This is a genomic window from Streptomyces cadmiisoli (genome assembly GCF_003261055.1).
In the GTDB taxonomy this organism is placed as follows: domain Bacteria; phylum Actinomycetota; class Actinomycetes; order Streptomycetales; family Streptomycetaceae; genus Streptomyces; species Streptomyces cadmiisoli.
Window position 1 is genome coordinate 3,962,274 of sequence record NZ_CP030073.1, and the last position, 114,187, is coordinate 4,076,460.

Here is a 114,187-nt window from a genome sequence, read left to right on the forward strand (position 1 = left end):
CTTCTTGCCGGCCTGCTTGTCGGTGAGGAGCCCGTGAGACGTGGAGATGATCGCCACGCCGAGGCCGCCGAGCACCTTCGGCAGGTTGGTGGACTTCGCGTAGACCCGGAGACCGGGCTTGGAGATCCGCTTGATGCCCGCGATGGAGCGCTCACGGTTGGGGCCGAACTTCAGCTCCAGGACGAGGCTCTTGCCGACCTCGGCGTCCTCGACCTTCCAGCCCGTGATGAAGCCCTCCTGCTGGAGGATCTCCGCGATGTGCGACTTGATCTTCGAGTGCGGCATCGCCACGGTGTCGTGGTACGCCGAGTTCGCGTTCCGCAGACGCGTGAGCATGTCTGCGATCGGATCAGTCATGGTCATGAATTGGCCTTCGGCCTCTCTCGCCGGGGTTTCCTGTTGCGCCATCCCTCTCCCCGATCCGAGACGGGACGGGTGCGGCGCGGTGGACCTACGGCGTAGTAAGTCGTACGGGCGCGGCAGGCGCCCAACCCCACAAGCCTACGGCATGTGAAGTGGACGCTCTGCCGACCCAGATGCTTACCGAGAGCCTTGGGAATCCCGAATTACGGAATTACCAGGAGCTCTTGGTCACGCCCGGCAGCTCGCCACGGTGAGCCATCTCACGAAGGCACACGCGGCACAGGCCGAACTTGCGGTACACGGAGTGCGGGCGGCCACAGCGCTGGCAGCGGGTGTAGCCACGCACACCGAACTTCGGCTTACGAGCAGCCTTGGCAATCAGAGCCTTCTTCGCCATCTCGCTCACGCCTCCTTGAACGGGAAGCCGAGGTGACGAAGGAGCGCACGGCCCTCAGCGTCGTTGGTCGCCGTGGTGACCACGGTGATGTCCATACCCCGGACGCGGTCGATCTTGTCCTGGTCGATCTCGTGGAACATGACCTGCTCCGTGAGACCGAAGGTGTAGTTGCCACGGCCGTCGAACTGCTTGGGGGACAGGCCGCGGAAGTCGCGGATGCGCGGCAGCGCGAGCGACAGGGTGCGGTCCAGGAACTCCCACATGCGGTCGCCACGGAGCGTGACGTGGGCACCGATCGGCTGACCCTCGCGCAGCTTGAACTGCGCGATGGACTTGCGGGCCTTGGTGACGGCCGGCTTCTGACCGGTGATCGTGGTGAGGTCGCGGATGGCTCCCTCGATCAGCTTGGAGTCGCGGGCGGCGTCGCCCACACCCATGTTGACCACGATCTTGACGAGGCCGGGGATCTGCATGACGTTCTCGTAGGAGAACTCCTCACGCAGCTTGCCCGCGATCTCCTCGCGGTACTTCGTCTTCAGACGCGGAGTCGTGGTGGTAGCCATCAGATGTCCTCACCCGTCCGCTTGGCAACGCGGATCTTGTTGCCTTCGTCGTCGAAGCGGTAACCGACGCGGGTCACGACCTTCTTGCCGTCCTTCTCGACGACGAGCTGGACGTTGGACACGTGGATCGGGGCCTCGGTGGTCACGATGCCGCCGGCCTGCGAACCCCGGGCCGTCGGACCGGCCTTGGTGTGCTTCTTGACCCGGTTGACACCCTCGACCAGGACACGCTCGTCGCGCGGGAAAGCGGCAATGACCTTGCCCTGCTTGCCCTTGTCCTTACCGGTGATGACCTGGACCAGGTCGCCCTTCTTGATCTTCATGCTTACAGCACCTCCGGCGCGAGCGAGATGATCTTCATGAACTTCTTCTCGCGCAGCTCACGGCCCACCGGGCCGAAGATACGGGTGCCGCGAGGGTCGCCGTCGTTCTTCAGAATGACGGCGGCGTTCTCGTCGAAGCGGATGTACGAGCCGTCCGGACGGCGGCGCTCCTTGACGGTGCGAACGATGACCGCCTTGACGACGTCACCCTTCTTCACGTTGCCACCGGGGATCGCGTCCTTGACGGTGGCGACGATGACGTCACCGATACCCGCGTAGCGGCGACCGGAGCCACCGAGCACACGGATGCAAAGGATTTCCTTCGCACCAGTGTTGTCGGCGACACGCAGTCGCGACTCCTGCTGGATCACGTCTATCTCCTGTTTGTCTGCCGGTTCCCCGGGAGCCGCCCAGCGAAGCGGCTCCCGGAGCCTGGCGGAACTGTCCTGCGAGGGATGCCCCGCAGGAGAATTACTTGGCCTTCTCGAGGATCTCGACGACGCGCCAGCGCTTCGTCGCGGACAGCGGCCGGGTCTCCATGAGGAGGACGCGGTCGCCGACGCCCGCAGCGTTCTGCTCGTCGTGCGCCTTGAGCTTGTTCGTACGGCGGATGACCTTGCCGTACAGCGCGTGCTTGACGCGGTCCTCGACAGCGACGACGACGGTCTTGTCCATCTTGTCGCTGACGACGAGACCCTCACGGGTCTTGCGGAACCCGCGCGCCTCTGCGTTCTCAGTCACGTTCTTCTCGCTCATCAGGCGTTCTCCACCGTTTCGATGCCCAGCTCACGCTCGCGCATCAGGGTGTAGATCCGCGCGATGTCCTTGCGGACCGCCTTGAGACGGCCGTGGTTCTCGAGCTGGCCCGTCGCCGCCTGGAAGCGGAGGTTGAACAGCTCTTCCTTGGCCTCGCGAAGCTTCGCAAGAAGCTCCTCGTTGCCCAGCTCGCGCAGCTCGGACGCCTTGGTACCGGCCGACATCACGCTTCACCTGCCTCGCGCTTGACGATCCGGCACTTCATCGGCAGCTTGTGGGCCGCACGGGTCAGCGCCTCACGGGCGATCTTCTCGTTGGGGTACGACAGCTCGAACATCACGCGTCCGGGCTTGACGTTGGCGATCCACCACTCCGGAGAACCCTTACCGGAACCCATGCGGGTCTCGGCGGGCTTCTTGGTGAGGGGACGGTCCGGGTAGATGTTGATCCAGACCTTGCCGCCACGCTTGATGTGACGGGTCATCGCGATACGAGCCGCCTCGATCTGGCGGTTCGTGACGTACGCCGGAGTCAGCGCCTGGATGCCGTACTCGCCGAACGCAACCTGCGTGCCGCCCTTGGCAGCGCCGGTGCGCTTCGGGTGGTGCTGCTTGCGGTGCTTGACCCTACGGGGGATCAGCATTTCGGTCAGGCCTCCGTTCCGGTGCTCTCAGCCGGAGCGGCGGACGCGGGAGCCTCGGCCTTGGGGGCCTCGGCGCCGGCAGCCTGCTGCGGCTTGCGACCGCGCCGCTCGCCACCACGGCCACCACGGGCCGGGCGGTCAGCGCCACCGCGGGCCGGGCGGTTACCCGCACGGGCGGCAGCGTTCTCGGCGCGGACCTCGGCGATGTTCTTGACGTCGCCCTTGTAGATCCAGACCTTCACGCCGATGCGGCCGAAGGTCGTCTTGGCCTCGAAGAAGCCGTAGTCCACGTTCGCGCGGAGCGTGTGCAGGGGCACACGGCCCTCGCGGTAGAACTCCGAGCGGGACATCTCGGCGCCGCCGAGGCGGCCACCGCACTGGATCTTGATGCCCTTGGCGCCGGCCTTCATGGCGGACTGCATGCTCTTGCGCATGGCCCGACGGAAGGAGACGCGGGAGGAGAGCTGCTCGGCAACGGCCTGGGCAACCAGCTGAGCGTCGGTCTCGGGGTTCTTGACCTCGAGGATGTTCAGCTGGACCTGCTTGCCCGTGAGCTTCTCGAGGTCACCGCGGATGCGGTCGGCCTCGGCGCCACGGCGGCCGATGACGATGCCCGGACGAGCGGTGTGGATGTCCACACGCACACGGTCACGGGTGCGCTCGATCTCGACCTTCGAGATACCGGCGCGCTCCATGCCGGACGTCATCATCCGACGGATGGCGACGTCTTCCTTGACGTAGTCCTTGTACAGCTTGTCGGCGTACCAGCGCGACTTGAAGTCGGTGGTGATGCCGAGCCGGAACCCATGCGGGTTTACCTTCTGGCCCATTACCGGGTTCCTTCCTTGCTGCTGACGACCACGGTGATGTGGCTGGTCCGCTTGCGGATCCGGTAGGCACGGCCCTGGGCGCGCGGACGGAACCGCTTCAGGGTCGGGCCCTCGTCGACGTACGCCTCGCTGATGAACAGCGAGGAGGCGTCCGGGTGGTCGTAGTTGTGCGCGGCGTTGGCGATGGCGCTGTCGAGCACCTTGCCGACCGGCACAGAGGCAGCCTGCGGAGCGAATCGCAGGACCGCCTGGGCCTCCGTGGCGTCCATGCCACGGATGAGGTCCACCACACGGCGGGCCTTCATGGGCGTGACGCGGATGTACCGCGCCTGGGCCCTGGCTTCCATGGTTGTCCCTTCAGTTTCTTACGTGTCTGAATGCGATCCGCTTTAGCGGCGCTTCGACTTCCGGTCGTCCTTCACGTGGCCCCGGAAGGTGCGCGTCGGCGAGAACTCGCCGAGCTTGTGGCCGACCATCGACTCGGTGACGAACACCGGGATGTGGGTCTTGCCGTTGTGCACCGCGAGCGTGTGGCCGAGCATGGCCGGCACGATCATCGAGCGACGGGACCAGGTCTTGATGACGTTCTTGGTGCCGGCTTCGTTCTGGGCGTCCACCTTCTTCATCAGGTGGTCGTCGACGAAGGGCCCCTTCTTCAAGCTACGAGGCATCTCAACCCGTCCTTAGCGCTTCTTGTTCGTCTTGCGGCGGCGGACGATGTACTTGTTGCTCGCCTTCTTGGGAGAACGAGTACGGCCTTCCTTCTTGCCCCACGGGGACACAGGGTGGCGACCACCGGAGGTCCGGCCCTCACCACCACCGTGCGGGTGGTCGACCGGGTTCATGACCACACCACGGACGGTCGGGCGAACGCCCAGCCACCGCTTACGGCCGGCCTTGCCCCAGTTGATGTTGCTCTGCTCGGCGTTGCCGACCTCACCGATGGTGGCGCGGCAGCGGACGTCGACCAGGCGGATCTCACCGGACGGCATGCGGAGGTGGGCCATCGAGCCCTCCTTCGCGAGCAGCTGCACCGAGGCACCGGCGGAGCGGGCGAACTTGGCGCCGCCACCGGGACGGAGCTCGATCGCGTGGATCGTGGTACCGACCGGGATGTTGCGGAGGGCCAGGTTGTTGCCCGGCTTGATGTCGGCCCCGGGACCGTTCTCGACGCGGTCACCCTGCTGCAGGTTGCGCGGGGCGAGGATGTAGCGCTTCTCGCCGTCGGCGTAGTGCAGCAGCGCGATACGCGCGGTGCGGTTGGGGTCGTACTCGATGTGCGCGACCTTCGCCGGCACGCCGTCCTTGTCGTGACGACGGAAGTCGATCACGCGGTAGGCGCGCTTGTGTCCGCCACCCTGGTGGCGAACGGTCACACGACCGGAATTGTTACGGCCGCCCTTGCTGTGCAGAGGACGGACCAGCGACTTCTCCGGCGTGGACCGCGTGACCTCGACGAAGTCGGCGACGCTGGCGCCACGACGGCCAGGAGTCGTCGGCTTGTACTTGCGGATACCCATTGTCTCTCAGTCCTCGGAAGATTCCGATTATCTGGACGATCCGGACCTCCGTCAGGAGGTCGGACCGCCGAAGATGTCGATACGGTCGCCCTCGGCGAGGGTCACGATCGCGCGCTTGGTGGCGGCACGCTGGCCGAAGCCCGTACGGGTCCGCTTGCGCTTGCCCTGGCGGTTGATCGTGTTGACGCCGGTGACCTTGACCTGGAAGACCGCCTGCACGGCCTCCTTGATCTGGGTCTTGTTCGAGCCCGGCGCGACGACGAACGTGTACTTGTTCTCGTCGAGCAGCGCGTAGCTCTTCTCGGACACAACCGGCTTCAGCAGCACGTCACGGGGGTCCGTGTACGACTTGCTGACCGGGGTGACGACGGTGTTCTTGCCCTCGGTGGCGTGGCGACGCGCCTTGGCGACGCGGGCGGCCTTGGCGGCCTTGGCCGCCTTCGAGGCAATGGCGGGGTGACGGATAGCCATCAGGCCTCGCTCCCTTCGGTGTCATTGGCCTTCGGGCCCGACACGAAGGACTCGAATGCGGCCTGGGTGAAGACCACGTCGTCCGAGACGAGAACGTCGTACGTGTTCAGCTGGCCCGGCTCCAGGATGTGGACCTGGGGCAGGTTACGGGCGGACAGCCACGCGGCCTCGTCGCTGCGGTCGATGACCAGGAGCAGGTTCTTGCGCTCCGAGATCTTGCCGAACAGCGTCTTGGCGGACTTCGTCGACGGGCTCTCGCCCTCGACGACGCCGGAGACGACGTGGATGCGGTTGTGGCGCGCCCGGTCGGTGAGGGCGTGACGCAGGGCGGCAGCCTTCATCTTCTTCGGGGTGCGCTGCGAGTAGTCACGCGGCTGCGGGCCGTGGACGACGCCACCGCCGGCGAACTGCGGCGCGCGGGTCGAGCCCTGACGGGCGCGGCCGGTGCCCTTCTGGCGGTACGGCTTCTTGCCGCCACCACGGACCTCGCCACGGGTCTTGGTCTTGTGCGTGCCCTGGCGGGCAGCGGCGAGCTGTGCGACGACGACCTGGTGGATCAGCGGGATGCTGACCTTCTCAACGCCGAAGATCTCCGCGGGGAGCTCGACGGAACCGGCCTTGTCGCCAGCCGGCGAAAGGATGTCAACAGTGCTCATCGGTTACCTCAGGCCCCCTTGGCCGCGGTGCGGACCAGGACGAGGCCGCCGTTCGGACCGGGAACCGCGCCCTTGATGAGCAGCAGACCCTTCTCCGCGTCAACGGCGTGGACGGTCAGGTTCTGGGTGGTGACCCGCTCGTTGCCCATGCGACCCGCCATGCGGAGGCCCTTGAACACACGGCCCGGGGTGGCGCAGCCACCGATGGAGCCGGGCGAGCGGTGCTTGCGCTGGGTACCGTGTCCGGCGCCGAGGCCACGGAAGTTGTGGCGCTTCATGACACCGGCGAAGCCCTTGCCCTTGCTCTTGCCGGTCACGTCGACCTTGACGCCGGCCTCGAACACCTCAGCGGTGATCTCCTGGCCGAGCGCGTACTCGGAGGCGTCCGCGGTGCGGATCTCGACGAGGTGACGACGGGGGGTGACGTCGGCCTTGGCGAAGTGGCCCTTGAGGGGCTTGTTCACCTTGCGCGGGTCGATGTCGCCGAACGCGATCTGGACGGACTCGTAGCCGTCGGCGTCGTTCGTACGGACCTGGGTGACGACGTTGGGCCCGGCCTTGACGACGGTGACCGGAACAACACGGTTGTTCTCGTCCCACACCTGCGTCATACCGAGCTTCTCGCCCAGGATGCCCTTGATCTGCTTAGCCATCTCTCAGATCACCGGCCTCAGAGCTTGATCTCGATGTCGACACCGGCCGGGAGGTCGAGTCGCATCAGGGAGTCAACGGTCTTGGGCGTCGGGTCGAGGATGTCGATCAGGCGCTTGTGCGTGCGCATCTCGAAGTGCTCGCGCGAGTCCTTGTACTTGTGCGGCGACTTGATGACGCAGTACACGTTCTTCTCAGTGGGCAGCGGCACCGGGCCCGCGACCGACGCACCAGTGCGAGTCACCGTCTCGACGATCTTCTTCGCCGAGGAGTCGATGACCTCGTGGTCGTAGGCCTTGAGCCGGATGCGGATCTTCTGTCCCGCCATGGCTACTTCGTAGTCCTGTCTCTTTTTACGCTCTGGAACCCGGTGTTCCCTTGGTCTGTCTCCGACCCACGCGGTCGGGCGTGTCGCGGTCCCGCTGACACAGATGCCCCTTGTTCGAGCATCCCTGCGGGATTACGCACAGCCCTTCCGGAACCGCGAGCCGGGGGCGAGAAGCCCACCGGGCGCCTGGCCGGTGCCGCGCTCACACTTCCCGGAAGATTCCCGTACGTCCGCCCCTGATCAGGGGCGACGAGTACTGTGGGACTCGCTTCCGGTCCTCCCGGCGGGAGGCGCGCAGCATCAACACTCGACCGAGCAACTCGGACAGTCTGCCATATGGGGCACCGGGGACGCCAATCGAGCCGGAGAGAATACCCGGCGGCCGACGCAGGTCAAACCCCTGCCGTTCCCTGCGGGTCACAGGGCCCCGGCGTGGGCCCGGTCGGTCGAGTTCCACGACTCCGCCGGCAGCCGACCCGCGGCATCGTGTCGCCGGGCTCCCCCGTTCGGTCGATCGGCTGAGCCGACATCGTCCCCCAGGGGGTCGTGCCCGGCTAAGCCACCCGCTGAAAACTCCGCAACCGCGCGAACGACGAGTCCAGCCCCCGTTTCAGGAGGCGCGCCGCGGGTCGTTCCACCATTCGGTGCACCAGCCGGCTCAGCACCAGGAACCCGGCGATCAGCACCACGAGCAGCAGCCGCGGGTCCATCGTGTCCCGGAGGCGGTTGATGAGCACCATTCCGGCGACGTAGTGCGTGAGGTAGAGCGGGTAGGTCAGGCAGCCCGCCGTCACCAGCCACCTCCAGCGGATGCGGTCGGTCAGGCCGAGCGCGACGCCCACCATCACCAGCATGAAGACGGTGAAGACGACGACGGCGCCGCGCCAACTGCTGACCTGCTCGTACGCCACCCGCTCCCCCAGCTCCAGCTGGCCCATGAGCCAGGCCATCGCGAGGATGCCCCACAGCAGCAGGTCCTGACCGAAGCGGTGCATGAGGTAGAGGGCAAGGCCGGCGATGAAGTACCAGGCGGCGCTGGGGTCGGCCGCCAGTACCAGCAGCGGGAACTTCGAGACCGGCGCGAGCATCGCCGCCGCGCCCCAGACGCAGCAGAAGACGACGACCCGGCGGTAGGTCAGGCCCATCGCGACGACGACCAGGAACAGGAGGTAGAAGCGCAGCTCCGACCAGAGCGTCCAGTAGACGGGATCGACGTTCGGGACGTCCGAACCCGCCTGCAGCATCGTCAGATTGAACAGGACCTCCCGCAGCGGCAGCCGCTCCATCACCCCCGGCACCAGCACCAGGACGGCGGTGGTGAAGAACACCCCGAACCAGTACGCCGGGTACAGCCGGATCACCCGGGACACGAAGAAGTCCCGGGGCGTGCGGCCCCAGCACGACATGCAGATCACGAAGCCGCTGATCACGAAGAAGATCTCGACGCCGACCCAGCCGAACGAGGCGACGCGGAACACCGTCGGCATGATGTCCGAAACCGGCCGGTCCCAGATCATGTTGCCCGGCTCGTCGGCCCGGCGCGTTCCCGCGAAGTGGTGCAGGACCACCATCAGGGCGGCGCCCAGGCGGATGCCGTCGAGTACGTACAGCCGCGGGCGGGACCGGGCGGCGCGGGCGGGAGCGGGCCTCGGTCTGCTCAGCCGCTGCGGTGGCCGATCGGCCGCCGCGACCGGCATCGGTATCGACAGTCCGCCGCGCACACCCTGCATCAAGAAAACCCAGCCGTCCTCGGAAACACTTCGGGGCCCGTGAGCCACCCGACGACGGTTCACGCTACGACCGCGCGCACCGCCCCACACAGGACAGAAAAGAACATTCCCCCCGCGCACACGGGGGAATTGCCGGAACTCTCGCCAATTCGCCCCACAAGGTTCGATTAGGTTTCACCGAGCACCTACGGACCCCTATGAATTGTTCGAGAGCGACCGCTGCTTGTGCGAACACGGCGAAGACCGCGAACACGGCGAGGGGCCGGGCGCGAGCACGGCAAAGGGGCCCGTACGACCGAAGTCGTACGGGCCCCTTCAGGAGCTCGCGGTGGAGCTACCGGGTCAACGGACCCCCAAGCAAGCGGACTTACTTGGTGATCTTGGTGACCTGGCCGGCGCCCACGGTCCGGCCACCCTCGCGGATGGCGAACTTCAGGCCCTCTTCCATGGCGACGGGCTGGATGAGCTCCACCGTCATCTCGGTGTTGTCACCCGGCATGACCATCTCGGTGCCCTCGGGGAGGGTCACGACGCCGGTCACGTCCGTCGTACGGAAGTAGAACTGCGGACGGTAGTTGTTGAAGAACGGGGTGTGACGACCACCCTCGTCCTTCGACAGGATGTAGGCCTGGGCCTCGAACTCGGTGTGCGGGGTGACAGAGCCCGGCTTGATGATGCACTGGCCGCGCTCGACGTCCTCGCGCTTGATGCCGCGGAGCAGCAGACCGACGTTCTCACCGGCCTGGCCCTCGTCGAGCAGCTTGCGGAACATCTCGATACCGGTGACCGTGGTGGTGGTCTTCTCGGTCTTGATGCCGATGATGTCGACGGTCTCGTTGACCTTCAGGACACCACGCTCGATACGGCCGGTGACGACCGTACCGCGACCGGTGATCGTGAAGACGTCCTCGATCGGCATCAGGAACGGCTTGTCGACGTCACGCTCGGGCTGCGGGATGGACTCGTCCACGGCCTTCATCAGGTCGAGAACGGACTGGCCCCACTCGGCGTCGCCCTCGAGCGCCTTGAGCGCCGAGACCTTGACGACCGGGACGTCGTCGCCCGGGAACTCGTACTCGGAGAGCAGCTCACGGACCTCGAGCTCGACGAGCTCCAGGATCTCCTCGTCGTCCACCATGTCGGCCTTGTTCAGGGCGACGACGATGTACGGAACGCCGACCTGGCGGGCCAGGAGCACGTGCTCCTTGGTCTGCGGCATCGGGCCGTCGGTGGCGGCGACCACGAGGATGGCGCCGTCCATCTGGGCGGCACCCGTGATCATGTTCTTGATGTAGTCCGCGTGACCGGGGCAGTCGACGTGGGCGTAGTGACGGGTCTCCGTCTGGTACTCGACGTGCGCGATGGAGATGGTGATACCGCGCTGGCGCTCCTCAGGAGCCTTGTCGATCTGGTCGAACGCCGAGGCCTCGTTCAGGTCCGGGAACGCGTCGTGCAGCACCTTGGTAATGGCGGCCGTGAGGGTCGTCTTACCGTGGTCGATGTGACCGATGGTGCCGATGTTGACGTGCGGCTTAGTCCGCTCGAACTTCGCCTTCGCCACTGGGGTCCTCCTGTGGAGTGGTTCTGTACGCCTTACTTCATCGGCGCCAGGTGATCTTTGCTGTTAAAGCCCGGTCCCCGGGACAAACACCTGCGATTGCGGGTGTTTGTCCCGTGAGGCTCCGGAGTCAAGCCTAAAGCGTGTGAACGCGGTGCGTTACTCGCCCTTGGCCTTCGCGATGATCTCCTCGGCGACGTTCCGCGGAACCTCGGCGTAGGAGTCGAACTGCATCGAGTAGCTTGCGCGACCCGACGTCTTGCTGCGGAGGTCTCCGACGTAGCCGAACATCTCCGACAGGGGCACGAGGCCCTTCACGACGCGGGCACCGGCCCGCTCCTCCATGGCCTGGATCTGACCACGGCGGGAGTTGATGTCGCCGATGACCTCGCCCATGTAGTCCTCGGGCGTGGTGACCTCGACGGCCATCATCGGCTCGAGCAGCACGGGGCTGGCCTTGCGCGCGGCCTCCTTGAAGGCCTGCGAGCCGGCGATCTTGAACGCGAGCTCGGAGGAGTCGACCTCGTGGTAGGCGCCGTCGAGCAGCGTCACACGCACACCGGTCATCTCGTAACCGGCGAGGATGCCGAACTGCATGGCCTCCTGCGCACCGGCGTCGACCGAGGGGATGTACTCCTTCGGCACACGGCCACCGGTGACCTTGTTGACGAACTCGTACGACGAGTCGCCGCCCTCGATCGGCTCGATCGCGATGATGACGCGAGCGAACTGGCCGGTACCACCCGTCTGCTTCTTGTGGGTGTACTCGACCTTCTCGACCGACTTGCGGATCGTCTCGCGGTAGGCGACCTGCGGCTTGCCGACGTTGGCCTCGACCTTGAACTCACGGCGCATACGGTCGACCAGCACCTCGAGGTGCAGCTCGCCCATACCACCGATGATGGTCTGGCCGGTCTCCTCGTCCGAGTGGACCTGGAAGGACGGGTCCTCCTCGGCCAGGCGCTGGATGGCGACACCCAGCTTCTCCTGGTCGCCCTTGGACTTGGGCTCGATGGCGACCTGGATCACCGGCGCCGGGAAGTCCATGGACTCCAGGATGACCGGCTGCTTCTCGTCGCTCAGCGTCTCACCGGTGGTGGTCTGCTTCAGGCCCATGACGGCGACGATGTCGCCGGCGCCCACCGACTCGATCTCCTCACGCTTGTTGGCGTGCATGCGGTAGATCTTGCCGATGCGCTCCTTGCGGCCCTTGACGGAGTTCAGCACGGCGGTGCCGGACTCCAGACGGCCGGAGTACACGCGGACGAAGGTGAGCTTGCCGAGGTGCGGGTCGCTCATGATCTTGAACGCCAGCGCCGCGAGCGGCTCGTCGTCGGACGGCTTGCGCCGGATGACCTGCTCCGCGTCCTTGACGTCGTGGCCCTCGATGGCCTCGACGTCGAGCGGGGAGGGCAGGTAGCGCACGACCGCGTCGAGCAGGGGCTGGACGCCCTTGTTCTTGAACGCGGTGCCGCAGAACACGGGGGTGACGGTGGTGCCGTCGCCCTTGCCGGAGGCGATGGTGATACGGCGGATCGCCGCGTACAGCTGCTCCACGGAGGGCTCCTCGCCCTCCAGGTACAGCTCCATCAGCTCTTCGTCGTTCTCCGCGACGGCCTCGAGCAGCTTGCCGCGCCACTCCTCGGCGGCCTCGGTGTGCGTGGCCGGGATGTCGACGGTGTCGTACATCTCGCCCTTGGTGGCCTCGGCCGACCAGACAAAGGCCTTCATCGTCACGAGGTCGACGACGCCCTTGAAGTCCGCCTCCGCACCGATGGGCAGCTGCATGACGAGCGGCTGCGCACCCAGGCGGTCGGTGATCATGTCGACGCAGCGGTGGAACTCGGCACCCGTGCGGTCGAGCTTGTTGACGAAGCAGATACGCGGAACGCCGTAGCGGTCCGCCTGACGCCACACCGTCTCGGACTGGGGCTCCACGCCGGCGACGCCGTCGAACACCGTCACGGCACCGTCGAGCACGCGCAGGGATCGCTCCACCTCGACGGTGAAGTCGACGTGGCCCGGCGTGTCGATGATGTTGATGGTGTGGTCGACGTCCTCCAGCGGCCAGTGACAGGTGGTGGCAGCAGAGGTGATCGTGATGCCACGCTCCTGCTCCTGCTCCATCCAGTCCATGGTGGCAGCGCCGTCGTGGACCTCACCGATCTTGTACGAAACGCCGGTGTAGAACAGGATCCGCTCGGTGGTGGTCGTCTTGCCCGCGTCGATGTGGGCCATGATCCCGATGTTGCGGACCTTGGCCAGGTCAAGCGAAGTGGTAGCCATAAGGCTTCAGTCTTCTCTCGGTCTCGATGTGGACTGCGACTACCAGCGGTAGTGCGCGAAGGCCTTGTTGGACTCGGCCATCTTGTGCGTGTCCTCACGCTTCTTCACAGCGGCACCGAGGCCGTTGGAGGCGTCGAGGAGTTCGTTGAGCAGACGCTCGGTCATGGTCTTCTCGCGACGGGCGCGGGAGTAACCGACCAGCCAGCGCAGCGCCAGGGTGTTGGCGCGGCCGGGCTTGACCTCGACCGGCACCTGGTAGGTGGCGCCACCGACACGGCGGGACTTGACCTCGAGGGTCGGCTTGATGTTCTCGAGAGCGCGCTTCAGCGTGATGACCGGGTCGTTGCCCGACTTCTCACGCAGGCCCTCCATGGCGCCGTAGACGATGCGCTCGGCGGTGGAGCGCTTGCCGTTCAGCAGCACCTTGTTGATGAGGGAGGTCACCAGAGGAGAACCGTAGACCGGGTCGATGATGACCGGGCGCTTCGGGGCGGGGCCCTTACGAGGCATTCTTACTTCTCCTTCTTGGCGCCGTAGCGGCTGCGGGCCTGCTTGCGGTTCTTGACACCCTGGGTGTCGAGCGAGCCGCGGATGATCTTGTAGCGAACACCCGGCAGGTCCTTCACACGGCCGCCGCGCACGAGCACGATGGAGTGCTCCTGCAGGTTGTGTCCCTCACCCGGAATGTAAGCGGTGACCTCGATCCCGCTGGTCAGACGCACACGCGCGACCTTACGCAGGGCCGAGTTCGGCTTCTTCGGGGTGGTCGTGAACACACGCGTGCAGACGCCCCGGCGCTGAGGGGAACCCTCGAGTGCGGGCGTCTTGTTCTTCTCGACCTTGTCCTGCCGGCCCTTGCGGACCAGCTGCTGGATCGTAGGCACTACTTCTCCGGTTTCTGTGTGCCGAATGGTGAAGCTAACCTGGAACACCGCCGACCCACGCGGTCGGGTGTGTCGAATCCCGCGGACCTCCGCCGCAAGGCAGAAAAGCGCAGATTACGGTGGCCGCTCTCGGACCCTGTGCGGTTTGAAGGCACGCACGAGAGCCAGGGCACACCCCAGGCACAAGGTCTGAGCGTACCTACCGCACGGACTTCGGTCAAAACAAATGGAGCGCGGCCCGACACGCCGGACTTCTCATCTCTGTCCTCGGCTTTTCACCGCTGACCAGTCCTCCCACCGTACTGCTGTGCGGCCCCCCGTAGCAGATCGGAACCGGCGCCGGAGTCCGTGTGCCGACTTGGCCGGATCGCGCCCTTTACGTCGGCGCCCCTCAGTACTTTGATCCGTCCGCCGAGCGTAACGGGGGTTCAGCCTGATGAAACCGGCGCCGTACGGACCGGACGACGGGGGCCTGGAGGACCGGGTGCCCTTCCTGGCGCGCCTGGAGAGCCAGGACCGCACGGCACTGCTCTCCCTGGGCCGCGAGCTGCGCTTCTCACCGAGAGCCACCCTCCTCCACCAGCGCGAGCCGTCCTCGCACGTGCTGTTCCTGGTGGAGGGCTGGACCAAGGTCACGGCAGCGGCGGCCAACGGCTACGAGGCCCTGCTGGCGCTGCGCGGCGCGGGCGATGTCGTCGGCGAGTCGGCGGCGCTGACCGGGCGCCCGCGGTCGGCGACGGTGACCGCGCTGGAGCCGGTGCGGGCGGTGGCCCTGGAGCACGAGCTGTTCAAGGACTTCCTGGGCCGCTCCCCCGCGGTGTCGTTCGCCCTGCTCGGCCTCACCGCCGACCGCACGCGCGCGGCGGACCGGCGGCGGCTGGAGTTCGCCTCGATGAACGTCCGCCAGCGGTTCGCGGTCCTGCTGCTGGACCTCGCCCGCACCCACGGCCGCCGCACGGGCGACGGCATCGAACTCGCGGTCCCCCTCAGCAAGCAGGAACTGGCGGGTTCGGTGGGGGCCTCCCGGGAGATGGTGCAGCGGCTGCTGCGCGAACTGCGCGAGAAGGACGCGGTCGCCACGGGCCGCCGCACCCTGATGATCCTCCGCCCCGACGTGCTGCGCCGCATAGCGGCCACCGACCCTCAGCCGTCCTAGCCGTCCTGGGCCCCCTTCGTCCCCCACCCTGCCCGGTTGTCGCCCGCGGGGCGGCCTCGCCGCGTCGGGGCGACGTTCTGTGTACGCGTACACAGTTCGACTGCGTCATCCGCCCTCACGCCCCACGCTCCGCACGCGCCACTCTGCTGCCCTGCACGGCCACCCCCACCGTTCGAAGGGCGACCATGACCGACCCCGTGAGCCGCACGATCCTGTTGCTGGACATCGAGAGGTTCAGCGACCGTGACGACGTGGAGCAGGCGTATCTGCGGCGCATGCTCTACGACATCACCGACCGCGCGCTGGAGACCGCGGGCATCGACGAGACCCGCCGCCTGCGGGCCGACCGGGGCGACTCCGTCATGGAGCTGATCGACGCCAACGCCTCGGTCACCGCGCTGCTGCGGGCCCTGCTCACCGAGGTCCCGGCGCAGCTGCGGGCGGTCAACCGCATGGCGTCCTGCTCCGCGCAGATCCGGCTGCGCGGCGTCGTCGCCACCGGTTACGTGGCGGTCGACCGGCACGAGGGCTGGGTCGGCTCCGACCTGAACCACGCCTGCCGCCTGCTGGACGCCCACCTGCTGCGGGCCGCCCTGCGCGAGCGCGCCGACGACTTCGCCCTGTGCGTCTCGGACGCCCTGTACGCCGGGGTCGTACGGCACGACCATCCCGGCATCCCGGCGGCCGACTTCCACCGCGTGACGGTGGACAGCAAGAACGGCCCGCTGACGGCGTGGCTGCACGGGCCGGCGCCCGCCACCGGAGGCACGGCGGGAGCCGGCGAGGACCACAGTGAACGGGGGACGGGGGAGGCGCCGGGCGGCTCGGGGGGCCGCCCGGCGCCCGCGGCGGCGACGCCGAAGACCCCCGGGGCGAGCAGCCCGGCGCCGGCCGGATCGGAGGGAGCCCCGGCGCCGGGCCCGGTCCTCCACATCGACGGCGGCACGGTCAGCTTCGGCGGCGGCTATGTCGCCGGTGACCAGCACGGCGTCTCCGGCGGCCGGGTCACCGGCGACGTCGTCATGGGCGGCAAGGGCGAGCGGGGCGCGCCGGGTGAGGGCTCGTGAGCGGCCAGGAGGCGCAGGCCGGGGCGCCGGGCGGTGGCCCTCCGGGCCCGGCCGGCGGGGGCGCAGGCCCGGACCAGGGCGAGGCCGCCGGGGACGAGACCCGCAAGGACGGCGCGGCCGAGGAGTCCGAGGAACGGGACCAGCCGCAGAACGCCTGGTCGGCGCGGCGCGACCTGGTCGACCACAGCCCGCGCACCATGAAGATCGGCGCCCGGACGAGTTTCGCGGGCGGCTACGTCGCCGGTGACCAGCACGGCGTCTCCGGCGGCCGGGTCACCGGCGACGTCGTCATGGGCAGCAAGAAGGAGATCCACCACTGGTCGGTCCCCGGCCTGTCCGCGTTCCCGTCCGCGTCCGCTTCCGGCGAGATCCCCCGGGGCACGCTGGACCGGCTGGCCGGCTCGTTCGTCGCCGACGACGACACCGTCGGCGCTCTCCTGGACCGGCTGCGCCGCGACCGCGTCCTGGTGCTGTCCGGCGCCCGCTTCACCGGCCGCCGCACGGCCGCTCTGATGCTGCTGGACCGGCTCGGCGCCACGCCCGTGCACGCGCTGGACCGCGACACCACCCCGGGCACGCTCGCCGACCGGTTCACCGCGTCCGACGACGAGGACGACGCCGGGCGCGCCCGTGGATACGTCCTGTGCGACCTGGTGACCCGCCGCGGCAGCGCACTGCGTGAGACGCACCTGCTGGCCGCCGGTGACCGGCTCGCCGAGCGGGACGCCTATCTGGTGATCACCGTCGGCTCCAGCGCCGTACTGGAGGACGTTCCGTTCGTCGAGTGGCGGCCGCCGGCCGCCGCCGACGTGCTCGCCGCGCACCTGCGCGCCCAGGCCGACGAACCGGACGTCGAACGTCTGCTCGGGCTGCCGGACGTCAAGGAGTTCCTGGGCCGCAGCCACCAGTTGCGCGAGGTCGCCGCCTTCGCGCACACCCTCGGCCGGTACGCCGCCGGCCGGGCCGCCGAGCGGGAGGTGGCCGACTTCTCCCTCGCGGCGCTGGAGAACCAGGTCCAGGAGTGGTTCGAGGCGGACGAGACCGCCGTCCACCTGCGCGACAAGGCGTTCCTCATCGCGCTCGCCGCCTTCGACGACGGCCCCTACGCACTCACCGCCGAACTCAGCGACCTGCTCTACCGCTTCCTGCAGCGCACCGAGAACCCCAGCCGCGTCCCCGAGGTCCCCGTCTTCGGCACCCACATCGGCAAGCGGCTGCAACTGGCCCGCGCCCGCCGCTACGAGGACGACGAGCACACCGAGTGGGGGCCGGTGACCCAGTCGAAGGCGGCGTTCACCGACGAGCGGGCCGCGCTGGTGCTGCTTCGGGAGGTGTGGACGGGCCACCCCTCCGCCCGGCCCGCGCTGATCGAGTGGCTGCGCCGGCTCGCCGACGACGGCCGCCCACTGGTCCGCACCCGGGCCGCCTCCACCGTCGCCGTCCTCGCCCGTACCGACCTGCCGTCGGCGATGGCGCTGGTCATCGAGCCGTGGGCCACCTCCCATCTGTTCCGGCACCGGCTCGTCGCGGTCAACGCGCTCACCCTGGCCCACCACATCGGCACGCCGAACGTCCCGAGCGTCCTCGACGCCTGGTCCGGCGCCGGGGACCGGCGGCTGCGCTGGGTGGCGGTACGGGCGTACGCGCTGATCGGCCCGGAGCGCCCGCGGCAGGCACTGGCCGCGCTGCGCGACGCCGCCCGCGAGCTGTACCGGCACTTCGGCGACCCGGACGACTTCGACCGGGAGACGGCGCGGGAACTCGCCGAGGCCGTGGAACTGCTGCTGCTGTCGGCCGCCTCCACCGAGGTCCTCACCGAACTGCGCGCCCACCTCGAAGACGACCGGGCCGTGCGCGACCTGGCCCTGGGCGGCTTCGTCAACGCCTGCCGCCGCACCGAGGGCGACGACCGCCACGGCGGACCGCTCGTCCTCGACTGGTACGCGCGGGCCGCGGCGGCCGACGACACCACCGCCCGGGGCATCGCGCACCTGTGGCGGGAGGCGCTCGGCGACCAGTACTGGACCCGGCACGCCCTGGAGGTGATGCGCGACTGGGTACTGGCCGCCGACCGCTCCACGACCGCGGAATGGGCGCTCGCCGCCCTGCTGCCCGGGCTCGTCACCTCCGCACCCGAGCACCAGCGGCTGAACCATCTGCTGCGCACCATGCCCGGCACGGACGGAGATCCTCCGCCGGACGTCGCCGCCCGGCTGCTGAGCACGCTTCCACCCCGTTGACCGAAAGACGCGTCATGCCTTCCTTCCACCGCCCGCCCGACTGGCAGCAACCCGCCGACCGGCACACCCGGCTGACCGACCCGGTGCTCACCGTGCGGCAGCTCTCGCGCTTCGAGCTGTCGCTGAAGCACGTCGTACGCATCGACCACGCGCTGGTCTTCTCCACCCCGAAGGGCGGGTACGAGTCCTACCTGCCGCCCAGACGCCCGTCCCGCGGCGAGATCGCCGCGCACCGGTACACGGCCGTGTACGAGGTGGACACGGGCGTCCACCCCTTCACCGACACGCTGGCGCTGCCCAGCGACAACGACGCCTTCGAGTTCACCGCCGAGGTGGACGTCTCCTGGCGGGTGCACGACCCCGCGCGGTTCGTGGCGAGCGGCGTCCGGGACGTGCCCGCCCTGCTGCTCGGCGAACTCCAGCAGACGGCCCGTCCGGTGGCACGCCGGTTCTCGATCGCCGACAGCGCGGCCGCCGAGCAGGAACTGCTGCGCACACTCGCCGGCCCGCTCGGCGCGTCCGCGGGGCTCCACGTCGACCGGACGCTGCGGCTGCGCCGCGACCAGGCGAACATCGACCACCAGCACCGGCTCCAGGAGATCGACCACTCCGCCGCGGAGCAGATCCGTGTGGCCCGGCAGGGCATGCGGGTCGACGTCGAGACGGACCACCGGGACCGGCAGCAGGACGCCCTCCAACTGGGCCGGGCCATGGACTACGGGCGGCAGCAGCAGGAGTTGACGCTGCAACAGCAGCGCTGGCAGCACGAGCAGGCGATGCTCCAGGGGCAGCAGATGCTGGAGCTTCAGAAGATCGAGGCGCAGAAGATCGAGTTCTACCAGTGGCATCTGTCGCAGGGGGGCGTGCAGTCCTGGGCACTGCACCTCGCCCAGCACCCCGAGGACTCACGGGTCGTCATGCAGAGCCTGCGCGAGGACCAGTTGCGCATGATCCAGGCTCAGATGGACCTGGTGAAGGAGCTCCTCGGCGGCGAAGGCGCCGAGAAGTTCGAGCTGGAGGGCCCGAAGCAACTGGCGCTGCGCACGGTCAGCGACATCCTCAACCAGCGCCTGCCGGGCGTCCCCCAGACCCCGCCGCTGCTGCCCGCGCCGGACCAGGGCCACGTGGACGGAGGCGGTGGTCCGGCGCCCTACGACGCTTCGGCGCGGCCGTACGACGCCTCGACGCCGGCCCCGGCGCCGCCTGCGCCGCCGATCACCGGCCCGTACCCGGCCGGTCCGTACCCACCCGGCCCGCACCCAGACGGCCCGTACCCGGCCGGTCCCTACCCGACGGCTACGCCCTACGCCCCACCGCCCGCCGGTGTCCCCCACCCCGCACCACCCGCCGGCCCGGCGTCACCACCGCCGCCCCACGCCACGGCCCCGAATGCGCCCGGCACCCCGTACGCGCCGCCGCCCATGCCGTACGCCCCGCCGCCGGTCCCGCCCGGCGCTCCCGTGATCCAGGCCGCACCGGTCACGCCCCCGCCACCGGCGGCGTACCCGCCCCCGCGGCCCGCCGCCCCCGCCTGGCAGCCGCCGCCCGGCTACGGAACCAGCCCGACCGCACCTGCCGACCAGGCCTCCGCGACACCGACCCCGCCCCCGGACCGGGCCCCCGCGACGCCGCCCACCACGCCCGGCCCCGCCGCGGGCACCGACCGAGCGGACCCCGCCCGGGCGGACGGCACCGAAGACGAGGTGTCCCGCCCGTGACGACGGCCGACCCGGTGGCGCCCGCCCCGGCGACGGACGCCACCGCCGCGGTACGCCGCGCGGAGCTGTGCGAGCGGCTGCTGACGGACCTGCGTACCGAGATCGCCCGCGCGGACAGCAAGGCCGCCGTCCTCGTCGCCGCGCTCGGGATGACCGCGGGCGTGTTCAGCGGCCTGCTCGCCGGGCGGAACTGGTCCCCGGCCGCGCTCTCGGCGCCCGGCACCGCACTGTGGTGGGCCGGCGTCGTCTCCCTCGCCCTGTCCCTGTTCGCGCTGCTCCTGGCCGTACTGCCGCGTTACCGCACCGGGACGTGGGCGCCGGGGCAGCCCCTGTCGTACTTCGGCGACATCCAGCGCGCCGTTCGCGCGGGCCGGCTCGACACCGCGCTCGCGGACACCGAGGCGGATCCCGCGGCCGGCCTGACCGCCGCGCTCACCGAGACGAGCCGGATCGCCTGGCGCAAGCACCAGTGGATCCGCGTCGGGCTGATCGCCTTCTGCGCCGGAACGCTCCTGCTGCCCGCCTCCCTGCTGATCGGCTGACTCACGGGCCGGCCACCGCTCACGCAAAGCGAAGGAATCACCATGACCCAGCCGCCGGGCTCCCCGAACCACCCCGAGCCGCCCTCCCAGATCCCGCCCGCATACCCGCAGAGCCACCCGCAGACGCCGCCGCACCACCCACAGCCCCACCCCGGGCTGCCGCAACAGGGCCACCAGCAGGGCCAGACCCCGCCGCCATACCCTCAACCCCACCCGCAGACCACGCCCGCATACCCCCACCCCCACCCGCAGGCGCCGGCCGCATACCCACAGGGCCACCCACAGGCGCCGCAGTACCCCCAGCCCCACCCCCAACCGGCCCCTCAGTACCCACAGGCCTCGCCGCAGTACCCGCAGCTACCCCCGCAGTACGCCCACCCGGCGGCGCCTCCCCCACCGCAGTACCCCCAGCAGCCCTCGCACCCGCACGGCCCTCCCACGCCGCCCGGCCCGGCGGTAACTCCCACGCCGGACGATCCGGCGCACCCGCACCACATCAGCACCGACCGCGGGCGCGTGCACATCTCCGCCCAGCAGCGCCGCACCGACGCCACCGCCGTCGGCAGCCTCCTTCTCCATCTGCCGAACTTCCTGTGCAGCCTGGTCGTCGTCGTCCTGCTCTCACTGATCTTCGGCGACCTCGCCTTCCTGGTCGTCCTGGCCTGGCTCGCCAGCGGCGCACTGGTCTTCCACCGCCCCACGGAAAGCACCCTTGCGCGCCGTCTGCTCCGTCTGCGCTACCCCACCCCGCAAGAACGAGCCAGACTCGAACCCGTCTGGCGCGAGGTCACCGCCCGTGCCGGCGTCGAGGGCCGGAACTACGAGCTGTGGGTCGAGGACAGCGACGCGCTCAACGCGGTCGCCGCGGCCGGGCACATCGTCGGCGTCACCCGTTTCGCCGTGCACCAGCTGCCCAACGGCGAGCTGGCCGCCGTGATGGCACACGAGCTGGGCCATCACGTGGGCGGCCACGCCTGGTCCGGGCTGCTGGGGTACTGGTACGCGCTGCCCGGCCGGCTCGCCTGGCGGGTGCTACGCGCGGTCACGGGGTTCATGTTCCGGGTGTCCCGTGTCTTCTCCTGCTTCGGCGTGCTCTTCTTCGGCCTGTTCGCCGGCGTCGTCGCGCTCGCCACCATCACCACGCTGTACGGCCTGCCGCTGCTGGTCCTGGCCATGCCCTACGCGCTCGCCGCCGTCGGCCGCCGCTCCGAGCTGCGCGCCGACCAGCACGCCGCCGCACTGGGCTTCGCCCCGATGCTGGCCGCCGTACTGGAGAAGCTGCACCAGCAGGAACAGCAGCAGGTCGCCGCGCTCACCGCCGCGAACAGAGGGGTCGCGGTGTCCGAGTCGCCGCTCAGCAAGCTGCTGTCCTCGCACCCGGACCACTACACCCGGCTGCACCACCTGCAGCCGTACCTCCAGCCCCGCCCCTGACCGACCCGCCACGGCCCGGACCGCAACGGCCCGAGCCGCCCCGGGCCGGGCCACTCCAGGTCAGGGGTCAGGCCACCCCACGTCGGACCATCCCGGTTCAGGCCGTGCCCACCACCACCGCGATCATGACGAGCACCAGCAGCCAGCCGGCGATCGACAGCCAGCCCAGCACCAGGCCGGTCAGGGCCAGCCAGTCGCCCTCCTCCTCCCGGCTGCGGATCTCGGCACGTGCCATGTGCCCCAGGATCACCGCGGGCACGGCGGTGATCCCGACGGTCACCAGGCACAGCGCCCCGCAGATCGCGGATCCGACCGCCTTCGCGTTGATCCGCGCCCGCGGCTCCGCGACGAACGTGGAGGGGACGGCCGAGCCGGCCGTGCCGGGCGGTACGGGGCCCTGCGGCAGGTCGGCGACCAGCCGTGCCAGCTCCCCCACGGTCCGGGCCGCGTACGCCCGGGTGACCCGTCTCTCGAATTCGGCTTGTTCCAGCCGCCCCTCCCCCAAGCCGGCTTTGAGCACGTCCACGGCCCGCTCGCGATCGGCGTGCGAGGCGCGTACGGACGGGGTGCTGTGCGGCTCCCATGGCTGCCAAGCGGGGTACGACACCGCCAACCACCTCCCGGGACGGCGGGGGTCCCCTCCATGATGCGCCGAAGGGCGGCCCCCCGGTAACGGGGAGACCGCCCTTCAGCGTTTGGAGCTGTTTGCTCGCCTACTGGTTGTACGGACCGTAGTCGTAGTCCTCCAGCGGCACGGCCTGGCCGGAGCCGGTGCCGAACGGCGAGTAGTCGATGTCGTCGTAGCCGACGGCCGAGTACATCGCGGCCTTGGCCTCCTCGGTCGGCTCCACCCGGATGTTGCGGTAGCGGGACAGACCCGTACCGGCCGGGATGAGCTTACCGATGATGACGTTCTCCTTGAGGCCGATCAGGGAGTCGGACTTGGCGTTGATCGCCGCGTCCGTCAGAACCCTGGTCGTCTCCTGGAAGGACGCCGCCGACAGCCACGACTCGGTCGCCAGCGAGGCCTTGGTGATACCCATCAGCTGCGGACGACCGGAGGCCGGGTGACCGCCCTCCTGGACCACACGACGGTTCTCGGTCTCGAACTTCGACCGCTCGACCAGCTCGCCGGGCAGCAGCTCGGCGTCGCCGGACTCGATGATCGTCACACGGCGCAGCATCTGCCGGATGATGATCTCGATGTGCTTGTCGTGGATCGACACACCCTGCGAGTTGTAGACCTTCTGGACCTCGCCGACCAGGTGGACCTGGACGGCACGCTGGCCCAGGATGCGCAGCACGTCGTGCGGGTTGGTGGCACCCACGGTGAGCTTCTGGCCCACCTCGACGTGCTCGCCCTCGCTGACCAGGAGTCGGGCGCGCTTCGAGATCGGGTACGCCGTCTCGTCGCTGCCGTCGTCCGGCGTGATGACGATCTTCTTGGTCTTCTCGGTCTCCTCGATCCGCACGCGGCCGGAGGCCTCGGAGATCGGGGCGACACCCTTCGGGGTACGGGCCTCGAAGAGCTCGACGACACGCGGCAGACCCTGGGTGATGTCGTCACCGGCCACACCACCGGTGTGGAAGGTACGCATCGTCAGCTGGGTACCGGGCTCACCGATGGACTGGGCGGCGATGATGCCGACCGCCTCACCGATGTCGACCAGCTTGCCGGTGGCCAGCGAGCGGCCGTAGCACATCGCGCAGGTACCGACGGCGGACTCGCAGGTCAGGACCGAGCGGGTCTTGACCTCCGCGACGCCGTAGCGGATCAGCTCGTCGATGAGCACGTCGCCCAGGTCGGTACCGGCCGGGGCCAGCACCTTGCCGTCGACGACGATGTCCTCGGCGAGGCAGCGCGCGTACACGGACGTCTCGACGTCCTCGGCCTTGATCAGCGTGCCGTCGCCGCCGCGGGCGGCGATCTGCAGACGCAGACCGCGGTCGGTGCCGCAGTCCTCCTCGCGGATGATCACGTCCTGCGAGACGTCGACCAGACGACGGGTCAGGTAACCCGAGTCGGCGGTACGCAGTGCGGTGTCCGCCAGACCCTTACGGGCACCGTGCGTGGAGATGAAGTACTCCAGCACGGACAGACCCTCACGGAACGACGCCTTGATCGGACGCGGGATCGTCTCGTTCTTCGCGTTCGACACCAGACCACGCATACCGGCGATCTGACGCATCTGCATCATGTTGCCTCGTGCGCCCGAGCTCACCATCATGAAGATCGGGTTGGTCTTCGGGAAGTTCTCGTTCATCGCCTCGGCGACCTCGTTGGTCGCCTTGGTCCAGATCGCGATGAGCTCCTGCGTGCGCTCGTCCTTGGTGATCAGACCGCGCTCGTACTGCTTCTGGACCTTCTCGTCCTGGGCCTCGTAGCCCTTGACGATCTCCCGCTTGGCCTCGGGGACCACGACGTCGGAGATGGCGACGGTGACGCCGGAACGGGTGGCCCAGAAGAAGCCGGACGCCTTCAGGTTGTCGAGCGTCGCCGCCACGATGACCTTCGGGTAGCGCTCGGCCAGGTCGTTGACGATCTGGGAGAGCTGCTTCTTGCCGACCTCGTAGTCGACGAACGGGTAGTCCTCGGGCAGCAGCTCGTTGAAGAGGGCACGGCCGAGCGTGGTCTTCAGCGTGAAGCTGTCACCCTGCTGCCACTCCGGCTCGCCCTCCTCACGGACCGGCGGCTCCCAGCCACGCGGCGGGATGGTGCCCACCGGGAAGCGGATGTCGACCGGCGCCTGGAGCGAGAGCTCGCCGGCGTCGAACGCCATGATCGCCTCGGCGACCGAGGAGAACGGGCGGTCGGTGCCCTTGATCTCGCGGCCCTCGGCGTCGGTGGTGAGGAAGTACAGACCCAGCACCATGTCCTGGGTCGGCATCGTCACCGGACGGCCGTCGGCGGGCTTGAGGATGTTGTTCGAGGACAGCATGAGGATGCGGGCCTCGGCCTGCGCCTCCGCGGACAGCGGCAGGTGCACGGCCATCTGGTCACCGTCGAAGTCCGCGTTGAACGCGGTGCAGACGAGCGGGTGGATCTGGATGGCCTTGCCCTCGACCAGCTGCGGCTCGAAGGCCTGGATGCCGAGGCGGTGCAGCGTGGGCGCACGGTTCAGCAGAACCGGGTGCTCCGCGATGACCTCTTCCAGCACGTCGTACACGACCGTGCGGCCGCGCTCGACCATGCGCTTGGCGCTCTTGATGTTCTGCGCGTGGTTCAGGTCGACCAGACGCTTCATCACGAACGGCTTGAAGAGCTCCAGCGCCATGGCCTTGGGCAGACCGCACTGGTGCAGCTTGAGCTGCGGGCCGACGACGATGACGGAACGCGCCGAGTAGTCGACTCGCTTGCCGAGCAGGTTCTGACGGAAACGACCCTGCTTGCCCTTCAGCATGTCGCTGAGGGACTTCAGCGGGCGGTTGCCCGGACCGGTGACCGGACGGCCGCGGCGGCCGTTGTCGAACAGCGCGTCGACGGCCTCCTGGAGCATGCGCTTCTCGTTGTTCACGATGATCTCGGGCGCGCCGAGGTCGAGAAGCCGCTTCAGTCGGTTGTTCCGGTTGATCACACGGCGGTACAGGTCGTTGAGGTCGGAGGTCGCGAAGCGGCCACCGTCCAGCTGCACCATCGGACGCAGGTCCGGCGGGATCACCGGGACGCAGTCGAGGACCATGCCCTTGGGGCTGTTGGAGGTCTGCAGGAACGCGGACACGACCTTCAGCCGCTTCAGCGCACGGGTCTTCTTCTGGCCCTTGCCGGTGCGGATGATCTCGCGGAGGCGCTCGGCCTCCTCCTCCAGATCGAAGGACTCCAGGCGCTTCTGCAGCGCCGCGGCACCCATCGAACCGTCGAAGTACGTGCCGAAGCGGTCACGCAGCTCGCGGTAGAGCAGCTCGTCGCCCTCCAGGTCCTGGACCTTGAGGTTCTTGAAGCGGTTCCACACCTCGTCGAGACGGTCGATCTCGCGCTGGGCGCGGTCGCGCAGCTGCTTCATCTCGCGCTCGGCGCCCTCGCGCACCTTGCGGCGCACGTCGGCCTTGGCACCCTCGGCCTCCAGCTCGGCCAGGTCGGCCTCGAGCTTCTTGGCACGGGCCTCCAGGTCGGCGTCACGGCGCTGCTCGATCTGCTGGCGCTCGACGGAGACGTGGGCCTCCAGCGAGGGCAGGTCGCGCGTACGGCGCTCCTCGTCGACGTACGTGATCATGTACGCAGCGAAGTAGATGACCTTCTCCAGGTCCTTCGGGGCGAGGTCGAGCAGGTAGCCCAGCCGCGACGGAACGCCCTTGAAGTACCAGATGTGCGTGACGGGGGCGGCCAGCTCGATGTGGCCCATCCGCTCACGGCGCACCTTGGCGCGCGTGACCTCGACGCCACAGCGCTCGCAGATGATGCCCTTGAAGCGAACGCGCTTGTACTTGCCGCAGTAGCACTCCCAGTCCCGGGTCGGACCGAAGATCTTCTCGCAGAAGAGTCCGTCCTTCTCGGGCTTGAGGGTGCGGTAGTTGATGGTCTCGGGCTTCTTGACCTCGCCGTGGCTCCACTGACGGATGTCGTCAGCGGTGGCCAGGCCGATCCGGAGCTCGTCGAAGAAGTTGACGTCGAGCACTATGCGTCAATCCCTCTCAGGGTCGTAAGTCTTTGGGTCTGAAACGGGGTCCCGGGGTCGGCGGGCCTTCTGCGGTTGTTCAGAAGGCCCGCCGGACTCCGTCAGACCTCTTCGACGCTGCTCGGCTCGCGCCGGGACAGGTCGATGCCGAGCTCCTCCGCAGCGCGGAAGACGTCCTCGTCGGTGTCACGCATCTCGATGGACATACCGTCGCTGGACAGCACCTCCACGTTCAGGCAGAGAGACTGCATCTCCTTGATGAGCACCTTGAAGGACTCGGGGATGCCGGGCTCGGGGATGTTCTCGCCCTTGACGATGGCCTCGTAGACCTTCACGCGGCCGGTGACGTCGTCGGATTTGATGGTCAGCAGCTCCTGGAGGGCGTACGCGGCGCCGTAGGCCTCCAGTGCCCACACCTCCATCTCGCCGAAGCGCTGGCCACCGAACTGGGCCTTACCACCCAGCGGCTGCTGGGTGATCATGGAGTACGGACCGGTCGAGCGGGCGTGCAGCTTGTCGTCGACCAGGTGGTGGAGCTTGAGGATGTACATGTAGCCGACCGAGATCGGCTCCGGGAAGGGCTCACCCGAGCGGCCGTCGAACAGCGGAGCCTTACCGGACGGAAGCACCATGCGCTCACCGTCGCGGTTGGGGATCGTGTGCTCGAGCAGACCGGCGAGCTCGTCCTCGCGGGCACCGTCGAAGACCGGGGTCGCGACGTTGGTGCCGGGGTCGACACTGTCGGCGCCGATCGCCTGGAGACGCTGCGCCCACTCGTCGGCGAGGCCGGAGACGTCCCAGCCGCGGCTGGCGAGCCAGCCGAGGTGGATCTCCAGGACCTGTCCCGGGTTCATTCGGGACGGGACACCGAGCGGGTTGAGGATGATGTCGACCGGGGTGCCGTCCTCCAGGAACGGCATGTCCTCGATCGGCAGGATCTTCGAGATGACGCCCTTGTTGCCGTGACGGCCGGCGAGCTTGTCACCGTCGGTGATCTTTCGCTTCTGCGCGACGTAGACGCGCACCAGCTGGTTCACACCGGGCGGGAGCTCGTCGCCCTCCTCGCGGTCGAAGACGCGCACGCCGATGACCTTGCCGGTCTCACCGTGCGGCACCTTCAGCGAGGTGTCACGGACCTCACGGGCCTTCTCACCGAAGATCGCGCGCAGCAGGCGCTCCTCGGGGGTCAGCTCGGTCTCGCCCTTCGGGGTGACCTTGCCGACGAGGATGTCGCCGGCGATGACCTCGGCACCGATCCGGATGATGCCGCGCTCGTCCAGGTCGGCGAGGACCTCCTCGGAGACGTTCGGGATGTCCCGGGTGATCTCCTCGGGGCCGAGCTTGGTGTCACGGGCGTCGACCTCGTGCTCCTCGATGTGGATCGAGGAGAGGACGTCGTCCTGCACGAGGCGCTGCGACAGGATGATCGCGTCCTCGTAGTTGTGACCCTCCCACGGCATGAACGCCACGAGCAGGTTCTTGCCGAGGGCCATCTCACCGTTCTCGGTGGCCGGACCGTCGGCGAGGACCTGGCCCTCGATGACGTGGTCGCCCTCGTTGACGATGACCTTCTGGTTGACCGAGGTGCCCTGGTTGGAGCGGGCGAACTTGGCCAGGCGGTACGTGATGTACGTGCCGTCGTCGTTGGCGGTGGTGATGTAGTCCGCGGAGACCTCCTGGACCACGCCGGCCTTCTCGGCCTTGACCACGTCGCCGGCGTCGACCGCGGAGCGGTACTCCATGCCGGTGCCGACGAGCGGGGACTCCGCCTGGATCAGCGGAACGGCCTGGCGCATCATGTTCGCGCCCATGAGGGCGCGGTTGGCGTCGTCGTGCTCCAGGAAGGGGATCATGGCGGTCGCGACCGACACCATCTGGCGCGGCGAGACGTCCATGTAGTCCACGTCCTCGGGCGCGACGTAGTCGACCTCGCCGCCACGGCGGCGGACCAGCACGCGGGCCTCGGCGAAGCGGAGCTCGTCGGTGAGCGGCGCGTTGGCCTGCGCGATGACGAACCGGTCCTCCTCGTCGGCGGTCAGGTAGTTCACCTCGTCGGTGACCTGGCCGTCGACGACCTTGCGGTACGGGGTCTCGACGAAACCGAACGCGTTGACCCGGCCGTAGGTGGCGAGCGAGCCGATCAGACCGATGTTCGGGCCTTCGGGCGTCTCGATCGGGCACATGCGGCCGTAGTGCGAGGGGTGCACGTCACGGACCTCGAAGCCGGCCCGCTCACGGGACAGACCACCCGGGCCGAGCGCGGACAGACGACGCTTGTGCGTCAGCCCGGACAGCGGGTTGTTCTGGTCCATGAACTGCGACAGCTGGCTGGTGCCGAAGAACTCCTTGATGGAGGCGACGACCGGCCGGATGTTGATCAGGGTCTGCGGCGTGATCGCCTCGACGTCCTGGGTCGTCATGCGCTCGCGCACGACGCGCTCCATACGAGCCAGACCCGTGCGGACCTGGTTCTGGATGAGCTCGCCGACGTTGCGCAGACGACGGTTGCCGAAGTGGTCGATGTCGTCGGTCTCGACGACGATCGACTGACCGTTGCCGCCGACGGTCTCGGTCTCACCGGCGTGCAGCTGCACCAGGTACTTGATCGTCGCGATGATGTCCTCGACGGTCAGGACACCCGCGTCCAGCTGCGTGTCCGTACCCAGCTTCTTGTTGACCTTGTAGCGGCCGACCTTGGCGAGGTCGTAGCGCTTGGGGTTGAAGTACAGGTTCTCCAGCAGCGTCTGCGCGGCCTCACGCGTGGGGGGCTCGCCCGGACGCAGCTTGCGGTAGATGTCGAGCAGCGCGTCGTCCTGGCCCTGGGTGTGGTCCTTCTCCAGGGTGGCGCGCATCGACTCGTACTCGCCGAACTCCTCCAGGATCTGCTCGGTCGTCCAGCCGAGAGCCTTGAGCAGCACGGTGACGGACTGCTTGCGCTTGCGGTCGATACGGACACCGACCATGTCGCGCTTGTCGATCTCCATCTCCAGCCAGGCACCCCGGGACGGGATGATCTTGGCGGAGAAGATGTCCTTGTCGGACGTCTTGTCGATGCTGGAGTCGAAGTAGACACCGGGCGAGCGGACCAGCTGCGACACCACGACACGCTCGGTGCCGTTGATGACGAACGTGCCCTTGTTCGTCATGAGCGGGAAGTCGCCCATGAAGACCGTCTGGGACTTGATCTCGCCGGTCTCGTTGTTGGTGAATTCGGCGGTGACGAACAGAGGAGCCGCGTAGGTGAAGTCACGCTCCTTGCACTCGTCGATCGAGTTCTTCGGCGGCTCGAAGCGGTGGTCGCGGAAAGTCAGCGACATCGACCCGCTGAAGTCCTCGATCGGGGAGATCTCCTCGAAGATCTCCTCGAGCCCGGACTTGGTGGGGACGTCCTGACCGTTGTCCAGAGCCTCCTCGACACGAGCCTTCCACGCGTCATTGCCGAGCAGCCAGTCGAAGCTCTCGGTTTGCAGCGCAAGAAGGTTCGGAACCTCGAGGGGCTCCTTGATCTTTGCAAAGGAGATGCGCAGCGGGGCGGTGCTGGCGCCGTTGTTCGTATTCGCGGTCGAGGCATTGCGCGAGGCGGCCAAGAGGGGGTCCTTCCGAGGGCTCGGACTCACTACGCGCGTGCCGGCCCCTCACCGGATACACAGAGCCGGACTCCTCCGAAATGGCGTTTCGCCAGGTCAGGAACGGTCTGGTGGTCAGTGCTCAAGCGAGGGCAGGCCCCTGGTGACGGGCAGGGGACAGCTAACAGGCAGCGCAAAGGGTCAGTGTAGCCACAAGGCCCACTGATGTCCAGTGCGGGTTTTCAGAACCCTCGTCGCCCTCGTTGTACTCAACCCCTGCGGCAAGACCACGCCCTCGACGCACGTTGATACTGCCCTCTTCGTCGTCGATCCATGCCTCGGATCTTGGATCGTTGTGACGACGCGTCCTGAGAATTGCGCGCTGCGTGCAGTTCGTCAAGGCCCCCCTGGCCCAAACCGGATGCTGCGCTCGTCACTTGCGGCGCTCGGAGGCAAGACGAAGATCACCTTACCGCTCACGACCGGGCGTGCAAGGCTGCCGCCACCGGAGCCCCCGAACGCCGAAGGGCGACCACCCGGATGGATGATCGCCCTTCGGTGCGTTCGCGTTACAGCCCTTCGAAGGACCGTGTTCAGCGCGCGGGAGGTACGGAGAGACTCCGGACCGGAGGTGTTACTTGACCTCGACGGAGGCGCCGGCGCCCTCGAGGGCCTCCTTGGCCTTCTCCGCGGCGTCCTTGGCGACCTTCTCGAGGACGGGCTTCGGGGCGCCGTCCACCAGGTCCTTGGCCTCCTTCAGGCCGAGGGAGGTCAGCTCGCGCACGACCTTGATGACCTGGATCTTCTTGTCGCCGGCGCCGGTGAGGACGACGTCGAACTCGTCCTGCTCCTCGACGGCCTCGGCGGCGGCGCCACCAGCGGCACCGGCAACGACGACCGGCGCGGCAGCGGCGGCGGTGACGTCGAACTTCTCCTCGAACGCCTTCACGAACTCGGAGAGCTCGATGAGGGTCATCTCCTCGAACTGCGCGAGCAGGTCTTCCTGAGACAGCTTCGCCATGATGGCGGTCCTTCCACTAATTCGGCGGGTGCCGGATGTACATGTGAGGCGGGCGTACGTCTGGCCCGCTGTGACCGTCGCGTTCAGGCTGCGGCGGTCAGTGTGCGAGCCGAGTTACTCGGCACCGCCCTGCTCGGCCTGCTTGGCGCGCAGCGCGTCCACGGTGCGGACGAGCTTCGACGGCAGCGCCTGGAAGACGGAGGCAGCCTGGGACTGCTTCGCCTTGAAGGCACCGGCCAGCTTGCTGAGCAGAACCTCGCGGGACTCGAGGTCCGCAAGCTTCTTGATCTCATCGGCGGACAGCGCCTTGCCGTCAAGGACACCGCCCTTGATGATGAGATTCGGGTTGTCCTTGGCGAAGTCACGAAGACCCTTCGCCGACTCCACCGGGTCACCGGTGACGAAGGCGACGGCCGTCGGACCAGCGAAGAGCTGGTCGTCCAGCGTGATCCCGGCCTCGTTGGCCGCAATCTTGGTCAGCGTGTTCTTCACCACGGCGTACTGGGCGTTCTCACCGAGCGAACGACGCAGCGTCTTGAGCTGCGCCACGGTGAGACCGCGGTACTCGGTCAGCACGGCGGCGTTGGAGCTGCGGAACTTGTCCGTCAGCTCGGCAACCGCGGCAGCCTTGTCGGGCCTCGCCATAGAGCCTCGGCCTCCTTCCGGGTGATTCGGACCGCGCGGACCCGAAGGAGAACTGGGGAAAACGAAACGCCCCGGCGCAGGTGCACGGGGCGTAGCTCGACCAGATGGGTTCCGCGGTGCGGATCCGGTCCGGGAGCACTTCCACTGTCACCTGCGCGGGTCGTCCGCAGTTCAGCGGATCCTTCGGCCACCGCACTCTCTTGCGAGCGCACGGCAACGACCAGCGGTCTTTGGCTTCGGCAGAAGAGTACGGGACCGGATCGCTGTCGAGCAAATCCGGTCGTACCGTCCTCAGGCGGCGGCGTCCTCGCCGGGCCCTTCCAGCAACTGCCTCAACGCGACAGCCCTGTGCCTCCCTGCCGCCGGAGGAGTTCGTCGAAGTCCTGGGTGTCGTCGGCCGGGGGCGGCTCGGCGTCGACGTCGGCTCCGTAGTCGCTGTAGTAGGCGGTCTGGGTCAGCTCGCCCGTCGCCGTCCGGCCCTTCTCGACCTTCTTCACCAGCAGGTCCCGGTCGTTGATCCAGATGTCCACGCTCTGACTGGTCACGCCGGCCCGCTCGAGCAGTGCCTTCAGATCGGCCAGCCGGCTCTCGGACAGGTGCGGGTTCCGGGCGGCGAGGTCGGCCACGTCGACCGTGCCGGCGTAGTGCGTGGTGCGCTCCCCGCGGACCTGCTCCTCGCCGACCTTCCGGACGTTCCCGGAGGCCAGCAGCAGTTCCACCGACTGCTGCGGGGTGGTGTTGCGCATCTGGTCCTGGAGGTACGCGCCCGAGCCGCCGGCGAGGTCCGCCATCTCGTCGTACGCGTATCTCACCCAGTGTCTGCCGCCGGCCTTCTCGGCGAACGCGTCGCCCATCCGCGCGTAGTACGCGTCGGGCAGGTAGCGGGCCTCCATCGAGGTGCTGCCGAGGCGGCGCATGGTGTCGGCGATGGTGCCGCCGGTGTAGGTGATGGTCAGCGTGCCGGTGATGCCGTCGTCCCAGCCGAGGGTGCCGGCGGCGGTCATGGACATCAGGCTGCCCATGGTGGTGGTGGACTCGACCCGGGCGGAGTCGCCCCGGTCGGTGGACCGCTCGGCGGTGCGCAGCGCGGCCACCGAGCCGGTCTGGGCAGCTCCCGACCGGCCGATGCCGTCGTCCTTCGCCGGGCGGTCGGAGTCGGCGTCGGAGGCGGTGCAGGCGACGAGGGTCAGCGCGGTGACGGCCACGGTCGCCAGGGCCGCGCGGCGCAGGCCCGCACGCGGGTTGCCGCTCGTCACGCGCGGGCTGCTGCTCGTCATTCGTCCCCCTGGGCGAGATCCGGTCCCGTGCCAGCACGCTAACCCAGGGGGCTGACAGGCGTACCCGGTACCCGCAAGGGAACGGGCCCCGCACCTGAGAGGTGCGGGGCCCGTGACCGGTTGCGAGAGCCGGCTGGCTCAGACCGCGGCCGGGTCCTCCTCGACGAGGAGGTTGCGGGTGCGGTTCGGGTCGACCGGGATGCCGGGGCCCATCGTGGTGGTGATGGCGGCCTTCTTGATGTAGCGACCCTTGGCGGCGGACGGCTTCAGACGGAGGATCTCCTCCAGCGCGGCGCCGTAGTTCTCCACCAGCTTGGCGTCGTCGAACGACGCCTTGCCGATGATGAAGTGCAGGTTCGAGTGCTTGTCGACGCGGAACTCGATCTTGCCGCCCTTGATGTCGTTGACAGCCTTGGCGACGTCGGGGGTCACGGTGCCGGTCTTCGGGTTCGGCATCAGACCACGCGGACCGAGCACGCGGCCGAGGCGGCCGACCTTGCCCATGAGGTCCGGGGTGGCGACGACGGCGTCGAAGTCCAGACGGCCCTTCGACACCTCGTCGATGAGCTCGTCGGCGCCGACGATGTCGGCGCCCGCGGCACGAGCGGCCTCGGCACGGTCACCGGTCGCGAAGACCAGGACCCGGGCGGTCTTACCGGTGCCGTGCGGGAGGTTCACGGTGCCACGGACCATCTGGTCGGCCTTGCGCGGGTCGACACCCAGACGGAAGGCGACCTCGACGGTGCCGTCGAACTTGGTCGTGGAGGTCTCCTTGGCGAGACGGACGGCCTCGAGCGGGGCGTACAGCTTCTCCCGGTCGATCTTGGCGTCCGCAGCGCGGAGAGACTTGCTGCGCTTGCTCACTACTGCTCCTGGGTTTCTTAGGAGTCGTGGTCCGGACCGAGCAGGCCCTGCCACTTCTGCTGCTGGAAGGTGGGGCTCAGCCCTCGACCGTGACGCCCATGGAACGGGCGGTGCCGGCGATGATCTTCTCGGCGGCGTCCAGGTCGTTGGCGTTGAGGTCGGGCATCTTGGTGGTGGCGATCTCGCGGACCTGGTCGCGCGTGATCTTCGCGACCTTGGTCTTGTGCGGCTCGCCGGAGCCCTTCTCGATGCCCGCGGCCTTCAGGATCATCTTGGCGGCCGGCGGGGTCTTGGTCACGAAGGTGAAGGAACGGTCCTCGTAGACCGTGATCTCCACCGGGATGACCCAGCCACGCTGCGACTCGGTCGCGGCGTTGTAGGCCTTGCAGAACTCCATGATGTTCACGCCGTGCTGACCCAGCGCGGGGCCGACCGGCGGGGCCGGGTTGGCTGCGCCGGCCTGGATCTGGAGCTTGATGAGCCCCGTGACCTTCTTCTTCTTGGGAGGCATTGCTCTCTCCGGGTCCTAGTGAGAGGTTTCCGCCTCCATCCATCGATCGTGCGGATCATTCGGACGAAGGCATACCGCACAACGATAACGGGTAACGCCCCGGGCCCAAAACCGACAGGTCAGGCCGGGCTCCGGCAGCCGCGCGTCGGCCGGAGCCCGGACCCGCCCGGCGGTTCAGCAGCGCTTGGACGTGGCGGCCTGGCCCGGCAGCGGGTCACCCGGGGCACGCAGGGTGCCGATGGCCGCGGTGCACTCCTCGGACGTGTCGGCCGGCAGCGACCAGAACTCCTGGGTGTTGCTGGCGATCCACCAGTCCTGCCCGACGATCTGGTCCCGCGCGTAGCTGTACACGCCGGTGCTCACGTCGTAGTCCTTGATCTTGTCCCGGAAGCTCTGCCACACCCACACGTAGCCGTAGTTCTGCGCACAGGACGGCGAGTAGAACTGCTTCACCGAGGCGACGTGCGCGCCCGCACGGTCGATGTAGGCGGTGGCGCCGATCTGATAGGCGTCCGAGCAGACACCGGCGGCCCGGGCCCTGGTGCTGAGCGGGTTGCCCGCCTCGCTCGGTGCGGTGGAGCGGGCAGTCGTCTGCTGCTTGTTCGGTTTCGGGGCGGGGCCGGTGCCGGCGAGGGCGGAGGACGCCGGAAGCAGGGCACAGGCGGAGACCGCCGCGACGATCAGGAATTTGCGAGCACGCATGAGGACGTTTCCCCCTGGCTGTCGGTGACTGACTCGACGGGTGCCGAACGCTCTCGCTGAACGATGTGACTGAAGCAAGGCAGGGCAAACCAACGCGAAGCATGCCGCACCCTACTGAAGCGCACTGTCCACGCGTTTCGGTCATCAAGTCAGACCACCCAACCCCCGGGATGGTTGTGGCGCAGAACACAATTAGTGGAGTGGGTGCACGAAAAAGCCCCCGACCTGCCGCGATGGCCGGTCGGGGGCTCTCCCCAGTACTGCTTCGATCAGTTCTTCTGGATCTGATCGAAGGAGAGCTCCACCGGGGTCTCCCGGCCGAAGATCTCCACCAGGCCCTTGACCTTCTTGGAGTCGGCGTTGATCTCGTTGATCGTCGCCTGGAGCGTGGCGAAGGGGCCGTCGGTGACGGTGACCGAGTCGCCGACCTCGAAGTCCAGCACCTGCACCTCGACCTTGCGCTGCGGCGCCGGCTTGCCCTCGGCCTCGGCAGCCTCGCGCGCGGCCTTCTCCTCGGCCTCCGGGGCGAGCATCTTGACGATCTCGTCCAGCGTCAGCGGGTACGGGTCGTAGGCGTTGCCGACGAAGCCGGTGACGCCCGGCGTGTTGCGGACGACGCCCCAGGACTCGTTGGTCAGGTCCATGCGCACCAGGACGTAGCCGGGGAGCTTGTTCTGGCGGATGGTCTTGCGGTCGCCGTTCTTGATCTGGACGACCTCTTCCTGCGGCACCTCGGCCTGGAAGATGTAGTCCTCGACGTTCAGCGAGACGGCGCGCTGCTCCAGGTTGGTCTTCACCCGGTTCTCGTAACCGGCGTAGGTGTGGATGACGTACCACTCGCCGGGCAGGGTGCGCAGTTCCTCGCGGAGCGCCGCGACGGGGTCGACCGGCTCGGCCGCTTCTTCCTCGTCGGCCTGCTCCGCCTCGTCGGAGGCGTCCGCGTCCTCGTCGGCGTCGCCCTCGTCGGACTCTTCGTCCTCGACGTGCAGGGCGGCTTCCTCGGCCGGCTCACCCAGCTCGGCTTCCGCAGCCTCGAACTCGTCGACCTCGTCCGCGCCCTCGACGATGTCGAGTTCGTCATCCACGGACTCGTCCGGCTCGACGGCCTCGTTCAGGTTCGGGTCAGACACGGTGGCTGCTTCTTCCTGGATACATGGGGGTGGAACACGCGAAAGGGGCGCCGGTGACGGCGCCCTTCGCTCTTGGCTCAGCCGAAGACGTACTTGGCGGCGTGGTCGAGCCCATAGTCAATCACGGTCACCAGGCCGATCATGATCACGACGAAGATGATCACGACGGTCGTGTACGTCGTCAGCTGGCTGCGCGTCGGCCAGACCACCTTGCGGAGCTCCGCAACGATCTGCCGGTAGAAGAGGGCCAGGCGCTTCAGCGGGCCCTTCTTGGCGCGCTTGCCGCCCTTGCGGGTCTTCTTCTGAGACTCCGGCGCCTCGTCCTGAGCGTCAGGCGTGTCGAGGGAGCCCACGGCGTCCGTCATTCATCCTCACCTGATCCCGGGTCGTGGCCGTGCCGCGCCCGGTCTGAGCCGCACGGCGGTGCATTGCTGTACGTACCTGCGCACACATCCTGGCGGTGTGTGTAGCAGGGCCGGAGGGACTCGAACCCCCAACCGCTGGTTTTGGAGACCAGTGCTCTACCAATTGAGCTACGACCCTTTGTGTGCCCCCCAACGTACCGCATCCGACCGAGTGCTCGGTGTGCACCGGATGAGTACGGCGTGATGAAGGCCAACGACGTGAGAGTGTACGTGCTCATGAGCCGGGCGTCGAACAGAAAGTGCCCGGCAGGACTCGGTGCGTGGAAGATCCGCTGCGCTTCGAGGGAAGATCACCCAGGCCACCCGGCGTATCCGGACTGGTGTCCAGCGGTGCGCCCGGGGCTGTTCAGTCTGTGAAACCCGTGTGCCGGGCCGGTTTCCGGTCTGAAACGATGGGCCCATGAGCGCTGCAACCCCTCCCACCGAGCGCCGGGTCTCGGCCCGTATCGGCGCGATCTCCGAGTCCGCCACCCTCGCCGTGGACGCCAAGGCCAAGGCCCTGAAGGCGGCCGGGCGGCCCGTGATCGGATTCGGTGCCGGCGAGCCCGACTTCCCGACCCCGGACTACATCGTCGAAGCCGCGATCGAGGCGTGCAAGAACCCCAAGTACCACCGCTACACGCCGGCCGGCGGTCTGCCCGAGCTGAAGAACGCGATCGCCGCGAAGACGCTGCGTGACTCGGGCTACGAGGTCGACGCCTCGCAGATCCTCGTCACCAACGGCGGCAAGCAGGCCATCTACGAGGCGTTCGCCGCGATCCTCGACCCGGGCGACGAGGTCATCGTCCCCGCCCCGTACTGGACGACCTACCCGGAGTCGATCCGCCTCGCCGGCGGTGTCCCGGTCGAGGTCGTCGCCGACGAGACGACCGGCTACCGCGTCACCGTGGAGCAGCTGGAGGCGGCCCGCACCGACCGGACGAAGGTCGTGCTCTTCGTCTCGCCCTCGAACCCGACCGGAGCGGTCTACTCCGAAGCCGAGACGGAGGCCATCGGGCGCTGGGCCGTCGAGCACGGCCTGTGGGTGCTGACCGACGAGATCTACGAGCACCTGGTCTACGGCGACGCGGCCTCCGTGTCCCTCCCCGCGCTGCTTCCGGAGCTGCGCGACAAGTGCATCGTGGTCAACGGCGTCGCGAAGACGTACGCGATGACGGGCTGGCGGGTGGGCTGGATCATCGGCCCCAAGGATGTGGTCAAGGCCGCGACGAACCTCCAGTCGCACGCCACGTCGAACGTCTCGAACGTCGCGCAGGTCGCCGCGCTGGCCGCCGTCTCGGGCGACCTGGACGCCGTCGCGAAGATGCGTGAGGCCTTCGACCGGCGCCGCCGCACCGTGGTGCGCATGCTGAACGAGATCGACGGCGTGGTCTGCCCGGAGCCCGAGGGCGCCTTCTACGCCTACCCGACGGTGAAGGGCCTGCTCGGCAAGGAGATCCGCGGCAAGCGTCCGAAGGACACGGTGGAGCTGGCCGCGCTCATCCTGGAGGAGGCCGAGGTCGCGGTCGTCCCGGGCGAGGCGTTCGGCACGCCGGGCTATCTGCGGCTGTCGTACGCGCTGGGTGACGAGGATCTCGTCGAGGGCGTCAGCCGGATCCAGAAGCTGCTCGCGGAGGCACGCGACTGAGGTCGTCGCGCTTCACGCGCGCGTGGCGGGCCGCTTCCCGGTGGGAGGCGGCCCGTTTCTTCGTGCGAGGGGCGCCACGGAGGGCGAAAGCGCTACCGGGAGGGCCGGGCGGTACGGCAGGATCCTGGGATGGAACGTGTACGTGATCTCTCCGCCCTCCCCAAGGCCCATCTCCACCTGCACTTCACCGGCTCCATGAGATCGGCCACGCTGCTGGAGCTGGCCGACAAGTACGGGGTGCGACTGCCGGAGGTGCTGACCGAGGCCCTGGTGAGCGGGGAGCCGCCGAAGCTGCGGGCGACGGACGAGCGGGGCTGGTTCCGCTTCCAGCGGCTGTACGACGCGGCACGTTCCTGCCTCCGGGAGCCGGAGGACATCCAGCGGCTGGTGCGGGAGGCCGCGGAGGAGGACCTGAAGGACGGCTCGGGCTGGCTGGAGATCCAGGTGGACCCGACGTCGTACGCCCCTCGTCTGGGTGGTCTGATCCCGGCGCTGGAGATCATCCTGGACGCGGTGGACTCGGCCGTGCGGGAGACCGGCCTGGGGATGCGGGTCCTGGTGGCCGCGAACCGTATGAAGCACCCGTTGGACGCCCGCACACTGGCCCGGCTGGCCGTCCGCCACGCCGACCGGGGTGTGGTCGGCTTCGGCCTGTCGAACGACGAACGGCGCGGCATGGCACGGGACTTCGACCGGGCCTTCGCCATCGCCCGGGAGGGCGGTCTGCTCTCGGCACCGCACGGCGGCGAGCTGACCGGCCCCAGCTCGGTCCGCGACTGCCTGGACGACCTGCACGCGGACCGCGTCGGTCACGGCGTGCGGGCGGCCGAGGATCCGCGCCTGCTCAAGCGTCTGGCCGACCGGGGCATCACCTGCGAGGTATGCCCGGCGTCGAACGTGGCGCTCGGCGTCTACGAGAAGCCGGAGGACGTGCCGCTGCGCACCCTCTTCGAGGCCGGGGTGCCAATGGCGCTGGGCGCCGACGACCCGCTGCTGTTCGGGGCGCGTCTGGCCGCGCAGTACGAGCTGGCGCGGGAGTCCCACGGCTTCACCGACGCGGAGCTCGCGGAACTGGCACGCCAGTCCCTGCGGGCCTCGGCCGCGCCGCAGGACGTGAAGGCGAAACTGCTGGCGGGCGTGGACGACTGGCTGCGCGAGGAGTAGCCCGTCCCCTGTCTCGCGGCCCGGAGCCCGTCCCCTCCTCGGGGCCTAGAGGCTCACTCCCACCGTGACCGGCTCGTTGACCAGCGTGATCCCGAAGGCCTCGCGGACACCGGTGACGACCTCGCGGGCGAGTGCCAGCAGGTCCGCGGTGGTCGCCGCGCCCCGGTTGGTCAGGGCGAGGGTGTGCTTCGTGGAGATGCGGGCGGGGCCGCTGCCGTAGCCCTTGGTGAAGCCCGCCTTGTCGATCAGCCAGGCCGCGGAGGTCTTGGTGCGGCCCTGCCCCGCCGGGTAGGCCGGAGGTTCGACACCGTCGCCGAGGCGCTCGCGCACACGCGCGTGGAAGGCGGCGAACTGGGCGTCGGTGAGGATCGGGTTGGTGAAGAAGGAGCCCGCCGACCAGGTGTCGTGGTCCTCGGGGTCGAGGACCATGCCCTTGCCGGTGCGCAGCTTCAGGACGGTCTCGCGTGCGTCGGCCAGCGGGACGCGGTCGCCCGGTTCGACCCCGAGGGCGCGGGCCGCCTCCGCGTATTTGACGGGCGCCGACAGGCCGTCCGCGTCCTCCAGCTCGAAACGGACCCGCAGGACGACGTACCGCGAGGGGTCGGCCTTGAACAGGCTGTGCCGGTAGGCGAAGGCGCAGGCGTCGTTGGTGAGGGTGACCGTCTCGCCGGACCTGCGGTCGTACGCGATCACCTCGGTGATCGTCGACGACACCTCCTGGCCGTACGCGCCGACGTTCTGGATCGGTGTGGCACCCGCCGAGCCGGGGATGCCGGCCAGGCACTCGACGCCGGCGAGTCCGGCCTCCACCGTGCCGGCGACCGCGTCCGTCCACACCTCGCCGGCGGCCAGTTCCAGCCGTGGGCCGTCGAGCTCGAAGCCGCGGGTGGCGATGCGCAGGGCGGTGCCCGCGAAGCCCTGGTCACCGATGACCAGGTTGGATCCGCCGCCGATGATCAGCAGCGGTGTCCCGGCGGCATCGGCCTCACGGACGGCGGCCACGACCTCGGCATCGGTCGTGGCGGTGACCAGCCGGGTGGCGGGGCCGCCCAGCCGGAAGGTGGTCAGTGGGGCGAGGGGCGCGTCGTGGAGTTCCTGCACGCGCCCAAGACTACGAGACGGCACCGACGGCCCCGGCACACGCGCGCGGGCCGCCGCCGGGGCGCCCGTCGTCACGGACGCCCCGCATCTGCCGCTCGGTGGCTCGATCGGTCGAAGAACCGACCGCTCGGCAGTTCGCCGCGGCTCAGGCCAGGCGCACGACCGCCCGGGACATCCCGAGCACCTTCTGTCCGGCGCTGGTCGCCGTGAGGTCCACGCGCACGGTGTCGTCGTCGAGTTTGGCGGCCACCTTGGCGCTGACCTCGATCGTGGCTCCCTTGTCGTCGTTCGGGACGACGACGGGCTTGGTGAAGCGGACGCCGTACTCGACCACCGCTCCCGGATCGCCGACCCAGTCGGTGACGACGCGGATGGCCTCGGCCATGGTGAACATGCCGTGCGCGATGACGTCCGGCAGCCCGACGTCCTTGGCGAACTTCTCGTTCCAGTGGATCGGGTTGAAGTCCCCGGAGGCACCGGCGTACTGCACGAGGGTGGCGCGCGTCACGGGGAAGCTCTGCGCGGGCAGTTCGGTGCCGACCTCGACGTCGGCGTACGCGATCTTGGCGGTCATCTGCTCACGCCTCCTCGGCCGCGCGGGCCACCAGCTTGGTCCAGGCGGTGACGACGTGCTCGCCGGCCTCGTCGTGCACCTCGCCGCGGACGTCCAGGATGTCGTTGCCCGCGAGGGACTTGATCGACTCGATGGTCGAGGTAACCGTCAGCCGGTCACCGGCCCGCACCGGGCGCCGGTGGACGAACCGCTGGTCGCCGTGCACGACCCTGCTGTAGTCCAGGCCGAGTTGCGGGTCGGCGACGACCTCGCCCGCGGCCTTGAAGGTGATCGCGAAGACGAAGGTCGGCGGCGCGATCACGTCGGGGTGACCGAGGGCCTTCGCGGCCTCCGGGTCCGTATAGGCCGGGTTGGCGTCTCCCACCGCCTCCGCGAACTCACGGATCTTCTCCCGGCCCACCTCATAGGGGTCGGTGGGCGGGTAGCTCCGCCCCACGAAGGACTGGTCGAGCGCCATGGCTCGGCACCTCCTGGTGTCTGCTGTGGTTGACCGGTGAACGACGGCCGTCTCAAGGCGCCCGCATCCGGACACCTTGCCCGGTCAACCGTATAAAAGGGCGCTGCGTCCGAATGCGCGCGACGACCACGCCGACCGAAAGGGTGACGGAAAACGCCGCGAGGCCGCCCCTCGGAACCGGGGGGCGGCCTCGCGAACGAAGATCTCCGAGAACAGAGAGACCAGCGGGATCAGATCATTACGATCCCTGCGATCCGCTGACTTCTGCGCGATCCTCGCGATGTATGGAGATGTATGAGATGCGTCAGACGCACGCGATGGACGCGACCGAGGTCAGCGGGTCTCGCGGTGTGCCGTGTGCGCGTTGCAGCGCGGGCAGTGCTTCTTCATCTCGAGGCGGTCCGGGTTGTTCCGCCGGTTCTTCTTGGTGATGTAGTTCCGCTCCTTGCACTCCACGCAGGCCAGCGTGATCTTCGGGCGGACGTCGGTGGCAGCCACGTGAGTGCTCCTTGACGAACGGGTAGTCGTGATTTAACGCAAGAAAGAGTAGCCGATCGAAGGACCGACCCCGCAATCGGCTACTGTAAGTAGCGGTGACCGGACTTGAACCGGTGACACAGCGATTATGAGCCGCTTGCTCTACCGACTGAGCTACACCGCTGCGATGCGATCAGATCCCGTCTTGCGACGGGAACCTCTCACACCAGAGCCCCAAAACGGAATCGAACCGTTGACCTTCTCCTTACCATGGAGACGCTCTGCCGACTGAGCTATTGGGGCGAGCGATGAAGACATTACACGCTCGGCCGCCGTTCACCCAAATCCGTTTCGCAGGCCCCGCTCCGCCCCGAACACGGATCTCCCACCGGCCCCGTGAGGCCTCGTCCGCATCGCTCTGAACGGCGGACCACACCGGTACGACTATTGCGCTCCTCCCCGACGGAGCGCGACCTCCGTCCTACGCTCGACTCACTCTGCGTGATCTTGCGCGGCCGCCCCACGTCCAGACCTGTCTCCGGCCCCATCGGCGAACCCGGGCCGGAATCCCAGCCCTAGTCCCTGGAGCGCGATGCCCGACAGCCAGCCGCAGCCGCCCCACTCCTCGTCGTCGTCCTCGTCCGGCTCGTCGGGCTCGTCGGGCTCGTCGGGTTCGTCGAACCCGCCGGGACAACGCGACGCGGCCGGACTGCTGCTGTGCGGGGCACGGCTCACCGACGGCCGGACGGTGGACGTCCGGCTGGGTGGCGGGCGGATCGAGGCGGTCGGCACGGCCGGCAGTCTGAGCACGACCCGCTGCTCCGGCGCGCGGGTGGACCTCGGCGGCTACCTCCTCCTGCCGGCCCCGGTCGAGCCCCACGCCCACGCGGACACCGCCCTGTCCGCGGGCTGCGGCCCGGTCTCGCACGAGCCCGAGGACGTCCAACGCCGCGCGACCGAGGCCGCCCTGCTGCAACTCGGGCACGGGGCGACCACGCTGCGCGCGCACGTGCGCGTGGGCGACGTACAAGAGCTGGCGGCACTGACCGCGGTACTCCAGGCGCGGCGTTCCCTGCGCGGGCTCGCCGAGCTGGCGACGGTCGCGATGCCGCGGGTGCTGACCGGTGTCGCGGGCGCCGACGGCCTCGCCACCTTGCGGGACGCGGTGAAGATGGGCGTCTCCGTGGTGGGCGGTTGCCCGGACCTGGACCCCGACCCGACGGGATACGTCGAGACGGTCCTGGAACTGGCCTCCGAACACGGCTGTCCCGTCGACCTGCACACCGACGCCACCGATCCGGCCCGGCTGGCCCGCCTCGCGGCGATGGCCGGCGGCCTGCGCCCAGGCGTGACCATCGGCCCGTGCGGCGGACTCGGCCGGCTCCCCGCCGACGTGGCCTCGCGCACCGCCGACCAGTTGGCGGCGGCCGGAGTGACCGTGGTGTGCCTGCCGCAGGGCGGTTGCTGCGCGGCCGAACGCCTCGGCACGGCTCCGGTACGGCTGCTGCGCGCCGCCGGCGTGCGCCTCGCCGCGGGCAGCGGCGCACTGCGCGACGCGGCGAACCCGGTGGGCCGCGGCGACCCCCTGGAGGCCGCTTACCTGCTGGCCTCCCGGTACGGACTGCGCCCCGAGGACGCCTACGACGCGGTGAGCACCTCGGCACGGGCCGTGCTGGGACTGCCCGAGGTACGGGTCGAGGCGGGCTTCCCGGCCGAACTCCTCGCGGTGCGCGGGGACGGGCTCGCGGGCGCGCTGTCGCTCGCCTACAGCCGGATCGTGGTGCACCGGGGACGGGTGGTAGCGCGGACGAGTGCGGTGCGGGAGTACTGCAACTCGGCGGCCGCGACGGAACTGGGACTGCCCCGGCAGGGACGGCAGGAGCTCTCGTAAGAGGGTGACGAGCGAGGCGGTGTCCGCGGCGCGGAGGAGGCCGTCGGTACGGGCGCGGAGGCCTTGGGAGGCGGGCTCAGGCCATGGGGCGGACGGGGCCGTTCGGGCGTACGGTCGGAAACATGCGCATTGTCATCGCTGGTGGTCATGGTCAGATCGCGTTGCGGCTGGAGCGGCTGCTCGCAACGCGGGGTTACGAGGCGGCGGGCATCATCCGCCGCGCGGAACAGGGCGACGACCTGCGGGAGGTGGGCGCCGAACCGATCCTGCTGGATCTGGAGTCGGCGGCGGTCGAGGACGTCGCGGCCTATCTCCAGGGTGCGGGTGCGGCCGTGTTCGCGGCCGGGGCCGGCCCGGGCAGCGGGGCGGCACGCAAGGACACCGTGGACAAGGGCGCGGCCGTACTCTTCGCGGACGCCGCGGTCCGGGCGGGCGTCCGGCGACTCCTGGTCGTGTCATCCATGGGCGCCGACCCACGGCACGAGGGCGACGACGTGTTCGACGTGTATCTGCGGGCCAAGGGCGAGGCGGACGCGTACGTCAGCGGCCTGGACGCCCTCGACTGGACGATCCTGCGCCCCGGTTCGCTGACGGACGACCCCGGCACCGGTTTCGTACGCCTGGAGGCGCACACCGGCCGCGGCCCGGTCACGCGCGACGACGTGGCCGCCGTACTGGCCGAACTGCTGGAAACCCCCGCGACCGCCGGTCTGACGCTGGAGCTGATCGGCGGGTCCACGCCGGTGTCGGTGGCGGTGAAGTCGGTGGCGGGAAACTGACGTTGGGCCGTACTGCGGGTCGCTCCCGGCGCGGGCGGCCGGCGAGGGGCCGCGCCTGCGCGTTCGGCACCGGGTCAGAACAGCGGGAGCTGGCCGGGGAACTCCGGTACCACGTGTCCGTCCAACGACGGCTGTACTGCGCCCAGTTGTGCTTGTCGCCGCGACCCGGGGCATGAGACGAGCAGGCCGTTCTCCCGTGTGCCGGGCGGGTCGTGGCGGGCGAACCGTCCGGCGACGACGGCGATCTCGCGACGGCACTCGGGGCAGGTTCTGCGGCGGGAGGACATGGGGTCAGTGTGCCCCGGATCGAGCGCCGGGACGCCGGGACACCGAGCCATCAGCGCGCCGGGCGACTCCGTTGTCGCGCGGGGAACGGGTGCCCGCTGACCTGGGCGGTACGCCGCCGGATCGGCCGCTCACCGCCCCCACACCTCCGGGCCGCCGCCGCGCCACTCGATCATCTCCGACTGCCGCACGTACTCGGGGTCGGCGTCCTCGATCCCGGACCGGCGCAGGAATTCGGCCACGTCCAGCAGGCCGTACGCGATGCCCAGGAACTGGTCCCCCACGCGGACGCGACGACCGCCGTCCTCGGCGGCCGGGTAGACGACGGCGGGCTGCTCGCTGGTCATGGGACCAGGGTGAAGGGGGTGACGTCGGCACGCACGTGGGGCGGGAGGTGGGCGATGCGGACGCGCGGGCGAAGCGCGCCCTACGGCTACAAGCGCCGCTCGTTCTTGACGGCCACGGCGCCGGTGCGGGTGTCCTACGAGTCCGAGTTCAAGGCATTCACCCCGGCCGCCGGGATCGCCCCCACTTCCGAGCCGGCCGAGCGCCTCCAGCAGACCCCGGACCTGAAGAACATCCCCGGCACCTGCTCCTCGCGGGCGGCGTCCCCGCCACCTCCCGGAACGCACCGATCGCGGGCCTGCCCCACCCATATGATCTTCATCACCGCCGGTTCGGTTGAGGGGCGCAGCCCTCAGGGCGGAGGCGTGCCGACGACCGCTGCGGGGTCCTCCGCTCGGCTCGCGGACATCGCGGGACGGAGGCCAGTGCCGCCCGTCCGAGCGGCTCGGCGGAGGCTGTGGAGTCGCCGGTCGCCGGAGCATACGACTGAGGGCCCGTTGCTTGCTGATTCAGCAAGCAACGGGCCCTCGGTCACCATGTGGCGGCGCCAGGATTCGAACCTGGGAAGGCTGAGCCGGCAGATTTACAGTCTGCTCCCTTTGGCCGCTCGGGCACACCGCCAAGGTTGTCGCCATTCGAACCCGCTTTCGGCGGTGCTCGCTGGCAACGACGTAAACAATACCCGATGCCCAGGGGTGCTTCGCCACCCGATTAATCGGCGCTGGAGGGGCCGGGGGTGGCTAGGCTTGTCCGGATGCGGCCGGCGCCGAGCCGGGCTCGGATGTCGCCCTGCCTGCGCCGCGGCGCACCGATACGCACCCCGATACAAGGAGCCACAGCACATGGCCGACTCCAGTTTCGACATCGTCTCGAAGGTCGAGCGGCAGGAGGTCGACAACGCCCTCAACCAGGCCGCCAAGGAGATCTCGCAGCGCTACGACTTCAAGGGTGTGGGTGCCTCGATCTCGTGGTCCGGCGAGAAGATCCTCATGGAGGCGAACTCCGAGGACCGTGTGAAGGCCGTCCTCGACGTCTTCCAGTCCAAGCTGATCAAGCGCGGCATCTCGCTGAAGGCCCTGGACGCCGGCGAGCCGCAGCTCTCGGGCAAGGAGTACAAGATCTTCGCGTCCATCGAGGAGGGCATCTCCCAGGAGAACGCGAAGAAGGTGGCGAAGATCATCCGCGACGAGGGCCCCAAGGGCGTCAAGGCCCAGGTTCAGGGCGACGAACTCCGCGTCAGCTCCAAGAGCCGCGACGACCTCCAGGCCATCATCGCCCTCCTCAAGGGCAAGGACTTCGACTTCGCCCTTCAGTTCGTGAACTACCGGTAGTCCGCTGCCAGGAGCGGCCGGGAGCAGTTTCCCGGCGCCGTGCGCGGCTGGGAAGGGTGGGCCGGTTGCCCACCCTTCTCCGCTGTCAGGGGCTGCTCTTCAAATGCCGTCCGGGTGCCGTCCGGATGCGCCGCCCGGTGCATCGACCACGAGCCGGTCGTCTCGCCGTGCCAGTCGCATGCCGCGCCTGTCGGTCAGTCCCGCGAGTGGCCGAAGAGTATGCGGTACACGATGAGCAGGACGAGGGAGCCGCCGATCGCCGCGGCCCAGGTCGTGCCGTCGTAGAAGTCCTTGGTGATGGGCTGGTCGAGCCAGCGGGCCGAGATCCAGCCGCCGATGAACGCCCCTGTGACGCCGATCAGCGTCGTCCCTATGAAGCCGCCCGGGTCACGGCCCGGCAGCAGGAACTTGGCGATGGCTCCGGCCAACAGCCCCAGAATGATCCAGCTGATGATGCTCATGCCGTGTACCTGCCCTTCCATGCCGTGTCTGCACTGCCCCCGGGGTGTGATGTCGGTCCCGGGCCGGCGCTCTCGTGGTGCGCGGCGATCAGTCGACGCGAACGCCTGACGTGCCCTCCGGGTCGGTCAGCTGATCGGCGACGTCGCCGTCGTGCGTATGCGGAAGTCGGTCCAGGAGGGCATCTCCGGCTCCTCGGTGGTCTCGTCGTACCAGCCGGTGCCGTCGATCCAGGAGCCCAGCCAGGTGGCGAGGCTCGGGGCGTCCACGTACCAGGCGTGGTCCGCGTCGTCGGCGCTCGGTTCGTAGAGCAGAACGGGGGCTTGCGGCGTGCGGCAGTCCACGCAGGCGTACATGCCGCAGCCCCAGTGGGATATCGGCAGAACGCCATCGGGCCAGGGCCGTTCCGGGCGCTTGCGGCCGCTGTCGCGATGGGCGAGGTACTGCACCACGGCCGGCCGCTCGTCGGCCGGGGAGCTGTCCAGGAGCGGCAACAGGCCGTACTCCGGGCCGAATCCGCCGTCCGCTATGCGCAGGTAGAGGTCGGCGAGCAGCGGCGGGAGGCGGAAACCCAGGGCGGCCTCGGCTCGGGCCAGGGTGGCGGGGTCCACGGGAGCCGGGAGTGAAGTCCACCCCCACGGACGGGTGTTGCGGGCCTTGGCCTCCACCCGGGTCAGCAACTGCGCGATCTCGGTCATGGATTCATCATGCAAGCCGCCACTGACAATCGGGGGCGGCTGTGGACAACCACGAGGGCTGTGGAAAACCCGCGGGACGGCGCCGACGAATCCCCCTGGGGATACGGCGGTCCATCCGGGTGGACCGCGAGAGCGTCCCGAAACGTTCCCGATCTCGCCACAGGGGTACTGCGACCCTGCCCGAAACGCGTGACCGGCTGATACTTGTCCTGGCAGGTACTGCCGGCAGCGACCCGAAAGGTGCTGATCATGAAGCTGTTCAACATGCTGTTGAACATCCTGTGGCTGGTCTTCTGCGGGATCTGGATGGCGATCGCCTACACCGTCGCGGCCCTGGTGTGCTTCATCCTGATCATCACCATCCCGTTCGGCATCGCCTCGCTGCGGATCGCGGGATTCGTGCTGTGGCCGTTCGGCAGGACCACCGTGGAGCGGCGGGACGCCGGGGCGCCGTCGTTCATCGGGAACGTGATCTGGGTGATCTTCGCTGGCTGGTGGCTGGCGCTGGGGCACCTGATCACCAGCATCCCGCTGTTCCTGTCGATCATCGGCATCCCCTTCGGGTGGGCCAACCTGAAGATGATCCCGATCTCGCTGATGCCGTTGGGGCGGGAGATCGTGCCCACCGACGAGGCTTTCGGCGCCCGCTGACCGCACCGTGCCTGCTCGGTGCCACCGGCCGCCGCCCGAGGTGCGGCGGTCTCACGGGCCCGTCGTCACTGGTGGCGGCCCGCCATCTGCTCCAGCCGGGCGATGCGCTCCGCCATCGGAGGGTGGGTGGAGAACATCTTGGAAAGCCCCTGACCCGGGCGGAACGGGTTCGCGATCATCATGTGGCTCGCGGTCTCGATCCGCGGCTCGGGGGGCAGCGGCAGTTGCTTGGTACCCGCCTCCAGCTTGCGCAGCGCGCTGGCGAGCGCCAGCGGGTCGCCGGTGAGCTGGGCGCCGGACGCGTCCGCCTCGTACTCCCGGGAGCGGCTGATGGCCAGTTGGATCAGCGAGGCCGCGAGGGGCCCGAGGATCATGATCAGCAGCACTCCGAAGATGCCGGGGCCGTCGTCGTCGTTCGAACGACCGATCGGGATCAGCCAGGCGAAGTTGACCAGGAACATGATCACGGAAGCCAGGGCTCCGGCGACGGACGAGATGAGGATGTCGCGGTTGTAGACATGGCTCAGCTCGTGGCCGATGACACCGCGCAGCTCCCGCTCGTCCAGGATGCGCAGGATGCCCTCGGTACAGCACACGGCGGCGTTGCGCGGGTTGCGGCCGGTCGCGAAGGCGTTCGGCGCCTCCGTGGGCGAGATGTACAGACGGGGCATCGGCTGACGGGCCTGGGTGGAGAGGTCGCGGACCATGCGGTACAGCGCGGGTGCCTCGAACTCGCTCACCGGGCGGGCCCGCATCGCCCGCAGCGCCAGCTTGTCGCTGTTCCAGTACGCGTACGCGTTCGTGCCGAGGGCGACCAGGACGGCGACGACGAGTCCGGCGCGCCCGAAGAAGCTGCCGATGACGATGATGAGTGCGGACAGTCCCCCGAGGAGTACTGCGGTCCTGAGCCCGTTGTGCCGGCGGTGCACGGTACGCCCTCCAAGTGGTGCAGCAGGGGAACCCTTTGCTGGCTGATCTCCGATCCCGCTGGTCCGCGGTGACACGACCAGTGGAACCTCCCGATTTGCACAACGCCAGGCGAGGAGCACTAGTTCCCTTGTGCGGAGGGCGCCCCGGGTGGGCCGTCCGGGTGAGCGCCCGTGAGAAGAGCCCCGTGCGCGCTAGAAGAGTCCCGTGTCCGCGAAGCGCAGGACCAGCTGCGGCGCCCCGGACAGGCCGATGCCGACAACGGCCGTGAGGGCGATCGCGGCGGTCAGGGGCGCCGGGACGTGGTGCCTGGCGGGCTCGCCCTCGGGGGCTCGGAACAGCAGCGCCGTCCACTGGAGGTAGTAGAACAACGCGATCACCACGTTGGCGGCCATGAGTACGGCGAGCCAGCCCAGGCCCGCGTCGACGGCCGCGGAGAAGACGGTGACCTTCGCGAACAGGCCGATGATGCCCGGCGGCAGCCCGGCCAGGCACAGCAGGAAGAAAGCCAGCAGCAGCGCGGTCACCGGGTTCGCGGCGTAGAGGCCCCGGTAGTCGGCGACGCGGTTGAGGGTCTTCGTACGGCCGACCAGCGCGGCGACCGCGAACGCGCCGAGGTTCACGGCGGCGTACATCAGCGCGTAGGCCACGGTGGAGCCGATCGAGCGTTCGGCGTCGTCGGAGTAGGCGGCCGCTGCGATCGGCACCAGGAGGTAGCCGGCCTGGCCCACGGAGGACCAGGCGAGCAGGCGTACCGCGCTGTACGCGCGCGTGCTCTGCTGGCGCAGGGCGCCGACATTGCCGACGGTCATGGTGAGGGCCGCCAGCACGGCGAGCGCCGGGCCCCACACGTCCGCGTACGACGGGAAGGCGAGGACCGTGACGAGGATCAGGCCGGAGAAGCCGACCGCCTTGCCGATGACCGACAGATAGGCGGCGACCGGAAGGGGAGCGCCCACGTATGTGTCGGGCACCCAGAAGTGGAAGGGCACCGCGGCCGTCTTGAAGGCGAAGCCGATGAGGGTGAGGACCACGCCGGCCTGGGCGAGGGTGTGCAGCTGCCCGTCTACGCCGTCGATGCGGCCGGCGATCTCGGTGAGGTAGAGGGTGCCGGTGGAGGCGTACACGAAGCTGATGCCCATGAGGCTGACCGTGGTCGCGGTGACCGAGGACAGGAAGAACTTCAGGGCCGCTTCGGACGACTTCCGGTCGCCGTGCCGGATGCCGACCAGGGCGAACGCGGGCAGGGAGGCGACTTCCAGGGCGACGATGAGTGTCGCCAGGTCGCGTGAGGCCGGCAGGAGCGCGGCACCGGCCGCGGAGGACAGCAGCAGGAACCAGAACTCGCCCTCGGGCAGTCCCCCGCGCGCGTCCTTCAGCGCGGTGACGGACAGCAGCGCCGCCAGGAGGGCGCCGCCGAGGACCAGGAACTGGATGACCAGGGTGAAGCCGTCCACGGTATAGCTGCACACGTCGGCGTCGCCGGTCAGGCAGAAGGTCGAGCGGTCACCGTCGAGCAGCGGCAGCAGCATCAGCGTGGACGCGGCCAGGCCCGCGACGGAGACCCAGCCGAGGAGCGCCTTCCGGTTGTCGCCGACGAACAGGTCGGCGACCAGTACGGCGAGGCCGACCACGGCCGCGATGGTGGGCGGCGCGATGGCGAGCCAGTCGACGGACTGGACCACGGACTGCGCCAGAGGCTGGGCCACGGGGCTCATCGGGTGCCTCCTGCGAGGAGCTGCTGCACGGCCGGGTCGGTCAGGCCCAGGAGGGTCTTCGGCCAGAGTCCGGCGACGACGGTGAGGGCGACGAGCGGGGTCCAGGCCGCGAACTCGTAGGGCTGGACGTCGGCGAGCCTCGGCGCTTCTTGCGGTACGGCGCCCATGCACACGCGTCGGACCACGACGAGCAGGTAGGCGGCCGTCAGCAGCGTGCCGAACGCGGCGATCGCCATGAAGGTGAGGAAGGCGGGACGGCTGAGCTCGGGGGCGGGCTCGAACGCGCCGAACAGCGCCAGCATCTCGCCCCAGAACCCGGCGAGACCCGGGAGGCCGAGCGAGGCGACCGCGGCGAAGGCGAGCAGGCCGCCGAGCCGGGGTGCCTTGCCGTAGAGCGCTCCTCCGGTCTGTTCGGCCAAGGCGTCGAGGTCGGTGGTGCCGGTGCGCTCCTTCAACGCGCCGACCAGGAAGAACAGCAGGCCGGTGATCAGACCGTGGGCGATGTTGGCGAAGAGTGCGCCGTTCACGCCGGTCGGGGTCATGGTCGCGATACCCAGCAGGACGAATCCCATGTGGCCGACGGACGAGTACGCGATGAGGCGTTTGAGGTCGCCCTTCGCACCTTGTTTGGCGAGGGCGAGGCAGGCCAGGGACCCGTAGATGATGCCGACGACGGCGAACGCGGCGAGGTAGGGCGCGAACGTCCGGAACCCGTCCGGGGCGATCGGCAGCAGGATCCGGACGAAACCGTAGGTGCCCATTTTGAGGAGCACGCCGGCCAGCAGCACCGAGCCGACCGTCGGCGCGGCCGTGTGAGCGTCCGGCAGCCAGCTGTGCAGCGGCCACATCGGCGTCTTGACCGCGAGCCCGATCCCGATCGCCAAAACCGCGACGACCTGCACGAATGTGGTCAGCGACCGGCCGTTGTCAGTGGCGAGTGCCACCATGTCGAATGTGCCCGCCGTGATTCCGATCAGGAGCAGGCCGAGCAGCATGACCACGGAACCGAGCAGCGTGTAGAGGATGAACTTCCAGGCGGCCTGCGCCCGCCCCTCGCCGCCCCAGCGGGCGATGAGGAAGTACATCGGGATGAGCACCATCTCGAAGGCCAGGAAGAACAGCAGCAGGTCGAGGACGGCGAAGGTGGCGAGCGTGCCGGACTCGAGAAGCAGCACCAGTGCGACGAACGCCTTCGGGGTCGGGCCCGCGGGCATCTTGAAGTACGAGTAGAGCGCGCAGAGGAAGGTCAGCAGCGCGGTCAGCAGCAGAAGGGGGAGGGAGATGCCGTCGACGCCGAGGTGGATGCGCACGTCCAGTGCGGGGATCCAGCTGATGTCGATGCTCGCCTGGATCTTCGACGGCTGGTCGTGGTCGAAGCCGAGCGCCAGGACGATCGCCGCGAGGAGCACCGCACCGGTCACGGTGACGCCGTGGCGCAGCACGGCCTGTTCGGGCGACTTCCCCTTCAGCCCGGGCGGTGCGGGCAGGAGCGCGGCGGCGGCGCCGAGAAGCGGACCGACGACGACGAACGCCAGAAGGAACTGCATCACGGACTCGCTGATATCGATCACGCCTGCTCACGCTCCCGTGGCGACGAGGACGGCGGCGACCACCAGGACGACGGTGCCGGCGAGCAGCGCGCTCACATAGGTCTGCACATTGCCGGTCTGGGCACGCCGTACGGCGGCACCGAGCCAGCGGGGTAGGGCGCCCGCGCCGCGCACGTAGGTGTCGACGACCTCGCGGTCGAGGAACCGGACGAGGTCGGCGCCGGCCCGGACGGGGCGGACGAACAGCGCCGAGTACACGGCGTCGACGTGGAACCCGACGGCCGCGTGGCGGTGCAGCGGGCCGAGCAGGAGCCGTCCCGGGTCGGCCGGGTCGGGGGCGCGGGCCACGTCGCCGTACACGGGCTCGTGGCTCGCGATCGTCTCCGCCTCGACCTGTCCCGCGTCGCCTTCGGGATGGGCCGCGACCGCACCCAGCGGGACGCGGGCCGCCGACGCCGCGGTGTACCGCCAGGCGGCGTAGGTGACGATGCCACCGACCAGGGCGAGGCCCGTGCCCAGGACGGACGTGGTGAGGGTCGGGGTCAGTTCACCGCCGTCGAACCAGCCGGGCAGCGACTGGTACGCCAGCCCGCCCAGCGCGAGTGACGGGGCGGCGAGCACCCACAGCACCACGGTCATCGTCAGGGGCTGCCTGCCGTGGTCCGGGGCCTCCGCGCCGTCGCCGCGGAAGGCGAGCAGCCACAGCCGCATCGCGTACGCGGCGGTGAGCAGGGCCGCGAACAGTCCGGCGACGAGGACGAGCCAGCCCGCGGCGGCGGGGGCGTGCTCGGTGTGGCCGGTGGTGACGTGTTCGGCGGCGCCGAGGACGGACTCCTTGGAGAAGAAGCCGCTGAAGGGCGGGATCGCGGCGAGCGCGAGCAGTGCCACGGTCATCGTCCAGTAGGCGTCCGGGACCCGGTCGCGCAGCCCCCGCATACGGGACATGGCTGCCAGGGAGTTGGTGCCGGCGGCGTGGATGATCACGCCGGCCGCGAGGAACAGCAGCGCCTTGAAGGCGCCGTGCGACAGGAGGTGGAAGACGGCGGCCCCGCGGTCCGCGACGGCGAGGGCACCGGTCATGTAGCCGAGTTGGCCGATCGTCGAGTAGGCCAGGACGCGTTTGATGTCGTCCTGGGCGAGTGCGGCGAGCCCCGAGCCGGCCATGGTGACGGCGGCCATGACGGCGAGCACCACCATCGCGGCCTGCGAGGCCTCGAACAGCGGAAGGAGACGGGCGACGAAGTAGACACCGGCGGCGACCATCGTCGCCGCGTGGATCAGCGCGGAGACGGGTGTGGGGCCGGCCATCGCGTCGGGAAGCCAGGTGTGCAGCGGGAACTGCGCCGACTTGCCCGCCACCCCGGCCAGGAGCAGCAGGGCGATCAGTGTCGGATGGTCGAGTCCGCCGTTCGCGACGGTGGCGAGGATGCGCGTGATGCCGAACGACCCGGCGTCGACGGCCAGCGCGAACAGGCCGATCAGGAAGGGGACGTCACCGAGCTTGGTCACCAGGAACGCCTTGAGGGAGGCCGCCCGGGCCTCCGGGGTCTCCCAGTAGTGGCCGACCAGGAAGTAGGAGCAGATGCCCATGACTTCCCAGCCGACCAGCAGCACCATCAGGTCGCCCGAGTAGACGACGAGGAGCATGGCGGAGGTGAACAGGGAGACGAGCGCGGCGTACGAGGGGTAGCGCGGGTCTTCGCGCAGGTAGCCGGTCGAGTAGATCTGCACACACGTCGCCACGAACGCGACCAGCACGGCGACGAGGGCGGCGAAGCCGTCGATGTACAGGGCCAGTTCGACCGGGACCGAGCCGGTCGGGGTGAGTTCACTGGCCGCGGTGACGGGCTCGTCGCCGCTCTGGCGCACGGCGACCAGCACGGCGAGCACGAGTGTGGCGAGCGTCGGCAGGACGGCGAGCGGGCGGACGAATCCGGGAGCCGTACGGCCCAGCAGCAGACCCGCGCCGGCACCGAGGAACGGAAGGAGGGGGACGAGGACGGCGAGGGTGGTCGTGGTCACGCGGTGGCCTCAGCCTTCTCGGCGGCCGACCCGGCTGTGGCGGCGTCGTCGGATGCGTCGGCCCCGTGGCCTTCGGCCGTGTCGCGGAGCTTGTCGATGTCCGAGGTACCGCGGTTGCGATGGACGGCGAGGACGATCGCCAGGCCGATGCCGATCTCGGCGGCCGCGATGGCGATGGTGAACAGGGTCAGCGCCTGACCGGAGTGCAGGGTCTCCTCGGCGGTCCTGCTGAGCCAGACGTCGAAGGCGACCAGGTTGAGGTTGACGGCGTTCAGCATCAGCTCGACCGACATCAGGACCAGGATCGCGTTGCGGCGGGCGAGCACGCCGTACAGGCCGGTGCAGAACAGGAGGGCGGACAGAACGGCGGGGTAGGCGAGGTGCATCAGCTGACACCGTCCTTGTCACTGGCCTTGCCGGCCTTGCCGTCCCGGGTGCTCGGCGCGGCCGGGACGCTCGCGGGGCCGGACGCGGCCGCCTTCGCCTTGCGGGACAGCACGATCGCGCCGACCAGGGCGGCGAGGAGGAGGACCGAAAGGGCTTCGAAGGGGAGCACCCAGTTCTGGAACAGGGCCTTGCCGGTCACCTCGGTGGAGCCCGCGGGGGCGCCGTCCAGGTCGATCCAGGTCGTGCGGAAGGCGTCGACGACCACCCAGATCAGGGTGCCGGCGGAGGCCGCCGCCACCGTGAGAGCCGCCCAGCGGTTGCCGGAGTCCGCGTCCGGGGAGCGGCCGATGGGGGCCCGGGTCAGCATCAGACCGAACAGCAGGAGGACGACGACGGAACCGACGTAGATGAGGACCTGCACCCAGGCGATGAACTCGGCGGTGAGCAGGAGGTACTCGACGGCGAGCCCGCCGAGGGCCACCACCAGCCACAGGGCGGCGTGCACGAGTTTGCGGGTGGTGACGGTGACGATCGCGGCGCCGAAGGTGACCAGGCCGACAAGGAGGAAGGCGATCTCGACGCCGGTCGGGGAGAGGAAGCCGTGCGCTTCCGCTGCGGCGCCGGTCACCGTGGTGTGCGCCGTCACGGCGGCTGCGGCGAGGGTCACGACTGCCCTCCCTGCGGATCGGTGGGCCCGGTCGGCTCCGTGGGTCCGGTCGGTCCGGTCGTTCCGGTCGGTCGGGTCGGCTCCGTGGGTCCGGTCGGTCCGGCAGGCTTCGTGGGCTCGGTCGGTCCCGTCTGCCCGGTCGACTCCGTGGCCTCGGTCGTTCCGGTCGTTCCGGTCGGTCGGGTCGGCTCCGTGGGCTCGGCGAGCGTGGCCGCGAGCTTCTCCGCCGTCTTGCGTGCGGCGGCGATCTCCTTCGGCTCCTCCGCGCCCGGGTCGAGGGCCGGCGGGGCCGGGACCGTCCACATCCACTCGCGGAGCTTGTCGCGCTCGTGGGTGAGTTCACGGATGTCGGTCTCGGCGTACTCGAACTCCGGGGACCAGAACAGGGCGTCGAAAGGACAGACCTCGATGCAGATACCGCAGTACATGCACAGCGAGAAGTCGATGGCGAACCGGTCGAGGACGTTGCGGCTGCGCTCACGGCCACCGGGGGTCGCCGCGGGGACCGTCTCCTTGTGGGAGTCGATGTAGATGCACCAGTCGGGGCACTCACGGGCGCAGAGCATGCAGACCGTGCAGTTCTCCTCGAACAGGCCGATCACGCCGCGAGTGCGGGGCGGCAGGTCCGGCAGGACGTCGGGGTACTGCTCGGTGACCGTCTTCTTCGTCATCGTGCGGAGGGTGACGGCCAGGCCCTTGGCGAGGCCGGAGCCGGGAATGGGAGCCATGGTTAGGAGATCACCACCTTGACGATGCCGGTGAGGGCGATCTGGGCGAGGGACAGGGGAACGAGGAGGGTCCAGGAGAACTTCTGGAGCTGGTCCTCACGCAGCCGGGGGTAGGTGACGCGCAGCCAGATCACGATGAACGCGAGCACGGCCGTCTTCAGCAGCGTCCAGACCCAGCCGAGGCCGTCGGCGCCCCACGGGCCGTGCCAGCCGCCCAGGAACAGCACGGTGGTCAGGCCGCACAGGACGACGATTCCGGCGTACTCGGCGAGGAGGAAGAGAGCGAAACGCAGCCCGGTGTACTCGGTGTAGGCGCCGAAGATGATCTCCGAGTCGGCGACGGGCATGTCGAACGGCGGGCGCTGGAGTTCGGCCAGCCCCGCCACGAAGAACACGATCGCGCCGACGATCTGCCAGGGCAGCCACCACCACTCGAAGGCGTCCAGGATCCCCGGGAGGGAGACCGTTCCGGCCGCCATGGCGACCGAGGCCGCGGTGAGGAGCATCGGCAACTCGTAGGACAGGAGTTGGGCGGCGGTACGCAGGCCACCCAGCAGGGAGAACTTGTTCGCGCTGGCCCAGCCGGCCATGAGCGAGCCGAGGACTCCGACGCCCATCACGGCCAGGACGAAGAAGACACCCGCGTCGACGACCTGACCGACCGCGCCCTCGCCGGGGCCGATCGGGATGGCGACCAGCACCAGCAGGTACGGCAGGAGGGCCACGGCGGGAGCGAGCTGGAAGATGCGCCGGTCCGCGCCCGCCGGAACCACGTCCTCCTTCTGCGCGAACTTCACGCCGTCGGCGACGAGCTGGGCCCACCCGTGGAAGCCACCGGCGTACATGGGACCGAGGCGGCCCTGCATGTGCGCCATCACCTTGTGCTCGGTCTGGCCGACGATCAAGGGGAAGGTGAGGAAGACGCCGAAGACGATGAGGAGTCGCAGGGCGACGTCGAGCACGTCGTTCACGTCCGGCCTCCTGCGGGGTCTTCGGGGGTGGTGGGGCCGCTGGGGTCACTGGGGCCGCTGGGGCTGTTGGAGTCGCCGGGGCTGTTGGAGCTGTTGGAGTCGCCGGGGCTCTTGGGGGTGTTCGGGCTGCTGGGCGCGCTGGGGGTCTGTGTCTCGCCGTCCGCCGTGTCATCGGCTTCGGGCTCGGCGCCGGTGGTCGGCTCCGCGCGGGTGGTCGGCTCCGCGCCCGTGGTCGGCTCCGCGCCCGTCGCCGGCTCCGCGCCGCGCCCCTCCCCGGTCTCGGGCTCACCGGATTCCGTGCGTTCCTTCCCGGCTTCCGGCTCACCTGAGTCCGGGCGAGCCGCCTCGGACTCCGGCTGCCCCGCCGGGGCACGGTTGGCCTCAGCCTCCGGCTCCCCCGCCGCCGCACGGTTGGCCCCGGACTCCGGCTCCCCCGCCGCCGCACCGTTGGCCTCAGCCTCCGGCTCCCCCGCCGCCGGGCGGGCGCCCTCAGACTCCGGTGCGATCGGCTCGGCCGGCGTCGCATCCGCGTCGTCAGACCGCCCGGCGTTTTTCTCCGCGGTGGCGCCGGCGTCGCTGTCCTCGGACCGCCCGGCGTCCTTCTTCTCGGGTTCCTCGGGCTGCGCCGCGTCCTTGGTTTTCTGGTCGTCGTCGAACGCAGGGCGGGCGTGGTGCCAGGGCGCGTCGGCGCTGCGAGGCGCGGTGTCCGGTCGCGTCCGCTCGGCGCCCGTCCCCTCCGCCCGCTGCGAAGCCGACCCCCCGCTCGCGCTCCGGGACCGGCGAGGGGCAGCCGCACCCGCCGAAGAACCCGCAGCCGAAGCCGAAGCCGCCGCAGAACCCGCAGCCGAAGCCGGAGCCGCACCCGCCGAAGAACCCGCAGCCGGAGCCGAAGCCGCCGCAGAACCCGGAACCGAAGCCGGACCCGCACCCGCCGAAGAACCCGGAACCGAAGCCGTCTCCGGCCCCTGGCCCTGACCTTGGCCCTCAGCCGACCCCGCAGCGCTCTCCGTACCCGCCGCGCTCTCCGCGCTCTCCGCCCGCTGCGAGGCCGACCCCCCGCTCGCGGTGCGTGCGCGGCGAGGGGTGGTCGGGGGCGCGGTGTCCGCCGGTGCCGGTGTGGGTGCGGCGGTCTGACCGGCGGAGCCCTCCGCGGCCGTGCGGGTGCGCCGTGCCGGGCGTTCGCCCGCCGGGCGGGCCGCGCCGCGGGCCGGACGGGCGGGGGCGGCGGGGAGGGTGCCCTTGAGGGGGCCCCATTCGTTCGGGTCGGGGACACCCGGGGGAAGCATCTGGCGGCGCTTGGGGCCGCCGTGTTCGGACTCGCCCGGTTCCTTCGCGCCCGGCCACGCCTTGGCGACGCGGGCGGCGAGCACGAAGTCCTTGCGCAGGGGGTGCCCTTCGAAGGTCTCCGGCAGGAGGAGGTGGTCCAGGGCCGGGTGGCCCTCGAAGCGGACACCGAACATCTCGTGCGTCTCGCGCTCGTGCCAGGCCGCGCCGGCGTAGACGTCGACGGCGGAGTCGAGGACGGGGGTGTCGTGCGGCACCGTGGTGCGCACCATCAGACGGCGTACCGGGGCGAGCGCGACGACGTGTGCCGAGACCCGGAACCCCGTGCCCGGTTCGTCGACCGCGCTCAGCCAGTCGAAGTAGGTGCAGCCCAGGTCGTCGCGGGCGGTGCGCAGTGCCGCGGTCCAGGACGCCGGGGGCACGTCGACGGTGAGGACCGCGTACGACTCCTCGGCCGTGGCTCCGGCGCCGAAGAGGTCCTCGGCGGGAGCCGGGAGCCAGCCGGTCGTGCCGCTCATCGCGTCTCCCCCGAACTCTCCCCCGAACCGGCGGCCGGCGGCTGCACCAGGCCGCTCTGGAGCGCGGCCGCGGACGGCCGCGTGGTGCCGTAGCGCTCGCCGAGCGACTCGCGGGCGATCTTCTCCTGGAGCTTGAGGATCCCCTGGAGAAGCGCCTCGGGCCGGGGCGGGCAGCCGGGGACATAGACGTCGACGGGGATGATCTGGTCGACGCCCTTGGTGACGGAGTAGGAGTCCCAGTAGGGGCCGCCGCAGTTGGAGCAGGCGCCGAAGGAGATGACGTACTTCGGCTCGGGCATCTGCTCGTACAGGCGTTTGACGGCGGGCGCCATCTTGTCGGTGACGGTGCCGGACACGACCATCAGGTCGGCCTGGCGCGGACCGGGCGCGAACGGGATGACGCCGAGGCGGATGAAGTCGTGGCGGGCCATCGACGCGGCGATGAACTCGATCGCGCAGCACGCGAGCCCGAAGTTGAAGACCCAGAGCGAATAACGGCGGCCCCAGTTCAGGACGACCTTCATGGGCTCGGGGGCCAGGCGTGCGAGGGCGCCGAGCCGCTTCGGCTCCGGCAGCAGGACAGGTGCGGGCTCCGAGGGAGTCACTTCTGGCGTCACGTCCATGCCAGGACACCCTTCTTGTATGCGTACAGCAGTCCCACGGCCAGGAAGCCGAGGAAGATGAACATCTCGACGAGGGTCGCGGCGCCGTAGCCGGGGGCGGCGAAGACCGTGGCCCACGGGAAGAGGAAGATCGAGTCGACGGCGAAGATGACGTAGAGGAAGGCGTACACGTAGTAGCGGACCTGGGTGTGGGCCCAGCCCTCGCCGACGGGGTCGACGCCGCACTCGTACGTCAGGAGCTTCTCGGGGGTGGGCACGACGGGGCGCAGCAGTCGGCCCGCGCCGAACGCGACGGCGACGAACAGCACGCCGATGACGGCGAGGAGTCCGACGACCGAATAAGCCTCGAAGTAGTCCGCCGCGACGATTGCGGTCGGTTCGACGGTCGGTTCCCGCACGTCCGTCCCTCGCTCCCCTGACCTCGACCCGATGACCTGGTGACCCCGCGACCTCGCGACCCCACGAGACCCCCGCGGCCCACGAGACCGTTCTGCAACGGACCCACGGGACCGTGATCCCGCGGCCCGCGAGACCGTGATCCTGTGACGTTCGTGAACGCCGGTGTTCGACGATCTGTACGCAACGTGAGTCTAGGGCCTGTTAAAGCGCCGGTAAGCAGCCCATCACGCCTTGGCGGGCCGGGGTGGGGTTTTCCTCAGCAGAAGCGGGCGGTCCACCTCATGGCGTGGCCGTACGCCGCCGGGCACGCTAGCCCATGTGACCGACAAAATCCCGGGCCCGGAGCTCCCCGACCGCGACGACCACCGCCTGCCGCCGCCCCGCTTCGCCTATGACGGGCGCACGTGGAAGGAGATCGCGCATCTCCTGGCGAACCTGCCGATGGCGCTGCTGGGCTTCGTCTATGTGGTGACGGTGCTGTTCACCAGCGCTTTCCTGACCGTCACGGTGATCGGTTTCCCGCTGCTCGCCGCGGGCCTGATGGGGTCGCGGCAGCTGGGCAAGCTGGAGCGGGCGCGGGCCAGGAAGCTGCTCGCGGTGCGGGTGGACGAGCCGAGTCCGCTGCCGCTGCGCGGCCCCGGGGGGTTCTTCCCGCAGCTGTGGATGATGCTGAAGGACCCGGTGGGCTGGCGGACCATCCTGTACGACTTCATCCGGCTGCCCTGGGGCGTGCTCACCTTCGCCGTCACGCTGACGTCGCTGTTCGTGCTGTGGCCGGTGCTGCCGTTCATCGCCCGGGGGCTGGCCAACGCGGACCGGGCGATGGTGCGCGGGCTGCTGTCGCCGTCGGACGAGCTGGAGCGGCGGATCGCCGAGCTGGAGTCGGACCGGGGGGTCGTCGTCGACACGGCCGCGGCCGATCTGCGGCGTATCGAGCGCGACCTGCACGACGGGGCGCAGGCCCGGCTCGTGCACCTGGCCATGGGCCTCGGGCTGGCCAGGGAGAAGCTGTTGGAGGACCCGGACTACGCGGCGGCCATGGTCGAGGAGGCGCACGGCGAGGTGAAGCTGGCGCTCCAGGAGCTGCGCGACCTGGCACGCGGCATCCACCCGGCGGTTCTCACCGACCGCGGCCTGGACGCCGCCCTCTCCGCGGTCGCCTCACGCTGCACGGTGCCGGTGAAGGTGACCGTCGACCTGGAGCGCAGACCGGCCGAGGCCATCGAGGGCATCGCCTACTTCACCGTCTCCGAGCTGCTCCAGAACGTCAGCAAGCACAGCGGGGCGACGTCCGCCTCCGTCGAGGTCTGGCGGACGGAGCAGCGGCTGCTCATACAGGTGGGGGACAACGGCCGCGGCGGCGCCGGCCTCGACGGCGGTACGGGGATGCGGGGGCTCGCCGAGCGGCTGGACGCCGTCGACGGTCTGTTCGTCATCGAGTCGCCGGTGGGCGGGCCGACGCTCGTCACGGCCGAGCTGCCCTGGCGGGACCGGCAGGCGCGGCGCGCGTAGCCGTCGCCGGGGGTCGGACGGCCGGTCGGCGAGGTAGGGAAAACCCCCCGTACGAGACGCCGATTGCCTCCATGGTTCCGGCGCCTCCGGCACAGCACTGTGGAACCGGCACGGGACGACCGGCACGAGACGACGGGGAGTGAGTGGGCCGATGGCCACGGAGTACGGACGCGGGCACGAGTACGGGTACGGGTACGGGTACGGCCCGCGCGACGGGCGGTCCGGCCCGGGCACGGGGGCCGGCGTCGAGCGGCGCCACCGGCTGCCGGCCGGGCTGCGGGCGCCGTTCGAGGCACGCAGCTGGCGCGAGTTCGCGTACGTGCTGCTGAGCCTGCCGATCGGCGTGCTGATGTTCACGTACGCCGTGACGATGCTCGCGCTCGGTGCGGGGCTGCTGGTGACGTTTCTCGGCATTCCGGTGCTGGCGGCGGGGCTGGCGGGGTGCCGGGGGCTCGGCGCGCTGGAGCGGGCGCGGGCGCGCGGACTGCTCAGGCTCGAGGTGGCCGAGCCGGAGCCGCTGCGGGTGCGCGGCAGCGGCCTGATGGCGTGGGTGGGCGCCGTGCTGAAAAGCGGTACCTCGTGGCGCCATCTGCTCTACGCGGTGCTGCACTTCCCGTGGGCGGTGTTCTCCTTCGTCGTCGCGGTGAACTTCTGGGCGTACGGATGGGCGCTGCTGACGTACCCCCTGTGGTTCTGGCTGTTCCCGGTGTACGGCGGGCAGGACGGGCTCCAGCTGTACGGCGACGAGACGCACCGCATCTCCCTCGACAACCCGTTCGAGATCACGGTCACGGCGTTGGTCGGCCTGCTGTTCACGCTGGCCACGCCGTGGATCGTGCGGGCGCTGACCCTGGTGGACCGGCTGCTGGTGCACGGGCTGCTAGGGCCGTCCCGGCTGGCGACCCGGGTGGTGGAGCTGGAGTCGGACCGGGGGGTCGTCGTCGACACCGCCGCGGCCGACCTGCGGCGCATCGAGCGCGACCTGCACGACGGGGCGCAGGCCCGGCTGGTGGCGCTGGCGATGGATCTGGGCATGGCCCGGGAGAAGCTCGCCGAGGATCCGCGGGCGGCGGCACGGATGGTGGACGAGGCGCACGGCGAGGTGAAGACGGCGCTCCAGGAGCTGCGCGACCTGGCACGCGGCATCCACCCGGCGGTCCTCACCGACCGCGGCCTGGACGCCGCCCTCTCCGCGGTCGCCTCACGCTGCACGGTGCCGGTGCACGTGGAGGTGGACCTGGCGGCCCGGCCGGCGCCGGCGATCGAGGGGATCGCCTACTTCACGGTGTCGGAGCTGCTGCAGAACATCAGCAAGCACGCGCGGGCCGGCTCGGCGACGGTGGACGTGTGGCGCTCCGAGGACCGGCTGATGCTCCAGGTCACGGACGACGGCGTGGGCGGCGCGGACGCCGGTGCGGGCGGCGGCTCCGGGCTGGCCGGACTGGCGGAGCGGCTGGACGCGGTGGACGGGATCCTGGTGGTCGACTCACCGGCGGGCGGCCCCACCAGGATCACCGCGGAACTTCCCTGGCGAGGGTGAACCAACCACCCGGCGCGGCACCCGCGCCTCACCCGCCACTCCCGCCCACTCGCCCCCACGCCCCACGCCCCACCCCCACCCACTCCCACCCCTGACCCCCACCCCACCCCATGCCCGCTCCCCCCGCTCACCCCCGTGCGAGCCGTCCCGCTCCGGTCCGCCTTCCCCTTCCCCCGAAAGCTGGAATGCTTGACTGGTTCGTACGGGCGGATTCGGGCAATGGGGGGCCGAGGATCGTGGAGGACAGGGTGCGGGTGGTCATCGCCGAGGACTCGGTGCTGCTCAGGGAGGGCCTGACCCGGTTGCTGACCGACCGCGGGCACGAGGTCGTCGCCGGGGTCGGGGACGCGGAGGCGTTGATCAAGACCATCACGGAGCTGGACGCCGAAGGGCTCCTGCCCGACGTGGTGGTCGCCGACGTGCGCATGCCGCCGACCCACACCGACGAGGGGGTGCGGGCCGCGGTGCAGCTGCGGAAGGCGTATCCCCGGCTCGGTGTGCTCGTGCTGTCGCAGTACGTGGAGGAGCGCTACGCCACCGAACTGCTGGCCGGTTCCAGCCGGGGCGTCGGCTACCTGCTGAAGGACCGGGTGGCCGAGGTGCGCGAGTTCGTGGACGCGGTGGTGCGGGTGGCCCGCGGGGGCACCGCGCTCGACCCGGAGGTCGTGGCGCAGCTGCTCGGACGCAGCCGGAAGCAGGACGTGCTCGCGGGGCTCACGCCGAGGGAGCGCGAGGTGCTGGGGCTGATGGCGGAGGGGCGGACCAACTCGGCCATCGCCAAGCAGCTGGTCGTCAGCGACGGCGCCGTCGAGAAGCACGTCAGCAACATCTTCCTGAAACTGGGTCTGTCCCCGAGCGAGGGGGATCACCGGCGGGTGCTGGCCGTCCTGACGTACTTGAATTCCTGACCGTCCGCCGGGCGACGCATCCAAGCGGGCACGGACGGCGTCTTCAGCGGTGTTCTTCATGCGAATGTCCGAGGGACAGCGAACCTCGCGGACGTAGGGTTGGTCCTGGGAGGGCCTGCGGGAAGGCCGCCTCCCAGACAGCCGCCTCGAAGGAGGTCCAGTTCAGTGACGAGCCAGGTCAGTAGCCAAGCGGAGCAGGCCGACGGAGCCGTCGTCGGGGAGCAGCGCAAGGCGGTGGGGGTCAAGGACGTCCGCCGCATCGACCGGGTGATCATCAGGTTCGCGGGGGACTCGGGTGACGGTATGCAGCTCACCGGTGACCGGTTCACCTCGGAGACGGCATCCTTCGGCAACGACCTGTCGACGTTGCCGAACTTCCCCGCCGAGATCCGGGCCCCCGCAGGGACACTGCCGGGGGTGTCGTCCTTCCAGCTCCACTTCGCCGACCACGACATCCTGACGCCGGGCGACGCGCCGAACGTGCTGGTGGCGATGAACCCGGCGGCGCTGAAGGCCAACGTCGGGGACCTGCCGCGCGGCGCGGAGATCATCGTCAACACCGACGAGTTCACCAAACGCGCGATGCAGAAGGTCGGGTACGAGACCAATCCGCTGGAGGACGGCTCGCTCGACGGGTACCACCTCCATCCGGTGCCGCTGACCACTCTGACGGTGGAAGCACTGAAGGAATTCGACCTCACCCGAAAGGAGGCCGAGCGCAGCAAGAACATGTTCGCGCTCGGCCTCCTTTCGTGGATGTACCACCGGCCGACGGAGGGGACCGAGAAGTTCCTGCGGTCCAAGTTCGCGAAGAAGCCCGACATCGCGGCGGCCAACATCGCCGCGTTCCGCGCGGGCTGGAACTTCGGCGAGACCACCGAGGACTTCGCGGTCTCCTACGAGGTGGCGCCGGCGGCGAAGGCCTTCCCGGTCGGCACGTACCGCAACATCTCGGGGAACCTGGCCCTGGCGTACGGCCTGATCGCCGCGGGCAGACAGGCGGATCTGCCGCTGTTCCTCGGCTCGTACCCGATCACGCCCGCCTCGGACATCCTGCACGAGCTGAGCAAGCACAAGAACTTCGGTGTGCGGACGTTCCAGGCCGAGGACGAGATCGCGGGCATCGGCGCGGCCCTCGGCGCTGCGTTCGGCGGTTCGCTCGCGGTGACCACGACCTCGGGACCGGGTGTCGCGCTCAAGAGCGAGACGATCGGGCTCGCGGTCTCGCTGGAGCTGCCGCTGCTGGTCGTCGACATCCAGCGCGGCGGGCCCTCGACGGGACTGCCGACGAAGACCGAGCAGGCCGACCTGCTGCAGGCGATGTACGGGCGCAACGGTGAGGCGCCGGTGCCGGTCGTCGCTCCGCGCACCCCGGCCGACTGCTTCGACGCCGCCCTGGAGGCGGCCCGGATCGCCCTGACGTACCGCACCCCGGTCTTCCTGCTGTCCGACGGCTACCTCGCCAACGGCTCGGAGCCCTGGCGCATCCCGGACCTGGACCAGCTGCCGGATCTCACGGTGCAGTTCGCCCAGGGCCCGAACCACACCCTGGAGGACGGCAGCGAGGTCTTCTGGCCGTACAAGCGCGACCCGCAGACCCTGGCCCGGCCCTGGGCGGTGCCGGGCACGCCGGGCCTGGAGCACCGCATCGGCGGCATCGAGAAGCAGGACGGCTCGGGCAACATCTCCTACGACCCGGCCAACCACGACCTGATGGTCCGCACCCGCCAGGCGAAGATCGACGGCATCGACGTCCCGGACGTCGAGGTCGACGACCCGGGCGAGGCGAAGATCCTGGTGCTGGGCTGGGGGTCGACGTACGGGCCGATCACCGCGGCGGTGCGGCGGCTGCGCGCGGCCGGCCGGCCCGTCGCCCAGGCGCATCTGCGCCACCTCAACCCGTTCCCGCGGAATCTCGGCGCGGTGCTCGCGCGGTACGAGAAGGTGATGATCCCCGAGATGAACCTCGGGCAGCTCGCCACCCTGATCCGGGCGAAGTACCTGGTCGACGCCCATTCGTACAACCAGGTCAACGGCATGCCGTTCAAGGCGGAGCAGCTCGCCACGGCGCTCAAGGAGGCCATCGATGGCTGAGACGTCCACGGAAGGCACCGGCACGATCGAAGCGCTCAACCTGGTCCCCAGGGCCGAGGGCAAGCAGTCCATGAAGGACTTCAAGACCGATCAGGAAGTGCGCTGGTGCCCCGGCTGCGGTGACTACGCGATCCTGGCGGCCGTGCAGGGCTTCATGCCCGAGCTGGGCCTCGCCAAGGAGAACATCGTCTTCGTCTCGGGCATCGGCTGCTCCTCCCGCTTCCCGTACTACATGAACACCTACGGGATGCACTCGATCCACGGCCGTGCCCCCGCCATCGCCACCGGTCTCGCCGCCTCGCGGCGCGATCTGAGCGTCTGGGTGGTCACCGGTGACGGCGACGCGCTGTCCATCGGCGGCAACCACCTGATCCACGCCCTGCGCCGCAACGTCAACCTCAAGATCCTGCTGTTCAACAACCGGATCTACGGCCTGACGAAGGGCCAGTACTCCCCGACGTCCGAGGTCGGCAAGATCACCAAGTCGACGCCGATGGGCTCGCTGGACGCGCCCTTCAACCCGGTGTCGCTGGCCCTCGGCGCGGAGGCGTCGTTCGTCGCCCGGACCGTCGACTCCGACCGCAAGCACCTCACCGAGGTGCTGCGTCAGGCCGCCGCCCACCCGGGCACGGCGCTGATCGAGATCTATCAGAACTGCAACATCTTCAACGACGGGGCCTTCGACGCCCTGAAGGACCGGCAGCAGGCCGAGGAGGCGGTGATCCGGCTGGAGCACGGGCAGCCGATCCGCTTCGGGGCGGACAACACCCGCGGGGTGGTGCGGGACCAGCGGACCGGCGACCTCAAGGTGGTCACGGTGACCCCGGAGAACGAGGACCAGGTGCTGGTGCACGACGCCACCGCCGACTCCCCGACGACGGCGTTCGCGCTGAGCCGGCTCGCCGACCCGGACACCCTGCACAACACCCCGATCGGTGTCTTCCGCGCGGTGCACCGGCCGGTCTACGACACCCAGATGGCCGATCAGCTCGACACGGCCGTCGAGCAGAACGGCAAGGGCGATCTGGCCGCGCTGCTGGCCGGCGGCGACACCTGGACGGTGGTCGGCTGACCCGCGGGCGGTCGACGCGTCACGAGGCCCGGGCAGCCAGTGCCCGGGCCTCGTCGTATGTCTCGCGGGCCCGCTCCACGTCGTCCATCCGCCGCTCCGTCCACAGCGCCAGCGCGTGCACCTGTTCGGCGGCCTCGCGGCCGAGGTCGGTGAGGGAGTAGTCCACGCGGGGCGGGATGACGGGCTTGGCGTCCCGGTGCACCAGGCCGTCCCGCTCCAGGGTCTGGAGGGTCTGGGTGAGCATCTTCTCGCTGATCCGCGGGGCGAGCTCGCCGATCGCCCGGCGCAGTTCGCTGAAGCGGTGCGATCCCTGGAGGAGCCGGATCAGGACGAGGACGCCCCAGCGGCTCGTGACGTGTTCCAGGACCAGCCGGTACGGGCACATCGCCTCGGCGCCGCCCTTGGGGTCACTAACTGTCATGTCAGTACCTTACTTGAGAGTGGGTACTTTCCAAGAGTTAGCGCTCCTTCTAGGGTCGAAGACGTCACGACCCCCACAAGGAGAACGCGCCTCATGAGCATCGTCGTCACAGGAGCCACCGGGCACCTCGGCCGTCACGTCGTCACCCAGCTGCTGGAGCGGGTCCCGGCGGACCGGATCACCGCCGTCGTCCGCGACGCGTCGAAGGCCGCCGACCTCGCGGACCGCGGCGTGCGGATCGCGATCGCGGACTACAACGCCCCCGAGACGTTCGACGGCCTGTTCTCCCCGGGCGACAAGGTGCTGCTGATCTCCGGCACCGAGTTCGACCGCGGCCGGGTCGCGCAGCACCGGGTCGTCATCGACGCGGCGAAGGCGGCCGGTGTCGCCCTCCTCGCCTACACCAGCGCCCCCGGCAGCCTGACCGCCGCCCTCGCCGACGACCACCGGGGCACCGAGCGGGTCCTCCTGGCGTCCGGCCTGCCGTACGTGCTGCTGCGCAACGGCTGGTACCACGAGAACTACACCGAGAACCTCGCCCCGGTGCTGGCGCACGACGCGGTGGTCGCCGCCGCCGGCGAGGGCCGGGTCTCCTCGGCCTCCCGCGCCGACTACGCCGCCGCGGCCGTCGCCGTGCTGACCGGCGAGGGGCACGAGAACAAGACGTACGAGCTGGGCGGCGACGAGGCGTGGAGCTTCGCCGAGTACGCGGCCGAGCTGAGCCGGCAGACCGGGCGGGAGATCGCCTACAACACGGTCACGCCCGAGGTGCTCACGGACATCCTCTCCGGCGCCGGGCTGCCCGGACCGATGGCCGCGATCATCGCCGGCACCGATGTCTCCATCGGCAAGGGCGAGCTGGTCGTCACGACCGGCGACCTGTCCCGGCTGGCGGGGCGTCCGACGACCCCGCTGTCCGAGGCCGTCACCGCCGCGCTCAAGGACTGACCCGGAAAGCCCTCCGGAACTCCCCGCCGCGACGCGCTCTCGCCGCTTCCCGGAATCCCCCGGGACCCGCCGGCTTCCCGCCTGTCATGACCGTATGGCGATACGGGTATGACAGGCGGGCGGGCTCGGCGCTACCTTCGTGCGAGCGAGGCCGACGCGTGAAGGAGGAGCCGGTGGCCGGGAAGTCCAGGGGCGAACGGCACATAGGTCTGCTGAACGGCTTCGCCGCCTACGGGATGTGGGGCATCGTCCCGCTGTTCTGGCCGCTGCTGAAGCCGGCCGGCGCGGTCGAGATCCTCGCTCACCGGATGGTGTGGTCCCTCGTCGTCGTCGGCGCCGTACTGCTCGTCGTACGCCGCTGGAGCTGGATCGGCGAGCTGCTGCGGCAGCCGCGGCGCCTGGCGCTCGTCACGGTCGCCGCGGCCGTGATCACCGTCAACTGGGGCGTCTACATCTGGTCCGTGAACAACGGTCAGGTGGTGGAGGCCTCGCTCGGGTACTTCATCAATCCGCTGGTCACCATCGCGATGGGCGTCCTGCTCCTGAAGGAGCGGCTGCGGCCCGTGCAGTGGGCGGCGGTCGGTGTCGGCTTCACCGCGGTCGTCGTCCTGACCGCCGGCTACGGCCGCCCGCCGTGGATCTCCCTCGTCCTCGCCTTCTCCTTCGCCACCTACGGACTGGTGAAGAAGAAGGTCAACCTCAGCGGTCTGGAATCGCTGGCCGCCGAGACCGCGATCCAGTTCCTGCCGGCACTCGCCTATCTGCTGTGGCTGACGTCCCACGGCGGGTCCACCTTCGCCGCCGAGGGGCCGGGGCACGCGGCCCTGCTCGCCGCGACCGGTGTCGTCACCGCGCTGCCGCTGGTCTGCTTCGGCGCGGCCGCGATCCGCGTGCCCCTGTCCACGCTGGGTCTGCTCCAGTATCTGGCCCCGGTGTTCCAGTTCCTGCTCGGCGTCCTCTACTTCCGCGAGGCCATGCCCGCCGAGCGCTGGGCCGGGTTCGCGCTGGTCTGGGTGGCGCTCACGCTGCTCACCTGGGACGCGCTGCGCACCGCGCGCCGGGCCGCCCGCACGCTCAGGGCCGAGACGGCGGTGCCCAGGACCACCATCGCGACCGGCACCGCCGGCGCCGTACGGAACGCGGAGAGCGTCGCCTCCGGGCCGGAACCGCTGGACGCCAAGCCGTAGACCGCGGTCACCGCGGAGATGCCGACCGCGGAGCCGAACCGGGTGGCGGTGGTCAGCACGTCGGCGGCCCGCCCGCCGAGCGGGGCGGACCCGGCACGTCCTGGGTCGCCTTCCTGGCCCGGTGTGCCCGCACCTTCTCCCGGTTGCCGCAGTGCTCCATCGCGCACCAGCGGCGGCGGCCGGGGCGCGAGGTGTCGACGAACAGCAGCCGGCAGTCGTGGGCGCCGCACTCGCGGACACGATCCGCGTACGGACCCGAGAACAGGTCGATCGCGTCCCGGGCGACGGTCGACAGCAGCCCGGTGCCGGTGGCACCCGGCGCCCAGCCGCGGCTCCCGTCCGGGGCGAGTCGGGTGACCAGCGGCGGCGGGACGGCGGCCGTGTTGACGATGTCCACGTCACGCGCCCGGAGCGGACGGCCGTGCGCGCGGTCGGCGGCGAGCGGGAAGAGGGCGTCGCGCAGGGTGCGGGCCGCGACCAGCTCGTCCTCGGTCACGGTGAGGTCGAGTCCGGCCGCCAGCCGGCCGCGACCGGCCCAGGTCACCAGGTCGGCCGGGCGGTGCAGCACCTCGAAGCGCGCCAGTTCCCCCGGGCCGCCGGTGGGCAGCAGTTCCAGACAGAGCGCTCCGGGGTCGAAGCGGTAGGGCTTCCCCTCGTGCGAGAAAAGGGTCAACCCGGGCGACGGGTCCGGCACTTCCGATGGACTCCGGCTCATGTAACCAATATAACTGGTTACATGAGCGAGAAGGCATCCGCACCGGTACCCGTGCACTGGAAGCTGGTCATCGACTGCCAGGACCCGCACGCGCAGGCCGACTTCTGGGCCGCCGCGATCGGCTACGACGTCGAGGACAACAGCGCGCTGATCGAGCATCTGCTGAACACCGGCGCCCTCCCCGAGGCCGCCACCACCGACTTCCACGGCCGCCCCGCCTTCCGGGACCTGATCGCCGTACGGCACCCGGAGGACCCGGTCGAGGCGCGCAGCGGCACCGGACTGGGGCGGCGGCTGCTGTTCCAGCGCGTCGCCGAGTCCAAGTCGGGCAAGAACCGGCTCCACCTGGACCTGCACCCAGCCGCCGGCAGCCGGGCCGAGGAGGTGGAGCGGCTGCGCGGGCTCGGGGCGAGCGTGCTGAGGGAGGTGAAGGAGCAGGGCGGCGAGTGGGTCGTGATGGCGGACCCGGAGGGGAACGAGTTCTGCGTGCACTAGGGACTGCGGTCGGCCCGGCTCCGCTCGGCCCGCGCGGAAGCCACCCCGCCTCCGCGCCGGTCGGCGCGCGCCCGAGTCACCCCGCTTCGGCCGCGGTCAGTTCCCCGCCGTCCGCTTCGCGCGGTCGGTGAGCCGGCCCATACGGGCGCGGGCGGACTCCAGTTCCTCCATGTCCTCGGCGGCCGGGCCGCCCTCACCGACCAGTTCGGTCCACAGGCCGATCAGTTCGCGCCCCATCTCCAGGCCGAGCGACGGCTCGCGCACGGCCCGCCACGACGTGGCCGCGCTCTGCACGTTGCCGTACGCGGCCTCCGCGTCCCCCAGACGGCGGTGGACGCGGACCACGTCGAGGGAGAGCCGGAAGGACCGGACCGGGTCGGCCGCCAAGTACGCGATGTAGGCGGTGAGTTCGAGCAGGCCGAGCAGCTCGGGATGGTCGGGCGGCAGGGTCGCCGACGCCTCCCCGGCGGTCTGCTCCGCGAGGGCCGCCGCCGCGTCGATCCGGCCCGCCCGCACGGCCTCGCCGATCCGGGCGATCGGCTCGGCGAGGAGGGCGGGGCCACTGGGCTCCTCGTCGGCGGGCGCGTCACCCAGGATGGCCTCGGCGACGGCGTCGAAGCCCCGGGGCGGCGTGGGCCTGGGATCGGTGTCCGACCGCGGCGGCGCCGGGGTTTCCGGGTGCGGCTTGGCGCCCATGACCGGCGGCGGGCCGAACGCACCCGTCGGCGCGGTGACCGCCGAACCCGGGACGGCGGTCCCGGGCACCGCCCGCAGCGGGAAGGTGGGGACCGCTTCCCCCAGGGGTTGCGGCTCGGGCACCGCGCGGAGCGGGAAGGTGGGGACGGCGTCCCCCGCAGGCTGAGTTTCCGGCGCCGGCCGCGGCGGAACGGCCCGCGGCCCCTCGCCGGGCGGCTGCGACCGGCCCGCCGCCCCCATCCGGAACGTCGGTGTCGACTCGGTCCGCTGTGCCGGCGTGCGGAACACATGCGTGTCCCGGTCGGCTCCGGACTCGTGCGCGGGGTGCGGCGCCGCCGGCCCGGACGGGTGCGGCGCCCGCGGCCGACCGGAGGCTGCGGGTCCGGCATCCCCGGTCCGCTCCGCCGGTGCCGGCCCGGTCCGCACCGGCTCACCGGTGTACCGGCTGGAGCCGTCCGGGTGGACCTGGAGGGGGACGACGTAGCCGATGCGTTCGTCGTGGACCGTGGCGAGGACGGGGCGGCCGGCGGCGAGGGCGATGCGGTGGAGCTGCCTCAGCACGGCGTGGTGGAGTTCCTCACCGGGTGCCGCGACGACCGGGACCCCGCCGACCGTGGCGCGGCACGCGCCCGCCTCGGCCCACGGGACGTGGACGTCGACCGCCGGTGCCGCGGGGGCGGCCTGGTGTTCCTGTTCCCGCTTCTTCTCGCGGCTGAGTCGAGACATCCGTTCCCTCACTCGCTGGCGTTCGCGTCTCGGCGAACCCGTTCGTCCGAGTCTCCCCGGTCCGGCGCGGTGCCCGGGTCACCACGTCGTCACAGGCCTGTCCCAAGAACCGGTACCCCCGTCACGCGATTCTCCCGCAACCGCGAAGATCGGTGGGGTGGCCACGGAAGGGAGCGGGTATGCGGACGGGCGCGCGGCAGGGGCCGGAGATCTGGATCCGCGGACCGGTGCCCGCCCCGGACCCGGCGCCCGCCGTCGCCTCGAACACGGTCCGGCGCTTCTCCTGGGTCGGCACCCACGGCGGTTCGGGGGTCTCCACGCTGGCAACGGTCTACGGCGGTCAGGACTGCGGCTGCGACTGGCCCGGCGCGGGTGATCCGACGTCGGTGCTGCTGGTCGCCCGGACGCACGCGTCGGGCCTGACGGCCGTTCTGCACGCGCTGGAGGTCTTCCGGCGCGGCCAGGCCCCTGCCGGGCTGGACCTGGACTCCGTCGTCCTGGTCGCGGACGCGCCGGGGCGGCTGCCCCGGCCGCTGGCGCAGCAGGCCAGGCTGATCGAGTCGGTGGTCGACGTGTACCGCGTGCCATGGGTGCCGGCCTGGCGGCTCGGCGATCTCGGCGGCCGCCCGCCCCGTGAGACCGAGGCCCTGGCACGGCTGACGGGGACGGCCCACTGACGAGGGGCGCGAGCAGGCACCGGAGGCAGGGGCGGCTCTGGCGATACGAGCGGCTCTGAAGGCACGGGCGGCTCCCGAGGCACAAACGGCTCTGAAGGCACAGGCAAGGACAGGCTCCGGCGGTACCGGCAGCACTGGAAGTACCGGCGGCACCGGCGGCACTGGCGGCAATTGCATGCATGCGCATAAGATGCACACGCGTGAAACTGGCGCGCCGCCGCGTGCCGGTGACCGGATCCCGGGGGAGCCATGAACCGCCGTTTCCTGTTCGTACTGGGCAGCAGCCGCAGCGAGGGCAACACCGAACTGCTGGCCCGTGAGGCCGCCGAACAGCTGCCCGCCGACGTCGAGCAGCGCTGGATCGACCTCGCCGAGCACCCGCTGCCCGACTTCGAGGACCTGCGCCACGACAGCGACCACGTCCGCCCGACCGACGGCAGCACCGCGCTGCTGCTGGACGCCACGCTCGCGGCGACGGACATCGTGATCGCCTCTCCGCTGTACTGGTACTCGCTGTCCGCGCACACCAAGCGCTATCTGGACCACTGGTCGGGCTGGCTGCGCACACCCGGCATCAATTTCAAGGCGACGCTCGCCGGGCGCACCCTGTGGGGCGTCACCGCGCTCGCGCACGAGGAGAGCGAGGTCGCCGACCCGCTGATCGGCACCCTCAACCACTCGGCCGCGTACATGGGGATGCGGTTCGGCGGGGTCCTGCTCGGCAACGGCAGCAGGCCCGGTGACGTACTGCACGACCTCGACGCCCTCGCCCGTGCGAAGACGTTCTTCGCGCAGGAGCCCCCGCTCGCCCGCTTCCCGTACGAGGCGTCGTAGACCGGGCCGGGGGCGGGACCTTCATGACGGGTCCTCATGGCACCGCCGGGCGGGACGTCCCTCGGCCGCGAGGCCTCGCCGTGCCGGCTAGGCGGTGACGTCCTTCGTCGTGAAGCGCGCCCAGGCCGCCGTACCGAACACCGCCGCGTACAGCCCCTGGAGGCCGAGGTTGCGCACCAGGTCGTCCCAGTAGACCGGCTCGCGCATCAGGTCGGCGAAGGACAGCCAGTAGTGCGGGAACAGGTACGGGTGGATCGCGTGCAGCTGGGGGATCTGGTCGACGATCTGAACGGTGATCAGCAGGCCGACCGTCGTCGCCATCGCCGCGATGCCGCTGTTGGTCAGCGTCGAGACGAACAGACCGAGCGCCGCCACGCCGGTCAGTGAGGCGGCGACGACCAGGGCGATCAGGAGCGCCCTGCCGAGCCCCTCCGCGAAGCCGATCCGCGTACCGGAGATGGTCGTCAGGTCGCCCAGCGGGAACAGCAGCGCCCCGACCGTCAGCGCCGAGACGGCGACCACCAGGGTCGCCGCCAGGCAGAAGGCCATCGCGGTGGCGTACTTGGTGAGCAGCAGCCGGGTACGGCCGGCGGGGGCGACCAGCAGGTAGCGCAGGGTTCCCGCGCCCGCCTCACCGGCGATCGCGTCGCCGGCGACGACACCGACCGCCATCGGCAGGAAGAAGGGCAGGGTCGCGGCGAGGGCGGTGAAGACGAGGAACAGGCCGTTGTTGGTGATCTGCGTCATGAAGGCCGGGCCCGCGCCGCCGTCCGGGCCGCCGCCGCCCACCGTCGAGCCGTCGCTCGTCTCGATCCGTACGGCGATCCCGACGAGGACCGGCACCGCGGCCAGCACGCCGAGCAGCGCGAGCGTGCGCCAGCGCCGGAAGGTGGTGGTCAGTTCGCTGCGCAGCAGGCCGAGGGTCCACAGCGGGCCGGCGGGCCGCGGGACGCCGGCCCGCCGGTCCGCGGGACGCGGAGCGTCGGCCGGCCGGAGCTCAACCCGCGACATCGAAGCCCTCCCCCGTCAGTGCCATGAACGCGTCCTCCAGGGTGGCCCGTTCCACGCCGAAACCGCGCACCCGCACCCCCGCCGCGACCAACGCGGCGTTCAGGTCGGCGAGTTCCCCTTCCGGGGGTTCGCCGGTCACGCGGTCCTCGTCGACCACGACGTCCGCGACCCCGCGTTCCTTCAGGACCCGGGCCGCGTCCGCCGGGTCCGGCGTGGTGACGACCAGCCGGCCCCTGATGCCCGCGGCCAGCTCGGTCACGGCGCCCTGGGTGACCAGCCGGCCCCGCGCCATCACGGCGGCGTGCGTGCACACCTGCTCGATCTCGTCGAGCAGGTGCGAGGAGAGGAACACGGTCGTTCCGTCGGAGGCCAGCTCCCGGACCAGGGCGCGGATCTCGCGCATGCCCTGCGGGTCCAGCCCGTTGGTCGGCTCGTCGAGGACGAGCAGGCGGCGGGGCTGGAGCAGGGCGGCCGCGAGTCCGAGCCGCTGTTTCATACCGAGGGAGTAGGCCTTGGCCTTCTTCCCGGCCGCCGCAGCCAGCCCGACCCGGTCCAGTGCCGCCGTGACCCGGGCCCGCCGGGTGCGCGGGTCGGCGGTCGGGTCCGCGGAGTCGAGGCGCAGGAGGTTGTCGCGGCCCGAGAGGAATCCGTAGAGGGCGGGGCCCTCGATGAGGGCGCCCACGTACGGGAGCACGGCGCGCGTGGCCCGGGGCATGGGCCGCCCCAGCACGTGCGCCGTGCCCGACGTGGGCTCGATCAGGCCCATCAGCATCCGGATGGTGGTGGTCTTGCCGGAGCCGTTCGGACCGAGGAAGCCGAAGACGCTGCCCGCCGGAACGGTCAGATCCAGCCCGTCGACGGCGAGCTGTCCGCCGCGGAAGCGCTTGGTGAGCGCACGGGTGTGGATGACGCCGTCACCCGTGCGCTCGCCTGCCGTGGCGGACGCTTCGTCCATGGGCACCCTCGATTCGCCGTCCGGGTGCGGTGCTCACCCGATTCGCCGTCCGGGTGCGGTGCTCACCGCCGCGCCCGTGCCGTACTCACTGCGCGGAGTCGGCCGCCTTCACCAGCGCGTCCTTGGTGACGGCACCGACGTACACCGTGCCGTCATCGGTGATCAGGGCGTTGACCAGACGGGTCTTGAAGACCGTGCCGGTGCCGAAGTCGCCCTTCACCTGGTCGCCGAGGGAACCCAGGAAGCCGCCCAGGTCGCCGCCCGCCTCGCCGGAGGGCATGCCGCCCTCGGCGCCGGTGTCGAGCACGGCGACGGAGTTCCAGCCCTCGCCGATGACGTTCGGCCCGTCGAGGCCCTTGCCGAAGCCCTTGCCCAGGTCCTCGCCGAGGTCCTTGCCGAAGTCCTCCTCGGACTTCCGCGTGTGCTCCGGCTCGTCGAGGCTGTCGCCCTCGGTCACCTTCGCGCCCTTGGGCGGGGTGAAGTCGAAGGTGCTCGCGGCCGGCTTGGCGAAGCTCACCTGGGTGAAGCCCGCGTCCACCACGGCGGCCCCACCGCTCGCCGGGGTCAGCGTGAACTTCAGCGGCAGTCCGGTCTCCGCGTCCACCGCCACGCTGATCGCACCCACCGTGGAGCCGGACTGCTTCGGCTTGATCACCAGCTTGTACGCGTCGCGGCCGGCGACCTGGGCGGTGCCGTCGACGGTCACGGACGTCGTGTCGTCGACCGCCTTCAGGGCCTCCTCGGTGAGGTCGCCGGGCGTCGCCGGGACCTCCTTCGGCTGCTTGCCGCCCGCCTCCTCGGCCGCGGTGGCGTGGTAGACCTCGTTGGACGCGCTGTCGTAGCCCCACACGTCCTTGCCGTTGTGGATCAGGCTGTACTCGGCGGCGTCCTCCAGCAGCGACAGCTTCTGCCGGTCCGGGCCGTCGGCCGCGACCCGCAGGGTGTGCGTGCCGGTCGCCAGCTCGGTGAGCTTGGCCGACGGATCCGCGGCGGAGCCCTCGCCGTCCGACGGGGCGCCGGACATCAGACCGCTCTCCAGACCGCCCAGGTCCGGCAGTCCGAGATCCGTGGTGATCTTCACGGTGCCGGACAGCTGCTGCACGTCCGACGCGGCGATCTTCTCGATGAGTTGCTGCGCGCTGATCTCCGGCAGGTCGGGGCTTCCGGAGTCGGCGAGCGCGGGAACCAGACCGATGGTGCCCGCCGCCACCCCCAGGACCGCCGCCGGGACGACGTACCGCGCGGCCTTGCGCCGGCGTGCCGCGCGCAGTTCGTCCGCCTCCGCGGCCTCCGCGGCGCTCGCGCTGTCGTCGGATTCGTACGGTGCCATGTGTGCCTTACCTCCGTCGTCGGCGGCGGCCGTCCGTCTCGTCGCGTCCTCGCACTCGTCCACCCTGAGCCGCCATTCTCACCCGGATCGGTGAGGAGTGGTGTGTTCCGTGGTCTCCATCTGACCAAACCGCACGAGAAGATGCGTCAGACCCCGGGCTCAACTCCATGTACTGCTGGGGTATGACATGGACGGACGACGTCTGCCCCGACCCGTAGGGGTCGTCCGGGGCGGCGCCGCCCTCCGGTCCGGTCCGCCGGGGCCTCGGTTCCGTACGAACACGTGGTCGGCCTGGTCGGGCACGCCGACGACGGTCCCCGGCGTACGGGATCCGGCCGGGGCGACACCGCCGACGCGGCGCCGCCGTCGGGCGCGATCCGCCGCGGGGCGATACGGGAGGCGTCGATCGCGGCGGAGAAGTCGGGAGGGAGCACGGCGGAGCGGGGCGTGGAGCGGGCCTGTGGTGGGGTGTACGGCGGGGCGGCCCGGGACGCCGTGCCGACGCGGAACACCGTGCCGACGCGGGACGCTGTGCCGACGGGCGGCTAACCGGCCCGGTGCACGACGGCGTCGCACAGCTCGATCAGCGTGGCCTTCGCGTCGCACTCACGCAGCGGCGCGAGCGCGGCGCGCGCCTCCTCGGCGTAGCGGACGGTGTCGCGCCGGGCCTGCTCCAGCGCCGGGTGCGCCCGCAGCGCGGTCAGCGCCTCGGCGTGCCGCTCGTCGTCCGTCAGATCGGAGTCCAGCAACTCGCACAGGGCGATGTCCTCGGCCAGGCCGAGCCGGGCCGCGCGCTCACGCAGCCGCAGTACGGGCAGGGTCGCGATGCCCTCCCGCAGATCCGTGCCCGGCGTCTTGCCGGACTCGTGCGAGTCGGAGGCGATGTCCAGCACGTCGTCCGCGAGCTGGAAGGCGACGCCCAGCCGCTCGCCGTACTGCGTCAGGACGTCCACGACCGGGTCCTCGGCGCCCGACATCATCGCGCCGAAGCGGCACGACACCGCCACCAGCGAGCCCGTCTTGCCGCCCAGGACGTCCAGGTAGTGATCGACCGGGTCGCGCCCGTCCGTGGGCCCGGCGGTCTCCAGGATCTGTCCGGTCACCAGCCGTTCGAACGCCTCCGCCTGCACCCGCACCGCCTCGGGCCCGAGGTCGGCGAGGATGTGCGAGGCGCGCGCGAAGAGGAAGTCACCGGTGAGGACCGCGACGGAGTTGCCCCAGCGGGTGTTGGCGCTCGGCACTCCGCGCCGCACGGCGGCCTCGTCCATCACGTCGTCGTGGTACAGCGTCGCCAGATGGGTCAGCTCCACGACCACGGCCGAGGGCACGACCCCGGGCGCGTACGGGTCGCCGAACTGCGCGCTGAGCATCACCAGCAGCGGACGGAACCGCTTCCCGCCGGCCCGCACCAGATGCTGCGCGGCCTCCGTGATGAAGGGGACCTCGCTCTTGGTGGCTTCGAGCAACCCTTCCTCGACAGCCGCCAATCCGACCTGGACATCGGCTTCCAGAGCCTGGTCCCGCACGCTCAGCCCGAACGGCCCGACGACGGTCACGAGGGGTCTCCTGTCTGCTGGTGTCTACTGGCGATTACGCGGTTTGTCGATACGTCGCTGCCTTCACTCAAGTCAGCGTATCCGGTCACGTTTCGATCACCGAGGGCGCCCGGGGTTACAGGCCAGGCGGTATCGGATCACTGTGGTGATGTTTTTGATCAGCTGATATGAGTGGGTATTCAATGACTTGAGCCGAAGAGGTGAGGTTTGTGCCGTTTTCCCGTCGGTAGGGAAGTCGGTGCCAGACCCTCCTCACCACCCCGGTTCCGCCTTCCCCGACCCGCCGAAGGGCCCGCTCACCCTCTCCACGCCGACGGTCCGGACGCGCCTCGCGCGCGCCGGTACGCGCGCCGTCCGCGCCCCGCGCGTCGCCGACACGCCGAACAGCCGCGCCGAGGGGCCGCCCTCCGGTCCGGGCCACCATGATCCCGGCCCACCGGACGGCCGCCGCGCCAGGCTTTCCCACGCCGGTCCGGGGACAGGTCGCGCCGACCGCCGCACCCCGGCCGGGCCGCACGACGCGCCCCGTCGACCGAGGCGCCCGCTACGAGCCCGACCACCCTGCGCATCCGCTACGGCCCTCCCTACGACCCGGCTCACGAGGCCTCCGTATCCCGCTGCCCGACGAAACACGGTTGTACGCACGCGCGTGGCCGACGATCACCGAGCCCAAGCCTCTCAAGCCGACGGCCCCGGCCCTCGCCACGGACGGCCGGACGGACGGACGGCCGGCCGGACGCACCGGACGGACGGACGCACCGGACGACCCGGACGACCCGAACGGGGGCGGAGGACGGAGGACGAAGGACAGGGAGACCAACGGACGGGAGGGCGTCGAGCCCACCGCGCTCCGTCCGCCGAACGCCTCCCACCCGACCGGCTCAGCCGGACCGACCCGCCCCCGCCGCATCGCACCCCGAGCCTCGGACCCCAGACCCTCACCGAGCCCCGAGGCCCGAGCCTCGAACCCCGGGCCTCGGGCTCCCCCGAACCCCCGACCCTCACCGGACCCGGCGATCAGCCTCCTCCAGGAGCCCCGCCCCCACGGGACGCGCCTGAAGGAACCGCCTCCGACACAACAGCCGAGCCCTCACCTCCCGCCCCGACCCCGACCCCGCTTCCGACCCCGCCCCGACTCCGGCTCCAGCTCCGACCCCGAAGACCGAACCGGACATATGCCACCAACGCCCCACCCTGCACCCCGCCCCAAACCCCGCCACGAGACGCCACCCACCCACCCGAGCTGACGACGATTTGACCCTAAATGAGTCGATTTGCCCCGACAGCGAGGGCGCCCTCCCCCCACACCCACGCGAAGCGAACCCCACACCCAGCCAGTTGATAGGGACTTGAGCCGATTGCCCGATTTGCCACTCTTGTAATCGCTCGTGAGTTGGCTCACGTTCGGAATATTCCCGGCCTTTACGAAATCCTGACCCGATCCACGCTTTCCACCTTTCCCCGCTTGCCAGTTGCCCCCTTGGCGACCGCAAAGGATCAAGGGGGCAAACCACCCCAGACGAAGATCAACCAGTGCGATGTGTGAATCCGCCACTTGCTCCCGACATGTGCTCTCGCATACGTTCCGGGCCAGTCGGGTGGACGCCGAATCCTGCCACCGCCCGATACCAACGAGACGAACTCACGCATGGCAGGAGCGGGGGACCCAGGTAAGTCGCCGGGGCGGAACGTCGTAAGACGCACCGCAACGGCTAGGGGTGAAGTCGCGTTCGCAAGGACGCGGCCGGGCAGCTCCCCAGCCCGAACCCGACAGCTCACCTCGCAGGCGCCGGAGAGGAACAAGCCCCATGTCTGCAAACGGTCAGCACAGTCGCTCGCGCACCGCCCGCCTCGCCCGCACCCTCGCCGTCGCCGGCACCGGCGCGGCCATGCTCGCGCTGCCGCTCATCGGCGCGACCGGCGCGTCCGCGGCGACCCCGACCGCGGCGCCCGCCGCCGTGTCGTACACCAGCAACCTCGACGGCTGGATCCGCCAGTCCCTCGACATCATGGCGGCCAAGGGGATCCCCGGTTCCTACAACGGCATCTACCGCAACATCATGCGCGAGTCGTCCGGCAACCCGAACGCCATCAACAACTGGGACTCCAACGCCGCCAAGGGCACCCCGTCCAAGGGCCTGCTCCAGGTCATCGACCCGACCTTCGCCGCGTACCACGTGTCCGGCACCGCGTACAACCCCTTCGACCCGGTCGCCAACATCACCGCCGCCTGCAACTACGCGGCCGACCGCTACGGCTCGATCGACAACGTCTACGGCGCCTACTGAGCCCGTCCGGCGCCTACGGCGCCTGAACGCCCACCGAGTCCCTGCGCCCCCCGAACGGGTGCGGGCGCGGGCCTTCGGTGAGAAGCCGTTCGAGGACGGCGGCGACCCCGTCGTCCTCGTTCGAGAGAGTGATCTCGTCGGCCACCGCCTTCAGTTCCGAGTGCGCGTTGGCCATGGCGACGCCGTGGGCGGCCCAGTCGAACATGGGGATGTCGTTGGGCATGTCGCCGAAGGCGATCGTGTCCGCCGGGCTGAGCCCCAGATGCCCGGCGGCCAGCGCCAGCCCGGTCGCCTTCGTGATGCCGCACGGCTGGAGCTCGACCGTCCCCGGCCCCGACATCGTGACCGTCGCGAGCGAACCGACCACCGTGCGGGCCACCGCCGCCAACTCGTCGTCGGACAGCACGGGATGGCGCAGCAGCACCTTGCTGATCGGCTCGCACCACAGGTCGTCCCGCCGGCCGACCCGTACCGCGGGCAGCGTCGGATGCGGCATGAGGTAGCCCGGCTCGATGAGTGTCAGCCCGTCGATCCCGTCCTGGTCGACGGCCGCGTACACCTGGCCGACCTCAGCCTCGATCTTTCCGAGCGCGGTCTCGGCCAGCTCCCGGTCCAGGGTGACCGACCACAGCAGACGGCCCGCGCCCACGTCGTACAGCTGCGCGCCCTGCCCGCACACCGCGAGCCCCGCGCCGCCCAGGTCCTCCAGCAGCGGGCGCACCCTGGGCGCGGGCCGGCCCGTGACCACCAGATGCCGGGCACCGGCCGCCGAGATCCGCGCCAGCGCGGCGAGCGACCGGTCGGAGACCGTGTCGTCGCCGCGCAGCAGCGTTCCGTCGAGATCCGTGGCGATGAGGGCGTACGCGGTGTGCTCGGCATATGCGATGGGTGCGGCCATGATCAGAGAATACGGACACCGCACCTACCCCGTTCATCCCCAACTGCCCATCGCCCCTCCGCTTTTCACCCGCGCACGGTGCCGCGCCCGACGGTGGCGCACCTGCTAACTCGCCTTCCGCGCCCGGCGGTTCGGCCGCCGAACGTCACTCGTACGTGACCTCCGGCTACCCCGAGATCCCGCGACGGCTGGTGCGCCACAGCCGGTACAGGTGTTGCGCGCCGGGCCGCCCGAGCCGCGCCAGCATGGTCAGGAACGGCAGCGGATCGTCTCCCGCCAGCCAGGCCAGTTCCGTACCGCTCGCCCGAGCCGGCGCGTGCGGTGTCGTGGTGCCGCCGCGGCGGTAGGCCAGCAGGGCGGGCAGGTCGATGTTCTCCACGATGAACCGGCGCCCCTCGCGCTGCTCCCCCTCGGGGACGGCCCGCCCGGTCAGATCGAGGTGCTGCGCCCGCACGACGTCCACCCCCGACTCGCTCTCGAACAGGCGGAACTGCGCGCCCATACGGGGGTTGAAGTCGAGCAGTTTGTACTGCCCGTCGCGGCGGTCGAAGCGCAGGTCGAGGTCGATGACTCCGCTGAAGCCGATCTGTTTGACGAAACGCGCTGCGAGGTCCGCGAGTTCCGGGTTGGCGACGATGTAGGCGTTGGCCGTCATCCCCGCGTGCGGCGGCCAGGAGCGGACCTTGACCCCGGTGAACATCGCGCGCGGCACCGAGTCCGCGCCGAAGTAGGCATGCACGATCCAGTCCTCGGCGTGCTCCCGGGGCAGATACTCCTGGAGGACGACGCCCGGCCGTTCGCCCCAGTCGCGGGCCAGCGCGAGCAGGTGCTCCCGGGTGGCGATCCGGGTGGTGCCGGGGACGGCCGGCCGGGCCCGGCGGACGAACGCCTCACCGTTCTTCGCCACCAGCGGGAACACCGCCCGCTCGGCGAAGGCCTCGATGTCCTCGTACGAGCGGGGGCACACCGTGGCCGGACTCGGCACCCCGTGCTCCACGCACAGTTCGTACAGGCCCTGCTTGCTCGCCAGGCGGCGCGGCAGTTCGGGGTCGACGCGCGGGAACAGGAAGGGGCCGGCGAGCTGGTCCTGGTGCTCGGCTATGAGCACGGCGGCCTCCTCGTCGGTCGGGACGAGGACGGTCGGCCGGCCGATCCGCCGCCCGATCCGCAGCAGGCCCTCCACCAGACGGTCCGGCTCCTCCGTGCCGGTCGTCGGCCAGACGAAGGCCCGGCGCAGATAGCGGGACGAGGCCGCGGGCGTGTACGGGTCCTCGGTGATCGCGTACATCGGCACCCCCAGCCTGCCCAGACTGCGGATGGCGCCCACCCCGCCGTGGTGCAGCGGATAGTGACCGAACTTCACGATCAGCCCCGGTACGGCACGGTCGGCTGTCGCGGACACACTGCTGGCACGTTCGGCCACGGGTTCCCCCCACGTGTCCCCTGCGGACCGGTCCCCCCGCTCCGCCTCCCCGAAGGACGCTAAGCCGGAATTCACACCTCCGATTGGAACTTTCCAGGACATTGCTAACTCTTTACGCCCTTTAGACACTGCCCAAAAGAGCAGCCACAGCCGTAACGTGTGCCGCAACCGCATGGACCGCGCGTACGAAAGTGAGGCAGTACCCCATGCCCCCCTTCGATGTCCCCGAGGGCGACCCCTTCGGTCCGCACAACCTTCCGTACGGCGTGTTCTCACCCGCCGGTTCCACCGAGCGGACCGTCGGCGTCCGCCTCGGCGACCACGTTCTCGACGCCGGTGCCGCGGCCCTGGCGCTCGGCTCCCCCTACGCCGCCCTGCTCGCCCGGCCCACCCTGAACGCGTTGCTCGCGGCCGGCCGCACCGCCTGGTCCGACGTACGGCGCGCGCTCACCGCCTGGGTGACGGTGCCGTCCCACCGCGACAGCATCACCCCGCTGATGTACCCCCTGTCCTCGGTGACCCTGCACCTGCCCTTCGACGTGGCGGACTACGTCGACTTCTACGCCTCCGAGAACCACGCCCGTAACGTCGGCCGGATCTTCCGCCCCGACGCGGCCGACTCGCTCACCCCCAACTGGAAGCACCTGCCGATCGGTTACCACGGCCGCTCCGGCACGGTCGTGGTCTCCGGCACCGACGTCGTGCGCCCCTCCGGCCAGCGCAAGGCCCCGACCGACCCCGAGCCCGTCTTCGGACCGTCCGTCCGCCTGGACATCGAGGCGGAGGTCGGCTTCGTCGTCGGCACCCCGTCGCCGATGGGCACATCCGTGGGGCTGGCCGACTTCCGCGAGCACGTCTTCGGCCTGTGCCTGCTCAACGACTGGTCCGCGCGCGACATCCAGGCCTGGGAGTACGTGCCCCTCGGCCCGTTCCTCGGCAAGTCCTTCGCCACCTCGGTGTCGGCCTGGATCACCCCGCTGGACGCGCTCGACGAGGCACGCGTCGCCCCGCCCGGACGCACCCACCCGCTGCTGCCCTACCTCGACGACTCGGCCGACGAGCCCGGCGGCTACGACCTGCGCATCTCCGTCGCCCTCAACGGCCACGTCATCTCCGACCCCCCCTTCTCGACCATGTACTGGACGGCCGCCCAGCAACTCGCCCACATGACGGTCAACGGCGCCGCCCTGCGCACCGGCGACCTCTACGGCTCGGGCACGGTCAGCGGCGCCGACGAACGCCAGCGCGGCTCCCTGCTGGAGCTGACCTGGAACGGCCGGGAGCCGATCGAACTGCCCGACGGCAAGCGGACGTTCCTGGAGGACGGCGACGAGGTGACGCTCTCCGCGTGGGCTCCCGGGCCGGACGGCGTCCGGGTCGGCCTGGGCGAGGTGAGCGGAAGGGTCGTCGCGGGGTGAGGGCCCCGGCGGCGCGGGAGGCGCTTTTCCGGTGAGCGGCGGTTCAGGCGCTGTCTCCGGGCGCCCCGCGCCGTCATACTTGCGGCGGGTGGTTTCCGGGGCGCGGGAGCGGGACGCGATCGGCGCGCGGCGACCGCCCCGCTTCCGCACGACCCGAGCCGCCCCACTTCCGACCAGGATCCGGAGCCCGTGGCATGACCGTCTGCCTGCTCCTGCTGAGCGTCGTCGCGCTGACGGCCGCCGTACCGGTCCCCCGCGCGCTCACCCGGGCCGCGTGGCCCGAACGGGAGCCGGTGGTCGGACTGTGGGCCTGGCAGTGCCTGGTCGCCACCGTGCTGCTGTGCTGTCTGGCCGCGCTGCTGCTGGGCGCGGCCGCCGTGTTCCAGACCGTGCGCGACCAGGTATTCGCGCCCGCGCCGCCCGACGTCACCGCGGCGTACGACCTGTCCGCCGCGCCGCCGTGGGCCGCGGCCCTGACCCTGCTGCTGGCCTGCGGCGCCGGCTGGACCACCGCGATGCTCGCCCGGGAGCTGGTCGAGGCGTGGCGCCGCCGCACCCGTGCCCGGGCCGTGCTGCGCGAACGCGCCCCCGATCTGCCGGCGGGCCTCCCGGCCGCTCGCGGCCCGCTGCTCGTCCTGGAGGACGAGTACCCGGACGCCTGGTGGATGCCGGGCCACCCGCCCCAACTGGTCGTCACCACCGGCGCCCTGCACCGGCTCACCGCCCACCAGCTGGACGCCGTCCTCACCCACGAGCGCGGACACGCCCGCGCCCGCCACGACTGGCTGCTGCACCTGTCCACCGCCCTGGCCACCGGCTTCCCCCGCGTTCCCCTGTTCGCCCACTTCTGCGACCAGACCCGCCGCCTGGTCGAACTCGCCGCCGACGACACCGCGTCGCGCCGCTGCGGCCACCTCACCACCGCCCTGGCGCTGATCGAACTGAACCAGCACCGCGGCGTGCTGTCCTGCTCGTCCAGCAACCGTCTGCTCGGCGAGCGCGTCGACCGCCTGCTGGCGCCCCCGCCGCGGCTCGGCAGACGCCACCGGGCCATGACGACCACGGTGGCCGCCCTGGCCCCGCTGCTGCCGCTCCTGATCACCTTCGCTCCGGGACTGTCGGCACTGAACTGACACCCGCCCGCCGGACGCCCCCGCCTTCAAAGCCCCGCACGACAGGTCCGCCCTGGTCCGGATGCGCCGCGCCCACCCCGGCCGGCAAACCGCCCGTCCGTCTGTCCGTCCGTCCGTCCGCCCGGAGTACACCGATCACCCAGCCGCCCGGACCCCGTCCGATTCCGGCTCCCTCTGCCGCCCGGACCGAGACCGGTTCCGGCTCGCATGCCCCCTCAAGCCCGGCCGTCCGGGTCCACTCCCCCCGTCCTCCAAGCCCGGTCGTCCGGCTCCGGCTCCCCCGCTCCCGAGTCCGGTCGTCCGACTCCGGCTCCCCTGCCGCCTAAGCCCAGTCGTCCGGCTCCGGTTCCGGCTCCTCCGCCATCTCGGGCCAGTCGTCCAGTGCGTTCTGCGCGTCCTGGTCGGCGCCGGCCGCCGGGCGGGCGGCCGGGTCCTCGCCCGACGGGCCGGTCAGAGAGGCCAGCACCGCGAGGACCCCCTCCCCGTACGTCGCCAGCTTCTTCTCGCCGACGCCACCGATGCCCCCGAGCTCCGCGACGGAGGCCGGCCACACGGTGGCGATCTCCCGAAGCGTGGCGTCGTGGAAGATGACGTACGCCGGGACACCCTGCTCGCGGGCCTGTTCGGCGCGCCACGCGCGCAGCGCCTCGAAGGCGGGGACCAGCTCCTCGGGCAGCTCGGCGACGGCCGCCTTCGACTTGCGCTCGCCCCGGCCGGAGGACGACGCCCCCGACCCGCCCGAGCGCGAGGTCACCGGCTTCTTCGGCTCCTTGCGCAGCGGAACCTCCCGCTCCCGCCGCAGCACCGAACCGCTGGCCTCGGTCAGCACGAGCGTCCCGTACTCCCCCTCGACCGCGAGCAGCCCCTGGGCCAGCAGCTGCCGGATCACACCCCGCCACTCGCCCTCGGCCAGCTCCTCCCCGATGCCGAACACGGAGAGCTGGTCGTGGTCGAACTGGATCACCTTGGCGGTCCGCTTGCCCAGCAGGATGTCGATGATCTGCACCGCACCGAACTTCTGGCCCCGCTCCCGCTGCAACCGCACCACCGTCGACAGCACCTTCTGGGCCGCGACGGTGCCGTCCCAGGTCTCGGGCGGGGCCGTGCAGGTGTCGCAGTTGCCGCAGGCCGTCGCATCCGCCTCCTGGCCGAAGTAGGCGAGCAGCTGGCCCCGGCGGCACCGGACCGTCTCGCACAGCGCCAGCATCGCGTCGAGGTGGGCGGCGGCCCGCCGCCGGAACGCCTCGTCGCCCTCACCCGACTGGATCAGCTTGCGCTGCTGCACGACGTCGTTGAGCCCGTAGGCCATCCAGGCCGTGGACGGCTGCCCGTCACGCCCCGCACGGCCCGTCTCCTGGTAGTACCCCTCCACCGATTTCGGCAGGTCGAGGTGGGCGACGAACCGCACGTCCGGCTTGTCGATGCCCATGCCGAAGGCGATGGTCGCCACCACGACCAGGCCCTCCTCCCGCAGGAAGCGGGACTGGTGCGCCGCGCGCGTGCCCGCGTCCAGACCGGCGTGGTACGGCACCGCCTCGACGCCGTTGCGGGACAGGAACTCCGCCGTCTTCTCGACCGAGTTGCGCGACAGGCAGTAGACGATGCCCGCGTCGCCCGCGTGCTCCTCGCGCAGGAAGTGGAGCAGCTGCTTCTTGGGGTCGGCCTTCGGCACGATCCGGTACTGGATGTTGGGCCGGTCGAAGCTCGCCTCGAAGTGCCGGGCCGCCGGCATGCCCAGCCGCTGGGTGATCTCCTGGTGGGTCGCCCGGGTGGCCGTCGCGGTGAGCGCGATCCGCGGCACGTCCGGCCAGCGCTCGCCGAGCAGCGACAGCGCCAGGTAGTCGGGCCGGAAGTCGTGACCCCACTGGGACACGCAGTGCGCCTCGTCGATGGCGAAGACCGAGATCTTGCCGCGGGAGAGCAGATCCAGCGTGGGCTCCAGCCGCAGCCGCTCCGGCGCCAGGTAGAGCAGATCCAGCTCCCCGGCCAGGAACTCGGCCTCCACCATGCGCCGCTCGTCGAAGTCCTGCGTGGAGTTCATGAACCCGGCACGCACGCCCAGTGCCCGCAGCGCGTCCACCTGGTCCTGCATGAGCGCGATGAGCGGGGAGACGACCACGCCCGTACCCGGTCTGACCAGGGCCGGGATCTGGTAGCACAGTGACTTGCCACCGCCGGTCGGCATCAGCACGACCGCGTCACCGCCGGTCACCACATGCTCGATGACCGCTTCCTGCTCTCCCCGGAAGGCCTCGTATCCGAAGACCCGGTGCAGCGTGGCCAGTGCCTCGCTGTCAGCGACTGCCGTCATTCCGCCGATCCCGCCTGTCCCACCCATCGCAGTGCCCCCGTACGTCGTCCCTCGACCACTGCGTCCACGATAGGCGCCCCGACTGACAGCGCCGGAGTTGTCCACAGGCCGGGCGTACGAACTGATCGACACCGGTCAACGCCGGTCAAGGACGATCCGGTGGCGGACCCGGAACACGGCAGCGGCCCGGCCCCTTCTCCGAGGGGCCGGGCCGCTGCCGTACGTACGGTCGCGCCGCGTCAGCGGACGAACACGCTCGCGTTCCCGGCGAGATCCAGGAAGTACTGCGGCGCCACACCCAGCACCAGCGTGACCGCCACGCCCACCCCGATCGCCGTCATCGTCAGCGGCGACGGAACGGCGACCGTCGGCCCCTCGGGCCGCGGCTCGCTGAAGAACATCAGGACGATGACCCGGATGTAGAAGAACGCCGCGATGGCCGACGAGAGCACACCGATCACGACCAGCGGGGCCGCGCCGCCCTCCGCCGCCGCCTTGAACACCGCGAACTTCCCGGCGAAGCCGGAGGTCAGCGGAATACCGGCGAAGGCCAGCAGGAACACCGCGAACACGGCCGCCACCAGCGGCGAACGCCGGCCGAGCCCCGCCCACTTGGACAGGTGCGTCGCCTCGCCGCCCGCGTCCCGCACCAGCGTGACCACCGCGAAGGCGCCGATCGTCACGAACGAGTACGCCGCCAGGTAGAAGAGGACCGACGAGACACCGTCCGGCGTCGTGGCGATCACACCGGCCAGGATGAAGCCTGCGTGCGCGATGGACGAGTACGCCAGCAGTCGCTTGATGTCGGTCTGCGTGATCGCGATGATCGCGCCACCGAGCATGGTCACGATCGCCACGCCCCACATCACCGGCCGCCAGTCCCAGCGCAGGCCGGGCAGGACCACGTACAGGATGCGCAGCAGCGCGCCGAACGCGGCCACCTTGGTCGCCGCCGCCATGAAGCCGGTCACCGGCGTCGGCGCGCCCTGGTACACGTCCGGCGTCCACATGTGGAACGGCACCGCGCCCACCTTGAACAGCAGGCCCATGACGATCAGCGCGGCGCCGACCAGCAGCAGCGCGTCGTTGCCCATGGTGTCCGCGAGCGCGGGGGTGACGTCGGTGACCGTGCCGTCGACGACCTGCGCGATCGTGCCGTAGGACATCGAGCCGGCGTAGCCGTACAGCAGGGCGATGCCGAACAGGGTGAACGCGGAGGCGAACGCGCCCAGCAGGAAGTACTTGACGGCGGCTTCCTGCGACATCAGCCGCTTGCGGCGGGCCAGCGCGCACATCAGGTACAGCGGCAGCGAGAAGACCTCCAGCGCCACGAACAGCGTCAGCAGGTCGTTGGCCGCCGGGAAGAGCAGCATGCCGGCCGACGCGAACAGCAGCAGCGGGAAGACCTCGGTGGTGGCGAAACCGGCCTTGACCGCGGCCTTCTCGCTGTCGCTGCCCGGCACGGAGGCCGCCTGCGCGGCGAAGGAGTCGACCGGGTTGCCGTGCGCCGCCGGGTCCAGTCGGCGTTCGGCGAAGGTGAACAGGGCGACCAGCGCGGCCAGCAGGATCGTGCCCTGGAGGAACAGGGCCGGTCCGTCGACCGCGATGGCGCCCATCGCCGCGATGTGTGCCTTGGTGGTGGCGTATCCGTCGGCCGCGAGGGCGACGACGCCGGCGAACGCCGCGACGAGACCGACGGCCGACACGAACATCTGGGCGACGTACCGGGACTTGCGCGGTACGAACGCCTCGACCAGCACCCCGACGATCGCCGCACCCAGGACGATCAGGATGGGTGACAGCTGGGCGTATTCGATCTTCGGCGCGTCGATCTTCGAGATCGGGTCGGCCGCGGTTGTCCACAGGCTGTGGACGGCTGTTGCGCTCACTTGGCCGCCTCCACCTCGGGCTGGGGGTCCTGCTTCTGTACGTCGGACATGGTCTGCTGCACCGCCGGGTTCACGATGTCCGTCAAGGGCTTCGGGTAGACGCCCAGGACGATCAGCAGCGCGATCAGCGGGGCGACCACCACCAGCTCGCGCACCCTGAGGTCGGGCATCGCCGAGACCTCGGGCTTCACCGGGCCGGTCATCGTCCGCTGGTAGAGGACGAGGGTGTAGAGCGCGGCGAGCACGATGCCGAAGGTGGCGATGATGCCGATCACCGGATAGCGCGCGAACGTGCCGACCAGGACCAGGAACTCACTCACGAAGGGCGCGAGGCCGGGCAGCGAGAGGGTCGCCAGGCCGCCGATCAGGAAGGTGCCGGCCAGCACGGGGGCGACCTTCTGGACACCGCCGTAGTCGGCGATGAGCCGCGAGCCGCGCCGGGAGATCAGGAAGCCGGCCACCAGCATCAGCGCGGCCGTCGAGATCCCGTGGTTGACCATGTACAGCGTCGCGCCCGACTGGCCCTGGCTGGTCATCGCGAAGATGCCCATCACGATGAAGCCGAAGTGCGAGATCGACGCGTACGCCACCAGGCGTTTGATGTCCCGCTGGCCGACCGCGAGCAGCGCTCCGTAGATGATGCTGATCAGGGCGAGGACGAGGATGACCGGCGTCGCCCACTGCGAGGCCTCCGGGAACAACTGGAGGCAGAAGCGCAGCATCGCGAAGGTGCCGACCTTGTCGACGACCGCCGTGATGAGGACCGCCACCGGGGCGGTGGACTCCCCCATCGCGTTGGGCAGCCAGGTGTGCAGCGGCCACAGCGGGGCCTTCACCGCGAAGGCGAAGAAGAAGCCCAGGAACAGCCAGCGTTCGGTGCTGGTCGACATCTCCAGCGAGCCGTTGGCCCGGGCCTCGGCGATCTCGGTGAGCGAGAAGTTGCCGGCGACCACGTAGAGGCCGATCACCGCGGCCAGCATGACCAGACCGCCGGCCAGGTTGTAGAGCAGGAACTTCACGGCCGCGTACGACCGCTGGGTCGACGCCGCCTCCTCGCCGTGCTCGTGGGCACGGTCCCCGAAGCCGCCGATGAGGAAGTACATCGGGATGAGCATGGCTTCGAAGAAGATGTAGAAGAGGAAGACGTCGGTGGCCTCGAAGGAGATGATCACCATCGCCTCGACGGCCAGGATCAGGGCGAAGAAGCCCTGTGTCGGCCGCCAGCGCCTGTTTCCGGTCTCCAGCGGGTCGGCGTCGTGCCAGCCCGCCAGGATGATGAACGGCATCAGCAGCGCGGTCAGCGCGATCAGCGCCACCGCGATACCGTCCACGCCCAGTTCGTACCGGACGCCGAAGTCCGCGATCCAGGAGTGGGACTCGGTGAGCTGGTACCGCGCGCCGCCGGGGTCGAAGCGGATCAGCACCACGACGGCGAGGGCGAGGGTGGCGAGCGAGACCAGCAGTGCCAGCCATTTCGCGGCGGTGCGCCGCGTGGCCGGCACGGCGGCCGTGGCGATCGCCCCGATCGCCGGGAGCACCGCCGTCGCTGTCAGCAGAGGAAAGGACATCGGTATCAGACCGCCCTCATCAGCAGGGTCGCGGCGACGATGAGCGCCGCGCCGCCGAACATCGAGACCGCGTAACTGCGCGCGAAGCCGTTCTGCATCCGGCGCATCCGTCCGGACAGGCCGCCCACCGAGGCCGCCGTGCCGTTGACGACTCCGTCGACCAGGGTGTGGTCGACGTACACCAGGGAGCGCGTGAGGTGCTCGCCGCCGCGGACCAGGACCACATGGTTGAAGTCGTCCTGGAGCAGATCGCGGCGGGCGGCCCGGGTGAGCAGCGACCCGCGCGGGGCGACCACCGGGACCGGGCGGCGGCCGTACTGCCCGTAGGCGACGGCGACGCCCAGCACCATCACGGCCACGGTGGACACGGTGACCGTGAGCGCGCTGACCGGCGGATGCCCGTGCTCGTAGCCGGTGACCGGCTTCAGCCAGCTCACGAAGCGCTCACCGATGCTGAAGTACGCGCCGGCGAAGACCGATCCGAACGCCAGCAGGATCATCGGGATCGTCATGACCTTGGGCGACTCGTGCGGGTGCGGCTCGTTGCCGTGCTCGTCCGGCTGCCAGCGCTTCTCACCGAAGAAGGTCATCAGCATCACGCGCGTCATGTAGTACGCCGTGAGGGCCGCGCCGAGCAGGGCCGCGCCGCCGAGGATCCAGCCCTCGGTGCCGCCCTTGGCGAACGCCGCCTCGATGATCTTGTCCTTGGAGAAGAAGCCGGACAGGCCCGGGAAGCCGATGATCGCGAGGTAGCCGAGTCCGAAGGTGATGAAGGTGATCGGCATGTACTTGCGCAGGCCGCCGTACTTGCGCATGTCGACCTCGTCGTTCATGCCGTGCATCACCGAACCGGCCCCGAGGAACAGCCCGGCCTTGAAGAAGCCGTGCGTCACCAGGTGCATGATCGCGAAGACGTAGCCGATGGGGCCGAGGCCCGCCGCGAGGATCATGTAGCCGATCTGCGACATGGTCGATCCGGCCAGCGCCTTCTTGATGTCGTCCTTCGCGCAACCGACGATCGCACCGAACAGGAGCGTGACCGCGCCCACGATGGTGACCACCAGCTGCGCGTCCGGCGCGGCGTTGAAGATCGCGCCGGAGCGGACGATCAGGTAGACGCCCGCCGTCACCATCGTCGCGGCGTGGATGAGGGCGGAGACCGGGGTCGGGCCCTCCATCGCGTCCCCGAGCCAGGACTGCAGCGGCACCTGGGCCGACTTGCCGCAGGCGGCGAGCAGCAGCATCAGGGCGATGGCGGTGAGCGTGCCCTCGGAGGTGTCCCCCACACTGCCGAGCACCGGCCCGAAGGCGAAGGTGCCGAAGGTGGTGAACATCAGCATGATCGCGATCGACAGGCCCATGTCGCCGACCCGGTTGACCAGGAACGCCTTCTTCGCGGCGGTCGCGGCGCTGGGCTTGTGCTGCCAGAAGCCGATCAGCAGGTAGGAGGCGAGGCCGACGCCCTCCCAGCCGACGTACAGCAGGAGGTAGTTGTCGGCGAGGACGAGCAGCAGCATCGCCGCGAGGAACAGGTTCAGATAGCCGAAGAAGCGGCGGCGGCGCTCGTCGTGCTCCATGTACCCGATCGAGTACACGTGGATGAGCGAGCCGACGCCGGAGATCAGCAGCACGAACGTCATCGACAGCTGGTCGAGCTGGAAGGCGACGTCCGCCTGGAAGCCCTCCACGGGGATCCAGCTGAACAGGTGCTGGGTCATCTCGCGTTGCTCGGCGCTCCTGCCGAGCATGTCGGCGAAGAGGATCGCACCGAAGACGAACGAGAGGACCGACAGGGCGGTGCCGATCAGATGGCCGACACCGTCGAGCCGGCGGCCGCCGCACAGCAGGACGGCCGCTCCGAGCAGGGGCGCCGCGATGAGCAGCGCAATCAGGTTCTCCACGATTCTTCCGACCCCTTACAGCTTCATCAGGCTGGCGTCGTCGACCGAGGCCGAGTGGCGGGAACGGAACAGCGACACGATGATCGCGAGCCCGACCACGACTTCCGCCGCGGCGACGACCATCGTGAAGAACGCGATGATCTGGCCGTCGAGATTGCCGTGCATCCGGGAGAAGGCGACGAACGCGAGGTTGCAGGCGTTGAGCATCAGCTCGATGCACATGAACAGCACGATCGCGTTCCGCCGGATCAGCACGCCGGTCGCGCCGATCGTGAACAGCAGGGCGGCGAGATACAGGTAGTTGACGGGGTTCACTTCGACGCCTCCTCGGTCCGCTTGAGCGTCGGCGGCTCGATCGCGTTCCGCTCCAGGCGCTCCTGCGAGCGCTGCTCCAACGCGCGCAGGTCGTTGATCGCCTCGGCCGACACGTCCCTGACCTGGCCGCGCTCACGCAGCGTCTTGCTGACCGTCAGGTCGGACGTGGTGCCGTCGGGGAGCAGGCCGGCGACGTCCACCGCGTTGTGCCGCGCGTACACACCGGGCGCCGGCAGCGGCGGCACGTGCTTGCCCTCGCGCACCCGCTGCTCGGCCAGTTCGCGCTGCGTCTTGGCGGCCTCCGTGCGCTCACGGTGGGTGAGCACCATGGCGCCGACGGCGGCCGTGATCAGCAGGGCGCCGGTGAGCTCGAACGCGAAGACGTACTTGGTGAAGATGAGGGCGGCCAGGCCCTCCACGTTTCCGCCGGCGTTGGCCTGGCCGAGGCCGTTGAACTCCGTCAGGGAGGCGCTGCCGATGCCGCCGACCAGCAGGACGCCGAAGCCGAGCCCGCACAGCAGGGCGAGCCAGCGCTGCCCCTTGATGGTCTCCTTCAGGGAGTCCGCCGCGGTGACACCGACGAGCATCACCACGAACAGGAACAGCATCATGATCGCGCCCGTGTAGACGACGATCTGCACGATGCCCAGGAAGTAGGCACCGTTGGCCAGGTAGAACACCGCCAGGACGATCATGGTGCCGGCCAGGCAGAGCGCGCTGTGCACGGCCTTCTTCATGAAGACGGTGCACAGGGCGCCGATCACCGCGACGGTGCCGAGGATCCAGAACTGGACCGCCTCTCCGGTGGAGGTGGAGTAGGCGGCGAGCTGCGCGCTCATCGGCCCATCACCTTCTTCGGTGCCGGCTCGTCCGCGCCGGAGGCCGCGTCGGCCTCCTCGGGCGTCTCGCCCTGGGAGAGCGCGACCTGGCGCTCCGTGCCGGGCGCGGCCTCGGTCACCAGCCCTCGGTAGTAGTCCTGCTCGTCCGTCCCCGGGTAGATCGCGTGGGGCGTGTCGACCATGCCCTCGTCGAGGCCGGCGAGCAGCTGCTCCTTGGTGTAGATGAGGTCGGCGCGACTGGAGTCGGCGAGCTCGAACTCGTTCGTCATGGTCAACGCGCGCGTGGGGCACGCCTCGATGCACAGACCGCACAGGATGCAGCGGGCGTAGTTGATCTGGTAGACGCGCCCGTACCGCTCGCCCGGGGAGTAGCGCTCCTCCTCGGTGTTGTCCGCGCCCTCCACGTAGATGGCGTCCGCGGGGCAGGCCCAGGCGCACAGCTCGCAGCCGACGCACTTCTCCAGGCCGTCCGGATGGCGGTTGAGCTGGTGCCGTCCGTGGAAACGGGGAGCTGTGGTCTTCTGCTGCTCCGGGTACTGCTCGGTCAGCCGCTTCTTGAACATGGCCTTGAAGGTCACACCGAAGCCGGCCACGGGGTTCTGGAAACCGGGCTTCGACTGCCCGGCCTCCTTGGGCTCCTCAGCCATCGGACGCCTCCTTTCCATCCAGAGTTCCGTCACTGTGAGTATCGGACCCACCACTGACAATGAGCTCCCGATCGCGGCGCGACGGGCGTCGCGGCACCGGCGGCAGCTCCTGTCCGGGCAGCGGAGGCACCGGGAATCCGCCCGCCATCGGGTCGAAGCCGGCGGCCTGGGCGGGTGCTTCGGGCGCGGGCCTGCCGCGCTCGCGGAAGAAGTCCGCGACGAAGGAGAGCAGCAGCAGGGCGAGGACTCCGCCGCCGACGTACAGCGCGATGTCGGCGAAGTCGTAGTTCTCGTTGCGCAGGGTCCGCACCGTCGCCACGAGCATCAGCCACACGACGGAGACCGGGATCAGGACCTTCCAGCCGAGCTTCATCAGCTGGTCGTAGCGGACGCGGGGCAGCGTGCCGCGCAGCCAGATGAAGAAGAACAGCAGCAACTGCACCTTGACGACGAACCAGAGCATCGGCCACCAGCCGTGGTTCGCGCCCTCCCAGAACGTGGAGATCGGCCAGGGTGCCCGCCAGCCGCCCAGGAAGAGCGTCACGGACACGGCGGAGACCGTCACCATGTTCACGTACTCGGCGAGCATGAACATCGCGAACTTGATCGACGAGTACTCGGTGTTGAAGCCGCCGACCAGGTCGCCCTCGGACTCCGGCATGTCGAACGGGGCGCGGTTGGTCTCGCCCACCATCGTCACGATGTAGATCACGAAGGAGACCGGCAGCAGGATCACGTACCAGCGGTCCTGCTGCGCCTCGACGATCGCCGACGTCGACATCGACCCGGAGTAGAGGAACACCGAGGCGAAGGCGGCGCCCATCGCGATCTCGTACGAGATCATCTGGGCGCAGGACCGCAGTCCGCCGAGGAGCGGATAGGTGGATCCGGAGCTCCAGCCCGCGAGCACGATGCCGTAGATGCCGACCGAGGCGACGGCGAGGATGTAGAGCATCGCGATCGGCAGGTCGGTCAGCTGCATCGTGGTGCGCTGGCCGAAGATCGAGATCTCGTTGCCGGCCGGGCCGAAGGGGATCACCGCGATCGCCATGAAGGCCGGGATGGCCGCGACGATCGGCGCGAGGACGTAGACGACCTTGTCCGCGCGTTTGACGATGAGGTCTTCCTTGAGCATCAGCTTGATGCCGTCGGCCAGCGACTGGAGCATGCCCCAGGGGCCGTGCCGGTTGGGGCCGATGCGCAGCTGCATCCAGGCGACGACCTTGCGCTCCCAGACGATGGAGAACAGCACGGTCACCATCAGGAAGGCGAAGCAGAACACGGCCTTGACGGCGACCAGCCACCACGGGTCGCGGCCGAACATGGAGAGGTCTTCAGCGGCGACGAAGTACGGGCTCATGCCTCCACCTCCTCGGGGTCCTCGCCGGCGAGGGTCGCCGGGCCGATGCGGACCAGGGAGCCGGGCAGCGCCCCGGTGTCGGAGGCGACGCCGCCACCGACGGAGTTCAGCGGAAGCCAGACCACGCGGTCCGGCATCTCGGTGATCCGGAGCGGGATGTCGACGCTGCCCGAGGGCCCGGTCACCTTGAGCACGTCACCGTCCTTGACGCCCGCCTCGTCGGCCGTGGCGGCCGAGACACGCGCGTGTGCCGCGTGCCGGGTTCCGGCGAGCGCCTCGTCGCCCCGCTGGAGCAGACCCCGGTCGAGCAGCAGCCGGTGCCCGGCGAGCACGGCCTCCCCGGCGGCCGGCCGCGGCAGCACGCCGGCCGTCTCCAGGGGTTCGGTGGCCCGCGGCCCCTGCCAGGGGCCGAGCCGGTCCAGCTCGGCGCGCGCGGTCCGCAGATCCGGCAGGCCCAGGTGTACGTCCATGGCGTCGGCCAGCATCTGGAGCACCCGCGCGTCGGTGGGTGCCACCCGGCGGGACATCTGGTCGGGCTTCAACGCGGCCTCGAAGAAGCGGACGCGGCCCTCCCAGTTGAGGAAGGTGCCCGCCTTCTCGGCGACCGCGGCGACCGGCAGGACCACGTCCGCGAGTTCCGTGACCTCGCTGGGCCGCAGTTCGAGCGAGACCAGGAAGCCGACCTCGGCGAGCGCCGCACGCGCGCGTGCGGGATCGGGCAGGTCGCCCACCTCCACGCCCGCGACCAGCAGCGCCTGGAGTTCGCCGCTCCGGGCGGCCTCCACGATCTCGCCGGTGTCCCGGCCGTAGCGGTGCGGCAGCTCGGCGACGCCCCAGGCGGCCGCGACCTGCTCACGCGCGCGTGGATCGGTGGCCGGACGTCCGCCCGGCAGCAGCGACGGCAGCGCGCCGGCCTCCACGGCGCCGCGCTCGCCCGCGCGCCGCGGAATCCACACCAGCCGCGCGCCGGTCGCGGCCGAAGCCCGCACGGCGGCGGTCAGGCCGCCGGGGACGCCGGCCAGCCGCTCGCCGACGACGATCACCGCGCCCTCGGCGCGCAGCGCCTGCGCGGCCAGCGCGCCGCCCTCCTCCAGGCCGACGCCGCTCGCGAGCGCGTCGAGCCATTCGGTCTCGGTGCCGGGGGCGGCGGGCAGCAGCGTGCCGCCGGCCTTCTCCAGACCGCGCGTGGCGTGCGTGGCCAGCGCGAACACCTGCTGTCCGTGCTTGCGCCAGGCCTTGCGCAGCCGCAGGAAGACGCCGGGCGCCTCCTCCTCGGACTCGAACCCGGCCAGCAGAACGGCGGGCGCCTTCTCCAAGGAGCCGTACGTGACGCCCTGGCCGTCGAGGTCGCGTCCGCTGCCGGCCACCCGCGCGGCCAGGAAGTCGGCCTCCTCGCCGCTGTGCGGACGCGCCCGGAAGTCGATGTCGTTGGTGTCCAGCGCCACCCGCGCGAACTTGCTGTACGCGTAGGCGTCCTCGATGGTGAGGCGGCCGCCGGTCAGGACGCCGGTGCGTCCGCGCGAGGCGAGCAGTCCCTGGGCGGCGATCTGCAGCGCCTCCGGCCAGGAGGCGGGCACCAGATCACCCTCGGCGTTGCGGATCAGCGGCGTGTCCAGCCGGTCCCGCTGCTGCGCGTAGCGGAAGCCGAACCGCCCCTTGTCGCAGATCCACTCCTCGTTGACCTCGGGGTCTTCGGCGGCGAGCCGCCGCATGACCTTGCCGCGCCGGTGGTCGGTGCGGGTGGCGCAGCCGCCCGCGCAGTGCTCGCACACTGACGGCGAGGAGACCAGGTCGAAGGGGCGGGAGCGGAACCGGTAGGCCGCCGAGGTGAGCGCGCCGACCGGGCAGATCTGGATGGTGTTCCCGGAGAAGTACGACTCGAACGGGTCGCCCTCACCGGTGCCGACCTGCTGGAGCGCGCCGCGTTCCAGCAGCTCGATCATCGGGTCGCCGGCCACCTGGTTGGAGAACCGGGTGCACCGCGCGCACAGCACGCACCGCTCACGGTCCAGCAGCACCTGCGTGGAGATCGGCACCGGCTTCTCGAACGTCCGCTTCCTGCCCTCGAAGCGGGACTCGGCGTTGCCGTGCGACATCGCCTGGTTCTGCAGCGGGCACTCGCCGCCCTTGTCGCAGACCGGGCAGTCCAGCGGGTGGTTGATGAGCAGCAGCTCCATCACACCGTGCTGGGCCTTCTCCGCGACGGGCGAGGTCAGCTGGGTCTTCACCACCATCCCGTCGGTGCAGGTGATGGTGCAGGACGCCATGGGCTTGCGCTGCCCCTCGACCTCGACGATGCACTGGCGGCAGGCGCCGGCCGGGTCGAGGAGAGGGTGGTCGCAGAACCGGGGGATCTCGATGCCGAGCTGTTCGGCGGCCCGGATGACCAGGGTGCCCTTGGGCACGCTGATCTCGATGCCGTCGATCGTCAGCGTGACGAGGTCCTCCGGCGGGACCGCCGCCTCTCCCCCGCCTGAGGGAGCGCTGGTGGTCACGGTCATGCGTTCACCTCCGTGCGGTCGGCCCAGGCCGTCGACTTGGCCGGGTCGAAGGGGCAGCCGCGGCCCGTGATGTGCTGCTCGTACTCCTCGCGGAAGTACTGGAGCGAGGAATAGATCGGCGAGGCGGCACCGTCGCCGAGGGCGCAGAAGGACTTGCCGTTGATGTTGTCGGCGATGTCGGCCAGCTTGTCGAGGTCGCTCATCACGCCCTTGCCGGCCTCGATGTCCCGCAGCAACTGCACCAGCCAGTACGTGCCTTCGCGGCACGGGGTGCACTTGCCGCAGGACTCGTGCGCGTAGAACTCGGTCCAGCGGGTGACGGCGCGTACGACGCACGTCGTCTCGTCGAAGCACTGGAGCGCCTTGGTGCCGAGCATGGAGCCGGCGGCGCCCACTCCTTCGTAGTCGAGCGGGACGTCGAGGTGCTCGTCGGTGAACATCGGCGTCGAGGAACCGCCCGGTGTCCAGAACTTCAGCCGGTGGCCGGGGCGCATCCCGCCGCCCATGTCGAGGAGCTGGCGCAGCGTGACACCGAGCGGCGCCTCGTACTGGCCGGGGCTCGCGACATGGCCGCTGAGCGAGTAGAGCGTGAAGCCCGGGGACTTCTCGCTGCCCATCGACCGGAACCATTCCTTGCCGTTCTGCATGATGGCGGGAACGGACGCGATCGATTCGACGTTGTTCACCACAGTGGGGCAGGCGTACAGACCTGCGACCGCGGGGAAGGGAGGACGCAGCCTCGGTTGACCGCGGCGGCCTTCGAGCGAGTCGAGCAGCGCGGTCTCCTCACCGCAGATGTACGCGCCCGCGCCCGCGTGCACGGTGAGTTCGAGGTCGAGTCCGCTGCCGAGCACGTTCTTGCCGAGGTAGCCCGCCGCGTAGGCCTCGGCGACGGCCGCGTGCAAGCGCCGCAGCACGGGGACGACCTCGCCCCGCAGGTAGATGAAGGCGTGCGACGACCTGATGGCGTGGCACGCGATGACGATGCCCTCGATGAGGCTGTGCGGGTTCGCGAAGAGGAGCGGGATGTCCTTGCACGTCCCGGGCTCCGACTCGTCGGCGTTGACCACCAGGTAGTGCGGCTTTCCGTCTCCCTGCGGAATGAACTGCCACTTCATTCCGGTCGGGAATCCCGCGCCGCCGCGGCCGCGCAGCCCGGATTCCTTGACGTACGCGATCACGTCGTCGGGCGACATCGCGAGCGCCTTGCGGAGCCCCTCGTATCCTTCGTGCCGCCGGTAGACGTCCAGCGTCCAGGACCGGTCCTCGTCCCAGAAGGCGGACAGCACCGGTGCGAGGAGCTTTTCGGGGCTGGTGTCTTTCACCTCGGCTGCCAAGGTCATCACTCCCCCTCCTCGGCGGTAGGCCCTGCCGGGTGGCCGGGGTCGGACGCCGATGTCTCCTGCGGCGCGTCGTGCGAGCTGAGGTGCTCGGTCGGTGACGGGTCGTGCACGGCCGCCCTGTCCTGTGGCTCGTCGTGCGGCCCGCCCTCCCGCGGGTGGACCACGCGTGCGGGTGCGGTCTCTCCCTTGGCCAGGCGCAGGCCCACCAGGGAGGCGGGTCCGGCGCTGCCGGTCGCCTCGACGGCCCCCTCCCGCTCGTCGGGGAAGCCCGCGAGGATCCGGGCGGTCTCCTTGAAGGTGCACAGCGGGGCCCCGCGGGTCGGCGAGACCTGGGCTCCCGCGCGCAGGTCGTCGACGAGGCGCTTGGCGCTCTCGACGCTCTGGTTGTCGAAGAACTCCCAGTTGACCATCACGACCGGCGCGAAGTCGCAGGCCGCGTTGCACTCGATGTGCTCCAGCGTGACCTTGCCGTCGTCGGTGGTCCCGCCGTTGCCGACGCCCAGGTGCTCCTGGAGGGCGTCGAAGATGGCGTCGCCGCCCATCACCGCGCACAGGGTGTTGGTGCACACCCCGACCTGGTAGTCACCGCTCGGCCGGCGCCGGTACATGGTGTAGAAGGTGGCCACCGCGGTGACCTCCGCCGTGGTCAGGTTCAGCACGTCCGCGCAGAACCGCATTCCGGTGCGCGTGACATGGCCCTCCTCCGCCTGTACCAGGTGCAGCAGCGGCAGCAGCGCCGACCGGGAGTCGGGATAGCGCGCGACGACCTCGCGCGCGTCCCGCTCGAGCCGGGCTCGAACGTCGTCCGGGTAGTCGGGCGCGGGCAGCTCCGGCATGCCCAGGCTGACGCCCCGCTCCGAAGAACTGGTGGTCACCGGTCGACGCCTCCCATCACGGGGTCGATGGACGCGACAGCGACGATGACGTCGGCGACCTGGCCGCCCTCGCACATCGCCGCCATGGCTTGCAGATTGGTGAAGGACGGGTCACGGAAGTGGACCCGGTAGGGGCGGGTGCCGCCGTCGGAGACGACATGCACCCCGAGCTCGCCCTTGGGCGACTCGACCGCCGCGTAGGCCTGGCCCGGTGGGACACGGAATCCCTCGGTCACCAGCTTGAAGTGGTGGATCAGGGCCTCCATGGAGGTGCCCATGATCTTCTTGATGTGGTCGAGGGAGTTGCCCAGTCCGTCCGGTCCCAGGGCGAGCTGGGCGGGCCAGGCGATCTTCTTGTCGGCCACCATGACCGGTCCGGGCTGGAGCCGGTCCAGGCACTGCTCGATGATCCTGAGCGACTGGCGCATCTCCTCCAGCCGGATCAGGAACCGGCCGTAGGAGTCGCAGGAGTCGGTGGTCGGGACGTCGAAGTCGTACGTCTCGTAGCCGCAGTAGGGCTGGGTCTTGCGCAGGTCGTGCGGCAGGCCGGTGGAGCGCAGGATCGGGCCGGTGGCGCCGAGCGCCATGCAGCCGGCCAGGTCCAGATAGCCGACGTCCTGCATACGGGCCTTGAAGATGGGGTTCCCGGTGGCGAGCTTGTCGTACTCCGGGAGGTTCTTCTTCATCTTCTTCACGAACTCGCGGATCTGGTCCACCGCGCCGGGCGGCAGGTCCTGGGCGAGTCCGCCGGGGCGGATGTACGCGTGGTTCATCCGCAGGCCCGTGATGAGCTCGTAGATGTCGAGAATCAGTTCACGATCACGGAATCCGTAGATCATGATCGTGGTGGCGCCGAGTTCCATGCCGCCGGTGGCGATGCACACCAGGTGCGAGGACATCCGGTTCAGCTCCATCAGGAGCACCCGGATGATCTCGGCCCGGTCGGTGATGTCGTCCTCGATGCCGAGGAGCTTCTCGACGGCCAGGCAGTAGGCCGTCTCGTTGAAGAAGGACGTCAGGTAGTCCATGCGCGTCACGAACGTGGTGCCCTGCGTCCACGTGCGGAATTCGAGGTTCTTCTCGATTCCGGTGTGCAGGTAGCCGATGCCGCAGCGGGCCTCGGTGACCGTCTCGCCCTCGATCTCCAGGATCAGGCGGAGCACACCATGGGTGGAGGGGTGCTGGGGCCCCATGTTGACGACGATGCGCTCGTCGTCGGCGCGGGCCGCGGTCTGGACGACCTCGTCCCAGTCGCCACCGGTGACCGTGTAGACGGTGCCCTCGGTGGTCTCGCGTGACGATGCTGACTGCGTGCTCACGAGTACGACCTCCGCTGGTCCGGAGCCGGGATCTGGGCGCCCTTGTACTCGACGGGGATGCCGCCGAGGGGGTAGTCCTTGCGCTGCGGGTGGCCCTGCCAGTCGTCCGGCATCATCAGCCGCGTCAGGGCCGGGTGACCGTCGAAGACGATCCCGAAGAAGTCGTAGGTCTCGCGCTCGTGCCAGTCGTTGGTCGGATAGACCGGGACCAGCGACGGGATGTGCGGGTCCTCGTCGGGGGCGCTGACCTCCAGGCGGATCAACCGGTTGTGGGTGATCGAGCGCAGGTGGTAGACGGCGTGCAGCTCGCGGCCCTTGTCGCTCGGGTAGTGGACGCCGCTGACGCCCGTGCACAGCTCGAAGCGCAGGGCCGGGTCGTCGCGCAGGGTGCGGGCGACGCGGACCAGGTGTTCGCGCTCGATGTGGAAGGTCAGCTCGTCGCGGTCGACGATCGTCTTCTCGATGGCGTTGTCCGGCAGCAGCCCCTGTTCCTCCAGGGCGCCCTCCAGCTCGTCGGCGACCTCGTCGAACCAGCCGCCGTACGGGCGGGTCGCCGGGCCCGGGAGCCGGACCGAGCGGACCAGGCCGCCGTAGCCGGAGGTGTCGCCGCCGTTGTGGGCACCGAACATGCCGCGCTGGACGCGGATCTCCTCGCCGTGCTCACCACGCTGGCCGGGAAGGTTGTCGGCGGCCAGGTCCTTCTCGGGGTTGACCCCGTTCGACGCCCCGCCGGCGCCGTTGGCGTCGCTCATCGCAGCAGCCCCTTCATCTCGATCGTCGGCAGGGCCTTGAGCGCCGCTTCCTCCGCCTCGCGGGCCGCCTCCTCGGCGTTCACCCCGAGCTTGGAGTTCTGGATCTTCTGATGGAGCTTGATGATCGCGTCCATCAGCATCTCGGGCCGGGGCGGACAGCCGGGCAGATAGATGTCGACCGGAACGATGTGGTCGACGCCCTGGACGATCGCGTAGTTGTTGAACATGCCGCCCGAGGACGCACACACGCCCATGGAGATCACCCACTTGGGGTTCGGCATCTGGTCGTAGACCTGCCGCAGCACCGGCGCCATCTTCTGGCTGACCCGGCCGGCCACGATCATCAGGTCCGCCTGCCGCGGCGATCCGCGGAAGACCTCCATGCCGAAGCGCGCCAGGTCGTAGCGGCCGGCGCCGGTGGTCATCATCTCGATGGCACAGCAGGCGAGGCCGAACGTGGCGGGGAAGACGGACGCCTTGCGCACCCAGCCCGCGGCCTGCTCGACGGTGGTCAGCAGGAATCCGCTCGGCAGCTTTTCTTCGAGTCCCATGGCTAAAGGCCCCTCAGTCCCATTCCAGGCCGCCGCGCCGCCACACGTACGCGTACGCGACAAAGACGGTGAGCACGAAGAGCAGCATCTCCACGAGCCCGAACACCCCGAGGGCGTCGAAGGTGACGGCCCAGGGGTAGAGGAAGACGATCTCGATGTCGAAGACGATGAAGAGCATCGCCGTCAGGTAGTACTTGATGGGGAAGCGCCCGCCACCGGCCGGCGTGGGGGTCGGCTCGATTCCGCACTCGTAGGCCTCGAGCTTGGCCCGGTTGTACCGCTTCGGACCGATCAGCGTGGCCATGACCACGGAGAAGATCGCAAAGCCTGCCCCGAGGGCTCCCAGTACGAGGATGGGCGCATACGCGTTCACCGCTCCTCGCTCCTCTCAGTCGGCACTGACTGCTGGCGGTTGCATCAGGCTTCCCACCTGCCTCACCGGTCCCACGAACCCCGCCCGTCCCGGCGAAGATCGAGAACATGTGAAGCAGGTCACAAGCCCAACTGCCTCGCATCTTATGCCCGCCGCTCTGTGATCTGCGACACGGGGTATTGCACGAGCTTTGTGATCTCCACCACCTGATGAACGATCATGAAGTCGGATGAGCGGCGATCTTCGCACATGAAGCGTTCAAGTGATCACCAGACGTGACATTTCTGATCGTCGGTGCAGCTCAGAGGGGGCGTCTCAATATCAAGAAACTTCCCCTGCATGCAAATTGGTGTTGGGCGACACGCGCTGATAGTGCGCGGCGTTCACACATCGGGGGGAGTCCGCGGCGGGATGTGGACGCGGGAATCCGTTCACGAGCTCCGCCGGACGGGATCGCGCGCCGGACGCGGCGGACCGGGCAACCGTTCCGTGACCTCGGCCACATTCACGAGAGGGGTCCGAGAAGAAGGCTTGGCCAATCATCCCAACGAGTGGTAAGTCGCGGGCAATTCGGACGTAACGAAGAAAGCCCATGATCACAGGCTAGATGGGTGGTGCCCGCAATGTCCGTTACGGCGTCAATAAAGAGTCACACGCCGGGGATTCGGGCCACCGATTGAACAACTGTGGCGCACCACACGTTCCTTGTAGGTATGGAGGAGCCCCTGATACCGGTTGTTCCCATGTCCCACACCGCTCACATACGAAGCCACCGAAAACCCCGCCCTCAGAGCGCGTCGAAGATCGCGCTGAAGGCCGGAGTGGCCGGTGGCATTCTCAGCACCGTGGCAGTGGCCGGTGCGTCGGGTTCGGCGTTCGCCGCCGAGCCCGTGACGCAGACGATCGAACTGCCCACCCTGACGGCCGACCTGGCCGCCCAGGTCGCCCAGTCCGCGGACGTGACGCAGCAGGCGGCCGCGAACTACGAGCTGCAGGCCGAGCGTGACGCGGCCGCCGCCCAGGCCGCGAAGGAGGCGAAGGCCGACCTCGCCGAGGCGAAGAAGAAGGCCGAGGCCCGCAAGGAGGCCGCCGAGGCCGCCCGCAAGGCCGCCGCCGAGCGTGCCGCGCGCGACGCCGACCGGGTCTCCCTGTCCGCGTCCACCGACAACTACGTCACCCCGCCGGCCTCCGGCAGCGTGGCGACGGTCATCGCCTTCCTCAAGGCGCAGGTGGGCGACGCCTACGTCATGGGCGCCACCGGCCCCAGCGCGTGGGACTGCTCCAGTCTCGTCCAGGCCGCCTTCAGGCAGGTCGGCGTGGACCTTCCCCGGGTCTCGCAGGACCAGTCGACGGTCGGCACGGAGGTCTCCCTGTCCAACCTCCAGGTCGGCGACATCCTCTACTGGGGTGGCAAGGGCTCGGCGTACCACACGGGTGTGTACATCGGGAACGGCCAGTACCTGGACGCGGCCAACCCCTCCAAGGGCGTCGTCATCCAGGACCTGTCCGGCTACCCGGCGTCGGGCGCGGTGCGCGTGCTCTGACGCGGAGCGCGTCGGGATCCGACGTTCGGAAGGGGCCGCCGCCGCTCGGGGGCAGCGGCCCCTCCGGGCTGCCCGGGGTCGAAGGTGTCGCGCGGGCAGCGCCGGCGGCGCACTTCCTGCGCGTGCTTCAGGGGATCCGGCTCGGGCGAGCGGTACAGCTCCTGCACGCGACCGCGACGGATGCCCGAATTATCCGCATCAAGTGTGTTATTGACGGCGAGTCGGGTGGTCGAGTCCGGAAGCCCGCTGTGCGCCCGTCCACGGCACCCCGCCCCCTCCCCCGGCACGGCGGCGCACCGGACGGTGCCGGTACGCCGCGGCGGCCGGTCAGGCCTTCGGCGCCACCTTGCTCAGCCCGTTGATGATGCGGTCCATCGCGTCGCCGCCCGTCGGGTCGGTCAGGTTGGCGAGGAGCTTGAGGGTGAACCGCATCAGCATCGGGTGGGTGAGGCCGCGCTGGGCCGCGATCTTCATGACCTTCGGGTTGCCGATGAGCTTCACGAAGGCCCGGCCGAGCGTGTAGTAGCCGCCGTAGGTGTCCTTGAGCACGCGCGGGTAGCGCTGGAGCGCGGCCTCCCGCTGGGCCGGCGTCGCCCGTGCGTGCGCCTGCACGATGACGTCGGCGGCGATCTGCCCGGACTCCATGGCGTAGGCGATGCCCTCGCCGTTGAACGGGTTCACCAGGCCGCCCGCGTCGCCGACCAGGAGCAGGCCCTTCGTGTAGTGGGGCTGCCGGTTGAAGGCCATGGGCAGTGCCGCGCCGCGGATGGGGCCGGTCATGTTGTCGGGCGTGTAGCCCCACTCCTCCGGCATCGAGGCGCACCAGGCCTTGAGCACCTCGCGCCAGTCCAGCTCCTTGAAGGAGTTGGAGGTGTTGAGGACGCCCAGACCGACGTTCGACGTGCCGTCGCCCATGCCGAAGATCCAGCCGTAGCCCGGCAGCAGCCGGTCCTCGCCCGGCCCGCGGCGGTCCCACAGCTCCAGCCAGGACTCCAGGTAGTCGTCCTCGTGGCGCGGGGAGGTGAAGTACGTCCGGACGGCGACGCCCATCGGACGGTCCTCGCGCCGGTGCAGTCCCATCGCCAGGGACAGCCGGGTGGAGTTGCCGTCGGCGGCCACGACCAGCGGCGCCCGGAAGGTGACCTCCCGCTTCTCCTCGCCCAGCTTGGCGTGCACGCCGATGATGCGGCCGGTGCGGTCGTCGATCACCGGGGCGCCGACGTTGCAGCGCTCGAACAGGCGCGCGCCCGCCTTCTGGGCCTGCCGGGCGAGCTGCTCGTCGAAGTCGTCGCGCTTGCGGACGAGTCCGTAGTCGGGGAAGGAGGCGAGATCGGGCCAGTCCAGCTGCAACCGCACTCCCCCGCCGATGATCCGCAGACCCTTGTTGCGGAGCCAGCCGGCCTCCTCGGAGATGTCGATGCCCATCGCGACGAGCTGCTTCACGGCGCGCGGGGTGAGCCCGTCACCGCACACCTTCTCGCGCGGGAACTCGGTCTTCTCCAGGAGCAGGACGTCGAGGCCGGCCTTGGCGAGGTGGTACGCCGTCGTGGAGCCGGCCGGTCCCGCGCCCACGACGATCACATCGGCGGTGTTCTCGGCGAAGGGCTCGGAGAGGGGCTGGGAGTGGGGCTCGGTCACGGCGGGATCTCCCCAAGTTCGAAATCTGTGTGCCGACCGGCACTGGACATGGGCAGTCTATTCAGCAGAATTGATCAACCGGCTGAAGGGATGCCCAGTGAACCGAGCTCTCCCCGTGGTGCGGCTGCGTGTCCCCACCGACGAGGACGCCGTCCTCTGGCACCGGGTCTTCGACCACCCGGACGTCATGGAGTTCCACGGCGGCCGGTCCGCCGGCCTGTCCGTCTACGAGGAGCTCACCGCACGCCAGCGCAAGCACGACGCCGAACTGGGCTTCTGCCTGTGGACGGTGCTGGACGCCGAGGACCGGGTCATCGGCTTCACCGGGGCCCAGCCCTGGCCGTTGGAGTGGGGCCCGAAGGACGAGATCGAGATCGGCTGGCGGCTCGGCCGGGAGCACTGGGGCCGCGGGTACGTCACGGCGGCGGCGCGGATGACGCTGGAACGGGTGCGGGCGGCGGGCGTGGGCAGCGTGGTGGCGATGGTCAACGCGCGCAACGAGCGGTCGATCGCGGTCACCCGACGGCTGGGCATGCGGCTCGCGGAGACGTTCGTCAGCCCCCGGTCGGAGCAGAAGGGTCATTGCTACCGGCTCGAACTGTGAACCGCGTACCGTGACGCACAGTAACAGTCAGCTACGGAAAGCCACTTGACGCTTCCGGACGACACCCCCGGGCGGTTACTCTGCCAGTAACGCTGGGGGTGACATCTGTGCGCATAACACCCAAGACGCCCGAAGTGCGCGTACCGAAGTTCGTCGGACTGATGGCGATGGACGCCCGCGAGGCGGCCGAGTCGCACGGGGTCCATCTGACCGCGCCCGACCGGCCCGACTTCCATCTCGCCGTCGTCGACTACGTCGTACGGCAGTACCCGCAGCCCGGCGTCGAGGTGCCGCGCGGCGCCGTCGTCTCCGTGTGGTTCGACTTCGCGGACGGCGAGGGCGGCGGAGGCGCGGGCGTGCGCGAACCGCGTCTGCCGAGGCCGCCCGGCGGCGGAATGCAGCGCGAACTGGACGCGCCCGGGGACGCCTTCGAGGTGATCCGGTGAGCCGGGCTCAGCTCTCCTTGAAGCCCCGGTGCAGGGCGACCACTCCGCCGGTCAGGTTCCGCCAGGCGACCTTCGACCAGCCGGCCTTGCCCAGCCGCTCGGCCAGCGCGGGCTGGTCGGGCCAGGCGCGGATGGACTCGGCGAGGTAGACGTAGGCGTCGGGGTTCGACGACACCGTCCGCGCGACCGGCGGGAGCGCCCGCATCAGGTACTCGGTGTAGACGGTCCGGAACGGCGCCCAGGTCGGATGCGAGAACTCGCAGATCACCACGCGGCCGCCCGGCTTGGTCACCCGGTACATCTCGCGCAGCGCCGCGTCCGTGTCCTGCACGTTGCGCAGCCCGAAGGAGATGGTGACGGCGTCGAAGACGTCGTCCCCGAAGGGCAGCCGGGTCGCGTCGCCGGCCGTCAGCGGCAGCCAGGGGTGCTTGCGCTTGCCGACCTGGAGCATGCCGAGGGAGAAGTCGCAGGGGACGACGTAGGCGCCCGTGCGGGCGAAGGGCAGCGAGGAGGTGGCCGTGCCGGCGGCCAGGTCCAGGATTCTCTGCGCGGGCCGGGCGTCGACGGCCCTGGCGACCTCCTTGCGCCACACCCGGTCCTGGCCTAGCGACAGTACGTCGTTGGTCAGGTCGTACCGTTCCGCGACGTCGTCGAACATCGAGGCGACTTCGTGCGGCTGCTTGTTCAGGGAAGCGCGGGTCACGGGGTCATTCTTGCAGTACGCCCGTGTGGCGGGAGGTGCGGCTCCGTCCTGCCGCGGGGGTTTCGCTCCGCGGGGGTTTCGCTCCGCGGGGTTCCAGGAGGCGTCTGCGGGGTGCGGAGGGGTGCGGGGTGCGGGGGGGGGTGCGGATGAGTTTCGGCTGCGGGACGTCCGTGGCCGGTCGCGCCGTTCCCCGCGCCCCTGACAGCGTTGCGCCCACCCTCGGCCGCGCCCTTGACGGCGTCACGCCCTCCGGTCGCGCCGTTCCCCGCGCCCCTGACAGCGTTGCGCCCACCCTCGGCTGCATCCGGCGTCGCGCCTGGCGGTGTCTAGCGTCGTCTGTGTACCAGGCGGCCGGCCACGATCGTCGCCACGCAGGTTTTTGCGCCGCGTTCGGCCAGTTCCGCCTCGTCCCGTACGTCGAACACCGCGAACCGCGCGGCCGAACCGCTCTGGCGGACGGGTGCGAAGTCGGCCGGTTCGCCGGCCGCGAAGGGATCGAGGGCAGGCACACCGCCAGGTGCGCCGATCCTGCCCACCACGCCGATCCCGGAGCGGCGCACCGCCGCCAGCACGGTGCGACGGGTCAGCTCGCCCGCCACCGCGACCGTGCCGTGCGCGAGCATGCGCTGTATGCCGCGCCGCGCGCTGGCCCCCCAGCGGGCCTCGTCCATGGGGAGCCCGGCGAGCGCGGCGCCGGTCAGCGGTGCCGTGCCGAGCGCGTCGGCCTCGCGCGGGTCCGGATGGTAGGCCCCCTCCAGCAGCTCGGGCCCGTACGCGTTGACCAGGCCCGGGGTGAGGATGCCGGGCCACTGTCGCACCCGCGCCCCGGGATGCGCCTCGACCAGTTCCGTCAGCGGCCCGGCGGCGGCGATCCACTCGCCCCGGACGGCGAGGGCATCGCCCCTGGCGTCCGCGTGAATCGTCAGCAACTCAGTTGGCGCTGAGCAGCTTCAGCTCGGGGTGAGCCGTGCCGCCCTCGATCGCGGTGGACGAGATGTGCGACATCACCCGGTCGTCGACGGGGTCGTTCGCCGGGTCGTCGTGGACGACGAGGTGCTCGTACGTGGTGGAGCGCTGGGCCGGCACCCGGCCCGCCGTACGGATCATCTCGATCATTTCCAGCAGGTTGGAGCGGTGCTTGGCGCCGGCCGCCGAGACGACGTTCTCCTCCAGCATGATCGAGCCGAGGTCGTCCGCGCCGTAGTGCAGGGTGAGCTGGCCGGCGTCCTTGCCGGTGGTCAGCCAGGAGCCCTGGATGTGCGCCACGTTGTCGAAGAAGAGGCGGGCGACCGCGATCATCCGCAGGTACTCGAAGATGGTGGCCTGCGTGCGGCCCTTCAGATGGTTGTTCTGCGGCTGGTACAGGTACGGGATGAAGGCGCGGAAGCCGCCCGTGCGGTCCTGCACGTCACGGATCATCCGCAGGTGCTCGATCCGCTCGGCGTTGGTCTCGCCGGTGCCCATCAGCATGGTGGACGTCGACTCGACGCCGAGGCCGTGCGCGGTCTCCATGATCTCCAGCCAGCGCTCGCCGCTCTCCTTGAGCGGGGCGATGGCCTTGCGGGGCCGCTCGGGCAGCAGCTCGGCGCCGGCGCCGGCGAAGGAGTCCAGCCCGGCGGCGTGGATCCGGCCGATGGCCTCCTCCACGGACACCTTGCTGATCCGCGCCATGTGCTCGACCTCGCTCGCCCCCAGGCTGTGGATGACGAGCTGCGGGAAGTCCTTCTTGATCGCCGAGAAGTGCTGCTCGTAGTACTCGACGCCGTAGTCCGGGTGGTGGCCGCCCTGGAACATGATCTGCGTGCCGCCCAGCTCGACGGTCTCCGCGCAGCGGCGCAGGATGTCGTCCAGGTCGCGCGTCCAGCCCTTCGCCCGGTCCTTCGGCGGGGCGTAGAACGCGCAGAACTTGCACGCCGTGACACACACGTTGGTGTAGTTGATGTTCCGCTCGATGATGTACGTCGCGATGTGCTCCACACCGGCGTACCGGAGCCGGCGGGCGGCGTCGGCGGCGGAACCCAGCGCGTGCAGGGGCGCGTCACGGTAGAGGTCGAGCGCTTCCTCGGGGGAGATCCGCCCACCCGCGGCGGCACGGTCGAGAACGGACTGGAGGTCGGCCTTCTCGGTCACCGGAGCGTCCCTTTCGTCAAGGGTTGTGGACGGACTGAGCCAGCCTACGCCAGCCGATCCGCGCCGCCGCGGTCAGGCCGCGCCGACGAGCAGCCCGGCCCAGGCCCCGGCGAGCAGGAACGGCCCGAACGGAATCGCCGTCTTGCGCCCGGCCTTCCGCACGACGACGAGGGCGCCGCCGTACAGCGCGCCCAGCAGGAACCCGGCGAAGGTGCCGAACAGCACGCCGGACCAGCCGTACCAGCCGAGGGCGGCGCCCGCGGCGAGCGCCAGCTTCACATCGCCGAAGCCCATGCCGGCCGGGTTGACGAGGAACAGCACGAAGTAGCCGGTGCCCAGCGCGAGGGCGGCGAGCAGGGCGGTCGGCCAGTCGCCCGCGTGCCCCGGCAACAGCGCGGCCACGCCCAGCAGCAGCACGACGGCCGCCCCGAGCGGCAGGGTGAGCACGTCGGGCAGCCGGCGCACCCTCAGGTCGACGACCGCGAGCAGCACCCCGACCGGCACGGCCGCCAGCCACACGCCGAGTTCGGGCCGGGCGCCGGTGACGGCGGCGAGGGCGCCGCACAGCACGGCGGTCACCGCCGCGAGGAGCGCGCTGCCGAGGAGCGCACCGCCGGGGCCGTACGACGCGGTGTCGGCCGGGCACCGCGCGCACCGGGCCCGCCCGAGCCAGCCGCGGATCGGGTGCCCGCCGGGGCATCGCTCCCGCCAGTCCTCCTCGGACGGCACGGACAGGCGGTACGCGGCCCGCGGCAGCAGCGCGCCCGCCGCGGCACCCCAGAGCGCGGCGGCCGTGATCAGCAGCGCCGCGCTCATCCCGCCGCGGCCACGCCGTCGCGCCAGGCCGGCAGCAGCTCGTCGAGCAGGGCCTCGGTGCGCGGCGGCAGTCCGCGGGCGCCACTGCGGTCGAGCAGGTCCGCGGCGAGCGCCCGGAGCCGGGCGGTGTCATCGGTGCTGTGCGTGGCGCGCAGCAGCTCGTGCCACAGCCGCTCGTCGGCGGGGGCCGTGCGCAGCGAAGCGTCGAGCGCTTCGATGGCCTTTTCCGCGCGGTCCTTCTCCAGGTGGAACGCGGACAGCGCGAGCCCGATGTCCGCCACCAGCAGCGGGAGTTGGGCGTCGATGATCTCGTGGGTGAGCCAGCGGTAGCGGTCCTCGGGCCGGTCGGCCAGCAGCGGGCCGCGCACCAGCACCAGCGCGTCCGTCAGCAGCCGCCCGCGTACGGCGCGGTTGTCGACGCCCTTGCCCTGCGTGGCCTCGTGGTAGAGCGAGCGCAGGACGTCCAGGTCGGAGACGACCGACTTGGCGAGCGTGAGCCGCCCGGTGGCGTCGGTGCGCAGCCGGGAGCTGCCGTCCGGGTCGGCGCCGAGCCAGTCGCGCAACCGCTCCAGCAGCGCTTCCCGCACGTCGTCGGTGACGCCGCGCGGCCACAGCGCGGAGGCCAGCACCCGGGGGTGCACGCCCTCCCGGTGCAGCAGCAGCAGCGCGAGCGCCTCGTGCAGCAGGGCGCTGCGCTCGCCGTCCGGGGTCTCCAGGCCGATGATCTCGTACGACCCCACCAGCCGCGCGTACACCGCGGGCCGGCCCTGCTCGCTGACGTCGACGAGGAACGGCGGGGCGGTGCCCGGCCCGTCGGGACCGCGCTCGGGGTCGGCGTCGACGAACAGCTCGACGACGGCGCGCTGCTGCGCCGGCGGCAGCGACTGCGCGTCGAGTTCGAGACCGAGGAGCGGGGCGACCAGCTTGCCGGCCGCGGTGATCTCCATCTCCCAGGCGGCGCCGGGCAGTTCGGCGCTGTCGGTGCCGACCAGGTAGCCGATGCCGAGACGGCCGGCGTCGGCGGCGAGTTCGGCGAGCCGGACCGCTTCGTCGGCGGACGGTTCGGTGGCGAGCAGCACCAGGTGCGGGGCCCAGCGGGTGTGCTGGGCGGGGCCCGTGCGGCCGGTGAGGACACTGTCGTGTCCGGCGGCGCCCAGCGCGCCGCGCCGCTGCCGGGTCTCGGCCTCCATCGCCTCGATCAGGTCGTCGATGCCGTCGAGGTGGCGGAGCCGGTTGGGCGCGAGCGGCGTCAGGTCCTCGCCGAAGCCGACGAGGGTGATCGTCATGCGGTCCGACCAGCCGTTGGTGGCCAGTTCGGCCGCGACCGACGCGAAGACGGCGGCCCGGTCGGCCTCGCGGCCGCTCAGGGAGACGATGCCGGGCACGGCCTCCAGGTTGAGCAGCAGACGGGAGTCGTCCATG

110 protein-coding genes, 4 tRNA genes and 1 riboswitch (2 of these 115 only partly in view) are annotated in these 114,187 nt (G+C 70.3%); of the genes, 29 read left to right on the forward strand and 85 right to left on the reverse strand.

The annotated features are described in order from the left end of the window. From rpsH to rpsL, 21 genes are all read right to left on the reverse strand, one after another. Positions 1-363: the 5' portion of a 30S ribosomal protein S8 gene (gene rpsH, locus DN051_RS16815; protein WP_053759511.1), read on the reverse strand. 36 nt of this gene lie to the left of the window's left edge; 363 of the gene's 399 nt are visible here — the first part of the coding sequence; it begins with the start codon at positions 361-363; the stop codon falls past the left edge of the window. A gap of 211 nt (positions 364-574) precedes the next feature. After that, complete coding sequence (locus DN051_RS16825; protein ID WP_003948630.1) at positions 575-760, reverse strand: type Z 30S ribosomal protein S14; 186 nt, start codon at positions 758-760, stop codon at positions 575-577. A 5-nt stretch (positions 761-765) separates the two neighbouring features. Then, a complete protein-coding gene (gene rplE / locus DN051_RS16830; RefSeq protein WP_030788262.1) occupies positions 766-1,323 on the reverse strand; it encodes a 50S ribosomal protein L5 in 558 nt (185 codons plus the stop codon). Next, positions 1,323-1,646, reverse strand: coding sequence for a 50S ribosomal protein L24 (gene rplX / locus DN051_RS16835; protein WP_053759512.1), 324 nt, complete (start codon positions 1,644-1,646; stop codon positions 1,323-1,325). Before rplX ends, rplE begins: the two co-directional genes overlap by 1 nt. 2 nt (positions 1,647-1,648) lie before the next feature. Continuing rightward, on the reverse strand, positions 1,649-2,017 hold the full coding sequence (gene rplN, locus DN051_RS16840) for a 50S ribosomal protein L14 (RefSeq protein WP_003998823.1): 369 nt from the start codon (positions 2,015-2,017) through the stop codon (positions 1,649-1,651). 100 nt (positions 2,018-2,117) lie between these two features. Beyond that, positions 2,118-2,402 carry a 30S ribosomal protein S17 gene (rpsQ, locus tag DN051_RS16845; RefSeq protein WP_018543912.1) on the reverse strand — a complete coding sequence of 95 codons (285 nt, stop codon included), beginning with the start codon at positions 2,400-2,402 and terminating at the stop codon, positions 2,118-2,120. Next, positions 2,402-2,626 carry a 50S ribosomal protein L29 gene (gene rpmC / locus DN051_RS16850; protein ID WP_007494763.1) on the reverse strand — a complete coding sequence of 75 codons (225 nt, stop codon included), beginning with the start codon at positions 2,624-2,626 and terminating at the stop codon, positions 2,402-2,404. The genes rpsQ and rpmC overlap by 1 nt, the downstream gene beginning before the upstream one ends. After that, on the reverse strand, positions 2,626-3,045 hold the full coding sequence (gene rplP, locus DN051_RS16855; protein WP_053759513.1) for a 50S ribosomal protein L16: 420 nt from the start codon (positions 3,043-3,045) through the stop codon (positions 2,626-2,628). Before rplP ends, rpmC begins: the two co-directional genes overlap by 1 nt. A gap of 5 nt (positions 3,046-3,050) precedes the next feature. Next, positions 3,051-3,875, reverse strand: a complete 825-nt coding sequence (gene rpsC, locus DN051_RS16860; RefSeq protein WP_053759514.1) for a 30S ribosomal protein S3 — start codon at positions 3,873-3,875, stop codon at positions 3,051-3,053. Then, positions 3,875-4,222 (reverse strand): 50S ribosomal protein L22, encoded by a 348-nt coding sequence (gene rplV, locus DN051_RS16865; RefSeq protein ID WP_053759515.1) that lies wholly within the window; start codon positions 4,220-4,222, stop codon positions 3,875-3,877. The genes rpsC and rplV overlap by 1 nt, the downstream gene beginning before the upstream one ends. A gap of 42 nt (positions 4,223-4,264) precedes the next feature. After that, entirely contained in the window at positions 4,265-4,546 is a 282-nt protein-coding gene (rpsS, locus tag DN051_RS16870) for a 30S ribosomal protein S19 (protein ID WP_053759516.1), read from the reverse strand. A gap of 12 nt (positions 4,547-4,558) precedes the next feature. Beyond that, positions 4,559-5,395 carry a 50S ribosomal protein L2 gene (gene rplB, locus DN051_RS16875; protein WP_053759517.1) on the reverse strand — a complete coding sequence of 279 codons (837 nt, stop codon included), beginning with the start codon at positions 5,393-5,395 and terminating at the stop codon, positions 4,559-4,561. A gap of 51 nt (positions 5,396-5,446) precedes the next feature. Further along, positions 5,447-5,866 (reverse strand): 50S ribosomal protein L23, encoded by a 420-nt coding sequence (gene rplW / locus DN051_RS16880; RefSeq protein WP_053759518.1) that lies wholly within the window; start codon positions 5,864-5,866, stop codon positions 5,447-5,449. Beyond that, positions 5,866-6,522, reverse strand: coding sequence for a 50S ribosomal protein L4 (gene rplD / locus DN051_RS16885; protein ID WP_112439005.1), 657 nt, complete (start codon positions 6,520-6,522; stop codon positions 5,866-5,868). The genes rplW and rplD overlap by 1 nt, the downstream gene beginning before the upstream one ends. 8 nt (positions 6,523-6,530) lie before the next feature. Further along, the gene (gene rplC / locus DN051_RS16890) at positions 6,531-7,175 is read right to left on the reverse strand and encodes a 50S ribosomal protein L3 (RefSeq protein ID WP_053759520.1); all 645 of its coding nucleotides are present in this window, start codon (positions 7,173-7,175) and stop codon (positions 6,531-6,533) included. 17 nt (positions 7,176-7,192) lie between these two features. Continuing rightward, positions 7,193-7,501 (reverse strand): 30S ribosomal protein S10, encoded by a 309-nt coding sequence (rpsJ, locus tag DN051_RS16895; RefSeq protein ID WP_003948644.1) that lies wholly within the window; start codon positions 7,499-7,501, stop codon positions 7,193-7,195. 554 nt (positions 7,502-8,055) lie between these two features. Then, positions 8,056-9,231, reverse strand: coding sequence for an acyltransferase family protein (locus tag DN051_RS16900; protein ID WP_246041047.1), 1,176 nt, complete (start codon positions 9,229-9,231; stop codon positions 8,056-8,058). A 367-nt stretch (positions 9,232-9,598) separates the two neighbouring features. Continuing rightward, a complete protein-coding gene (gene tuf / locus DN051_RS16905) occupies positions 9,599-10,792 on the reverse strand; it encodes an elongation factor Tu (RefSeq protein WP_053759521.1) in 1,194 nt (397 codons plus the stop codon). 156 nt (positions 10,793-10,948) lie between these two features. Continuing rightward, the gene (gene fusA / locus DN051_RS16910; protein WP_053759522.1) at positions 10,949-13,075 is read right to left on the reverse strand and encodes an elongation factor G; all 2,127 of its coding nucleotides are present in this window, start codon (positions 13,073-13,075) and stop codon (positions 10,949-10,951) included. 39 nt (positions 13,076-13,114) lie between these two features. Beyond that, positions 13,115-13,585 (reverse strand): 30S ribosomal protein S7, encoded by a 471-nt coding sequence (rpsG, locus tag DN051_RS16915; RefSeq protein ID WP_053759523.1) that lies wholly within the window; start codon positions 13,583-13,585, stop codon positions 13,115-13,117. Between the two features lie 2 nt (positions 13,586-13,587). Then, positions 13,588-13,959, reverse strand: a complete 372-nt coding sequence (gene rpsL / locus DN051_RS16920; RefSeq protein ID WP_003948652.1) for a 30S ribosomal protein S12 — start codon at positions 13,957-13,959, stop codon at positions 13,588-13,590. Positions 13,960-14,395: 436 nt separating this feature from the next. Between rpsL and DN051_RS16925 the strand changes: the two genes are divergently transcribed. From DN051_RS16925 to DN051_RS16955, 6 genes are all read left to right on the forward strand, one after another. Next, the gene (locus DN051_RS16925) at positions 14,396-15,115 is read left to right on the forward strand and encodes a Crp/Fnr family transcriptional regulator (RefSeq protein ID WP_112439006.1); all 720 of its coding nucleotides are present in this window, start codon (positions 14,396-14,398) and stop codon (positions 15,113-15,115) included. A gap of 185 nt (positions 15,116-15,300) precedes the next feature. Beyond that, the gene (locus tag DN051_RS16930) at positions 15,301-16,182 is read left to right on the forward strand and encodes a hypothetical protein (protein WP_112439007.1); all 882 of its coding nucleotides are present in this window, start codon (positions 15,301-15,303) and stop codon (positions 16,180-16,182) included. After that, entirely contained in the window at positions 16,179-18,422 is a 2,244-nt protein-coding gene (locus DN051_RS16935) for a hypothetical protein (protein WP_246041049.1), read from the forward strand. Before DN051_RS16930 ends, DN051_RS16935 begins: the two co-directional genes overlap by 4 nt. Positions 18,423-18,436: 14 nt before the next feature. Next, the gene (locus tag DN051_RS45815; RefSeq protein ID WP_199314945.1) at positions 18,437-20,140 is read left to right on the forward strand and encodes a hypothetical protein; all 1,704 of its coding nucleotides are present in this window, start codon (positions 18,437-18,439) and stop codon (positions 20,138-20,140) included. After that, positions 20,137-20,682 (forward strand): Pycsar system effector family protein, encoded by a 546-nt coding sequence (locus tag DN051_RS16945; protein WP_420709171.1) that lies wholly within the window; start codon positions 20,137-20,139, stop codon positions 20,680-20,682. Before DN051_RS45815 ends, DN051_RS16945 begins: the two co-directional genes overlap by 4 nt. Before the next feature lie 156 nt (positions 20,683-20,838). Further along, positions 20,839-22,116, forward strand: coding sequence for a M48 family metalloprotease (locus DN051_RS16955; RefSeq protein ID WP_425471783.1), 1,278 nt, complete (start codon positions 20,839-20,841; stop codon positions 22,114-22,116). A 97-nt stretch (positions 22,117-22,213) separates the two neighbouring features. On the opposite strand, the gene DN051_RS16960 is transcribed toward DN051_RS16955, so the two are convergent. The 12 genes from DN051_RS16960 to DN051_RS17020 all read right to left on the reverse strand — a co-directional run bounded on the left by DN051_RS16960 (position 22,214) and on the right by DN051_RS17020 (position 36,988). Then, positions 22,214-22,723, reverse strand: a complete 510-nt coding sequence (locus DN051_RS16960) for a DUF1707 and DUF4190 domain-containing protein (RefSeq protein WP_079001809.1) — start codon at positions 22,721-22,723, stop codon at positions 22,214-22,216. Between the two features lie 106 nt (positions 22,724-22,829). Next, a complete protein-coding gene (locus DN051_RS16965) occupies positions 22,830-26,729 on the reverse strand; it encodes a DNA-directed RNA polymerase subunit beta' (RefSeq protein WP_053762842.1) in 3,900 nt (1,299 codons plus the stop codon). Positions 26,730-26,830: 101 nt separating this feature from the next. Then, entirely contained in the window at positions 26,831-30,316 is a 3,486-nt protein-coding gene (rpoB, locus tag DN051_RS16970; RefSeq protein WP_053762843.1) for a DNA-directed RNA polymerase subunit beta, read from the reverse strand. Positions 30,317-30,929: 613 nt separating this feature from the next. After that, a complete protein-coding gene (gene rplL, locus DN051_RS16980) occupies positions 30,930-31,316 on the reverse strand; it encodes a 50S ribosomal protein L7/L12 (RefSeq protein WP_053762844.1) in 387 nt (128 codons plus the stop codon). Positions 31,317-31,430: 114 nt separating this feature from the next. Further along, the gene (gene rplJ / locus DN051_RS16985; RefSeq protein WP_053762845.1) at positions 31,431-31,961 is read right to left on the reverse strand and encodes a 50S ribosomal protein L10; all 531 of its coding nucleotides are present in this window, start codon (positions 31,959-31,961) and stop codon (positions 31,431-31,433) included. A 332-nt stretch (positions 31,962-32,293) separates the two neighbouring features. Next, positions 32,294-33,238, reverse strand: a complete 945-nt coding sequence (locus DN051_RS16990; RefSeq protein WP_112439008.1) for an SCO4651 family lipoprotein — start codon at positions 33,236-33,238, stop codon at positions 32,294-32,296. Positions 33,239-33,376: 138 nt separating this feature from the next. Then, the gene (rplA, locus tag DN051_RS16995) at positions 33,377-34,102 is read right to left on the reverse strand and encodes a 50S ribosomal protein L1 (protein ID WP_053762847.1); all 726 of its coding nucleotides are present in this window, start codon (positions 34,100-34,102) and stop codon (positions 33,377-33,379) included. A 76-nt stretch (positions 34,103-34,178) separates the two neighbouring features. Further along, positions 34,179-34,613 (reverse strand): 50S ribosomal protein L11, encoded by a 435-nt coding sequence (gene rplK, locus DN051_RS17000; RefSeq protein ID WP_053762848.1) that lies wholly within the window; start codon positions 34,611-34,613, stop codon positions 34,179-34,181. 174 nt (positions 34,614-34,787) lie between these two features. Then, a complete protein-coding gene (locus DN051_RS17005; protein WP_053762849.1) occupies positions 34,788-35,315 on the reverse strand; it encodes a hypothetical protein in 528 nt (175 codons plus the stop codon). A gap of 269 nt (positions 35,316-35,584) precedes the next feature. Next, complete coding sequence (nusG, locus tag DN051_RS17010) at positions 35,585-36,445, reverse strand: transcription termination/antitermination protein NusG (RefSeq protein ID WP_112439009.1); 861 nt, start codon at positions 36,443-36,445, stop codon at positions 35,585-35,587. A gap of 77 nt (positions 36,446-36,522) precedes the next feature. Beyond that, positions 36,523-36,810, reverse strand: coding sequence for a preprotein translocase subunit SecE (secE, locus tag DN051_RS17015; protein ID WP_053762851.1), 288 nt, complete (start codon positions 36,808-36,810; stop codon positions 36,523-36,525). 105 nt (positions 36,811-36,915) lie between these two features. Continuing rightward, a tRNA-Trp gene (locus tag DN051_RS17020) sits at positions 36,916-36,988 on the reverse strand. A gap of 282 nt (positions 36,989-37,270) precedes the next feature. Here DN051_RS17020 and DN051_RS17025 point away from each other — a divergent pair. Then, positions 37,271-38,497, forward strand: coding sequence for a pyridoxal phosphate-dependent aminotransferase (locus DN051_RS17025; protein WP_053762852.1), 1,227 nt, complete (start codon positions 37,271-37,273; stop codon positions 38,495-38,497). A 129-nt stretch (positions 38,498-38,626) separates the two neighbouring features. After that, complete coding sequence (locus DN051_RS17030; RefSeq protein ID WP_053762853.1) at positions 38,627-39,661, forward strand: adenosine deaminase; 1,035 nt, start codon at positions 38,627-38,629, stop codon at positions 39,659-39,661. 45 nt (positions 39,662-39,706) lie between these two features. On the opposite strand, the gene DN051_RS17035 is transcribed toward DN051_RS17030, so the two are convergent. From DN051_RS17035 to DN051_RS17060, 6 genes are all read right to left on the reverse strand, one after another. Next, the gene (locus DN051_RS17035; protein ID WP_053762854.1) at positions 39,707-40,762 is read right to left on the reverse strand and encodes a UDP-N-acetylmuramate dehydrogenase; all 1,056 of its coding nucleotides are present in this window, start codon (positions 40,760-40,762) and stop codon (positions 39,707-39,709) included. Between the two features lie 145 nt (positions 40,763-40,907). Continuing rightward, a complete protein-coding gene (locus DN051_RS17040) occupies positions 40,908-41,336 on the reverse strand; it encodes a MaoC family dehydratase (RefSeq protein ID WP_053762855.1) in 429 nt (142 codons plus the stop codon). A 4-nt stretch (positions 41,337-41,340) separates the two neighbouring features. Then, a complete protein-coding gene (locus tag DN051_RS17045; RefSeq protein WP_053762856.1) occupies positions 41,341-41,793 on the reverse strand; it encodes a MaoC family dehydratase N-terminal domain-containing protein in 453 nt (150 codons plus the stop codon). Between the two features lie 333 nt (positions 41,794-42,126). Continuing rightward, positions 42,127-42,291 (reverse strand): 50S ribosomal protein L33, encoded by a 165-nt coding sequence (rpmG, locus tag DN051_RS17050; protein WP_003948671.1) that lies wholly within the window; start codon positions 42,289-42,291, stop codon positions 42,127-42,129. Positions 42,292-42,381: 90 nt separating this feature from the next. Next, positions 42,382-42,454 (reverse strand) — tRNA-Met (locus tag DN051_RS17055). A 46-nt stretch (positions 42,455-42,500) separates the two neighbouring features. After that, a tRNA-Thr gene (locus DN051_RS17060) sits at positions 42,501-42,573 on the reverse strand. Positions 42,574-42,862: 289 nt separating this feature from the next. Between DN051_RS17060 and DN051_RS17065 the strand changes: the two genes are divergently transcribed. Continuing rightward, the gene (locus DN051_RS17065; RefSeq protein WP_053762857.1) at positions 42,863-44,161 is read left to right on the forward strand and encodes an amidohydrolase family protein; all 1,299 of its coding nucleotides are present in this window, start codon (positions 42,863-42,865) and stop codon (positions 44,159-44,161) included. 122 nt (positions 44,162-44,283) lie between these two features. After that, positions 44,284-44,940 carry an NAD(P)H-binding protein gene (locus DN051_RS17070; protein ID WP_053762877.1) on the forward strand — a complete coding sequence of 219 codons (657 nt, stop codon included), beginning with the start codon at positions 44,284-44,286 and terminating at the stop codon, positions 44,938-44,940. A 74-nt stretch (positions 44,941-45,014) separates the two neighbouring features. Here DN051_RS17070 and DN051_RS17075 read toward each other — a convergent pair whose 3' ends face one another. The 3 genes from DN051_RS17075 to DN051_RS17090 all read right to left on the reverse strand — a co-directional run bounded on the left by DN051_RS17075 (position 45,015) and on the right by DN051_RS17090 (position 46,191). Then, the gene (locus DN051_RS17075) at positions 45,015-45,227 is read right to left on the reverse strand and encodes a hypothetical protein (protein WP_079001811.1); all 213 of its coding nucleotides are present in this window, start codon (positions 45,225-45,227) and stop codon (positions 45,015-45,017) included. A gap of 129 nt (positions 45,228-45,356) precedes the next feature. Further along, positions 45,357-45,572, reverse strand: a complete 216-nt coding sequence (locus DN051_RS17080; protein WP_053762858.1) for a hypothetical protein — start codon at positions 45,570-45,572, stop codon at positions 45,357-45,359. 537 nt (positions 45,573-46,109) lie between these two features. After that, positions 46,110-46,191, reverse strand: a tRNA-Tyr gene (locus DN051_RS17090). 221 nt (positions 46,192-46,412) lie between these two features. On the opposite strand from DN051_RS17090, the gene DN051_RS17095 reads away from it, so the two are divergent. Beyond that, positions 46,413-46,901: a YajQ family cyclic di-GMP-binding protein gene (locus DN051_RS17095; protein WP_053762860.1), complete on the forward strand. Its 489-nt coding sequence runs from the start codon at positions 46,413-46,415 to the stop codon at positions 46,899-46,901. 194 nt (positions 46,902-47,095) lie between these two features. On the opposite strand, the gene DN051_RS17100 is transcribed toward DN051_RS17095, so the two are convergent. Together DN051_RS17100 and DN051_RS17105 are read right to left on the reverse strand one after the other, a co-directional pair. After that, complete coding sequence (locus DN051_RS17100; RefSeq protein ID WP_053762861.1) at positions 47,096-47,362, reverse strand: GlsB/YeaQ/YmgE family stress response membrane protein; 267 nt, start codon at positions 47,360-47,362, stop codon at positions 47,096-47,098. Positions 47,363-47,488: 126 nt separating this feature from the next. Continuing rightward, positions 47,489-48,058 carry an SMI1/KNR4 family protein gene (locus DN051_RS17105; protein WP_053762862.1) on the reverse strand — a complete coding sequence of 190 codons (570 nt, stop codon included), beginning with the start codon at positions 48,056-48,058 and terminating at the stop codon, positions 47,489-47,491. A gap of 249 nt (positions 48,059-48,307) precedes the next feature. On the opposite strand from DN051_RS17105, the gene DN051_RS17110 reads away from it, so the two are divergent. Continuing rightward, positions 48,308-48,709: a YccF domain-containing protein gene (locus DN051_RS17110; protein WP_053762878.1), complete on the forward strand. Its 402-nt coding sequence runs from the start codon at positions 48,308-48,310 to the stop codon at positions 48,707-48,709. Between the two features lie 65 nt (positions 48,710-48,774). Here the strand turns inward: DN051_RS17110 and htpX are convergent, their stop codons facing one another. The 11 genes from htpX to DN051_RS17165 form a co-directional block, all read right to left on the reverse strand. After that, entirely contained in the window at positions 48,775-49,638 is an 864-nt protein-coding gene (gene htpX / locus DN051_RS17115) for a zinc metalloprotease HtpX (RefSeq protein ID WP_053762863.1), read from the reverse strand. Positions 49,639-49,830: 192 nt separating this feature from the next. Then, positions 49,831-51,354 (reverse strand): NADH-quinone oxidoreductase subunit N, encoded by a 1,524-nt coding sequence (locus tag DN051_RS17120; protein ID WP_112439010.1) that lies wholly within the window; start codon positions 51,352-51,354, stop codon positions 49,831-49,833. Continuing rightward, positions 51,351-52,925, reverse strand: a complete 1,575-nt coding sequence (locus DN051_RS17125) for a complex I subunit 4 family protein (protein WP_112439011.1) — start codon at positions 52,923-52,925, stop codon at positions 51,351-51,353. The genes DN051_RS17120 and DN051_RS17125 overlap by 4 nt, the downstream gene beginning before the upstream one ends. A 6-nt stretch (positions 52,926-52,931) precedes the next feature. Next, positions 52,932-54,926, reverse strand: a complete 1,995-nt coding sequence (locus DN051_RS17130) for an NADH-quinone oxidoreductase subunit 5 family protein (RefSeq protein WP_112439012.1) — start codon at positions 54,924-54,926, stop codon at positions 52,932-52,934. Then, complete coding sequence (nuoK, locus tag DN051_RS17135) at positions 54,923-55,312, reverse strand: NADH-quinone oxidoreductase subunit NuoK (protein WP_112439013.1); 390 nt, start codon at positions 55,310-55,312, stop codon at positions 54,923-54,925. Before nuoK (DN051_RS17135) ends, DN051_RS17130 begins: the two co-directional genes overlap by 4 nt. Further along, positions 55,312-55,980 (reverse strand): NADH-quinone oxidoreductase subunit J family protein, encoded by a 669-nt coding sequence (locus DN051_RS17140; RefSeq protein WP_112439014.1) that lies wholly within the window; start codon positions 55,978-55,980, stop codon positions 55,312-55,314. Before DN051_RS17140 ends, nuoK (DN051_RS17135) begins: the two co-directional genes overlap by 1 nt. Then, positions 55,977-56,708 carry a NuoI/complex I 23 kDa subunit family protein gene (locus tag DN051_RS17145; protein ID WP_112439015.1) on the reverse strand — a complete coding sequence of 244 codons (732 nt, stop codon included), beginning with the start codon at positions 56,706-56,708 and terminating at the stop codon, positions 55,977-55,979. The genes DN051_RS17140 and DN051_RS17145 overlap by 4 nt, the downstream gene beginning before the upstream one ends. A gap of 2 nt (positions 56,709-56,710) precedes the next feature. Continuing rightward, a complete protein-coding gene (locus DN051_RS17150; protein WP_053762870.1) occupies positions 56,711-57,679 on the reverse strand; it encodes a complex I subunit 1/NuoH family protein in 969 nt (322 codons plus the stop codon). Then, on the reverse strand, positions 57,676-59,481 hold the full coding sequence (locus DN051_RS17155; protein ID WP_112439016.1) for an NADH-quinone oxidoreductase subunit C: 1,806 nt from the start codon (positions 59,479-59,481) through the stop codon (positions 57,676-57,678). The genes DN051_RS17150 and DN051_RS17155 overlap by 4 nt, the downstream gene beginning before the upstream one ends. Beyond that, on the reverse strand, positions 59,478-60,104 hold the full coding sequence (locus tag DN051_RS17160) for an NADH-quinone oxidoreductase subunit B (RefSeq protein ID WP_053762872.1): 627 nt from the start codon (positions 60,102-60,104) through the stop codon (positions 59,478-59,480). Before DN051_RS17160 ends, DN051_RS17155 begins: the two co-directional genes overlap by 4 nt. Continuing rightward, positions 60,095-60,502 (reverse strand): NADH-quinone oxidoreductase subunit A, encoded by a 408-nt coding sequence (locus tag DN051_RS17165; RefSeq protein ID WP_112439017.1) that lies wholly within the window; start codon positions 60,500-60,502, stop codon positions 60,095-60,097. Before DN051_RS17165 ends, DN051_RS17160 begins: the two co-directional genes overlap by 10 nt. Before the next feature lie 319 nt (positions 60,503-60,821). On the opposite strand from DN051_RS17165, the gene DN051_RS17170 reads away from it, so the two are divergent. From DN051_RS17170 to DN051_RS17190, 5 genes are all read left to right on the forward strand, one after another. Then, entirely contained in the window at positions 60,822-62,015 is a 1,194-nt protein-coding gene (locus DN051_RS17170; protein WP_199314946.1) for a sensor histidine kinase, read from the forward strand. A gap of 151 nt (positions 62,016-62,166) precedes the next feature. Beyond that, positions 62,167-63,555 carry a sensor histidine kinase gene (locus DN051_RS17175; RefSeq protein WP_112439019.1) on the forward strand — a complete coding sequence of 463 codons (1,389 nt, stop codon included), beginning with the start codon at positions 62,167-62,169 and terminating at the stop codon, positions 63,553-63,555. A gap of 248 nt (positions 63,556-63,803) precedes the next feature. After that, entirely contained in the window at positions 63,804-64,463 is a 660-nt protein-coding gene (locus DN051_RS17180; protein ID WP_053756350.1) for a response regulator transcription factor, read from the forward strand. Between the two features lie 165 nt (positions 64,464-64,628). Beyond that, a complete protein-coding gene (locus DN051_RS17185) occupies positions 64,629-66,557 on the forward strand; it encodes a 2-oxoacid:acceptor oxidoreductase subunit alpha (RefSeq protein WP_112439020.1) in 1,929 nt (642 codons plus the stop codon). Beyond that, complete coding sequence (locus DN051_RS17190) at positions 66,550-67,629, forward strand: 2-oxoacid:ferredoxin oxidoreductase subunit beta (RefSeq protein WP_053756348.1); 1,080 nt, start codon at positions 66,550-66,552, stop codon at positions 67,627-67,629. The genes DN051_RS17185 and DN051_RS17190 overlap by 8 nt, the downstream gene beginning before the upstream one ends. A 19-nt stretch (positions 67,630-67,648) precedes the next feature. Here DN051_RS17190 and DN051_RS17195 read toward each other — a convergent pair whose 3' ends face one another. Further along, a complete protein-coding gene (locus DN051_RS17195; protein WP_053756347.1) occupies positions 67,649-68,050 on the reverse strand; it encodes a winged helix-turn-helix transcriptional regulator in 402 nt (133 codons plus the stop codon). A 93-nt stretch (positions 68,051-68,143) separates the two neighbouring features. Here DN051_RS17195 and DN051_RS17200 point away from each other — a divergent pair, with 93 nt between their 5' ends. Both DN051_RS17200 and rarD read left to right on the forward strand, forming a co-directional pair. Beyond that, positions 68,144-68,998 carry an SDR family oxidoreductase gene (locus DN051_RS17200; protein WP_112439021.1) on the forward strand — a complete coding sequence of 285 codons (855 nt, stop codon included), beginning with the start codon at positions 68,144-68,146 and terminating at the stop codon, positions 68,996-68,998. 173 nt (positions 68,999-69,171) lie between these two features. After that, the gene (gene rarD, locus DN051_RS17205) at positions 69,172-70,185 is read left to right on the forward strand and encodes an EamA family transporter RarD (protein ID WP_246041053.1); all 1,014 of its coding nucleotides are present in this window, start codon (positions 69,172-69,174) and stop codon (positions 70,183-70,185) included. Between the two features lie 52 nt (positions 70,186-70,237). On the opposite strand, the gene DN051_RS17210 is transcribed toward rarD, so the two are convergent. Then, on the reverse strand, positions 70,238-70,900 hold the full coding sequence (locus tag DN051_RS17210; RefSeq protein WP_053756344.1) for a CGNR zinc finger domain-containing protein: 663 nt from the start codon (positions 70,898-70,900) through the stop codon (positions 70,238-70,240). Positions 70,901-70,921: 21 nt separating this feature from the next. Here DN051_RS17210 and DN051_RS17215 point away from each other — a divergent pair, with 21 nt between their 5' ends. After that, complete coding sequence (locus tag DN051_RS17215) at positions 70,922-71,395, forward strand: VOC family protein (protein WP_112439023.1); 474 nt, start codon at positions 70,922-70,924, stop codon at positions 71,393-71,395. 96 nt (positions 71,396-71,491) lie between these two features. Here DN051_RS17215 and DN051_RS17220 read toward each other — a convergent pair whose 3' ends face one another. Next, on the reverse strand, positions 71,492-72,817 hold the full coding sequence (locus DN051_RS17220; RefSeq protein WP_112439024.1) for a tetratricopeptide repeat protein: 1,326 nt from the start codon (positions 72,815-72,817) through the stop codon (positions 71,492-71,494). 179 nt (positions 72,818-72,996) lie between these two features. Here DN051_RS17220 and DN051_RS17225 point away from each other — a divergent pair, with 179 nt between their 5' ends. Both DN051_RS17225 and DN051_RS17230 read left to right on the forward strand, forming a co-directional pair. Beyond that, positions 72,997-73,494: a DUF6668 family protein gene (locus DN051_RS17225; protein ID WP_112439025.1), complete on the forward strand. Its 498-nt coding sequence runs from the start codon at positions 72,997-72,999 to the stop codon at positions 73,492-73,494. Positions 73,495-73,743: 249 nt separating this feature from the next. Next, entirely contained in the window at positions 73,744-74,328 is a 585-nt protein-coding gene (locus tag DN051_RS17230) for a flavodoxin family protein (protein WP_053756340.1), read from the forward strand. 87 nt (positions 74,329-74,415) lie between these two features. Here the strand turns inward: DN051_RS17230 and DN051_RS17235 are convergent, their stop codons facing one another. The 3 genes from DN051_RS17235 to DN051_RS17245 form a co-directional block, all read right to left on the reverse strand. Beyond that, positions 74,416-75,339: an ABC transporter permease gene (locus tag DN051_RS17235; protein ID WP_053756339.1), complete on the reverse strand. Its 924-nt coding sequence runs from the start codon at positions 75,337-75,339 to the stop codon at positions 74,416-74,418. Next, positions 75,326-76,294 (reverse strand): ABC transporter ATP-binding protein, encoded by a 969-nt coding sequence (locus DN051_RS17240; protein WP_112439026.1) that lies wholly within the window; start codon positions 76,292-76,294, stop codon positions 75,326-75,328. Before DN051_RS17240 ends, DN051_RS17235 begins: the two co-directional genes overlap by 14 nt. A gap of 85 nt (positions 76,295-76,379) precedes the next feature. After that, the gene (locus DN051_RS17245; protein WP_112439027.1) at positions 76,380-77,624 is read right to left on the reverse strand and encodes a LolA family protein; all 1,245 of its coding nucleotides are present in this window, start codon (positions 77,622-77,624) and stop codon (positions 76,380-76,382) included. 282 nt (positions 77,625-77,906) lie between these two features. On the opposite strand from DN051_RS17245, the gene DN051_RS45085 reads away from it, so the two are divergent. Further along, on the forward strand, positions 77,907-78,173 hold the full coding sequence (locus tag DN051_RS45085) for a hypothetical protein (RefSeq protein WP_162624947.1): 267 nt from the start codon (positions 77,907-77,909) through the stop codon (positions 78,171-78,173). Here DN051_RS45085 and DN051_RS17255 read toward each other — a convergent pair. Continuing rightward, positions 78,170-79,180: a polyprenyl synthetase family protein gene (locus DN051_RS17255; protein ID WP_053756335.1), complete on the reverse strand. Its 1,011-nt coding sequence runs from the start codon at positions 79,178-79,180 to the stop codon at positions 78,170-78,172. The genes DN051_RS45085 and DN051_RS17255 overlap by 4 nt on opposite strands. Positions 79,181-80,804: 1,624 nt before the next feature. Beyond that, a riboswitch (cyclic di-AMP (ydaO/yuaA leader) is annotated at positions 80,805-80,984 on the forward strand. Between the two features lie 4 nt (positions 80,985-80,988). Here DN051_RS17255 and DN051_RS17260 point away from each other — a divergent pair. After that, on the forward strand, positions 80,989-81,468 hold the full coding sequence (locus tag DN051_RS17260; RefSeq protein ID WP_053760547.1) for a transglycosylase SLT domain-containing protein: 480 nt from the start codon (positions 80,989-80,991) through the stop codon (positions 81,466-81,468). Between the two features lie 13 nt (positions 81,469-81,481). Here DN051_RS17260 and DN051_RS17265 read toward each other — a convergent pair whose 3' ends face one another. Next, positions 81,482-82,366 carry an HAD family hydrolase gene (locus DN051_RS17265; protein WP_053760546.1) on the reverse strand — a complete coding sequence of 295 codons (885 nt, stop codon included), beginning with the start codon at positions 82,364-82,366 and terminating at the stop codon, positions 81,482-81,484. Between the two features lie 166 nt (positions 82,367-82,532). Then, positions 82,533-83,789 (reverse strand): carboxylate--amine ligase, encoded by a 1,257-nt coding sequence (locus DN051_RS17270; RefSeq protein WP_112439029.1) that lies wholly within the window; start codon positions 83,787-83,789, stop codon positions 82,533-82,535. Between the two features lie 206 nt (positions 83,790-83,995). Between DN051_RS17270 and fahA the strand changes: the two genes are divergently transcribed. Both fahA and DN051_RS17280 read left to right on the forward strand, forming a co-directional pair. Beyond that, positions 83,996-85,207 (forward strand): fumarylacetoacetase, encoded by a 1,212-nt coding sequence (fahA, locus tag DN051_RS17275; RefSeq protein ID WP_053760544.1) that lies wholly within the window; start codon positions 83,996-83,998, stop codon positions 85,205-85,207. Positions 85,208-85,401: 194 nt separating this feature from the next. Next, a complete protein-coding gene (locus DN051_RS17280; RefSeq protein WP_053760543.1) occupies positions 85,402-86,340 on the forward strand; it encodes a M56 family metallopeptidase in 939 nt (312 codons plus the stop codon). A gap of 322 nt (positions 86,341-86,662) precedes the next feature. Here the strand turns inward: DN051_RS17280 and recQ are convergent, their stop codons facing one another. The 15 genes from recQ to DN051_RS17355 all read right to left on the reverse strand — a co-directional run bounded on the left by recQ (position 86,663) and on the right by DN051_RS17355 (position 104,884). Next, positions 86,663-88,678 (reverse strand): DNA helicase RecQ, encoded by a 2,016-nt coding sequence (recQ, locus tag DN051_RS17285; RefSeq protein ID WP_053760542.1) that lies wholly within the window; start codon positions 88,676-88,678, stop codon positions 86,663-86,665. A 212-nt stretch (positions 88,679-88,890) separates the two neighbouring features. Continuing rightward, entirely contained in the window at positions 88,891-90,540 is a 1,650-nt protein-coding gene (nuoN, locus tag DN051_RS17290; RefSeq protein WP_053760541.1) for an NADH-quinone oxidoreductase subunit NuoN, read from the reverse strand. After that, entirely contained in the window at positions 90,537-92,108 is a 1,572-nt protein-coding gene (locus DN051_RS17295; RefSeq protein ID WP_053760540.1) for an NADH-quinone oxidoreductase subunit M, read from the reverse strand. The genes nuoN and DN051_RS17295 overlap by 4 nt, the downstream gene beginning before the upstream one ends. Positions 92,109-92,113: 5 nt before the next feature. Further along, positions 92,114-94,009: an NADH-quinone oxidoreductase subunit L gene (nuoL, locus tag DN051_RS17300; protein ID WP_053760539.1), complete on the reverse strand. Its 1,896-nt coding sequence runs from the start codon at positions 94,007-94,009 to the stop codon at positions 92,114-92,116. A 15-nt stretch (positions 94,010-94,024) separates the two neighbouring features. Then, positions 94,025-94,324 (reverse strand): NADH-quinone oxidoreductase subunit NuoK, encoded by a 300-nt coding sequence (nuoK, locus tag DN051_RS17305; protein WP_053760538.1) that lies wholly within the window; start codon positions 94,322-94,324, stop codon positions 94,025-94,027. Continuing rightward, positions 94,321-95,163: an NADH-quinone oxidoreductase subunit J gene (locus tag DN051_RS17310; RefSeq protein ID WP_053760537.1), complete on the reverse strand. Its 843-nt coding sequence runs from the start codon at positions 95,161-95,163 to the stop codon at positions 94,321-94,323. Before DN051_RS17310 ends, nuoK (DN051_RS17305) begins: the two co-directional genes overlap by 4 nt. After that, complete coding sequence (gene nuoI / locus DN051_RS17315; protein WP_053760536.1) at positions 95,160-95,810, reverse strand: NADH-quinone oxidoreductase subunit NuoI; 651 nt, start codon at positions 95,808-95,810, stop codon at positions 95,160-95,162. Before nuoI ends, DN051_RS17310 begins: the two co-directional genes overlap by 4 nt. Then, positions 95,803-97,170, reverse strand: a complete 1,368-nt coding sequence (nuoH, locus tag DN051_RS17320; RefSeq protein ID WP_053760535.1) for an NADH-quinone oxidoreductase subunit NuoH — start codon at positions 97,168-97,170, stop codon at positions 95,803-95,805. Before nuoH ends, nuoI begins: the two co-directional genes overlap by 8 nt. Continuing rightward, the gene (locus DN051_RS17325) at positions 97,167-99,671 is read right to left on the reverse strand and encodes an NADH-quinone oxidoreductase subunit G (RefSeq protein ID WP_053760534.1); all 2,505 of its coding nucleotides are present in this window, start codon (positions 99,669-99,671) and stop codon (positions 97,167-97,169) included. Before DN051_RS17325 ends, nuoH begins: the two co-directional genes overlap by 4 nt. Next, on the reverse strand, positions 99,668-101,017 hold the full coding sequence (gene nuoF, locus DN051_RS17330) for an NADH-quinone oxidoreductase subunit NuoF (protein ID WP_199314947.1): 1,350 nt from the start codon (positions 101,015-101,017) through the stop codon (positions 99,668-99,670). The genes DN051_RS17325 and nuoF overlap by 4 nt, the downstream gene beginning before the upstream one ends. Continuing rightward, a complete protein-coding gene (nuoE, locus tag DN051_RS17335) occupies positions 101,014-101,889 on the reverse strand; it encodes an NADH-quinone oxidoreductase subunit NuoE (RefSeq protein WP_053760532.1) in 876 nt (291 codons plus the stop codon). Before nuoE ends, nuoF begins: the two co-directional genes overlap by 4 nt. Beyond that, the gene (locus tag DN051_RS17340; protein WP_053760531.1) at positions 101,886-103,208 is read right to left on the reverse strand and encodes an NADH-quinone oxidoreductase subunit D; all 1,323 of its coding nucleotides are present in this window, start codon (positions 103,206-103,208) and stop codon (positions 101,886-101,888) included. The genes nuoE and DN051_RS17340 overlap by 4 nt, the downstream gene beginning before the upstream one ends. Then, a complete protein-coding gene (locus DN051_RS17345; RefSeq protein WP_053760530.1) occupies positions 103,205-103,960 on the reverse strand; it encodes an NADH-quinone oxidoreductase subunit C in 756 nt (251 codons plus the stop codon). The genes DN051_RS17340 and DN051_RS17345 overlap by 4 nt, the downstream gene beginning before the upstream one ends. Next, positions 103,957-104,511: a NuoB/complex I 20 kDa subunit family protein gene (locus tag DN051_RS17350; RefSeq protein WP_053760529.1), complete on the reverse strand. Its 555-nt coding sequence runs from the start codon at positions 104,509-104,511 to the stop codon at positions 103,957-103,959. Before DN051_RS17350 ends, DN051_RS17345 begins: the two co-directional genes overlap by 4 nt. Positions 104,512-104,524: 13 nt before the next feature. Continuing rightward, positions 104,525-104,884, reverse strand: coding sequence for an NADH-quinone oxidoreductase subunit A (locus DN051_RS17355; protein WP_007383963.1), 360 nt, complete (start codon positions 104,882-104,884; stop codon positions 104,525-104,527). Positions 104,885-105,597: 713 nt separating this feature from the next. Here DN051_RS17355 and DN051_RS17360 point away from each other — a divergent pair. After that, positions 105,598-106,428 (forward strand): C40 family peptidase, encoded by an 831-nt coding sequence (locus DN051_RS17360; protein ID WP_053760528.1) that lies wholly within the window; start codon positions 105,598-105,600, stop codon positions 106,426-106,428. A 327-nt stretch (positions 106,429-106,755) separates the two neighbouring features. Here the strand turns inward: DN051_RS17360 and DN051_RS17365 are convergent, their stop codons facing one another. Continuing rightward, entirely contained in the window at positions 106,756-108,066 is a 1,311-nt protein-coding gene (locus DN051_RS17365) for a geranylgeranyl reductase family protein (RefSeq protein ID WP_053760527.1), read from the reverse strand. A gap of 97 nt (positions 108,067-108,163) precedes the next feature. Between DN051_RS17365 and DN051_RS17370 the strand changes: the two genes are divergently transcribed. After that, the gene (locus tag DN051_RS17370) at positions 108,164-108,670 is read left to right on the forward strand and encodes a GNAT family N-acetyltransferase (protein WP_112439030.1); all 507 of its coding nucleotides are present in this window, start codon (positions 108,164-108,166) and stop codon (positions 108,668-108,670) included. A 107-nt stretch (positions 108,671-108,777) separates the two neighbouring features. Beyond that, positions 108,778-109,116 carry a PASTA domain-containing protein gene (locus tag DN051_RS17375; protein WP_079001213.1) on the forward strand — a complete coding sequence of 113 codons (339 nt, stop codon included), beginning with the start codon at positions 108,778-108,780 and terminating at the stop codon, positions 109,114-109,116. 7 nt (positions 109,117-109,123) lie between these two features. On the opposite strand, the gene DN051_RS17380 is transcribed toward DN051_RS17375, so the two are convergent. The 5 genes from DN051_RS17380 to DN051_RS17400 form a co-directional block, all read right to left on the reverse strand. Further along, positions 109,124-109,819 carry a demethylmenaquinone methyltransferase gene (locus tag DN051_RS17380; RefSeq protein ID WP_112439031.1) on the reverse strand — a complete coding sequence of 232 codons (696 nt, stop codon included), beginning with the start codon at positions 109,817-109,819 and terminating at the stop codon, positions 109,124-109,126. A gap of 326 nt (positions 109,820-110,145) precedes the next feature. Then, complete coding sequence (locus DN051_RS17385) at positions 110,146-110,748, reverse strand: imidazolonepropionase-like domain-containing protein (protein ID WP_112439032.1); 603 nt, start codon at positions 110,746-110,748, stop codon at positions 110,146-110,148. A 1-nt stretch (position 110,749) separates the two neighbouring features. Further along, positions 110,750-111,949 carry a cyclic dehypoxanthinyl futalosine synthase gene (gene mqnC / locus DN051_RS17390; protein ID WP_053760522.1) on the reverse strand — a complete coding sequence of 400 codons (1,200 nt, stop codon included), beginning with the start codon at positions 111,947-111,949 and terminating at the stop codon, positions 110,750-110,752. Positions 111,950-112,021: 72 nt separating this feature from the next. Further along, complete coding sequence (locus DN051_RS17395) at positions 112,022-112,765, reverse strand: prepilin peptidase (RefSeq protein ID WP_053760521.1); 744 nt, start codon at positions 112,763-112,765, stop codon at positions 112,022-112,024. Then, on the reverse strand, positions 112,762-114,187 hold the final stretch of the coding sequence (locus tag DN051_RS17400) for a BTAD domain-containing putative transcriptional regulator (RefSeq protein ID WP_112439033.1). The gene runs 1,550 nt beyond the window's last position; only the last 1,426 of its 2,976 coding nucleotides appear in the window; its start codon lies off the right edge, out of view — the gene reads right to left on this strand; its stop codon occupies positions 112,762-112,764. Before DN051_RS17400 ends, DN051_RS17395 begins: the two co-directional genes overlap by 4 nt.

Coding starts and splice junctions, on each gene's coding strand:
- DN051_RS16825 (WP_003948630.1), bottom strand. CDS start 760: ATGGCGAAGAAGGCTCTGATTGCCAAGGCTGCTCGTAAGCCGAAGTTC.
- rplE (WP_030788262.1), bottom strand. CDS start 1,323: ATGGCTACCACCACGACTCCGCGTCTGAAGACGAAGTACCGCGAGGAG.
- rplX (WP_053759512.1), bottom strand. CDS start 1,646: ATGAAGATCAAGAAGGGCGACCTGGTCCAGGTCATCACCGGTAAGGAC.
- rpsQ (WP_018543912.1), bottom strand. CDS start 2,402: ATGAGCGAGAAGAACGTGACTGAGAACGCAGAGGCGCGCGGGTTCCGC.
- rpmC (WP_007494763.1), bottom strand. CDS start 2,626: ATGTCGGCCGGTACCAAGGCGTCCGAGCTGCGCGAGCTGGGCAACGAG.
- rplP (WP_053759513.1), bottom strand. CDS start 3,045: ATGCTGATCCCCCGTAGGGTCAAGCACCGCAAGCAGCACCACCCGAAG.
- rpsC (WP_053759514.1), bottom strand. CDS start 3,875: ATGGGCCAGAAGGTAAACCCGCATGGGTTCCGGCTCGGCATCACCACC.
- rplV (WP_053759515.1), bottom strand. CDS start 4,222: ATGGAAGCCAGGGCCCAGGCGCGGTACATCCGCGTCACGCCCATGAAG.
- rpsS (WP_053759516.1), bottom strand. CDS start 4,546: ATGCCTCGTAGCTTGAAGAAGGGGCCCTTCGTCGACGACCACCTGATG.
- rplB (WP_053759517.1), bottom strand. CDS start 5,395: ATGGGTATCCGCAAGTACAAGCCGACGACTCCTGGCCGTCGTGGCGCC.
- rplW (WP_053759518.1), bottom strand. CDS start 5,866: ATGGCTATCCGTCACCCCGCCATTGCCTCGAAGGCGGCCAAGGCCGCC.
- rplD (WP_112439005.1), bottom strand. CDS start 6,522: ATGAGCACTGTTGACATCCTTTCGCCGGCTGGCGACAAGGCCGGTTCC.
- rplC (WP_053759520.1), bottom strand. CDS start 7,175: ATGGCTAAGCAGATCAAGGGCATCCTGGGCGAGAAGCTCGGTATGACG.
- rpsJ (WP_003948644.1), bottom strand. CDS start 7,501: ATGGCGGGACAGAAGATCCGCATCCGGCTCAAGGCCTACGACCACGAG.
- DN051_RS16900 (WP_246041047.1), bottom strand. CDS start 9,231: ATGCAGGGTGTGCGCGGCGGACTGTCGATACCGATGCCGGTCGCGGCG.
- fusA (WP_053759522.1), bottom strand. CDS start 13,075: ATGGCTACCACTTCGCTTGACCTGGCCAAGGTCCGCAACATCGGGATC.
- rpsG (WP_053759523.1), bottom strand. CDS start 13,585: ATGCCTCGTAAGGGCCCCGCCCCGAAGCGCCCGGTCATCATCGACCCG.
- DN051_RS16925 (WP_112439006.1), top strand. CDS start 14,396: ATGAAACCGGCGCCGTACGGACCGGACGACGGGGGCCTGGAGGACCGG.
- DN051_RS16930 (WP_112439007.1), top strand. CDS start 15,301: ATGACCGACCCCGTGAGCCGCACGATCCTGTTGCTGGACATCGAGAGG.
- DN051_RS45815 (WP_199314945.1), top strand. CDS start 18,437: ATGCCTTCCTTCCACCGCCCGCCCGACTGGCAGCAACCCGCCGACCGG.
- rplL (WP_053762844.1), bottom strand. CDS start 31,316: ATGGCGAAGCTGTCTCAGGAAGACCTGCTCGCGCAGTTCGAGGAGATG.
- rplJ (WP_053762845.1), bottom strand. CDS start 31,961: ATGGCGAGGCCCGACAAGGCTGCCGCGGTTGCCGAGCTGACGGACAAG.
- DN051_RS16990 (WP_112439008.1), bottom strand. CDS start 33,238: ATGACGAGCAGCAGCCCGCGCGTGACGAGCGGCAACCCGCGTGCGGGC.
- rplK (WP_053762848.1), bottom strand. CDS start 34,613: ATGCCTCCCAAGAAGAAGAAGGTCACGGGGCTCATCAAGCTCCAGATC.
- DN051_RS17005 (WP_053762849.1), bottom strand. CDS start 35,315: ATGCGTGCTCGCAAATTCCTGATCGTCGCGGCGGTCTCCGCCTGTGCC.
- secE (WP_053762851.1), bottom strand. CDS start 36,810: ATGACGGACGCCGTGGGCTCCCTCGACACGCCTGACGCTCAGGACGAG.
- DN051_RS17025 (WP_053762852.1), top strand. CDS start 37,271: ATGAGCGCTGCAACCCCTCCCACCGAGCGCCGGGTCTCGGCCCGTATC.
- DN051_RS17030 (WP_053762853.1), top strand. CDS start 38,627: ATGGAACGTGTACGTGATCTCTCCGCCCTCCCCAAGGCCCATCTCCAC.
- DN051_RS17040 (WP_053762855.1), bottom strand. CDS start 41,336: ATGACCGCCAAGATCGCGTACGCCGACGTCGAGGTCGGCACCGAACTG.
- DN051_RS17045 (WP_053762856.1), bottom strand. CDS start 41,793: ATGGCGCTCGACCAGTCCTTCGTGGGGCGGAGCTACCCGCCCACCGAC.
- DN051_RS17065 (WP_053762857.1), top strand. CDS start 42,863: ATGCCCGACAGCCAGCCGCAGCCGCCCCACTCCTCGTCGTCGTCCTCG.
- DN051_RS17070 (WP_053762877.1), top strand. CDS start 44,284: ATGCGCATTGTCATCGCTGGTGGTCATGGTCAGATCGCGTTGCGGCTG.
- DN051_RS17075 (WP_079001811.1), bottom strand. CDS start 45,227: ATGTCCTCCCGCCGCAGAACCTGCCCCGAGTGCCGTCGCGAGATCGCC.
- DN051_RS17080 (WP_053762858.1), bottom strand. CDS start 45,572: ATGACCAGCGAGCAGCCCGCCGTCGTCTACCCGGCCGCCGAGGACGGC.
- DN051_RS17095 (WP_053762860.1), top strand. CDS start 46,413: ATGGCCGACTCCAGTTTCGACATCGTCTCGAAGGTCGAGCGGCAGGAG.
- DN051_RS17100 (WP_053762861.1), bottom strand. CDS start 47,362: ATGAGCATCATCAGCTGGATCATTCTGGGGCTGTTGGCCGGAGCCATC.
- DN051_RS17105 (WP_053762862.1), bottom strand. CDS start 48,058: ATGACCGAGATCGCGCAGTTGCTGACCCGGGTGGAGGCCAAGGCCCGC.
- DN051_RS17110 (WP_053762878.1), top strand. CDS start 48,308: ATGAAGCTGTTCAACATGCTGTTGAACATCCTGTGGCTGGTCTTCTGC.
- DN051_RS17120 (WP_112439010.1), bottom strand. CDS start 51,354: ATGAGCCCCGTGGCCCAGCCTCTGGCGCAGTCCGTGGTCCAGTCCGTC.
- nuoK (WP_112439013.1), bottom strand. CDS start 55,312: ATGCACCTCGCCTACCCCGCCGTTCTGTCCGCCCTCCTGTTCTGCACC.
- DN051_RS17145 (WP_112439015.1), bottom strand. CDS start 56,708: ATGGCTCCCATTCCCGGCTCCGGCCTCGCCAAGGGCCTGGCCGTCACC.
- DN051_RS17155 (WP_112439016.1), bottom strand. CDS start 59,481: ATGAGCGGCACGACCGGCTGGCTCCCGGCTCCCGCCGAGGACCTCTTC.
- DN051_RS17160 (WP_053762872.1), bottom strand. CDS start 60,104: ATGGACGTGACGCCAGAAGTGACTCCCTCGGAGCCCGCACCTGTCCTG.
- DN051_RS17175 (WP_112439019.1), top strand. CDS start 62,167: ATGGCCACGGAGTACGGACGCGGGCACGAGTACGGGTACGGGTACGGG.
- DN051_RS17190 (WP_053756348.1), top strand. CDS start 66,550: ATGGCTGAGACGTCCACGGAAGGCACCGGCACGATCGAAGCGCTCAAC.
- DN051_RS17195 (WP_053756347.1), bottom strand. CDS start 68,050: ATGACAGTTAGTGACCCCAAGGGCGGCGCCGAGGCGATGTGCCCGTAC.
- DN051_RS17200 (WP_112439021.1), top strand. CDS start 68,144: ATGAGCATCGTCGTCACAGGAGCCACCGGGCACCTCGGCCGTCACGTC.
- DN051_RS17210 (WP_053756344.1), bottom strand. CDS start 70,900: ATGAGCCGGAGTCCATCGGAAGTGCCGGACCCGTCGCCCGGGTTGACC.
- DN051_RS17215 (WP_112439023.1), top strand. CDS start 70,922: ATGAGCGAGAAGGCATCCGCACCGGTACCCGTGCACTGGAAGCTGGTC.
- DN051_RS17220 (WP_112439024.1), bottom strand. CDS start 72,817: ATGTCTCGACTCAGCCGCGAGAAGAAGCGGGAACAGGAACACCAGGCC.
- DN051_RS17225 (WP_112439025.1), top strand. CDS start 72,997: ATGCGGACGGGCGCGCGGCAGGGGCCGGAGATCTGGATCCGCGGACCG.
- DN051_RS17230 (WP_053756340.1), top strand. CDS start 73,744: ATGAACCGCCGTTTCCTGTTCGTACTGGGCAGCAGCCGCAGCGAGGGC.
- DN051_RS17235 (WP_053756339.1), bottom strand. CDS start 75,339: ATGTCGCGGGTTGAGCTCCGGCCGGCCGACGCTCCGCGTCCCGCGGAC.
- DN051_RS17240 (WP_112439026.1), bottom strand. CDS start 76,294: ATGGACGAAGCGTCCGCCACGGCAGGCGAGCGCACGGGTGACGGCGTC.
- DN051_RS17245 (WP_112439027.1), bottom strand. CDS start 77,624: ATGGCACCGTACGAATCCGACGACAGCGCGAGCGCCGCGGAGGCCGCG.
- DN051_RS17260 (WP_053760547.1), top strand. CDS start 80,989: ATGTCTGCAAACGGTCAGCACAGTCGCTCGCGCACCGCCCGCCTCGCC.
- DN051_RS17265 (WP_053760546.1), bottom strand. CDS start 82,366: ATGGCCGCACCCATCGCATATGCCGAGCACACCGCGTACGCCCTCATC.
- fahA (WP_053760544.1), top strand. CDS start 83,996: ATGCCCCCCTTCGATGTCCCCGAGGGCGACCCCTTCGGTCCGCACAAC.
- DN051_RS17280 (WP_053760543.1), top strand. CDS start 85,402: ATGACCGTCTGCCTGCTCCTGCTGAGCGTCGTCGCGCTGACGGCCGCC.
- recQ (WP_053760542.1), bottom strand. CDS start 88,678: ATGGGTGGGACAGGCGGGATCGGCGGAATGACGGCAGTCGCTGACAGC.
- DN051_RS17295 (WP_053760540.1), bottom strand. CDS start 92,108: ATGTCCTTTCCTCTGCTGACAGCGACGGCGGTGCTCCCGGCGATCGGG.
- DN051_RS17310 (WP_053760537.1), bottom strand. CDS start 95,163: ATGAGCGCGCAGCTCGCCGCCTACTCCACCTCCACCGGAGAGGCGGTC.
- nuoI (WP_053760536.1), bottom strand. CDS start 95,810: ATGGCTGAGGAGCCCAAGGAGGCCGGGCAGTCGAAGCCCGGTTTCCAG.
- nuoH (WP_053760535.1), bottom strand. CDS start 97,170: ATGAGCCCGTACTTCGTCGCCGCTGAAGACCTCTCCATGTTCGGCCGC.
- DN051_RS17325 (WP_053760534.1), bottom strand. CDS start 99,671: ATGACCGTGACCACCAGCGCTCCCTCAGGCGGGGGAGAGGCGGCGGTC.
- DN051_RS17345 (WP_053760530.1), bottom strand. CDS start 103,960: ATGAGCGACGCCAACGGCGCCGGCGGGGCGTCGAACGGGGTCAACCCC.
- DN051_RS17350 (WP_053760529.1), bottom strand. CDS start 104,511: ATGGGACTCGAAGAAAAGCTGCCGAGCGGATTCCTGCTGACCACCGTC.
- DN051_RS17360 (WP_053760528.1), top strand. CDS start 105,598: ATGGAGGAGCCCCTGATACCGGTTGTTCCCATGTCCCACACCGCTCAC.
- DN051_RS17395 (WP_053760521.1), bottom strand. CDS start 112,765: ATGAGCGCGGCGCTGCTGATCACGGCCGCCGCGCTCTGGGGTGCCGCG.